The organism is Variovorax sp. PCZ-1 (assembly GCF_018413605.1).
GTDB lineage: Bacteria > Pseudomonadota > Gammaproteobacteria > Burkholderiales > Burkholderiaceae_C > JANMDU01.
Genome location: NZ_JAHCDN010000001.1, coordinates 55649 through 168710, shown reverse-complemented (window position 1 = coordinate 168710; position 113062 = coordinate 55649). Strand labels below are relative to the sequence as shown.

The following is a 113062-nucleotide window of genomic DNA, read 5'->3' as shown; positions in this document are numbered from 1 at the left end:
CGTAGCGCTGGGAAAGGAGAGTATCGCTGCGTTTGGGCTGAGCAAGACTGGGAAGGCTTGGATCGTTGCGAAGCACTGTGTGTGCTGCCTCAAGGCGTTGATGCAGATGCGGCTACCCAGGCAGTTGCATGGCTGCGTAGCGTTTTTGGGGAACGGCTGTGGCTGGCTTTGAGCTTGCACCTGCAGGTTCACGATGAACTCAAGGTCGAGGAAACCTTGGCCTTGTCTGCGGCCTGCAATGTGCCCGTGGTGGCCACAGGTGCTGTGCTGATGCATGTGCGCTCGCGCAAGCCTTTGCATGATGTGATCACGGCGGTTGCGCAGGGCAAGCCTGTCGCTGAATGTGGCTATGCCTTGATGGTTAACGCCGAAGCACATTTGCGACCCCGCCAGAGGCTGGCGCAAATCTATTCACCTGAGTGGCTTGCTGCTTCGGCGGAGATTGCGGCGCGCTGCACATTCAGCTTGGAAGAGATTCGCTACCAGTATCCGACGGAGGTGGTGGGCATGGGTGAGACACCCGCTCAATGCTTGGAGCGCTTGACTTATGAAGGCGCTCAGATGCGCTACCCAGCTGGCTTGCCCGAGGCCGTGCAAGCGCAGATTCTGCATGAGCTGACTGTGATCGGACAGCTCAACTATGAGATGTACTTCCTCACCGTTCATGATCTGGTGCGCTTTGCGCGCAGCAAGGGCATTCTTTGCCAAGGGCGTGGCTCAGCAGCCAATTCAGCGGTATGCTATTGCTTAGGGGTGACCGAGGTCGATCCTGCACGCATGAGTGTGCTCTTTGAGCGCTTTGTTAGCTCCTCTCGTGGCGAGCCGCCTGATATAGATGTGGACTTTGAGCACCAAAGACGGGAAGAGGTGTTTCAGTACATCTATAACAAATATGGCCGTGATCGATCTGCGCTTGCTGCAACCGTGGTGAGCTATCGCCCGAAGAGTGCGTTGCGGGATGTGGGCAAAGCATTGGCTGTGCCGGAGGCCTTGATTGATGCTTTTTCTGGTGAGCATTTTTGGTTTGATGGTGAAGTCGTGCAGTCTGAGCGAGTTCAACTGCTGCTAGAGAAGCATGACGTTCGCTTGGACTGGCGCATTGAGCAGTGGCTGTCTCTGGCAGCAATCTTGATTGGGTTTCCACGCCACTTGAGCCAGCATCCAGGTGGTTTTGTGCTGACCAAGGGGGCGCTCACCTCTATCGTTCCTGTGGAGAACGCGGCTATGCCTGATCGCAGCATCATCCAGTGGGACAAGGATGATCTTGATGCCATGGGATTGATGAAGGTGGATGTGCTGGCGCTGGGTATGCTTAGCGCCATTCGGCGCTGCTTGGATTTGGTGAGCACACAGAAAGGCCAGCGCTTTGAGATGCAGGATATTCCTGCGGAATGTCCTGTGACCTACGAGATGATCTGTGCAGCCGATACGGTAGGCGTGTTTCAGATTGAGAGCCGGGCGCAGCAAAGCATGCTGCCGCGTCTGCGGCCACAGTGCTTCTATGACTTGGTGGTGGAGGTGGCGATTGTTCGGCCTGGGCCGATCCAAGGGGGGATGGTGCATCCCTACCTGAAAAGAAGACAAGGGATTGAGCCTGTGACTTTCCCGAGCAAGGCGCTGGAAGAAGCGTTGGGGCGCACGCTGGGGGTGCCGATTTTTCAGGAGCAGGTGATGCAGATTGCCATGCTGGCTGCTGGCTTCAGTGCCGATGAAGCGGATCAACTGCGGCGCAGCATGGCGGCTTGGAAACGCAAAGGTGGGGTGGGTAAGTTTTATGAGCGGATCGTTACCGGCATGACGGATCGTGGTTATACGCTGGAGTTTGCGCAGAGCATCTTCAAACAAATCGAGGGCTTTGGGGAATATGGCTTTCCTGAGAGCCATGCGGCCAGCTTTGCGTTGCTGGTGTATGTGAGCTGTTGGCTCAAATGTCATTACCCGGCGGCGTTTTTGGTGGCGCTTCTAAATGCTCAACCGCTTGGCTTTTATTCGCCAGCGCAACTGGTGCAGGATGCGCAGCGGCATGATGTGAAGGTACTGCCCGTGGATGTGATGTACAGCGACTGGGAGACGCTGCTCCTAGCCGATTCGAGCGTGCGGCTTGGCTTGCAACTGGTGAAAGGTCTGAGCCAAACCGGGGCACAGCGTTTGGTGAACGCTAGGCAAGAATGTCCGTTTGAAAGTACAGAAGATTTGGCGCTACGAGCTGCGCTGGATGCTGGCGATATGAAAGCGTTGGCTGCAGCGGATGCGCTGCGCAGCTTGAGTGGGCATCGCCGGCAGCAAGTTTGGGAAGCGAGTGCTTTGAAGCTGCAGCCTGACGCGGTACGCGGCACGCGATCTTTGTTGCGGGATGCACCAGTCCTTGAAGAGTTTTTGGAGCTGGAATCTGCTGGGGAAGGTGAAGAGGTGAGTTGGGACTACAACACGGTTGGTCTCACTTTGCGCAGCCATCCTTTGGCGCTGCTGCGGCCACAGCTAGAAGCGATGAAGATGCTCTCTCATGCCCAGCTTCAAGAGCGCGAGCATGGGCGCTTGGTACGCACCTGCGGTCTGGTGACTATGCGGCAACAGCCACAAACGGCCAAGGGCACGGTGTTTGTGACGCTAGAGGATGAGACGGGTAGCACCAATGTGATTGTTTGGAAACGGCTGCGCCAGAGCAGCGAGGAGCAGCGGAATGCCTTGCTGCATTCTCGGCTCATGGTGGTACATGGTCGCTGGGAGCATGACACGACAACTGGCGGGCGAGTCCGTCACTTGATTGCAGGGTATCTGCAGGATGTGACGCCGTTGTTGGGGAGCTTACTAGCAACGAGTCGGGATTTTAGGTAGAGTCCGACCCCGCTGGCTCATTTAAGCAGCTGCAACTGGTGTGTTCAATGAACTGATATCAACTCGAACACGTATAGGATTCAGGTTGTCAGCATCGCCATCGAAGAAGTTTCGGAACATTCTCCGCCACCACTTTTGCTCCAGTCTACTGGGGGAGCCAATTTCCCTGAGCACTTGATTCTGCGAAAAAATCATTAGAGACATATTTCGACCAGGTGGCTCTTCAATGATGATTTCATTCCAGTGGCGCCGAAGTGCGTCCACTTCTTCTTCACGAATTGCCCGACGAGCTAGCGCTTCACTCGCATCGGTGTAGAGTTTGCTCCATCGGCGGACAAGATCACGATGCTCATAACTCACCTCATGTGCTCGCCCAACTATAAGCAAAATAGTAAGCCCTGCAGCAATTGCGACGCTGATGTAAGGGAGAGGAGAGTCTTTAAGCAACTCCTTTACAAGCGCGATAGTTGCGGTCAAGCTGACCAGTAGCATGATTTTTTCCAGCCGAACACAGTTTTCTAAAAACTTATGCCGCGCGGAGTGATATGCAATGTTGAACTGTGCATTAAGCTGAATTTGCCCCGCTTCCCGCTGCAATGGTGCGATTTCTTGCTTGTCAGTAATCAATACAGCTTTATCTTCCATAGTGATATTTGCTCCGCAGTTTCTGTATGCTATCAATAAATGAGCTAAATTTCAATAGCAGTTTAGATTTTGAGAGAATATCGCAAAACAGTTGCTGCAACGCAACGTACAAAGCCCACTGTCTTTCTTTGCCGAAAAGTATTACTATCACGCTGATTTACTACGCGATGCAGACTTAGATTTTGGCTTAGGAATGACACGTCCAAGATCATCATCATCAAAAGGTACAGGTGGCTTGTGTGATTGCTCTGCCCTTTCGACTAGCTCAATGAACGCCATAGGTGCGTTGTCGCCCACGCGGAAGCCCATCTTCAGAATACGCGTGTAACCACCGGGGCGCTTGGCAAACCGTGGGCCCAGATCAGAGAACAATTTGGTAACGCTGTCACGATCACGCAGACGAGCAAAGGCTAGGCGCATGTTAGCGACGCTCTTGACTTTAGCGAGAGTGATCATGGGCTCAACAACGCGACGCAATTCCTTGGCCTTTGGCAAGGTGGTCTTGATGGCCTCGTGCTGAATCAGCGAGTTCATCATGTTGCGGAGCATTAATTGGCGATGCTCGCTGGTGCGGTTGAGCTTACGAAGTCCGTTACCGTGGCGCATGATGCAGTGAAATTGAATGTCAAATGGTGCGTTATTGTAAACAAGTCAATCCCGTGACAATGCTCAATAGGGTGCAATTGTGCGTTCAAACCAACGCCCTGCATGCGATGTCTGAGACCAAAAAGCTCAAACACACCCTTATTCAAGCTTGGTAAGCAGCAGAGTTAACGCAGCAGCGAACCGATTACAGCTTTTGGAGCGTTTGCATGCGAGTCTTTATCATCAGAAGTGATGATGAAACTGCTTTAAGAGCGTTAGGAATCCAAAGAAAACAACAATCTCTACCAAACTACCCCGCCAGAAGCGGTATCCGAGCGCGAAGAACGAAGCGGAAGGCGTACAACTGAAAAAACTGGTGCTAGGCGGCCTCAAATTTAAGAAGGCGTCTGTGACCTTGACAACGCATCCCCAATAAGCGTCTAAAACCAGCGCAATGCGGTCAATTGAACTTCTCTGTGCCCACAAGACCATCGTCTAACAACGCTGTATTAACCATCAGCGCATGCTTATCGTACTTTGCAAGCTTTTCATTCAAGGTCAGGCGCTTCTTATCAGGGATCAGCAGTAAACCTTCTTTGTGGTGTTTGACGGTGAGCTCCGTACCCATGTCTATGTCCATCAACCGCATGGCAGCTTTTGTCAAACGTACGCCGGCGCCATTACCCCACGCCGTTACTTTTAATTTGATCGGACCGTCGGGCGACACTGTTCAACTTTCTAAAGATGTTTACTCACGCTAGAGCACAGCAAGTGGAGATATCAGACGCGGCAGGCGCACGCATATTAACTCCCGCGGGTGTAACAAGATTTAAGTCAGCAAGGCGGGCTCTAAGATCGGATTCTTGAGCCAACCATATTTTTCGGCTAAATCACCATAGTCAACTATCGCATGCACACAGGTTTTGAGGTTCTGTAAATTGTAATGAGCCGCCTCCACGCCTATTCCTAGGCATTCATGCTCTCGAGGATTATTTGACTTCAAATCCAAATCAATGGCTTCAAACAAATCAAATGCATTTCTCTGTACTGCAGGAAAATTCTCAAGATTGATTTGTTGCTTTGAATAGTACGTGGCTAGATAGTTGAACTCTCGAACCAGTAAGTTCGCAACGCTGAACCCTAGATTGCCGTTCAAGGTAAATTTGTAGTGGTCATAAAACCACCGCACCTCTTCAGGTCTGTTGTCAGTTTTTCCACCCCAGCCGACAAGCGAACGCAAGAAATCAAAGAATGATGAACTCATTGTAAGTGCCTCAAGAAAAAGTGAGTCTAGAAAACGCCAGCCACAACTCTCGGTGTCTTCGCTAGCTATACGTTACCAATTTCTTCCGTGGTTGACAATACCTAAGACCAGCTACACATGTCCTAACAACGCACTGCGTCACATAGGCAGTCGGTGTCTTTGCTGCGGATGAGACCACCCAATCGCTTTAAGGTTCTTTTGCGATAAAGAATCAACTGTTATCTGCTCTGCACCTGATCGAATGGCCTGCGCAGCCACTCTATGCAGTAGCTCGCATAGGTTGCCAATAATTCCATCAGACTCTTGGAATAACCTCTCCGCTAATTCAGTGGCACCAAGATTGGAAGATTGCCTGAGCTTCAGGGTTTTCTCAAGCGTCATAAGCAATTTTCGGAACTCATCGTCCATCTTCCATTTCGGCAAGAAGACAGGCTCGAATCGATTGCGAACCTGCGGATCCGCCTGCAAAAGATTCAGCGTCTCTGGTACACCAGCAACGACCATGGGTATTTGAAGTTCATTGCCAATGAACTTCAAAGCATTTAGCAACCTCTGTTGCTTCGCTGGCGTTCCCGCTTGAAAAAAACCGAACTCATCGACCAGTAGCATCCGAGTCTTCAATGCTTGGAGAATTTTGATCAATCTGCGCAACATGCTCTCCGCGGGTTCTCGTGCGCCTGGCGGCGCGTAGAGCTCGTTAAGCATGCGCGTGTATAACCGACCTTCGTCTGGCTCCGGCGGAGCCTGAAACTTGAAGACAGGCTTTTCTATGTTGTCTTTGTTGATGTCGTAGTCTGGCGCAAGAGTTGGATCATGCTTGCGAGCAAAGTTGTTGAGCAGCATGGACTTGCCATTGTTGGTTTCGCCAATCAAAGCCAAATTGGGCATTCGGTGCATCCGAGGATGATTCAGCAAATCCTCGATTTGCTGCCGGATCAATACTGCTCTTGCATACCCGATCCAAACCGGTCTTTTCAGGTCGTGGACGCGTTGCTCAATGTCGTTCAAGCCAGTTTCAGTGTTCATAGTCAGAGCCATTCAACCTCTTCATAGGGTTGAACATCTGCTGGCGAAGACTCCGGCTGAATAGCAGCAGGCGTTGGCACAGTATTGCCTTCGTTTTCAATTGAGGCCGGCTGGGGTGAATCCCTGCGGCGCATCTGTTGAGTAGCGCTTCTGGTGCGGCGTGTCTTGGAAGTAGTTTTGACCGCCGCCTCCTCGATGCGCCGCATTTCATTGAGTGCATTGAAGATTTCTGCTTCGTTCACCTGCTCACGCCCCTGATCCCGTAGGTAACGGCGAATAGCCCTTAGCTCCCATAGACTGATCAAGGCATGGCTTTTATCTCGATACGGTATGCGGAAGTAGGTTTGAGCATCCGGATCATAAAAGTAGATGCAACTGATGTCTCGTGGGTCACGCCGACAAATGAACTTACGCCTTTGCCTCTTGCTCTTTGGATCGACAGAACCAACCCAGCGACGCAATACATCGCTTTGGTAGTTGATGTTGTCAATCTTGATCCCATAAGGCTGAACCGTCACTTCGACCAGCGGCAAGAAATCCATCCTCAGACGCTCTTCGTCGGTAATGACCTCAATCACGCCTGCAGCGACTGTCACACCATCACCCAGAATTCCTCGCTTGTATTCTGCAAGTGGAGGTCGTTGGTCAAGCGATGAGTGCGACTCGTTGTGGTAGAAGCCCAAGATCAGGTTGGCCAGCCACAGCTCAAACTCCTTGAGCGTCATAACCGCACGACCCTGCGCATCGTACTCACCCTTTTCTTCCACATTCGAAAAAGATGTTCCTCGAAGCGTTTGTATCCACCCCATCAAACTGCCCAGATAGCGCTCAATATGCGCTCCATAGCGGGGAGTCTTAATTTTGCGGAACATCAGATCGATGCCATACTCTTGGCAGGCGCGCTCCAAGGTTTTTCCGTGGAACTCTTTGGCGTTATCCACATGCACCATCTGCGGTTTGCCCATGCACGGGTACTCGTAAGAAAGTCCGTGTTTGGCCAGCATCGACTTCTTGGACAGCATAGCGTTTGCCAAGCAAATTCCAGTCGCTAGTGTGCCGGGCGGATCAAACGACACGTAATACCCAGCAACCATCCGACTGTGAACATCAATGGCCACGGTCAGCCACGGCCTACCAATCCATACGCGATGCACCTCATCCACCAAGTGAACATCCACAGGAGTGTGATCAATCTGAATGACCGCGTACGGTCGATCCGCAAAAGGAATCGTCCCTTTGATCAATTCCAATTTATCAGCGACAGCTTGTCCCGAGCGCTTCTTAGTCGCAGATTTGCTATCGACTTGCTCTAAGCGCGAGATCAGAGTCGTCAAACTGGGTGGCGGTAGTCTTGGATCGGCATTCCAGCACCTGCGTTTAACCTCCCGATATGCCGCTGCAGGCGTTCTTTTCTCGGGGGTGAGCCAGTAATCGGCAATCACCTCACTGATCACCTCCTCTACCGCCTTATCCAAGCGTTGAACGCCAGCATCTGCGCGTTGTTTACGCATCAGGTTAGTCAATACCGCACCATTTTTGTATTGGTTCAACCATCGGTAGATGGTTGCCCTTGAGGTTCCAGCAGATGAAGCAATTTGCTCAACCTCAGCCGTTGTCCACGCACCAGCGTCGAGCAGAGGCTTGATGATCAAGTGCCGGCTGCGCGCCTCTTCCAATCGATCCGTCGGAATGGCCTCAAGATCCATGTCTGTTCGACGCATAGCTGGCGAGTGACACCGTATATTTTCAAGCGAAACGGTTCTCGTCTGCTGGCTATCAATAGCTTGAACAACAACGTTTACCGGGTCGGCGTAACGAAAAACAACGTAGTCCTTGTTATCGTCAAGCTTGACCACAGCTCCTACGGAAACTCTAGCGATACCAGTCATATTGCGCTTGCCTCCATTTAGGGGTGGGCATTTGCCCGGTACGCCACATTTGGCCTGGCCATATGGGTGTGTTCATCGTTAATGGCTCAATTAAATCAGCATCAAATATACCCATCGCCAGCATACGCCAAACTCTGGCGATCACCCTGGACTGCAGCTCGAATGACGGACTGAATCTGCTCATGATTTCTTGGGGGGTGATAGGCTCATCGAGTGTGCGAACTAAACCTCCCAGTTCGTCATCGATGGCGACTTCTTTGAAGTATTTGCCGGTTTCATCATCCGGGCGCTTGTAGTTCAGCAAAAAGCGAACATTTGAGGCAAACACGGGTTTGATCTGCTTCTCCGTAATCAGGCGAAACCTGACGCCAGTGCCTTGCAAAGCCCTGCGCGCCGCCTTGAACTTAGGTTTGAGCTCGCCCCAGCTCTCCCTCAAAACTGCGGAAGGCTTGACCTCATAAACGGTTGAAATGCACCCATGGCAAGCCTTTGCGCCCGAAACAACAAGATGATCTTGAACCTTCGAGCTGAACTTCACCAACACATCAGGGTGGTACTTCCTGCCGCGCTGGTTCACGTCAGTCCATGGGACGACTAGGCACTGCTCGCCGTACTTTTCAACACGCGGATCAAAGTCCAAAATGCTGAAAAAGTCGTATTCCAGCAACGACTCAGCATGTACCATGCGTCCAAGCTTGTCGCTGGCCAGCCTTGCGGTCACGCTATATGGGTTCTCACGAACCTTGCGCACAGGGCCTAACATGGCAGCTTCCTCGCCACGCAGAAAGGCCAGCACTCGGTTTGTGCAATCGTCCATTTTGAATTCTTAAATAATGATGGCATATTTTCTCAAATAACTCCAGAATTCACACAAAGATTCTGGCCGCTTTGATTTACCCATTGCTTTGGGGATATTGGCTGCCAGCGGGCAAATCGACAGTTCCAAGCTAGACGGGTATGAATTTGCAGGTGAGCTCTCACTCTCGGGGCAACTCAGGCCGGTAAACGGTGCACTCGCGATGGCTTTGGGCATGGCTTTGCAGCATGATGCAAACACAGGCGAGCCCCCTGTTTTGGTGCTACCTGAAGGCAGCGCGGAAGAAGCCAGCCTGGTGCCGGATGCGCGGGTGGTGCGTGTGGCGCATTTGCTGGATGTGGTGGCAAGATTTGCACCAGCTAAAGCATCTGAAGGCGATCTGCCAGAGTCAGCGGGCGGCTGGACGATACTGCAAGCCCCTGATCGCCAGCCCAGCGCCCAGCATGCAGATATGCGCGAAGTCAAAGGCCAGCAAGCGGCAAAACGAGCGCTAGAAATTGCTGCTGCGGGTGGTCACAGCGTGTTGATGGTGGGCGCACCAGGTACGGGCAAATCCATGCTCGCACAGCGCTTTGCAGGCATCTTGCCGCCCATGAGCACGCAAGAGGCTTTGGAATCAGCGGCTATTTTGAGCTTGGCTGGGCAGTTCAAGCCCTCGCTATGGGCACAGCGTATCGTGCAAGCGCCGCACCATACCGCCAGCGCGGTGGCTCTTGTTGGTGGCGGCTCTCCTCCACGCCCTGGTGAGATTTCTTTGGCTCACGAAGGCGTGCTGTTTCTTGATGAGCTGCCTCACTTCCCCAGGGCATCTTTGGAAGCCCTGCGTGAGCCACTCGAGACGGGACAAATCAGCATCTCCCGCGCTGCACAGCGCGCGACCTTCCCTGCGCGCTTCCAACTGATTGCAGCGATGAATCCCTGCGTGTGCGGCCATCTGGGATCGCGCGTGAAGGCCTGCAAATGCACGCCCGATCAGGTAGATCGCTATCAAAACAAGCTCTCGGGCCCACTTTTGGATCGCATTGATATCCATGTGGAGGTGCAAGCTTTGGCACCAGAGGAATTGCTCAACACCTCGAGCCAAGCTGGCTCATCCACGGAGAGCAGTGAAGAGATTGCACAGCGCGTGGCGCAAGCTCAGGCGCGCAGCCTTGCACGGCAAGGACAACTCAACCGTGCCCTTGAAGGCAAGGCCTTGGAAGAACAAATCGTGCTGGATGACGCCGCGCGGAAATTTCGCAACACGGCTGCGGCAAGATTGGGTTGGTCGGGCCGCTCAATTCATCGCACCTTACGCGTAGCGCGCACAATCGCTGATTTGGCTAGCTCGCCAAATACACAAGTCGCACATGTGGCAGAAGCCATCCAATATCGCCGTGCACTGCGCTCGCAAGCAGGATAAATTTTAATGAAATCGCCTGTTTGGCGGCTTATATACTGCGCAAAGTGCTATATAAACTATAGCAATTGAGCTAATGCCACATACTCGCTCACGCTTACTTCTTCCGCTCGCCGTTGCAAATCAAAAGCGCCTGTGAAGCTCTTGGCATCTAACCAGCGCCCCAGAGAATGCCGCAGCAGCTTACGCCGCTGGCTGAAAGCAACTTTAACCAACTCCTCAAGCAGCTCAGGCTTGAGCTCGGCGGGCTGAGCATACGGAATCATACGCACCACGGCGCTTTGCACACGCGGCGGTGGATCGAAAGCCTCGGGCGGCACATGCAAAAAATTGTCCATCGCATAGCGCCATTGCAGCATCACAGACAACCTACCGTAATCTGCTGTGGCTGGCTTGGCCACCATGCGATCAATCACTTCCTTTTGGAGCATGAAGTGCTGATCGGCAATGCGTGCAGCAAAAGGCAAAAGATGAAACAGAATCGGCGTGGAGATGTTGTAGGGCAAATTGCCAACAACACGAAGCTGCGAAGCATTTGCTACATTTTTAGTAGCATTTTGCGCAGGCTGTATGCCGGCAAAATCAACTTTAAGCACATCAGATTCAATGACCTGCACATGCGCGCGCATACGCCAATGCGCAGCCAAATCACGATCGAGCTCGACCACCGTGATGGCACCCAAGCGCTCCAGCAAAGGTTGTGTCAAAGCCCCCAAGCCCGGGCCGATTTCGATCATATGATCGCCCGGCTTGGGGTCAATCTGCGAGACGATGGCTTCAATCAAAGCACCATCGACCAGAAAATGCTGGCCAAAGCGTTTGCGCGGAATATGTTTCACACGGAGAATTTCTTTGGGCTTGAATGGCGTGCGCTTATTGCGGCGGCTCTCGCATTTCCACGTAAGCGCGGGCACGCACATCCTGCGCCCAGCTGATAAAAGCCTCATCCAGCTTCTTCTCGCGCAGTGCACCTCGCGCGGCCTCGCGCTGCTCACGCTCATTCATTTTTCGCTCGCGGCGCTCCTGCACTTGGATCAAATGCACACCAAAGCGCGATACCAAAGGCTCGGATACCTGGCCGATGGCCAATGCATTCATCACCTCCTCAAACTCAGGCACAAACTGCCCCGGTACAGCCCAGCCCAGATCGCCACCTTCTCGCGCAGAACCATCTTGCGAGTTGTCTTTAGCCGCTTGCGCAAAATCGAGGCCGGCTGCAATCCGCTTGCGCAGCTCAGTCAAGCGCTCGCGTGCCACGGATTCAGGCAGCTGCGCATTGGTACGCAGCAAGATGTGGCGAGCGCGCGTTTGCGGGATCACCAAATTGCCCAAACCCTGCTGGCGCTTTTCAATCACCTTGAGCACATGAAAGCCTGCGCCCGAGCGCACAGGGGCAGCTACGCCACCGGCTTGCAGATTTTGCGTGGCCTCCACAAACAAGCCAGGGTAACGATCCAGAGGGCGCAAGCCCATCACCCCACCATTGTCTCGTGCGCCAGGTGCATCAGAAAACTCACGCGCTAGCACAGCAAAATCCTCACCTGCCCTTGCGCGTGTAAAGGCACGCTGTGCCCTAGCTGCAAGCGCTGTGATTTGCGCATCGGTTGCAGTCTCTGGTACTGCCACCAGGATTTGGGCGATATTGATATCAACGTCCCCCGTGGGCGAATCGCGTTGCTCGCGGATGAAGGCGTCCAGTTCGCTCTCGGTGATGCGCACGCGCGGCTCCACCTCGCGCTCACGCACACGCTGGAGCAGCAAATCATCGCGCAGGTTGTTGCGCAGTGTGTTCATGTCAATGCCATCTTCACGCATTCGCTGACGAAACTGATCCATGCTGAGTTGGTTTTGGCGCGCAATATTTTGTACGGCGTTGTCAATGGCTTGGGTGTCGATGCGGATACCGCTGTCACGCGCCAATTGGATTTGTGTGCGCTCGCTGATCAGGCGCTCGAGCACCTGGGCGTAAAGCTCTTGACGCGGTGGCATGGCAGCGCCGCGAGCGGAAAATTGCTGCTCAATTTGCAACAAGCGATTGCGCACCTCCTGGTTGGTGATTGGCTCTGAATTGACGATGGCGACAATGAAATCAGCGCTGCGCTGGCTGGTATCTTGCGCCGCGCGGCCAAGATTCAAATTCGGGCTGGCGCGCAAACCCTGCGCTTGCACCAAAGAATGCGCGCTAAAAAAAAGTGCGAAAGCCAAATACAAAAAACGCTGGGGGGTCATCACAGAATCACTCATAGTTACTGAATCGGCTGGGAGAATTCTCGATTTTCTCACGCAGCAGCTGATAGCGCGGCACATTGGTCTGCAGGGTGCTCAGCGGGCTGGAGCCCACGCGGGCAAAACCCACGAATTCCATCTGGAACAAAATACGTTTGGTGGCTGTGCTTGTGGTGGTTTGTAGGCGCTCGACAGCCACGCGGCCGAGCCAACTTCCGCCATCGTATTCAAAGCCTAGGATGGTATCGACTTGGCGGTTCTCTTTTAAGCTGTAATTCAAGCGCCCAACTGTGTACCAACGCCCTTTGCCCTGACCTTGGCCACTGGGCATGGCCTTACCTTTGTCGCCCCACAAATCATTGATTGGCCATTGCCAGCCTAAATCAATCTGCTCACTCACACCGCGGTTCAAACGATAGGTGGCACTGAGCACGCGATAAGGGCTGGGGGTGTAACGCGTACTCAAGGTGCTGCGCTGAGAGCGGCGGATATCGGGGTTGTATTGCACCGTGCCGTCAAACTGCCAGCGCGGATTCCAGTTGATCGTGCCGCCAAAGAGCATGTCAGAGAAACGCGATTTGTCGGCCAAGCCGCCGGGCAGTGTGACGCGTTGATCAGCAAAGCGCAGGCGCTGGGCATAGTTCAAGCGAATGATTTCAGCACCCGTTGCGGGATCAAGCAGGCGTGAGGCGACACCCAGAGTAAGCAAGTTGTTATCGGAGAGACGATCATGGCCATTGAAGGCGTTTTCGCTGAAGATGGTGGCGAAGTTGAAGTCGTTTGCGCCACTGTCATACACCGGCAAGGATGATTGGTCCCGAAAGGGTGTGTAGGTATAGAAAGCACGTGGCTCCAATGTTTGCGTGAAGCTGCGCCCAAAGTAGCTGGCGTTGCGCTCAAAAATCAGGCCGCTGTCCAAACTGAAAGTGGGTACCATGCGAGAGGCCGAGCGAGCGCCGGTTAGGGGGCCGGCTGTGAGCGGCGCATCAAAGTTATAGGCCGTGTTGTGCAATTGCAGTTTTGGTATGAAGAAACTGCCAGGTGTTGTAAATGGGCGGCTGATTTGCGCTAGAGAATAGTTGCGCTGCGCGTTAGGCTGCAAAGTCAAAGCACTGGCCGAGCGAAATCGCGTGGTATCCAGCTCTAAGCTGTAATCCAAACCGCCATGGTTAACGCGGCTGTATCTGCCATTGAGCTGGGGCAGGCGATCATAGGGTGGCGTGATGACGGATGTGGTTTGCTGCAAGGTTTGCCACTTGAGTGCGCGGCTGTACAGGCTCCAGGCCCCACGGCTCCAGCTGGCACTGGCATCGTTGGCCAACAGTCGCTGCGTGAGCGAGCTGGTGGCGCGCGGGAAATCGCGCCAATAATCATCATCGCTCACACGATTCAAACCGAGGTTGACACCGATACTGCCCACCGCAGGCAGGCCCGTATCAATCATGCCGGCGTGTGAGGTGCTCAAGCCCCAACGGTTTCGGTTGCGCAATCGATCACTCGGCATCGTATCCAAGCGCGCTGAACCGGAATAATTGCGCTCCAAGTAGCGAAACTCTGTGCCCAGATTGATGCCGCGGCGTGAAAGGATGGCCGGGTAAAGCGTGACATCGCGGTTGGCTGCGAGATTGAGATAGTAGGGCACGACCACTTCGAGGCCGCTGACGTTATCGAGGTTGATGCTGGGTGGCAGCCAGCCGCTTTTGCGCTCATCCGTCAGTGGAAAGCTCAAATAAGGCGCTCCCAAAATCGGCACCCCCATGAACTCCAGCCGCGCACCGCTGGCCTCACCCACATTGGTTTCATTGTCGATGCGAACTTGGCTTCCTTTGATTTGCCAGTCTGTCGAGTCTTCAATACCAGGCTCTTTGTGCCACACCGAGTATTTGGCATCACGCGCAACCGAACGTTGATCGTCAATAAAGTCGATTCGGGAGGCTTGGCCACGCCCATTGTTTCTGAGAAGACGAAAGCGCGGCTGCAAGAAATATCCCTCTTGCGCATCGACCCGCAATTGACCTTCACTGCCCTCATAAACATTGCCGTCCCGATTGAGATAGACCTTACCGCGCACCTTGGCCAAATCATCGGGTTGGTAATATTCGATACGGTCGGCGCGCAGCACAACACCGTTTCTGCGCAATTCTGCATTGCCTTCAATCACCGTTTCCAGCTCGGGCCGGCCAGTGATACTGTTGCCCAGCACATAGGTTGGCATGCCCTTACGCTGCTCAGGCGTGAAATTTTCTTGTAGCTGGCGCGAAGATTTCAGCTTGAAGCCGGGCTCAGCGCCTGGCGTGAGCCCCGTTTGAGCCCAAGCGGGCAAGCATGTCACGCAGAGCCAAGCTACCGCCCAAGCCACAGGATGGGCGGCGATCTCAAGGCGGTGTGATCGGGTGTGAGCAGACTGTGGCAGACGCATGCAAGAAGACAATACTGGAGCGAACGAGAAAACGGTTTATACAATGGGATTATCCATGAGCCACAACCTAACCTCTTCTTCATCTCCAATCTCTGTCGTTTGGGCAGATTCACAGCGCGAGCAAGCTTTTGTCGATTGGCTGGCTGATACGGCAGCCAGCCATCAACTTCAGAGCGAAACTCTCCGGATCGCAAGCGCCGATGCCAGTTTCCGCCGCTATCTGCGCATCGATGCGGCTGACGGCTCGCCACGCATCATCATGGATGCGCCGCCAGACAAAGAAGATTGCAAACCCTTCGTCAAAATCGCTGGTCTTTTGCAGAGCGCAGGCCTGCTCGCGCCTGAGGTGCTGGCCTGGAATGAGCCCCAAGGTTTCATGCTGCTCACCGATTTGGGCGCACAAACCATGATGCAAGGCATCAACACCCAGGAGCCGCAGGCTAATTTCGGCCGCTACATGCAGGCTACCGATGCGCTCATTCAATGGCAACTCGCCTCCAAGCCCGGCATCTTGCCAGCTTACGATGAAGCCCTGCTGCGCCGCGAGCTTTCGCTTTTTCCCGATTGGTATTTGGCGCAACATCGCAAAGTCACCTTGACTACCACGCAGCAGCAAACCATGCAAAGCGCCTTCGATCTGATTGTGCGCCGCAATCTCGCCGCGCCCAGCGTCTATGTGCACCGCGATTTCATGCCGCGCAATTTGATGCTGACACGGGATGATCAGCTTGGCGTTTTAGATTTTCAAGACGCGGTGTATGGCCCCATCAGTTACGACATCGCCTCCCTCATGCGTGACGCTTTCCTCACCTGGGACGAAGAATTCGTGCTCGATGTGACCGTGCGCTATTGGGAAAAAGCGCGCAAAGCTGGACTGATGGATTTTGAAGATTGGTCTTCAGATTTCGGGGCGTTTTATCGTGCTGTCGAGTGGATGGGCTTGCAACGCCACCTCAAAGTGGCCGGCATCTTCGCTCGGCTCACACTGCGCGATGGCAAAGAAAAATACTTGGCCGACACGCCACGCTTCATCCACTATATCCGCAGCACCTGCAACCGCTATCGCGAACTTGGACCTTTTCTCAAAGTGATCGATGAAGTCGAAGGCCTTCAGGAAGCCAGCGGCTGGGCGTTTGGTCGGATGTAGTTTTTTATGATTTTTAAAGAAAAACAACGGTTTACCGGCATAGAATCTGCGCAACATGCTATTAAATTTGTAGTGTATTGATTTTCTATGCCACGCATCTACACACCGCAAGCTCTTTCACCTGGCCACAAACTACAGCTCGATGCTGCAGCCGCGCGCCATGTGCAAGTGCTACGCATGCAACCTGGCGATACGCTCATCCTCTTCAACGGCCAAGGCGGTGAATTTGAGGCGAAAGTCACGCTGATGGGGCGCTCGCAAGTGGAGGCGGAGATCGGCGCGCATCACGCGATTGAGCGCGAAGCTGCACGCCAAGTGCATCTGGCCATCGGCATGCCCGCCAACGAACGCATGGATTGGCTGATCGAAAAAGCCACCGAGCTCGGCGCAGTCAGCATTCAACCGCTCATGACCGAGCGCAGCGTGTTGCGGCTTTCCGGCGAACGCGCCGAGAAAAAAACCGCGCATTGGCAAGCTGCCGCTGTCGCCGCCTGCGAGCAGTGTGGCCGCAATCGTATTCCTGTTGTTCACAGCCCTGTTTCATATCAAAAATGGCTGATCGCCGGCGTAGAATCTGCGCAAGCAGCTATTGAATCGATAGCATTCAGCACTGCTGCCAAAGCCATCCTCTGCCTTCATCTTGAAACCCTTCGAGCTGCAGACTGGGCAGCGCAACACCCTAGCCAGCCCCTGATTTGCCTCGCTGGTCCCGAAGGCGGCTTGAGCCCACAAGAACAGCAAGCTGCCATCGACGCTGGTTTTGCGCCCATCACTCTAGGCACACGCACCTTACGCTCTGAAACTGCGCCACTGGCGGCTTTGGCGATATGGACGCTGAGCTAACCCGGATATTTCCTATGAACAAAAACCTCTGGTTGCTCGCTCTCGCGCAAGGCCTTTTTCTCACCAATAACGTCGTCTTCATCGCTATTAACGGCCTCGTCGGTCTCGCTCTTGCACCCTTTGGCTGGATGGCTACGCTGCCTGTGATGGGCTATGTGGTGGGCGGGGCGCTGGCTACCCCTTTGGTGGCGCGTACGCAGCGCATGTATAGTCGCAAAGGCTCGTTTTTGATTGGCCTGATCGTTGCCATGCTCTCCGCCCTCCTCTGCCTTTATGCTGCTTGGGCCAAAGATTTCTGGCTGCTCGTTGCCGCCACGGTGGTGGGAGGTTATTACAACGCCAATGCCCAGCTCTACCGTTTCGCAGCTGCGGAATTGGCTGTTAGCAGCTTCAAAGAAAAAGCCGTTTCGCTCGTGCTTGCAGGTGGCTTGATTGGCGCGGTGGCCGGGCCCAATCTCGCTGCAGCCACGCGCACCCTCATGGCCACACCTTTTGCGGGCGCATATCTGGCTTTGGCTTTCGTGGCACTCTTGGGCTTGGCCGTTGTAGCCTTCATCGACTTCCCAGAACACAAAGTCGCCGCCCAAACCGCCGGTGGCAGGCCATTGCTAGAAATCATGAAGCAGCCCGTCTTCATCGTCGCCGCTTTGGGCAGCGCTTTGGGCTACGGCGTGATGAACCTGCTGATGGCAGCCACACCCCTGGCTATGCAGCAATGCGGCCTGCCTTTTTCAGATGCCGCCCTCGTGCTCGAATGGCATGTCATCGGGATGTTCGCCCCCGGCTTCTTCACGGGCCACCTGATCAAGCGCTTCGGCACGCTACGCATCATGGGCATCGGCGTGCTCCTGAACGCGCTCTGTATCGCCATTGCACTGTCTGGCGTAGAACTCCATCAATTCCTCATCGCTCTCTTTCTACTCGGCGTAGGTTGGAACTTTCTATTTACAGGCGCCACAACTTTGGCGCTGGATGCCTACAAACCAGAAGAAAAAGACAAGGCCCAAGGCGCACTCAATTTCTGTGTATTTGCAACGCTTGCTTTATCCTCATTTGCCTCCGGCGTACTCGTCACCACCCAAGGCTGGGCTTTGCTCAACTGGGGCTCGATTGCCCCCGTAGCGCTCACAGCTGCTTCGTTGATGTGGCTGGCTTGGCATCGCAGAAATTTACAATCTCAATCAACAAATAAGCCATAATCTTTGTTATTGTTAAAAAATCCTCAGGGGATCTATAAAAATCATATCGTTGGAAAAATCTAAGTGACTACATTTGCTAATCAACTCAAAGCAGAAATCGCCCGCATTGCCAAAAAAGCGGGTAAAGCCGAAACCGCGGCACTCAAAAAATCCTCTTCTAATTACCGCTCTGAAATCGCTGAACTCAAACGCCGCATTGCCGCGCTTGAATCCAGTATCAGCAAGCTCGCCAAACAAGCAGGCAAACCTGGCCGTGCCAGCTCGGCCTCAAATGAAGAAAAAGACAAACTGCGTTTTCGCCAAGATGGCTTCATCACTTTGCGCAAGAAGCTCAATCTCTCGGCCAATGAAATGGGTCAATTGCTAGGAGTCAGCGGTCAATCCATCTACAAATGGGAACAAGGCAAAGCCAAACCGCGCGCCAGCCAATTACCTGCCATCGCTGCTGCGCGCAAGATGGGTAAAAAAGAAGTGACTGCCAAGCTCGCAGGTACTTCACCCGTAGCAGATTAAATCCTGCTTCGCACAAACAACAAAGCGCCCCAAGAGGGCGCTTTGTGCTTTTTTGGCCTTGGATTGATAAGTGGTGGAGCTGGCGGGAATTGAACCCGCGTCCGAAAACCTTTTTCCTGATCGATCTACATGTGTAGCCTTCTGATTTGTGTCTCGCCCATTTCGTCGCGCAGGGGCACGCTACGAAACAGACCAGCGACCTATTTTCTCGCCCTCACTCAAGTCACCCGAGTGAAGACCATCCGATGTGAATAAGCTTGCAGCCGAGAAATGCTAGGTTGCCCCATCACCCCTTTGCCCAGCCCATCGGAGAGCTGTTGCAAGCCTCTCAGCAATTAAGCTGCGAGTGCGAAACGTTCGTCGTTTGCAGTTAAGTTTTTTGAATCAGTTTTACGAGCACATTCAGCTCGACATGCACTACCAGACGTCTAGCCCCCGTCGAAACCAGAGCAGCCCCAGAGCATGCTATTTTAAGGCGTTTGCAAAAAATTCAAGCCGCACTGTTGGCTTGATCAATCAACATGGCATGTTTTAATCAAATTGCACACAATTTAATTGTGTGCAATAATTCAACCTATGCGCAAGAACAGCACCTCCGCCTCACCCTTACACAACGCTTTAGCGCTAGACAACCAACTGTGCTTTGCCTTGTATTCCGCCTCATTGGCCATGACCAAGCTCTACAAACCTCTTCTGGCTGAGCTGGGTTTGACCTATCCGCAATATTTGGTGATGCTGGCTCTGTGGGGCGATGATGGATTGAGCGTCTCTTCGCTAGGCGAGCGCCTGTCCCTTGACTCAGGCACGCTCACCCCATTACTCAAGCGCCTAGAAGCCAATGAGCTGCTCTCGCGCGTACGCGATGCAGCAGACGAGCGACGCGTGCATATCGTGCTCACAGCGCGTGGCCGCGCGCTCAAAGTGCAAGCGCAAAAAATCCCAGGCTGCGTGGTGACTGCCTTGCAATGCTCCGTGCCCGAGATCATGAGCATCACGCAGCAAGTACAAGGCCTGCGCAACCGGCTGCAAACAACGCTTGCTGCCTGATCTATCCCCATCCCATTTCCCCCTCAACCCCCTCAAAGGAAAACACCATGAACAAGCTCGACAAAGTGCTCTATACCGCCAAAGCCCACACCACAGGTGGCCGCGATGGCACTTCCCGCTCGGATGACGGCATGCTGGACGTGAAACTCTCGCCTCCCAAAGCCATGGGCGGCGCTGGCACGGCGACCAACCCTGAGCAACTCTTTGCAGCAGGCTACTCAGCTTGCTTCATGGGCGCGATGAAACATGTGGCTGGCATGAAGAAAATCGCTGTGCCTGCAGATGCTTCGATTGATGCAGAAGTGGACATTGGCCCCATTCCTCAAGGCTTTGGCATCGCAGCTCGCCTCACCGTGAGCCTGCCCGGCATGGACAAAGCCGTGGCACAAGATTTGGTGGAGACGGCACATAAAGTGTGCCCCTACTCCAATGCGACGCGCGGCAATATTGAGGTGACTTTGGCTGTCATCTGATCATTTGCAGCGTCATGGTCGGCGCACTGATCCAGTGTACCGACCAGACTTTACTATAAATTCAGTAGCACTCTGCGCAGATTTTATAAGGGCGAATGGCCAAAAACCTCCTCAAAACTCACTGTGGCTGTACCAAACTTACCAACGACAACGGCGCCCGCTTTGTTAGCATGAGGTAAGGCATCGCGCAGTGTCATGCCTGCGGCAAGCAGCGCTGCCAGTGTGGCGATCACTGTGTCGCCAGCGCCCGTCACGTCATACACCTCACGCGCTTGCGTGCTTACCGTCAAATCACCCGCCGCATCAAACACGGTGATGCCTTCTTCACTGCGCGTGAGTACGATGGCTTCCAAATTGAGCTGAGTGCGCAGGTTTTGCGCTTTGCTGCGCAGTTCATCTTCGCTGTGCCAACTCCCCACCACTGCGCGCAAGTCCGAGCGATTCGGCGTGATGGCCGTAGCGCCTGCATAGCGCGAATAATCGCTGCCTTTGGGATCAATCAGTATCGGCTTACCAGCTTGGCGAGAAGCCGCAATCAGAGGAGCAACATATGCCAAACTGCCCTTGGCGTAATCAGAAAACAGCACACAGCCGTGTAGCGGCATACGCTCTGCAAATACTGCCGCTTGTACAGCGAGAGCATCATGGGTGGGTGGTGTTTCAAAATCCAGTCGCAGCAATTGCTGTGCGCGACCAATCACACGCAGCTTCACCGTGGTTTGCAATCTCTCGTCGAGTGCAAGATGGCTGGTGATGCCGCTGCCTTCGAGCAAAGTTTGTAATTTCCGCCCAGCTTCATCTGCCCCCACCACACCGATGAAACTGGCCTGCGCGCCTAAGCTGACCACATTGGCTGCGACGTTGGCCGCTGCGCCCATGCGCTCTTCATCGCGCTTGACATGCACCACGGGCACAGGCGCTTCGGGGCTGATGCGCTCCACATCGCCATACCAATAGCGATCCAGCATCGCATCACCGACGACAAGCACACTGGCTTGTGAAAGTTGCTCTCTGCTTATCGTCACAACTCTTCTACTCTTCTCGTGCTGTAACTGTCCCAGCTCTGGCAGCCGGGGCATTGCCAGAAATGGCGGCTGGCTTCGAAGCCGCAGGAGGCGCAGCGGTAGCGTAGCAAGGGCTGTGCGGCTTTGTCTAAAGCGCGTTGAATATCTTGGTCGAGACTTTGGGTTTTGAGCAGCTGCGCGGCGATCACGAGCGATGGCTCTTGCTTTAAATGAGCCAACTGCTGCTCGCGTAATGCGCTCTCGCCAGAAGCGCTGGCACGCAGTTTAGCCAACGCTTGCAACACATCGAGGGAATGCGTGCTGTCATACAAGGCTTGAAGTACGGGCTGCACGTTGCCCGCGCGCTGGCTTTGAATCGCGAGCATAGCCACTTTATCTGCTATCAAAGGCGTAGCGCTTGGCGCAGATTCTATAACGGCCAACAACAGATTTAATGCCTCATGGGTGTCACCGGCCTGCTCTGCAAGCTCAGCCAGGGCAATACGAGCACGTCCTGATTGCGGCGCGAGTTCGATCGCTTTGGAAAGCAGTTTGTGCTGCTGCTCTGGGCTTTGACCAGCAGCTTGCTCACACAAATAGTGCGCTGCTCGGGTGCTGAAATCACCTTGCCCGCTGGTTTGCAATTGCTGGGCAATGCGCTCGGCCTGCGGCCAATCACGTGTGCGCTCGTAAATGGCCAAGCGCGCTAAACGAGCCTGCGTTTCAAACTTACTGCCCTCGAGCTTGCCCAGAGCATCTTCTGCACGATCTAGCAAGCCTGCTTGCAGAAAATCCAGCGCCAATGCATGCTGCGCTCTCTCGCGCTCTGCGTTGGACAAATCACCACGCGCAAGTAGGTGCTCATGCACGCGCACAGCGCGATCGTATTCACCACGGCGGCGAAATAAATTACCCAAAGCGAAATGCAGCTCTGACGTATCCGGGTCTTTTTGAACTGCTTCAATAAAGGCATCAATGGCTTCATCTTGCTGCTCGTTGAGCAAATGGTTCAAACCTTTGAAATAGGCTTTGGGTGAGCGGCGGTTGTCGATGCGCAGTTGGCGCATATCAAGGCGTGATGCGAGCCAACCGAGTACGAAGGCCAGGGGCAGGCCGAGCAAGAACCAGGTGACATCGATCTCCATCAAGCTGCTCCGTCCTGCGCGCGCGGTGGCGGTATGCTGACCGTTTGCGTAGCTGCGGTTTGTTGTGCTTTGCGCTGCTTCCACCAGCGTGGCAACATGCCAAGCACACCGATGAAGAGGCCTGCTGTGAACGCAATCAAGAGCAAGACCACCAAAGGCGCTTTCCATTCATTGCCAAAGAAAAAATGCGCAGCCACTTCATGCTGATTGTTCAGCGCAAAGGCGAAGAGTGTAAAAAAAATGGCTGCCTTCAGTATCCACCGAAGCAGCCACAGGATGTTTTGCATATGTCTCTGAGGCTAGTTAGCTCAGATTCTACGGGCAAGCCATCAATACAAATAAGTTTTAAAGCAGACCTTTTTGACGCATCTCTTCCGTCTTGGCGTCCACAGCTTCACGGAGGGCTTTGCCCGGCTTGAAGTGAGGCACGCGCTTCTCTGGAATCGTCACGGATTCGCCGGTGCGGGGATTGCGCCCCACACGCGGCGGCCGGCGGTTCACCGAGAAGCTGCCAAAACCTCGGATTTCAATGCGGTGGCCTTTGACCAGCGCATCGCCGAGCGCGTCAAGAATCGTCTTGACGGCAAACTCGGCATCGCGCTGGGTGAGCTGCCCAAATTGCAAGGACAGCGCTTCAACGAGGTCAGAACGGGTCATGAGCCAGCGTGTTAGATCAGTTGTTATCCAACTTTGCGCGCAGCAGAGCGCCCAAGCTCGTCGTACCAGCAGACTCGCGGCTGGACGATTGGCTCAGATCGGCCATCGCAGCTTGCTCGTCGGCAGAATCCTTGGCCTTGACGGACAGGGAAACTTGACGGCTCTTGCGGTCGATGTTGGTGACAACTGCAGTGACTTCGTCGCCTTCTTTGAGCACGTTGCGTGCGTCTTCCACGCGATCACGGCTGATTTCGGAAGCGCGCAGGTAGCCGATGATGTCTTGGCCGAGATCGATCTCAGCGCCCTTGGCATCCACCGTCTTGACCTTGCCGGTCACCACAGCGCCTTTGTCGTTGACAGAGGCGAAGGTGGTGAAGGCATCGGCGTCGAGTTGCTTGATACCGAGGGAGATGCGCTCACGATCCACGTCGATGGCGAGAACGATGGCCTCAACATCTTGGCCTTTCTTGAAGTTCTTGACGGCGGCTTCGCCGGTGTCGGTCCAAGACAGGTCAGACAGGTGCACGAGGCCGTCGATGCCAGCAGCCAAGCCGACGAACACGCCGAAATCGGTGATGGATTTGATCGGGCCTTTAACGCGATCGCCACGCTTGGTGGCTGCTGCGAATTCTTGCCACGGGTTGGCTTTGCATTGCTTCATGCCCAAGGAAATACGGCGCTTGTCTTCGTCGATCTCCAAAACCATGACTTCCACTTCCTGGCCCATGGTCACGAGCTTGTTAGGAGCCACGTTCTTGTTGGTCCAGTCCATCTCGGAGACGTGCACGAGGCCTTCGATGCCTGGCTCGATTTCCACAAACGCGCCGTAGTCGGCGATGTTGGTGATCTTGCCGAACATACGGGTCTGCGCTGGGTAGCGGCGAGCCACGCCCATCCAAGGATCGTCGCCCATTTGCTTGAGGCCGAGGGACACGCGATTTTTGTCGGTGTCAAACTTGAGCACTTTGGCGCTGATTTCTTGGCCAGAGGTCACCACTTCGCTTGGGTGACGCACGCGACGCCATGCCATGTCGGTGATGTGCAAGAGGCCATCCACACCGCCCAGATCGACGAATGCGCCGTATTCGGTGATGTTCTTGACGATGCCCTTGACGATAGAGCCTTCTTTCAGGTTTTCCATCAGCTTGGCGCGCTCTTCGCCCATGCTGGCTTCTTTGACAGCGCGGTGAGACAGAACGACGTTGTTACGCTTGCGATCAAGCTTGATCACTTTGAATTCCAAAGTCTTGTTCTCGTACGGAGACAGGTCTTTGATCGGGCGGGTTTCGATGAGCGAACCGGGCAAGAAAGCGCGGATGCCGTTGACCAAAACAGTGAGGCCACCTTTGACTTTGCCAGAGGTCACGCCAGTGACGAATTCGCCGGATTCCAGCGCTTTTTCCAGGCTGAGCCAAGAAGCGAGGCGCTTGGCGGTGTCGCGCGAGAGGATCGTGTCGCCATAGCCGTTTTCAACAGCGCCGATGGCCACAGACACGAAATCGCCCACTTTGACTTCGAGTTCGCCTTGGTCGTTTTTGAATTCGGCGATATCGATGAACGCTTCGTTTTTCAAGCCTGCGTTCACAACAACGTGGTTGTGATCAACACGCAAGACTTCAGCGGTAATAACTTCACCGGAGCGCATTTCAGTGCGCTTGAGCGATTCTTCAAAGAGGGCTGCAAAAGATTCAGACATGAGAGTTCCTGTTGCGCAAAGCATGCGAATAGCGACGGGATGGCGCTTCAAATTCGATAGCAGTTAGCGCAGGTTTTGTGCCGGCTAGCGGCGGGTTAGGTTTAAAAATCCGATCAACCGTGCGCATGCAGCGCGAGGGGTGTTGAGCGGGGCTTCTTGCTAAGCAGTGATCACACGCCTAGCTTGCTTTGCCATTGGTTGGAAACAAAAGCCACCGATTCTTCAATGGTTTGCCCAGAATTATCCAAGAGCACAGCATCCTCGGCGGGTTTCAAAGGCGCAGATGCGCGGGAAGAATCCCGCAGATCGCGCGCTTCTAGGTCAGCGCGAAGACTATCGAGTTTAGCAGAAATTCCCTTTGAAATCAACTGCTTATAGCGCCGCTCGGCACGGGTGGCTGCGTTGGCAGTGAGGAAAATTTTGAGCGGGGCGGTGGGGAAAATCACGGTGCCCATGTCTCTGCCGTCTGCAACGAGACCAGGAAGGCGAGCAAAACTATGTTGCAAAGCTGTCAAAGCCTCTCGCACAGCGGGGAAAACCGACACCTTGGATGCGCCCATGCCCATTTCTTCGGAGCGAATCAGCTCGGAGACATCATCTTCATTGAGCAGCACGGTTTGGCCTTCAAAGACGACTGGCAGATGAGCTGCTAATTTAGCCAGCCCCGCTTCGTCGTCCCAAGAAATGCCCTGCTGCTTGGCGGCCAAAGCAGTGAGACGATACAGAGCCCCAGAATCGAGATAACTAAACCCAAGTTGCTGCGCCACACGGCTGGCCAATGTGCCTTTGCCGGAGGCCGTGGGGCCATCAACACAGATCACGGGAACGCTGCTCGGCTTGACGACCGAGAACAGGGTTTCAAAATAATCGGGGAAGGTTTTCGCCACGCATTTCGGATCTTCGATCCGCACGGCCTTTGACGCAGGGTTGAAAGCCGCGAGCGAGAAACACATGGCGATGCGGTGATCGTCATAGGTGTGGATGCTGGCGGCTTTCCAAGCATTCAAAGCGGGAGGCGTAACGCTGATGAAATCTTGGGCTTCAACCACGGTCGCGCCAAGCTTGCGCAGCTCAGTGGTCATCGCGGCAATGCGGTCTGTTTCTTTCACGCGCCAGCTGGCGATGTTGCGCAGTGTGGTTGTGCCTTCGGCGTACAAAGCCATCACAGCCAGCGTCATCGCAGCATCGGGAATGTGGTTGCAATCCAGGTCAATCGCTTTGAGCGGCCATGCGCCCTTGCTGATCTCCAGATGATTCGCGCCACTCGTAATCTGCGCACCCATGAGCCGCGCTGCATCCACAAAGCGGATATCGCCCTGAATCGCGTTTTCACTCAAGCCTTCAATACGAATTGAGCTATTTGTCGTCGTAGATATTGCGCCAAGTGCTATGAAATAACTAGCAGATGAGGCATCGGCTTCCACCCAGATTTCGCCGGGTGATTGGTAGCTCGCGCCTTGGGAAATCGTGAACCGCTGCCATCCATCACGCTTCACGTTGATGCCAAATTTCGTCAGTAGATTCAGCGTGATTTCGATATAGGGCTTGGAGATCAGCTCACCAATCACATCGATATGAATATCTTGTTTGGCGACCAAAGGCAAAGCGAGCAGCAAGGCGGTGAGGAATTGGCTGGATACATCGCCACGCACAGCAATCGGTGCATCCAGTTTCAAACCAGGCGTACCAATTTTGAGAGGTGGGAAACCATCGTTGCCCGTGTAATCAATCTGGCAACCGAGCTGACGTAGTGCATCGACCAAATCGCCAATCGGCCGCTCATGCATGCGAGGCACACCTGAGAGCGCGAAATCGCCGCCGAGTACGGAGAGGGCTGCTGTGAGTGGGCGCATTGCTGTGCCTGCATTTCCGAGGAAGAGCTTCGCTGGGCTTTTGGGCACACCGCCACCCAAGCCAGTGATCGCGACATCTGTCGGCACACCAGCAACGCCTCGCTCCACGCCGCAGCCCAGTTGCTCTAAGGCCGTCAGCATCACCCGCGTGTCATCCGAATCCAGTAAGTCATGGATCACCGTACGGCCACGGCTTAATGCTGCTAGCAACAGCACGCGATTGGAAATACTTTTGGAGCCGGGCAGTTGCACCGTGCCAGCGGCGCTTTGCAGAGGTGGCAAGTCGAGATAAGCTGTATTGAACATCTCAATGAGCGTTACTTACGCTGCGTCATCTTCCACTGAGCTCGCGTCAAGCTAGCGCGATCAATCTCATGCTCCAGCTGATCAGCTTGCTCTGCCTGCATCAAGCGCTCCAGCGCATGCAGCGCTTTTTGAAAGTGGCGCGATTGTGCCAGTAGCTCTTGGCGATTGGCCATGAGCACATCGGTCCACAGCTTGGAGTCGCTGGCCGCAATACGTGTGAAGTCTCTGAAGCCCATGCCGGCGAGAGACAAATACTCACGGCCATTGGGCTGATCAGTGATCGCATTCATCATCGCAAACGCGATCAAATGCGGCAGATGACTCACGGCCGCATAAGCAGAATCATGTGCCTCGGGCGACATTTTCAGCACCTGGCAGCCCAGCGCTTCCCAGAGCTTGGTGGCTTTGTTGAGCTGCGCAGTTTGCGTGCGCTCAATTGGCGTGATGATGACTTGCTTGTTTTGATAGAGCGTCACATCCGAATGCTCCACGCCGGAGAGCTCTTTGCCAGCAATTGGGTGCGCCGCGACGAACACACCCACTTGTTCTTTCAACACACGGCGCGCCGCATCCACCACATTGCGCTTGGTCGAGCCCACATCCATCACCAAGGTCTCGGGTGAGAGGATGTGTTTGATACTTTTCAGTGTGGACTCAATCGCGGCCACAGGCACAGCGATCAGCACCAAATCCGAGCCCGAGGCGGCGAGCAAAGCAGAAGGTGCCTCCACATCAATCACACCCATTTGCAAGGCGCGCTGCGTGGTCGATGGTGATTTGCTATAGCCCACCACTTTTTTGACCAAGCCCGCTTTTTTCATGGCCAAGGCAAATGAGCCGCCCATCAGGCCACAGCCGATCAATCCGAGTTGGTCAAACATGATGCTTGTTCTTCTTAAGAGCTAACTGGGTACGAGCCCAATACTTTGAAATAAGCACAAAGCCCTTGCAGCTCGGTCAAAGCCTTTGCCACATTCGCGTCTTGCGAATGGCCTTGCAAATCGATGTAAAAATAATACTCCCATTGCCCAGTGCGCGCGGGGCGAGATTCAAAGCGCGTCATGGATACACCATGATTTTTCAGTGGCACGAGCAGATCGTGCACTGCACCCGGTTTGTTGGGCACGGAGATGATCAGGCTGGTGCAATCTTTCCCGCTGGGGCTGGGCGCAGGAATGGTATCCGGCAGCGCGATGATGCAAAAGCGCGTGCGGTTGTAGGCATCGTCTTGAATCGCATGGCTCACGATATGCAAGCCGAATACGCTGGCTGCACGCTCGCCTGAAATACCTGCCCAGTTGGGGTTCTCTGCTGCCAAGCGCGCGCCTTCTGCATTGCTGGACACTGCTTTGCGCTCCGCATTTGGCAAATGCTTATTGAGCCACTCTTGGCATTGCGCGAGCGCCTGTGGGTGCGCAGCCACCACCTCAATGCCTTCTAAGCTCTGCGATTGGCGCAACAAATGATGGCGCACCAGCAAACTCACCTCACCCACAATATTCGCAGGCGTTTGCAGCATCAAATCCAAGCTACGTGTGACAGGGCCTTCCGTGGAGTTTTCCACACCGACCACACCAAAATGCGCCGAGCCAGCCGCCGTGGCTTGAAACACTTGATCAAATGTCGCGCAATAAATCAACTCAACGCTTGATCCAAAAAACTCCAACGCAGCTTGCTCACAAAACGTACCTGCAGGCCCGAGCACAGCTACGCGTTGCGCGGCTTCCAAGCTGCGGCAAGCAGACATCACTTCACGCCAGATGTGGCTGATGTTGTCTGCCTTCAAAGGCCCTGCATTGGTCTCTTGCAGTTGGCGAATCACCTGCTCCTCACGCTCCGGGCGATACACAGCTGAGCCTTCTACGCGCTTGATTTCACCCACTTCGCCAGCCAATGCTGCGCGACGATTGAGCGCAGAGAGCAGTTCGCGATCTACTGCATCAATCTCAGTGCGTAGCTGGGAGAGTGTTTTATTGCTCATAATGGCATACAGACGGCATAGATACTGCGCGGAATGCTATTGAAATAATAGTGATTAAGCATCCGATGTTGGCTCTTCACCACCTGTGCCGTCTTCGCCATTGACATCATCCGCGGTTGCGTCAATCGCAGCATCGTTCTCCACAATGCGCTGTAAGCCACTGAGTTTGGAGCCATCATCCAAAGCGATCAAGGTCACGCCCTGCGTCGCTCGGCCCAATTCGCGGATCTCGGATACACGCGTACGCACGATCACGCCTTTGTCGGTGATCATCATGATTTCGTCATCCGCATGCACAAGAGTAGCCGCCACGATCTTGCCATTGCGCTCACTCTGCTGGATGGCAATCATGCCTTTTGTGCCACGGCCGTGGCGCGTGTATTCTTGAATGTTCGTGCGCTTGCCGTAGCCGTTTTCTGTGGCGGTGAGCACACTCTGCTGCTCATCTTCTGCGACCAGCAAGGCAATCACGTTTTGCCCGTCTTCGAGCATCATGCCGCGCACGCCGCGCGCTTGTCTGCCCATGGGGCGCACATCGTTTTCATCGAAGCGCACGGCTTTGCCACCATCGCTGAAAAGCATCACATCGTGCTTGCCATCAGTGAGCGCAGCGCCGATCAAGTAATCGCCTTCGTCCAGATCGACAGCAATGATGCCGCCTTTGCGTGGGTTGGAGAATTCGTCCAGCGCCGTTTTCTTCACAGTACCGAGATTCGTGGCCATGAAGACGAAATGATCCGCAGGAAATTTGCGGTTCTCGCCCGTGAGCGCGAGCACGACGTTGATCTTCTCGCCATCGGCCAGTGGGAACATATTGACAATCGGCCTGCCGCGCGAACCACGCGAGCCTGCTGGCACTTCCCAGACCTTGAGCCAATACATGCGGCCACGGTTGGAGAAACAGAGCAAGTAGTCGTGCGTGTTAGCAATGAAGAGCTGGTCAATCCAATCGTCTTCCTTGGTTTGTGTGGCTTGCTTGCCGCGCCCGCCGCGTTTTTGTGCGCGGTATTCGGAGAGCGGCTGGCTCTTGATGTAGCCTGAGTGGCTGAGCGTCACCACCATATCGGTTGGCGTGATCAGATCTTCGGTGGAGAGATCTTGCGAGTTGTGCTCGATTTCGGAGCGGCGTGCGCCGAGCTTGGTCTGACCAAACTCATTTTTGATCGCCACCAACTCTTCGCTGATGATCGCGCCCACGCGCTCGGGCTTGGCCAAGATGTCGAGCAAATCGTCGATCACGGCCATGACCTCTTTGTATTCAGCAACGATCTTGTCTTGCTCAAGACCCGTCAAGCGCTGCAAACGCATGTTCAAGATTTCAGTGGTTTGCGCCTCAGACAAACGATAGAGGCCATCTTTCTGCAAACCAAATTCGCGCTCCAAACCGTTGGGGCGATAGTCATCCGCGCTGATGACTGAACCATCAGCTTTCGCTCGCGTGAGCATCTGCTTAACAATCTGCGAGTCCCAGGTCTTGCTCATCAGCTCGGCCTTGGCCACGGGAGGTGTAGGCGCGTTGCGGATGATCTTGATGAACTCATCGATATTGGCCAATGCAACCGCCAAACCTTCGAGCAAATGGCCGCGATCACGCGCCTTGCGCAACTCAAATACCGTGCGGCGTGTGACGACTTCTCGGCGATGCAGCAGGAAGACGCTGATGAGGTCTTTCAGATTGCACAGCTTGGGCTGGCCATCCACCAAGGCCACGGTGTTCACGCCAAAGGTATCTTGCAATTGCGTGAGTTTGTAAAGGTTGTTAAGCACCACCTCAGGTACTTCACCACGCTTGAGCTCAATCACCAAGCGCATACCGGATTTGTCGGACTCGTCTTGGATGTGTGAAATGCCTTCGAGCTTTTTCTCGTGCACGAGCTCTGCAATGCGCTCTTGCAAAGTCTTCTTGTTGACCTGATACGGCAGCTCATCGACGATGATGGCTTGGCGTGAGCCTTTGTCAATGTCTTCAAAATGCACTTTCGCGCGCATCACCACGCGGCCACGCCCAGTGCGGAAAGCCTCTTTCACGCCACTCGTGCCATAAATGATGCCGCCGGTGGGGAAATCGGGCGCGGGAATGATTTCCATCAGCTCGTCAATGCTGGCTTCTGGATTTTTCAGAAGATGCAAGCAGGCATCCACCACTTCGTTCAAGTTGTGCGGCGGAATATTCGTCGCCATACCCACGGCGATGCCGGTGGAGCCGTTAACGAGCAAGTTGGGAAACTTTGCTGGGAGCACCAAAGGCTCTTTTTCGGAGCCGTCATAGTTGGGGCCGAAATCTACCGTTTCTTTATCAATATCCGCAACCAGCTCGTGAGCAATTTTTGACAAGCGGATCTCGGTATAGCGCATCGCTGCTGGGTTGTCACCATCCACCGAGCCGAAATTACCTTGTCCATCGACCAGCATGTGGCGCAACGAAAAGGGCTGCGCCATACGAACGATGGTGTCGTAAATCGCAGAGTCGCCGTGAGGGTGGTATTTACCCATCACATCACCGACGATACGCGCGCTCTTGCGGTAGGGGCGGTTGTAATCGTTGTTCTGCTCATGCATGCCATAGAGCACGCGGCGATGCACAGGCTTCAAACCATCGCGCGCATCAGGAAGCGCTCGCCCCACAATCACGCTCATCGCGTAATCAAGGTAGCTGCGGCGCATTTCCTCTTCTAGGCTGATGGGCAGGGTTTCTTTGGCGAATGATGTCATTTTTTGCTGCGCAGACTGCTTTTAGGGGCGTATTTGAAGCGGCAAAGATGTCGCTCAAAACCAACGATTTTAGCCCGCTTTCCTTCCTCTTCTGGACTCCGAAATCGCGCTTTCAGGCGCAGAGATCAAACCCAAAAGTGTCGCTCCACAGCAACAATTTGCTTTCAAGCCAAGATGTAAGCGACGAAGCGTTGGACAGGGCTTGTGACTGTGGCACAATGATTCAACGAGTTAACCCCTACCGACTCGCTTGGTGCAGCTAGCCTAGCTGTGGTATCAATTTTGAGGATGAACATGAAAAAACTGAATTCTGTCGCCGCGTTGTTCGCAACCGTCGCATTGGCTGGCTCTGCTTTTGCCGCTGGCTCCAACACCGCATCTGACAACTGGCGCTCTGGCCACGGCAATCTGCAGTGGAAAAATGCCGACGGCACCCTCTGCTGGCGTGATGCCGCTTGGACGCCTGCAACGGCTGCCCGTGGTTGCGATGGCGCGATTGTTGCACCTGCACCTGCTCCAGCAGCAGCTCCTGCTCCTGCTCCAGCACCCGCTGCTGCAGCTCCAGCCGCAGCGCCACGTCCAGCACCAGCTCCAGCTCCAGTTGCTCCTCCAGCTCCTCCTGCAGCCACGAAAGTGACCTACGCTGCTGACGCTTTCTTTGACGTCAACAAGTCTGTCATCAAGCCAGAAGGCAAGGCCAAGATGGATGATTTGGTCGGCAAGATCAAGGACATCAACCTCGAAGTGATCATCGCCGTCGGCCACACCGACAGCGACGGTGGCGATGCATTCAACCAGAAGCTCTCTGTTTCTCGCGCTGAAGCTGTGAAGGCTTACCTCGTGTCCAAAGGCATCGAGAAAAACCGCGTGTACACCGAAGGCAAGGGCGAGAAGCAGCCAGTTGCTGACAACAAGACCAAAGAAGGCAAGTCGAAGAACCGCCGCGTCGAGATCGAAGTGGTCGGTACCCGTACCAATCGTTAATTGGCACTTAGCGCCAAGCGCTAATCTTCGGATTTGCGCTCAAAAAAACCGCCTTCGGGCGGTTTTTTTATGTCTGCGTCACAATCTAGACCTATGTCATTACACACTGCAACTGCCACCAACGCTGATCCCGCCGAACTCGCCAAATTCTCCGCCCTTGCCCATCGCTGGTGGGATACAGCCGGCGAATTCAAACCCTTGCATGCGATCAATCCCCTGCGCCTAGATTGGATTGATGGCCTCGCGCCGCTCAAAGGCAAACAGGTGCTCGATGTGGGCTGCGGCGGTGGGATTTTGGCGGATTCGATGGCGCGGCGTGGTGCGAATGTGCTGGGTATTGATCTTGCGGGCAAGGCACTCAAAGTCGCGCAATTACATGCACTGGAGGCCGAAACGCCGAACATTGAATACCGCGACATCAGCGCCGAGACCCTAGCGCAAGAGCAGCCAGCAAAATACGACATCATTACTTGCATGGAAATGCTCGAGCATGTGCCCCAGCCCGCCTCCATCGTGCAAGCGTGTGCCAAGATGGTCAAGCCCGGCGGTTGGGTGTTTTTTTCCACGATCAATCGAAACCCGAAAGCTTGGCTGCTGGCCGTGGTGGGCGCGGAATATGTGCTCAACATGCTGCCGCGTGGCACACATGATTACGCCAAGTTCATTCGTCCGAGCGAGCTCTTGCGCGACGTACGCGAGGCGGGTTTGCAAGAGCAGGAGATGCGCGGCTTGCAACACAATCCGCTCACAGGCCGTTATTGGCACAACCAAGACACGAGCGTGAATTACATGGTGGCGACGCGCCGCATCAGTTGAATGCTACGAATTTAGTAGCACTTCGCGCAGATTCTATGCCGGCGAACTACTCAAAATGCTTTAAAAATACTTGAAAAAATGCCTTCTCTCTTTGCTCCTCAAGCCATCTTCTTCGATCTCGATGGCACCTTGATCGACAGCGCCCCTGATCTAGGCGCTGCTGCTGATAAGTTGCGCACGGATCGCGGCCTGCCTTCGATTGACTATGAACGCTATCGCCCAATGGCTGGTGCGGGGGCGCGGGGCATGCTGCAAATAGCCTTTGAGATGAAGCCTGATCACGCGGATTACGAAGCTTTCCGCGAAGAGTTTTATGTGAACTATGAGCGCAATTTGACTGCTCGCACCTTTGCTTTTGATGGCGTGAGCGAATTGCTCTTTGCGATTAAACGCAACAATATGCCGTGGGGCATCGTGACGAATAAATCGAAGCGCTTTACCGATCCGCTGGTGGTGCAAATGCCGCTGCTGCATGGCGCAGCCGCCGTCATCAGCGGCGATTCCACGCCGCACACCAAGCCTCATCCCGAGCCTGTGCTCGCTGCGGCGCGCATGGCCGGTATTGATCCTCGCAAGTGCTGGTACGTAGGCGACGATAAGCGCGATATCGATTCTGGCCGCGCTGCAGGCATGGCTACCATCGCCGCCAACTGGGGCTATCTTGGCGAGCATGCGGTACACAGCTGGGGTGCTGATGCGGTGCTGGATCAACCTGCACAGTTGATTGAGTTGCTGGGCTGGAGCGCTTGAGGCATTGCAAATGCGAACCCTGATCACTCTCTTTTTAATAGCTGCTTGCGCAATGAAAACGCCGGCTAGAGCATCAAATGAGTCATGTTTTGATGATCAGAATCTGAAAAACCTACAAGCCAGCAGCAAGCAGCGCGGCACGCTTATTTATGTGTGGTCGCCTCGCATGGTGTACTCCGTGCAAAACATCGCCATTGCTTCGCGCGCGGCAGCAACTGCAGGCTTAGATTTGGTGGTGCTGCATGACATGCGAATACCCAAAGACGAGTTTGTGCAAGCTCGTCAACGCTATGCGAGCTCGACAACTGAGGTTGATCTGGCGACACCGCCTTTTGTATCGCCGCTGGATCAGAGCAAACCTCTGTGTTCTGCTCAATTGATAGAGCGCGAAGCTCTGAGGCATTTTCCAACCGCTTTTGTGATCACGGCACGTGGTATCCATGCTCAACCCGTGGTTGGTGCGATGCCTTTTAGCGCTTGGATCAGCAGCTTGGATCAGCGCATGAAGCAGCCATGATATCGTTCAGCACACATCGAAATGCTATTTACTTTATAGCATTCTGCGCAGTATCTATGCCGTCAATTGGCCAAAATGCCTCTATAAATTCCGAGAGAAACGCTCCCCAAGCTTGCATTCCTGCACACCAGTTTGTAGAGCTTCCTGCCAATATCGCCGGCATGCAAACGGATGCCTATGGCAAGACGACAGTCGCACTGGGTGCGTACGAACGCGTCAGCCCAGATGGGCGCTACATCTTGCGCAGCTACTCTGGAAGCAAGCTCGGCGAGGTGAGTTTGATCGAATTGTCGGCAGATGGGCAGATTGTTCGCGCGATTCCCACGCCGCTCAAAAACGAAGCCTTTCCTGTGCAGAGCAGTTGGCGCTATTTGGTCGATACGAATGGGGATCACTATACTTTTGAGAGCCTTGTGCCCAGTGCTCAGGTAGCCAACCCAAGCGAAAAACAAACGCTGTCAAGTTTGGCGAACCGGCAAATCATGCTTGAGGCACGCGCGCGCGTCAAACCTCAACCCGTTTTTCGTGGTGGTATGGATGGCTTCTACGCTGCGGCCGCTGAATTGCCGTCTGCAAAGCCCGGTCACATCCGCATCCGCTCGCTCTCTTGGCCAAATGCGAGTGGCGATTCGCAAACGCAAGGCGAAGGCGCACTCGTCTCGCGCACGATCGAGGTGGATACACGAACGCATCGCATCACACAAGACACTGGCCCTGTGTTTCACTGCAAAGAGCGCGTTCGGCAAGACGGCTTGCTGTATGCCTTGCCCATGATCAGCGTCGATGGCACGGAGTTCGCAGCGCTGCCGCAAATGCCGCTGGAGGGCAAGCAGACGATGCGTGTCTTTGGCTTCAATGAAAACGGCAGAGGCTGCGAAATACGCGAGGCTTTTGATTTCTCCAGTGGTAAAGCGATCTTTGGATTTGCGCAAACGAATCAGGCCGCAAATCTGGCGTGGGAATACCAAGGCTTCGCATATTGGTACAGCCGCGAACTCAAGCGCCCGTTCAACATCGCGCCATCCGAACTCGAAGGCCGTCCCACAGGCACAGATTACGATCTACAGGCCAGCGCTTTCCCCGGCCTCACACGCGATGGCCGTGTGATCTATGGCGCGACCTTGAAGGACTGCAAGAACGGCGCGTGCAAAGAGCGCGTCGGATACATGATCAGCGATCCGTATCAAAGCAATGCTTATCGAAATTTCATGTTGACCTACAAGGGCACGGCACGGCAGCAATGCATCACGCTAGGCGATGTGTTGCGCGCGAGGGCGGAGGCTTTGGTTAAATAAGCGATAGAACACAAAATGCGCAGAAGCTACGCAAAAGACGTAAAAAAGAAGACGAAGCGGTTTTAAATTTTGGTTTCCACTTCTGCGTTTTTTGCGTATTTTTGCGACTTTTGCGTTCTTCTAGCTGAGCGCCAACTGTCTGTAATAAGGCGTGAAATCCGGCGCAGTCAACGCCAGCAGGGCTTCAAAATTTTCGATCACGAAATACTGTGACTGATACGAATCAATCTTGTAGGTTGACGCCATGCAGCGCAGTATTTCTTGCGGATGAGTGAGCGGCAAGCGCTCAGGCTCGGGCGACTGCACGCTATGCGCGAGCTCACCTGGGCTGCTCAGAATACCTGCGCCGTAAGCACGTACATCTTCGCCCTCTCGCTGCAGACCGAATTCAATGGTGTACCAATACAAGCGCGACAAATGCTCGACTGCAGCTTGACAACTCTCATCCTTGTTTTCTAAGGCATGCGCTTTCAGCGCGCCCTGGCCATAAGCTTGAATGTGATCGGCATACGTGCGATCAAAGAGCAGAGGCACATGCCCAAAGAGATCGTGAAAGATATCAGGCTCGACGACGTAATCCATCTCAGCTGGTGTGCGAATCCAATCGGTGACGGGGAATTTGCGATTGGCCAGCAGTGTGAAAAATGGCACTTCGGGAATCAGCCCCGGCACGCCGACGAGTTGCCAACCCGTAGCGGGCAAGAGGCGCGCGTTGATGTCTTCAAAGCGTGGAATACCTTGAGCGGCATTGAGCTGTGGCAGCAGATCGATGAATCTTTGCGCGGCTAAGCCTGGCAGCAAAGCCCGCTGTCGTGAGTAAAGCTTACGCCATGTATCGTGATCGTCTTCGGTGTAGGCCGTAAAGTTTTGATCGCAGGTGTAATCCTCACGCGCTCGCGAATAGTCCCCACGCGGGGGGCGATCAGATTGACCATAGATCACAGGTTTGACAGCCATCGTCTTTACGCTTTCAAAGCTCCGCGCTTGATTTGATCTAGCTCCATCGTCTCAAACAGCGCTTTGAAGTTACCTTCGCCAAAGCCTTCATTGCCTTTGCGTTGAATGAATTCAAAGAAGATCGGGCCAAGTTGGTTCTCGCTGAAGATTTGTAGCAGCAACTCATCTTTGTTGCCATCAACGAGGATGTTGCGTGATTTCAAACCTTCCACATCTTCACCATGGCCAGGGATGCGCTTGGGCAGAAGCTCGTAGTAGGTCTCGCTGGTTTGCAAGAGCTTCACCCCCGCCATTTGCAGCGCATCCACCGTGTCATACAAATTCGTCGAACCCATGGCAATGTGCTGAATGCCTTCGCCGCGATAGCGATCCAGATACTCGGTGATCTGTCCGGCCTTCTCATTGCCTTCTTCGTTGATCGGGATACGAATCTGGCCGCAGGGGCTGGTCATGGCCTTGCTCTTCACGCCTGTGGCTTGGCCTTCGATGTCAAAGTAACGTACTTCGCGGAAGTTGAAGAGGCGCTCGTAAAACTCTGACCATTCGTTCATGCGCCCGCGATGCACGTTGTGTGTGAGATGGTCGATGTAGGTGAGGCCGTGTCCGGGTGGGTTCAGATCAGTGGCTGTGATGCCGGGCAGCGGCTCGAAATCTACATCAAAGAAACTGATGTTGCCAAGATCACCATCATTCGCACCATTCTTACCGCGCCATTTGTCCACGAAATAAATGACTGAATCGCCAATGCCCTTGATGGCTGGGATGTTCAGCTCACCGGGGCCCGCCGTGCCGCCATAGCTCCATGCGCCCAGGCTCACCGCGCGCTCATGCGCAAACTTGGCATCCTTCACACGAAACGCAATCGCACAAATGCTCGGGCCATGCAGGCGCGCAAAGCGCTGCGCAAACGAATCCGGCTCTGCATTGATGATGAAGTTGATCCCGCCTTGGCGATAAAGCGTCACGGCTTTGTGGCGATGCTTGGCAATCGGCTTGAAGCCCATGCGCTCAAAGAGTTCGCCCATGGCTTTTGGATCGGGCGCGGCGTATTCAATAAATTCAAATCCGGCCGTGCCCATGGGATTGTCCCAAGTTGTTGTGCTCATCGCTTCTTACTTTCTGGTTAGCTGCAGTGGGATTTTTTGAACGCAGAAGGCGCAAAAAGAAAACCAAAAATCAATTCATGAATCGAGGAGGGAGCAGTTATAAACTTTTGGAGTTCTTTCTGCGTCTTCCGCGTATTTTTTGCGCCTTTTGCGTTCAAAAGGAACTGTAGATCGCGGACACGTCATTTTTCCTGCAATATCCACTACGAATTCGCATGAATTTGCAGTTTTCATGCAAAATACGTGCAATGGAAGCACTCGACAAGCTAGATTCAGCGATTTTGCGCATATTACAAAGCGATGGCCGCGCCACCTATGATGTGATCGCAGAAAACGTCAGCCTTTCGCCCAGTGCGGTGTTGCGCCGTGTCAAGCGCCTGGAAGAAGCTGGGATCATTGATCGTTATGTGGCACTTGTGAAGCCCACCAGCGTCGGCCTCGGCCTTGTGGCCTACATCAATGTGCGCCTGGAAAAACACACAGAAAGCCATAAGCGCAACCCCATGGATTTGTTCCGCACGGCAGTTCAGGTGTGGCCAGAAGTGGTGGAGTGCGCGGCACTCACGGGTGAGATGGATTACTTGCTCAAAGTCGTGGTGCGAGATATGGCTGCCTACTCGCGCTTTGTGATGGATACCTTGCTCAAGCATCCGAGCGTGCAGGATTGCAAAACGAGCTTCATGCTCGATAGCGTGAAATCGACGACAGCTTTGCCCGTGTAATGAATTACTGCGAAATCTTGCGTGATGCTTCGATCTGGTAATCAAAGTAGCGCTGAAAGCTGAACGCGATACTCGCCATCAGCACAGCAGCGCCAATCATGAGTGAAGCAACAATGGCCATGATGGTGAACCAATTGGTCTGCCCTGGTTTGGCTTCAGCATCCAATGAAGGATTGAATTTCGCATTCCACTTCTCAGGCGTCGACAGCGCATACACGATGCCCGTCAGTGCACAACCCGCGATCGTGAAACCCAGTAATGGAATCAGCAGCCAACTGAGCACATCATCCTGCCCCAACTGCTGCACGCGTTGAATGCCATAGATACCCAGGGCCGTAGGAATGGGCAGCAGCCATCCGATCCAATCCAACATGCCGTGCAAATAAAAGCGATGCAAACCTAAAGGTCCACCAATAAATGCAAGCCAAGCAGCGAGCGTTTTGTTTTTGATACTGAACATGCTCAGATTATCGTTGGAGTGATAAGCCCAAGTGATCTCAAGGGCAAGGCCAGTTAGATCCCAAGCCTGCGTTATGCGCAGCTGATTTCTTTTTTATTGTTGCCGGCGAACGAAATCTGCTGTTTCTTTCCAAGTCGCGGGATCACAGCCTGTGCGCTGTACACAAAGCGCTGCAGCTGCCACCGCATGAAGCAATGCAGCATGCAACACTTCAACTGCTAACCCCTGCTCCAAGCGCGCTACTGTCAGCATCTCTTGGCTCTGCAAATGCGCAAGAAGCGCGGCAGCAAAGCTGTCGCCTGCGCCTACAGTGTCTTTCACGATGACGCCGCTGGGTGCTGCTTCAAATACACTGTGCTCCTGCGTGAGTAGCCAGGCGCCCCTCTCGCCTAAGGTCAATGCCACGAGCCTCGTGGTGCTCGCATCACTCAACATTTCGCGCGCTGCTCGAACCACAGCATGCATATCGCTCATGTCTGCAGGCGCTAACATTCCCAGCGTCACCAAATCATCGTCGCTGACCTTCACCACATGCGCTGCAGCGCAAGCCGCTTGGACACAGGCCACATAGGCTGGATGATCCGCCACAACAGCGGGTCGCAAATTGGCATCGACGCTCACCACGCAACCGCCTTGGGTTGCGTGCGCCACAATTTGCTGGGTTTGCAACCAAGTATCCGGCATCAGCATCAAGCATCCCGTGTGCAAACTTGTCACCTCGGATCGCCAATTCGCTATGATTTTTGCAGCACTTCGCGCAGTATCTGCAATACCTATACGATGAAATGCATAAGTAGCTTTGCCCTGCGTATCCAACTGGATCACGGCAATCGATGTTGGCTCTGGACAGGCCTCCGCATCAATCAATACACCTTCCGTTTGCAGCAAATGAGCAAACTGCCGCCCAAAGCTATCAGTCGACAAAGCATTGAGATACAGACTGTTCATGCCCTGCCGCTGCGCCGCAAGACAGAAATTAAAAACTGAACCGCCAAGACAAGCTTGCGAATCTGTACGCAGGCTATCACGAGAGTAAGGACTCACAAAAAGATCAACCAAGGCTTCGCCGTAACAAGCAATCATGAAGAGAATTAGAGCGGATTTTTACTGAGCGAAAGTATAGGGTTTTCCATAAATAAAACCACTTGATTTATTAATCATTTCTGCAAGAGAATATCAACAGCACGCAAATGAGCTGCTATACGTCGTTCAAATTTTTCAACTTCATTCTCAGGAGACAAGCATGTCCTTCAAACTCAAAGCCACGTTGGCTCTCGCTGGCATCGCCCTTGCCGGTGCAGCTATCGCCAAAGATCAGGTCGTTGTCGGCCTCATCACCAAAACCGAAACCAACCCTTTCTTCGTGAAGATGAAGGAAGGCGCGCAAGCTGAAGCCAAGAAATCTGGCGTGAAGCTGATGACCGCTGCTGGCAAACAAGACGGCGACACTGCCAGCCAGATCGCAGCGATTGAGAACATGACTTCCGCTGGTGCGAAAACCATTCTCATCACCTCCAGCGGCGATGCCGTTGTGCCCGCCATCAAGAAGGCGCAAGCCAAAGGCGTGCAAGTGATTGCGTTGGACAGCCCGGTTGAAGGCGCTGATGCCTTGTTTGCAACTGACAACTACAAAGCTGGCGTGCTGATCGGTGAATACGCCAAAGCAGCTCTGGGCGGCAAGCCAGCCAAAATCGTGACCCTCGATTTGTTCCCAGGTCACCCCGTGGGCGCGCAGCGTCACAACGGTTTCTTGAAGGGCATGGGCATGACGGCACCCGATGCCAAGAGCAATGAGCTCGGCGGCAAGGCTGCTGGCGTGGTCTGCATGGCTGACAGCTTTGGTGACACCGCCAAAGGCCAAACCGGCATGGAAAACTGCTTGCAGAAAAACCCAGACGTGAACCTCGTGTACACGATCAATGAGCCAGCCGCTGTGGGTGCCTACAACGCGCTGAAAAAAGCAGGTAAAGAAAAAGGCGTGACGATTGTGTCGGTTGACGGTGGCTGCCAAGGCATCAAAGAGACAGCCAAAGGCATCATCGCCGCAACCTCGCAGCAATACCCCCTGAAGATGGCTTCGATGGGCGTGGCCGCTGGCGTGGAATACGCTAAGACAGGCAAAAAACAATCTGGCTACGTTGATACCGGCGTGACTTTGATCGCCAACACAGCCATCAAAGGTGTGGATAGCGTGGACACCAAGAAGGGCCTGGACATGTGCTGGGGCAAGAAGTAATCTGAACTGAGTTGAGTGTGCAAAAAATGATGCAGACCGTGAAAAATCTCCCTTGGAATGTGCTCGGGCCCTGGGTGGCTTTGGCCGCAGCCTGCCTCTTTTTTGCCTCGCAAACAGATCGCTTCTTCACGGGAGAAAACCTCTCCCTGATCACGCAGCAGGTGATGGTGGTGGGCGTCTTGGCTATCGGCATGACGCTCATCATCCTCACCGCTGGCATTGATTTGTCTTGCGGCATGGTGATGGCGCTGGGCTCAATGGTGATGACCAAGCTCGCCGTAGAAAACGAGCTACCTGTTGGCTTGGCCATACTCTGCGGCATTGCCGTGACAGCTTTGTTTGGCCTGATCAATGGCCTGCTGGTCACGAAGGCAAAGCTGCCCTCCTTCATCGTCACTTTAGGCACGATGAATATTGCGTTTGCGACAACGCAGATCTACACCTCGTCAGCATCTGTGACGGATTTGCCAGAAAGCCTAACGATGATTGGCAATACCTTTGATGCCTTTGGCACGCAAGTGAGCTATGGCACGCTGATCATGATCGGTTTGTATATTTTGATGTGGCGCTTTTTGAGCGACACAGCCCCTGGGCGGCACATCTACGCTGTGGGCAATGCGCCCGAGGCTTCGCGCCTCACGGGTATTGGCGTGGACAAAGTGTTGATCGGCGTTTACGTCCTTGCTGGTGTTTTTTATGGCCTTGCCGCTATGCTTTCAGTCGCGCGCACCGGCATCGGCGATCCGCAAGCAGGGCAAACAGAAAATCTCGATGCGATCACGGCTGTGGTGCTGGGTGGAACCTCGCTGTTTGGTGGGCGTGGCATTATTTTAGGTACGCTGGTCGGTGCGGTGATCGTCGGTGTGTTTCGCAATGGGCTTACGCTGATGGGTGTGCCTTCGGTCGTGCAGCTGCTGGTCACAGGCGTGCTGGTGATTTTGGCGGTGGCTGTGGATCAGCTCTCTCACAAGAAGGCACGTTGATCATGAGCAGACCCCTTGTTTTTGAAGCCAAAGGTTTGATCAAGCGCTACGGTCAAGTCACCGCACTTGATGGTGTGGATTTTGAGCTGCGCGAAGGCGAAATCATGGCGGTGATTGGTGACAACGGCGCTGGTAAGTCGTCTCTCATTAAAGCACTCTCGGGCGCAACTGTGCCCGATGAAGGCAGCATCCTGCTCGATGGCCAAGCGGTGTATTTCAAATCACCGATTGATGCGCGCCGCTCCGGGATTGAGACGGTGTACCAAGATCTTGCAGTGGCACCAGCGATGACGATTGCAGAGAATCTCTTCCTTGGCCGCGAGCTCACCAGGTTTGGCGCGATCGGTCGTTTGCTGAGAATTCTTGATAAGAAAACCATGCTCGCGCAAGCTGTCGAGCGTATGAATGATCTCAAAGTGGGCATCCGCTCCATGACGCAGTCTGTCGAGACGCTCTCTGGTGGTCAGCGCCAATGCGTCGCCGTGGCGCGCGCAGCGGCTTTCGCCAAACATGTGGTCATCATGGATGAGCCCACGGCAGCGCTGGGCGTGAAAGAAGGTAATATGGTGCTGGAGCTGATTCGCCGTGTGCGCGACAAAGGTCTGCCCGTGATTTTGATTTCCCACAATATGCCGCATGTCTTTGAAATTGCAGACCGTATCCACATCCAGCGCTTGGGTAAACGCGCTGCGATTGTGAATCCTAAAAAGATCAGCATGAGCGATACGGTGGCGGTGATGACGGGTGCAAAAACTGTTGATGAACTGCCAATCGATGCTCTGGCATAAGACATGCTCTGATCCTGCACCATGCTGAAAAATATTGATCCCGTCCTTTGCCCAGAGCTGCTGAAAGCACTCGCGGAAATGGGGCACGAAGATTCGATTGTGCTTGCCGATGCGAATTTCACGGCGATGCGCTACCGCTCACAAACCACATCGCAAGTCATCATTCGCTTGCCCGGCGTGAGTCTGCTTAGAGCAGCGCAAGCGGTGCTATCCGTGCTGCCACTGGGTATACCCAAAGAGCAGCCCGTGGCTTACATGCATGCCAGCGAATCACCTGCCGGCTATCGCAACGCCGCGCAAGAAGCCGTCTACCTGTTAGTGCATGCCGACCCTGCCAACCGAGGCATCAACGTACAGGCGCTGGAGCGATTTGCGTTTTATGAGCAAGCGCAAAAAGCTTATGTGATTGTCCAGACTGGCGAGACTGCTGCTTACGCTAATTTCATTTTCAAAAAAGGCGTGCTGACTTCAGATGCAGGACTTTGATGTAAGCACGCACGCGAACGAGAATGCCAGCGACGAAGGCTTGCATTTCAAGCCGCGTGGCTCCAATCAGTTGGGCATGCGCCAATACAACGAGCGTGTGGTGTTGCAAGCCATTCGTTTGCACGGTAGCTGCCCCAAAGCTGAACTCGCACGCCTAACGCATCTGTCCACACAAACCGTATCGCTCATCATTGATCGGCTGATCGGAGATGGTTTGGTCGTCAAGCAAGAAGCAGTACGCGGCAAGGTGGGTCAGCCCAGCGTGCCGATTGCGCTCAATCCTGATGGCGCTTTTTCCATTGGTATCAAAGTGGGGCGGCGCAGCGTCGATACACTGCTATTGGATTTCACAGGCCAGGTGCGTGAGCGAGATTCACTCTCGTATGATTTTCCAGATCCACCTCAGTTGCTTGCGCACTTGAAAAAGCAACTGCTGACCATGCCTCAACGCCTGGGTGCAGAACTGTCTGAACGTATTGCAGGCATTGGTGTGGCCGCACCTCTGTCGATTGGGGGCTGGCCAAATGTGCTGGGTGTTGATCCAGATCGCGCTGCGGCTTGGGGCGCATTTGATCTGGGCACCGAGCTCAGCAAGCTCACGCCAATCCCTGTGCAATTCATCAAAGACACGGCCGCTGCGTGTGTGGCTGAGCTGGTGGCAGGGCGCGGGCGTAACACGAAGAGCTTTGTGTATGTGTTCATCGATACCTTCATTGGCGGCGGCCTTGTGCTGGATAACCAATGGCGCAGTGGCCTCACAGGCAATGCGGGCGCGGTAGGCTCGATGGCCTGCAGTGTGGCGCAAGAACATGCGGCCTCACCGCCTCAGGCCCTGAGCATCGCCTCCTTGCATCAACTCGAAGCACGCCTGATAGCTGCCGGGCTGGAAGGCGATGCCTGCTACAGCGATCAGGCCTTAGAGCGCGACTACCTCCCTCATACGCAAGCCTGGCTAGCACAAGCCGTGCCCGCGTTAGGTTTGATCGTTCATAACGCCGCATGCCTCTTGGATCTTGAGGCCGTGATCGTGGATGGCAATTTGGGGCGTGGCTTACTGCACAAGTTGCAAGCTCAGTTGCGCGAACACCTGACGTACTTCAGCTGGGAAGGTGTCAACACACCCGCCCTACTCTCCGGCACGATTGGAGCAGACGCGCGCGCACTCGGTGGTGGCTTGTTGCCTTTGTACAGCAGCTTCGCGCCTGACCCCGAAGTGTTTCTCAAGCTGGATCGCTGAGCTACTTTTCTTTTGAAATTTATGCCGAAAATGGCATGTAGCCGGCATAGAATCTGCGCAAAGTGCTACTAATTTAATAGTATCCAGTGATCAATGCGAGGAGGGTTGCAACAATTGCACCCGTAGCGCAGAGCCACGCAACTGCAAAACCGAGCCCGTTGTCAATCCTGCAAGCTCAGGCAAGATCAGCTCCATCACACTGCGACTTTGAAAATGTGTTTGCTTGGTTTCCGGGTGCGGATAGTAGAGCCAGCCTGCATGCCAAGCACCTTGCCATTGCACTTCTAGCGCTGCAAAAGAAAAGGTCTCGGGTGGATGCAAGTGCGTCCAGCGCAGATGCTCAAAGCAATGATCTGCGCTGAGCAATTGCCAGCTCTGCGGCGAGATATCCACATTCACCGTGCCAGAAAAGCAATCTGATAAATCCAAGCCCAGCGCTTTGAAGAACGGCGCTTGCATCGCAATCGAGCCTTGCGGATAAGGATTGGCGCTCGTGCCTGCAGTGCGGCCTGAAGCCACGCCATGGCCGGCCTTGACGATGCCTTGCCAAACGATGACTTGATCTGCTGTCACGCGGCGCTCGCTGCGGCTCGCGTCAAGGCCAGCGCACCAAAATCACCGACTTGCAAACCCAAGCCGGCTGGCACAAGCTCGCAGCCATCCGTGAGAGAAGGCAGCTTGCCATCAATCTCGCGCTGCAGCAAAGGCAAGAGCATGTCTTGGTTGTGCCAAAACACACTGCCGCCTAAGCTGATGCGCTGCAGATCAAGTGTCACGATCAAGTTGTAAAGCGCTCTGCCCATATCTCTCGATACAGACTCGATTTGGGCTTTAGCCGGCGTATTTCCTGCGCGAGCAGCTATAAAAATAGTAGCGGCATCGCTTCGGAAGCGCCTCTCCATCGCATTGCCAGCCACCAAACCTTCCAGATCGCCAATATTGCCGCAGCCGCACAGCGCATCATTGTTGTCGCTCACAAACATATGTCCCGCATGGCCAGCATTGCCATTTTTGCCACGCAATACGTGACCATCCACACACAAACCCATACCGATGCCAGTGCTCCAAGTGACGTACGCGCAGTGGCTCATGCCTTGCAGCGCACCCCATTGCCGCTCCGCTTCCAGCGCACCAATGCAATCGTTTTCTACTCGCACATTCGGATAAATCGCGGCGATAGGCGCTTGCAGCAAGGCGGTTTGCCAATCGTTGGGCAAACCGCGTGCCTTGCCCGCCAAGCCGCCGCAAACATTGGGCGCTGCCAGCTCCACCAGGCCTTGGTTCAAGACGAATGGACCGCAGCTTGAAATGCCCACGCTCTGCACTTGGCTGCGCAGTGCACCCATCTGCGCCAGACTCGCGTCGATCAGGCGCAGGATTTGCTGAGCGAGCGCATCGTTTGCGCCCTCTTTGGCCGTCGGTTCGGCAATACGCGCATGCAATGTGCGGGTGGCGGCTGATTGCGCATCGGCCAAAGAAACGGCGACTTTTGTGCCGCCAATATCAACACAGGCGTGGAGTGAATTCATGCCGCAGATTATGCAGCTCGCAAGTCCTGTAAATGCAATTGATGGTCATGCAAGTAGTTCCAAAACAGGTACGTCGCTGCCGTCCAAGAAAAGCTACCGCCGCCCAAACCAGCCCCCGTTAAGGGATGGTAATACTCATAAAAGCCACTCTTGGCAAACAATGCGGCGGTGGATTGATGCAATCGTTTGCCTAACTCGGTATGTCCGCAGCGATCCAATCCTTCGGCAATCAAAGTCGTCAAGTGTTGCCAGATCGGGCCGCGCCAATAGCGCGCAGGCTCAAAGCCTGGGTAGCTTGATCGCGTGGATGGCAAGGCGTAAGGCGTTTCGCTCAGCCAAGCCAGCAAGGTGGCTTGCTGCTGCGCATCGCGCGAAGGCTCCACCAAGCGGCCATACCAAGTCAGGAAGCCTGCATGCGTGGGCGCTTGCAAAAGCTCGCCTGTGATCGCGTTGCGGGAGACATATTGCCCTAATTTCTCAGACCATAATTGGCTGATTGCCGCCGCCGTCATTGCGCAACGTGCTCTTAAAAATATAGCAGCATCCATCAAACCCAGTTGGTCGCACAAACCCGCCAAGCTATGACTCGCACGATTCAAAATGCTGATGATGCAAATGTCATTGACGCGATAGGGCGATTCTTTGGCAATGCGTATCGGATCAAAAGCCACAGAGCGATTGAAATCCATGAGATACACCACGCGGTCGTAAAACTCTTGCGTGGGGCGCATCGAGCTATCGACATGCCCGAGGTCTTTGCGGGTGTAGGCGCGCGTCGTGCGCGGCACATTGGCCAGCGGCGCATCCCAAGCGGGCGAGTTGTCCATTCCCGATTCCCAGGGATGGCTACTGAACACCAAGCCTGTATCAAACGGATCGCGGCAGCGATACCACCAGCGATGATGCTTCACCAAACCTTGCACAATCGGCTTGAGATTCTTTTCAGTGATTGCAGGATCAGCGCCCATATCGAGCATGGCGCGAATCATCGTGGCATGCAGGGGTGGCTGGCAGATGCTGGTGGTGGGTATGTTGCGTACTGAGCCATCTGCCTCACAACCCCACTGATCAGGGCCGGGAAAATAACTGTCTGCATTTTGATGAAAGATGATGTGGGGAATCAAACCTTCTTGCGCACCGCTTTGCCATTGGCCGCGCAGCAAGCTGTGAAACTCATCCCAGGCACGTTGCTGATCAAAGGTCATCCAACCCAGTGCGGTCACACCTGCATCCCAATTCCACTGGAAGGGATAAAGGCCTGCCGTGGGCACGGTATAGCCACCGCGATCATTGGCCACCAAAGTTTGCTTGGCCAGCGCTGTGAGTTCTTCAGCGCTGTGCTCTTTAGATACTGCGGGTAAATTCATGCTGCCACCAATTTGCCTTGCGCGTCATACCAGCGTGCTTGCGAGGCGCGTGCGCGTACACGAATGCTGCTGCCGGGCGCGATGATGGGGTTGGCTGCCACACTCACGCGAATCAGCTCATCGCCTGCTTTGGAGTTGATCTGCTGGGATGCTCCGAGCATCTCCACCACTTTGGCGTTGATTTCTAGACCATCATTGGCCAGCTCCAAATCTTCAGGGCGTATACCCAAAGTCTTGGCCTGTGCGTGAGGCGCGCTCAAGCCCAGAGCGCGTTGTGTCTCCACATTCGAGATGAAATTCATCGGTGGGTTGCCGATGAAGCCGCCCACAAAGCTGCTTGCTGGATCGGTATAAACCTTGGGTGGCGCGTCGTATTGCACGATCTCGCCGCCATACATCACGGCAATGCGATCAGCCAAGCTCATCGCTTCGGTTTGATCGTGCGTCACATAGATCGTGGTCGTCTTCAGATCACGCAGCAAGCCTTTCAATTCACTGCGCATTTCGAGGCGCAGCAAAGCATCAAGGTTAGACAGCGGCTCGTCCATCAAGAGCACATCAGGCCGCACAGCGAGAGCTCGCGCCACAGCCACGCGCTGGCGCTGGCCACCGGAGAGTTGGCCAGCATAGCGCTCCAGCAAATGCTCGATGTGCATCAGCTCTGCCGCTTCATAAACTTGTTTTTTCGCCTGATCTTCAGGCACTTTCTTCATCTTCAAGCCAAAGCCAATGTTTTGCGCAATCGTCATGTGTGGAAACACGGCGTAATTCTGAAACACCATCGCGATATTGCGCTCGCGAGGCGGAAGACCATTCATGCGCTTGCCACCGATCATGATGTCGCCACTGGTCTCGGTTTCCAAGCCAGCGATGATGCGCATGAGCGTTGTCTTGCCGCAGCCCGAGGGGCCGAGCAAGACACAAAACTCTTGGTCTTTGACATCTAAATTGATGGATTTCAAGGCTTGATGACCTTTGAAGTCTTTACGGACGGAGGTGATTTGAATTTCTGACATAGGAAACTTTCCAAGTGCGACGAGGGGAACGCAAAAGACGCAAAAACTACGCAAAAAGCGCAGAGAAATACATAAGGAAATTCGAATTAATTGCAGACTTTACAAATGGCTTCATGATTGGATTTCCTTTTGCGTTTTCTGTGTAACTTTTGCGTCTTTTGCGTTCACTTCTTTGAGCACTAAGGCTCAACGATTCGCAATACCCCACATCGAGAACAAATACTTGCGCACGACGAAGATGAAGATCAGGGATGGCAGGATCAAGAAGAAGCCGCCAGCGAATTTGAAATACATGGGACTTTCTTGAAGGCTGGAGAAGAGCGCGGCGGTGAGCGTGCGGTTGTTCACCGTCATCACGCTGGCAGCAAACACTTCATTCCACGAAATCACGAAACTGAAGATCATCGTGGCGGCCATGCCGGGCAAGGCAATGGGCATCACGATCTTCATAAAGGCTTGCACTTTGGTGCAACCCAAAGTCCACGCCGCTTCTTCAAGCTCTCGTGGGATGCCCATGAACAAGCTGCTTGAAACGAGAATCGAGAACGGCAAGGCAAGAGCGGTGTGTACCAAAGCCACACCTAGCCATGTGTCATACAAGCCCACATTGATGAAGCGTGTGACCAAGGGCAGAGCGAGAATTGCCAACGGAAAAGCGCGCGTCATCACCACCAAGAGTCGGTAAATATTTTGACCTTTGAAATCAAAGCGTGCAAGAGCGTAGCCTGCGGGCGCACCGAGAGCAAGAGACAAAGCCATGGTGATCGCGGCTACAGCCACACTATTGAGCACCGCCGTCCAGATACCGGATGCGCCGAAGAAGTAGCGCATGGTCTCCAGCGTAAGCGACGTAGGAAACAAGCTCTTTGGCCAAGCCGTGGCTGCATCTTTCGGCGAGAAAGCGCTGATGGTGATGAGGTAGATCGGGATCAACCAGCAGATCGCGAGGATGGTAGCGAAGGTGTAGATCAGGCGAACGTTTTTATTCATGATCTTCTCCTAGGGCGTGTTACCGATATTTATGGAGAGCGCGTTGCGAGTCAAAAAAGTCTCAGGCAAGGCGCTGGATACTATCGCGTCACGTTTGCAGCCGGGGTCTTGCCGGCAAGGCTTCGCAACGCAGCCTGAGGCTTTTTTGGCCGCAACCCTCCGGGAATGAGCGGCAAAAACCGCCACTCGTCGTTGCTCATCTAGGTAAGGCTCCAGCCTTACCGTCGCTGTGCGCCTAGATTGGCGGTTTTTGTCACTCATTCGCGCCTCCATAAATATCGGTAACACGCCCTAAGCCAGCGTCTCGCGCTTGGTGCGCAAGGCAACTAGATACACCAAGGTTGCAGCAATTGAAATCGCCAAGATGAACAGCGCATAGGCCGAGGCGACGTTTGTGTTTTGATACGCGCCCTGCCAGTTGTAGGCCTCTCCCACGAGCACAGGCAAATCTCGCCCAGCCAGCGCATACACCACAGCAAATACTTCAAACGCGAGCACAGTGCGCAGAATCAAAGCGGATTGCAGCGAAGGCTTGAGCAAAGGCAAAGTGACATGCCAGAAGCGCTTCCAAGGCGATGCGCCAAACACTTCTGCCGCTTCTGCATATTCTTTGGGAATGAGCTGCACACCAGAAACGAGGATCACAAGCACGATCGATGTGGCTCGCCAAATTTCCGCGATGATCACGCAAATAAAAAGCGCCATCGGATTTTGATAACTCAGCCATGTGACGGGCCCATCGACCAGCCCCACGCCTTGGAGCAAAGTATTGAAATAGCCGCGATCCGTAAAAATCGCCAACCACGCAATACCTGCCGCCAAATCGCTCACGCCGAGAGGAATCGTCCAGATGTAGAGATAGGTCATGCGCCCCTTCTCCATCTTCTGCAGCATCATCGCCATAGCCAGCGAGATGCAAATCTGCACAGGCACGATGATGGCCACCAAGATCATGGTGTTTTTCAAGGCGGTGGAGAAGTTGTTGTCTCCAAACATCTTGTTGACATGCCGCATGGTAAATCCGCCATCTGCGCCTTTGAATGCGAGTATGGCTGTCTCAGCCAGCGGCCAAACGAAGAGCAAGACAAGGAAGATCGCGCTGGGAGCGATCAAGACATAGGGGATGCGTTCGGATTTGTTCATGCTCGCGCTCCAGCGTTTTGGGAAAGCTTTCGCATCACCCCTTACTTTTCAGCAAGGGGCTGGCGTTTCTAGGATCTTTCAGCCCGGTTTACTGAACGGGGCAAGGCGCTGTGCCGCTGCTGGCATCGGGTGCCCAGCATTTGGCATTGGCTTCCTTCATCACATCAGCGAGGGCTTGGCCTTGTTGTGCGAGCACGGTTTTCACATCTTCGTTGCGCACGATGATGCGCTGGAAGCTGTCGATGAAGACTTTGTTGAATTCACCGTTTTTCGCGCCGAGGCCAGAGGGCAGCAATGCGCCACGTGCGCCAGGAGCGGAGAAGGTTTGGCCTACGCCGAGTGCTGCAACCTGTACGCCGCGTGGCAGTGTACCGATATCAGCCTTGACTGTTGGGAACCAACCCACTTCAGCCAGTGCTTTCGCTTGAACTGCGGGGCTGGTCAGGTGAGCAATAGCGGCTTCTGACGCTACGCGATCAGGCGTGTTCTTAGGGATCGACAAACCAGAAATCACTGGCATGAAGAAACGGCCTTTCGGGCCTGCAGGCGCTGGAAAAGCCACGAAATCATCGGGCTTGTCGTTCAACGCCGGCAGGAGGCGAGCCGTGTGATCAAACGCCACCCAGACTTCACCAGTTTTCAAAGGCTCTTCCATGGCGTTGTAGCTGGTGGAACGCTTGTTGGTCACTGTCCACAGATCTTTCAAATCCGCCCACATTTTCTCGGCATCTGCACTCTTGAAGTTGCGCACCACGCCGCCTGTGTAGGCTGGCAATGCATAGCCTTGGAAGAAGCGGTGGATCAAGCCAGTCGGGCCGCCGGGCAGACCGAATTTGTCTTCACCCGTGGCGGCTTTCATGTTCTTTGCCCACTGAATGGTTTGTGCCCAGGTGAGGTTGTTGATGTTGGCGCCTGCTGGCAGATACTGCAGCGCTTTTTTATTCGCAGCCATCTGGAAGGTGTTGGTGAGGAAAGGAATGAAGCGTGTGTTGTTACCGCCCATCTTGGCCAGATCTTTGAATGAGCCAGAAAACTCGCGCGATGTGGAAAGGCGATTCATCACATCATCAATGTCTTGCAGCGCGCCAGCAGAGTTCAGTGGCGAGAGCTCAGAGTCGAGCGCGATGGTGACGTGAACCTTGCCTGTGGAGGCTTGCGATTCCGCGAGCATACGCGTCATGTAGGTGTTCGGGTCTTCGCCGATGTAGTTGATCTCGGGCTTGGCATCCTTGACCAAAATCGTTCGCACTTTCTCAATTTCTTGCACGGGGCGCAACTGGGTGGATACCACGTTGACTTGTGCAAATGATGCCGAGGCTAGCAAGGCGACAACAGCGATGGATAGTTTTTTGAGTTTCATACAACAGTCTCCTGAAAAAAAACACTTGGGGTTAGAAAAAATTCAAGGCTTCAATGAACAGAGGGGCCCACGGAAGCGCGGATGATGGGATGGGCCATCTCCAGCACACTCAATTGGTTGGCGTTTTCTCCCGCCATGAGGCGCAGCAGCAGTTGCGCCACATGCTTGCCGTTATCCAGCAGTGCATGGTCAATACTGGCCAGTGGAGGCGATGCATACTGGCCGGCTTCCGTGTTCCCGTAGCCCATCACCGACACATCGCGCCCCACCTGTAAGCCAGCTTGGCGAATCGCCTGCATGGCGCCAAGTGCCACAGCATCTGTCGCGCAGAGCAAGGCCGTGGGCCTTTGCGGTAAAGCCAGCATTTGACTTGCCACATGAGCGCCAGACTCGGCTGTGAGTTCGGTGTAATGCACTGGGCAAGCGCCTTCATCCAAGTGCGCCTGTGCCAATGCTTTTCTAAAACCCAGCTCGCGTAGATGGGCAAATGTCATGTGCGCCATGCCATTGATCAAACCAATGCGCTGGTGGCCGAGTGAGATCAGCGCTTGTGTGGCCTGCTCAAATGCACCTTCGTTGTCTGTATCTACCCATGCATGCGGTGCGTTGTCGAGCGTGCGCCCATGCGTGACGAACGGAATCTTGCGCTCCTGTAACAAGCTCACACGTGGATCGTTGGTGCGGGTCCGCGTGAGCACCACACCATCGACCAAGCGCCCATCTAGCAGTCGGTGCAATTCAGGCAGCTCGTTGTCATCGTTCGGAATGCCCAGCGACATGGCAAAGTATTTGTGCTCACGCAGCACCTCGGCCACACCCGTGTGCAAAACGATTGCGCTGCTGTCTGCCAAATTGCCTTGCCGCACTGAATTGACAATGGCCACCGCGCCCGTTTTGCCAGTCGCCAAACGATGCGCCACAGGATGCGGCGAGTAATTCATCTGCTTGGCTGCATCAAATACGCGCTGGCGTGTGGCCGCACTCACATCGGTATAGCCATTGAGCGCCCGTGACACAGTAGAGATTGAAATCCCGAGAGAATCAGCCAGGGCTTGGATCGACATGGTGCTTTTGCAGTTCAAAAACGGTTTTGATGATGCAAGTATCACTTCCAAAAACGGTTTTGGTGATTGGTATTTTCCCTAGCGCAACGTCACTCTTAAATTTTGAAGTGTTTTTGGCAGTTTGGCGGCGTAGATACTGCGCGGAATGCTATCAAATAGATAGTAATTAGTTCACCACACCGACCTGCCTGAGCCCCATTTTTTGCGCCAGTGCCATCATGGAGACGACCAAGGAATAAGGCGTGTTGGGCTCGGGCGTGATGTGGATCTCAGGCTGCTCGGGCAGCTGAGCGGCTTGGCTGAGGCGCGCATCGAGTGTGGCCACATCGCTGATGAGCTCGCCATCCCAGCGCACGAAACCGTTGGCATCGATTTGCACGCGTATGAGCTTTGGCTGAGCTTGGCTGCTGGCTGATGGCATATCGAGTGCCACAGCATGCAGCTGCACAGGGATGGTGATGATGAGCATCACCAAGAGCACGAGCATCACGTCAATCAAAGGTGTGGTGTTCATCAGGGCCATGGGCTGCGCTTCTGCAGCATCAGACGTTGCTTTATGCAACAGGGATGGATAAAGCTTCATGGGCGAGTTCTCGTGTTGATCGTCGCGCGATCTTGCGGTGATTGCTCAGTGAGCAAACTGATTTGCGGCCAGCCCATGCCCTGCGCGAGATCAATGATGGGGGCAATGGCTGCATAAGGTGCATCGCCATCGGCGCGGATGTGCAGCTGCGGGCGCGGATCGCGCGTTACGGCGGGCACGAGTGCCGCTTGCAGGCTGGCTACATCGGGTGCGGGGTTGTCGTTCAAATACAAGCGCCCTGCGGCATCGATGCTGATGATGACGTAATCGCCACTGGTGTCTTGCTGCTGCGCTGTTTGCACGGGGAGCTTGAGCTGCACACTGGCGCTGACCACGGGCACGGTGAGTAAGAAAATGATCAGCAGCACCAGCATCACATCCACGAGAGGCGTGGTGTTGATTTCGGCAAGCCAGCCGTCGTCTTCACTGTCTGTGTTTTGCAGGGAAAGGGCCATTTACTTCTCTTCGATCTGCGTTTTTTCTGTAGCCAGCAAGACAATGTGTAGCTTGCTGCCGAAGCTGCGCATGCTCTCTAGGGCGAGCTTGTTTTTGCGTAGCAGCCAGTTGTAGCCAAACACGGCGGGCACGGCTACAGCCAAGCCAATCGCGGTCATGATCAGCGCCTCGCCCACGGGCCCTGCCACGCGATCAATCGAGGCTTGGCCGCTTGCACCGATTTTTACGAGGGCGGAATAGATGGCCCAGACTGTGCCGAAGAGGCCAACGAAGGGCGCGGTGGAGCCAATCGTGGCGAGCAATGCGAGGCCTTCTTGCATACGCGTTTGCACACGGCTCAAGGCGCTTTCAATCGCGCGGATGAGCCAAGTGTCGTAATCCACACGCGGCTTGAGTGCTGCGTATTGGCGCACGGCATCTGCGCCCGACTCGTTCACAAATTTCAGGGGGTTGTCCGCACTTAGCTTGTCTAAGTTATCACCCACGGTCGTGATGTTGTCAAACGCGGCATGCGCTTCTTTCATGTGCGCTTCGGTTTTCCGTAACTCGATAAATTTGCGCACCATCACCGCCCAGCTCGCGACGCTCATGATGACAAGGAGCAGCAAGCACAGCTTGGCCACCCAATCACCTTGCGACCAGATCGCGCCGAGGCCATAGGGGTTGGCTGCTTGTTGCGCGGCCTGCTGGGCTGCTGCTGAGACAGTTTGCGTCGCTGTGCTCAACTGCGTTGAAAGCTGAGTCGCGACGGTCTGCGCTTGGGCGGATGAGATGAGGATCATTTTGCACATTTCCCTTCGAGAGTGCGTTTCAAAAGTGGGCCGATATTCATGAGGCCAGCCGTGTTGGTGGATTCGTTGACTTTGTTTTCGCCGCCCTGCACTGCGGCATCTTTGGTGCAGTCGAGATTTTTAGCGCTGTCGATGCCTTCTTCGAGCTTACCGGGGCGATCGCGGCGCAATTGCTCGTTGGCCATTTCAGAGATGCTGCGGCGAGGTTGGGCATTGGGCGGTGTGTACGGAAAGGGCGAGCGAGCAGCGGGAGGCATACGCAGATCGAGAGGTGGCTTCGAAGTGGGCCCTGCACTAGGCGTAGGCACGACTGCGCCTGTGGACGAACCCGTGGCTGAGCCGGTGGCTGCACCTGTTGCACTGCCGGCTGGGTTGCCAGTTGTGCTCCCGCTTGAGCTACCCGAAGCCGCAGCTTGTGTTGCGCCTTGTTGACTACCTGCTTGTGCGCCAACAGCGAAACTGCCTGCCGTGCTGGGGCTGGCTGTACCAGGTCGGCTGGCAGCGTTTGGCGTGGACGGTGGCGCTTGGCCTGTGCTGCTCGCAGTCGTCGGCGCGCGTGTGGGGCTGGTGGGCGCAGAAGTCGGCGCTGCAACTGGGGAGGATGCTGGCGCAGGGCTGGGGCTAGAAGCTGTGCTTGGCGCGGGCACAGCCACGACAGGCGCTGGACTTGGGGCAGGCACGGGTGATGGGGCTGGAGCAGGCGTGGTAGCGATTACCGGGCGTGGAGCGGGTGTCGGAGCGGGTGGCGTGGGTGCGGGTGGCAGCGGAACCGGAGCGGGAGGTACTGGCGCAGGAGGCGTGGGCGTGGGCGTGGGCGCTGGCGGTGGTGGCACGGGTGCGGGTGGCGGCGGCACTGGCGCAGGCGGTGGAGGAACCGGCGCTGGGGGTGGCGGTACGGGTGCTGGAGGTGACGGGACTGGCGCAGGTGGGGGTGGCACGGGAGCTGGCGCAGGCGGCACCGGTGCGAGAGGTGGCGGAACTGGGGTGGGGGGTGGTGGGACTGGAGCGGGCGGCGGGGGCACGGGGGCAGGCGGAGGTGTAACGCGCACTGGCGCAGGAGCTGGCGCGGGCACAGGCGTGGGAGCTGGCACAGGCAATGGTTCCGGCGCTGGAGAAGGCGCTGGAGCTGTGGCCTCCAGAATCGGCTCTTCGCGCACGCGGATCGGCGTGTCGAGCTCGGCAGCGGCTTCTCGCGGCGTTTCTACTCGCGGGCTGGCCACACGGCTGCGTTTACGCGAAGGCTTGAGGGCAGGCAATTGCGACGTGGTTTGCAGCGGCGTGCTTTGCTCGGCGGTGAGCGTGGGCATGCTGAGCTCAGGACTGGCTTGAAGTCTGCGCTGGGCGGTGATGCCGCGTTGCCTCTGTTGTGCCTGTGCATTCAGTGCGGGCGGCACGGCGGCTGTGGCAGGCGCTGTAGGCTGGACGCTGCTATCAGCTTTGGCGCTGGCGTCTGTTGCCGCCGAGCTGCTAGAGCGAAAAATTTGTACCACCACTTGACTGATCACACGCTGCACTGGCCAATACATATTGATCAGCCACAGCGCCAACAGATGAGCCATCACCACGGCCAGCCAGACCTCACGCCGGGGGCGCGATTGCGGGTACTGGGCTTGAAACAGTTTGGCCATTGTGCTTGGGACTGCCTGAATGTTCGCACAGTTTTATGGCGGCACCGCGTAGCAGCGCGTATACAGTTGTGAACCGCCCAAGCCTTAAAATTGGGGTAATCACTGAGCCGCGTCGGCTCACTCTGCTCCAGCCGCCCCATGCTCACCACCTTCCCCGGCAGCCGCGCCCTGCCCGCGCCCAAAACGGCGCAACAGCTGCGCGCCATTCAAACCATCGCTCCCCATGTGAGCAGCATCAACTCGCAATGGGTGCATTGGGTGCAAACCGAGGGAGGCGCTCTCGATGCAGAGATGCAGAACAAACTGGTTGCGCTGCTGACCTATGGCGAAGCTTTTGAAGGTGATTCAGAAGGCACATTGATCGTCGTCATGCCGCGCTTGGGCACAGTCTCGCCTTGGGCATCAAAGGCCACGGATATCGCGCGCAACTGCGGTTTACAAATTCGCCGCGTGGAGCGCGTGATGCATCTGCGCTTATCACTCGAAAAAACATTCCTCAAAAAATCTTCGCTCAGCACCGAGCAACTGCAAGCGATTGCAGCGCTCGTGCATGACCGCATGACGGAGTCCGTCGCCTTCGAGCCGCAAGCAGCCGAGCAGCTCTTCAAAGATGTGGCCAGCAAGCCGATGGAGACGGTGGACGTGATGGCCCAAGGCCGCGCGGCTTTGGATCAAGCCAACAAACAATTCGGCCTCGCACTCGCAGAAGATGAAATCGTTTATCTGCTCGATGCCTTCACCCAGCTGGGCCGCAACCCCACCGATGTGGAGCTCATGATGTTTGCGCAGGCCAACAGCGAGCACTGCCGCCACAAAATCTTCAACGCACAGTTCACCATTGATGGCGCGGCGCAGGAGAAGAGCCTCTTCGGCATGATCCGCAACACGCACGCTCTCGCCCCGCAATACAGCGTGGTGGCGTACAGCGACAACGCTGCCGTGATGGAAGGCGGTATCACTGAGACTTTCTATGCCAAATCGGCCTTTAGCCCAATCAATTCCAGCGCGAACAGCTATCAAAAAGAGAGCAAATTACGCCATGTGTTGATGAAGGTGGAAACCCACAACCACCCCACCGCCATCAGCCCTTTCCCCGGTGCGAGCACAGGCGCAGGCGGCGAAATCCGCGACGAAGGCGCAACAGGCCGAGGCGCGCAGCCTAAAGCCGGTCTCACAGGTTTCACAGTTTCACAACTCAGCGAGTCACCTACCGCTTTCCCCGCTCATCTCGCCACCCCTTGGCAAATCATGACCGAGGGCCCCCTGGGCGGCGCAGCCTTCAATAACGAATTCGGCCGCCCCAATATCGCCGGCTACTTCCGTACCTTCGAGCAAACCATCGCTGGCACCAACTACGGTTACCACAAGCCCATCATGATCGCCGGCGGCATCGGTACGATTGATGCGGATTTGACGCACAAGATCGAATTCCCTGCTGGCTCCCTGCTCATCCAGCTCGGCGGCCCCGGCATGCGCATCGGCATGGGCGGTAGCGCGGCCAGCTCCATGGCTTCGGGTGCGAATGCTGCGGAGTTAGATTTTGATTCCGTGCAACGCGGCAACCCAGAGATCGAGCGCCGTGCGCAAGAGGTGATCAACCAATGCTGGCGGCTCGGCAAAGACAATCCGATCCTCGCGATTCACGATGTGGGCGCAGGTGGTCTCTCCAACGCCTTCCCCGAACTCGTCAACGACGCAGGCCGTGGCGCGATCTTTGATTTGAGCGCTGTGCCACTGGAAGAAACTGGCATGGCACCGAAAGAGATTTGGTGCAACGAAAGCCAAGAGCGTTATGTGATGGCGATTGCAGCTGAATCGCTGGAGCAGTTCAAAGCCATCTGCGAACGCGAACGCAGTCCGTTTGCGGTTGTGGGCAAAGTCACAGAAGCACGCCAACTGACTGTTAGCCACGAATCAACCCCCGTTCGGGCTGAGCTTGTCGAAGCCTCCACCAGCCCTTCGACAGGCTCAGGGCGAACGGATGGCGCGGCTGTTGACATGCCGATGAATGTTCTCCTCGGCAAAACGCCGAAGATGCACCGCGATGTCAAGACCGTTCAGCGCACATTCAAGCCAATGGACTTAACCGGCATCGCCCTGCAAGATGCCGTCATCCAAGTCCTAAGCCATCCAACGGTAGCCAGCAAACGCTTCCTCATCACCATCGGCGACCGTACCGTGGGCGGCCTCACGCATCGCGATCAAATGGTCGGCCCGTGGCAAGTGCCCGTGGCCGATTGCGCGGTGACGCTCGCTGATTACGCGGGCTTCGCAGGCGAAGCCATGAGCATGGGCGAGCGCACACCGTTGGCCATTTGGAATGCCGGCGCTGCAGCGCGCATGGCCGTGGCAGAGAGCATCACCAACTTGCTCGCCGCGCCGATTGAGTTGAAGAAAGTCAAACTCTCCGCCAACTGGATGGCCGCTTGCGGCGAAGCGGGCGAAGATGCCAAGCTGTATGAAGCCGTGAAAGCCATCGGCATGGAGCTGTGCCCCGCGCTTGGCATCAGCATCCCCGTGGGCAAAGATTCGCTCTCCATGCGCTCGCAGTGGAGCGATGCGCAAGGCGATCACAAAGTCGTTTCCCCCGTCTCCCCCATCATCAGCGCCTTCGTGTCATTGCAAGACGTGCGAGGCACGCTCACGCCACAACTCAACCGCGATGAAGCAGACACAACGCTCATCTTGATTGACCTGGGACGCGGCAGCAAACGCATGGCCGGCTCCATGCTCGCGCAAGCGCTCAGCCAAGAAGGCACAGAAGTGCCAGACGTACACAGCGCAGACGACATCAAAAACCTCGTCAACGCCATCAACGCATTGCGCGCGCAAGGCAAGCTCCTCGCCTATCACGACAAGAGCGACGGCGGCCTGCTCGCCTGCGTGGCCGAGATGGCCTTCGCAGGCAACGTCGGCGTGAGCCTGAATATCGACATCCTGCTCACCGAAGGCGATGGCATATCCAACAGCAATGCCGAATACGGCGACAGCAAAAACTGGGCAACGCAGGTCAGCGCCCGCCGCGAAGAGCTCGCCCTTAAAGCCCTGTTCAACGAAGAGCTCGGCGCAGTGATTCAAGTGCGCACCGAGCAGCGCAATGAAGTCATGCAAACCCTGCGCGAGCACAGCCTCTCCGCCCACAGCCACTTCATCGGCAAGACACGCCCTGAGCATGCTGCGCTCGATGACGGCAAAGGCGAGCTCAGCATCTGGCGCGACACCAAGAAAGTGTTCAACGCCAAACTGCAAGACCTGCATCAAGTCTGGGACAGCGTGAGCTGGAAGATCGCCCAAGGCCGCGACAACCCCGCTTGTGCAGATGCAGAGCACGCCTCAGCAGGCGACATGAGCAACCCTGGCTTGAGCATCCAATTACCTGAAGTTTTAAAGCAAAAACTGCATATCGCCGGCAAAGAATCTGCGCAAAGTGCTATCAATAATGTAGCGATTCACACCACACGCCCCAAAGTCGCCATCCTGCGCGAGCAAGGCGTGAACTCCCACATCGAGATGGCCTACTGCTTCGACCAAGCAGGTTTCGAAGCCTTCGACGTTCACATGACCGATCTGCAAACAGGCCGCGTCAACTTGAAAGACATGCAAGGCCTAGTCGCCTGCGGCGGCTTCAGCTATGGCGACACTTTAGGCGCAGGCATCGGCTGGGCGCGCAGCATCACCTTCAACCCCATGCTCCGCGAGCAATTCGAAGCCTTCTTCGCCCGAGAAACCAGCTTCGGCCTCGGCGTGTGCAACGGCTGCCAAATGTTTGCCGAATTAGCAGACATCATCCCCGGCGCAGAGGCTTGGCCACGCTTCACCCACAACCAAAGCACCCGCTTCGAAGCCCGCCTCTCCATGGTCGAAGTGCTCAGCAGCCCCAGCCTATTCTTCAAAGACATGCAAGGCGCAAAACTTCCCATCGCAGTAGCCCACGGCGAAGGCTTCGCCAACTTCAGCCAACGTGGCGACAAAGCTAAAGTCATCCCCGCCATGCGCTTCATCGACAACCATGGCGCAGCCACAGAAACCTACCCCGCCAACCCCAACGGCAGCCCCGCTGGCCTCACAGCAGTCACCACAGCCGACGGCCGCTTCACAGCCATGATGCCCCACCCCGAACGCGTCTTCCGCAATGTGCAAATGAGCTGGAGCAACGGTGACGCATCAGCACACAGCCCGTGGATGCAAATGTGGCGCAACGCGCGGGATTGGGTGAAGGCTTAATTTTTAAGCCATTTCAAGCAGTTCGCCGGCGTATTTATTGCGCGAAGTGCTATTTAATTAGTAGCATTTAACTTACGTTTTTGCTTTTCCAGCAAGAGCAAGATAGACTCTTTGTCAGATTACTAAAGGCTGCACAAATGAGAATCTCCAAGCGAGAAATTGCTGAAATCGTAAGAGAAGCAGGTGCGATGGGCATTCACGGAAAACGCCTTGATGTATCCAAGACTATCGACAATTTACGCGACAAGTTGCGCTTGGATATAGAAAGCCATATGCAACCGTACATGGTGTTGCTTACCGAAGCCGTTCAGAGCCTTATTCATCTTGAGCAGCATTTATTTTCTCGCCCATTGAATCAAGATTCTTCGCCATTTGCGCTGCAGATTTCTAGAGTCCGCAGCGAGGCTGTTGCACTACAACAAGTCATTGCAATAGGTCAGGAAGCTGCAGCAGGCGTGTTAGGGCGATCACTGTTTGAAGCTATTGAGGTTGCAATGGCTGTTTCTATTGATGATGATTTTTCTCGCCGTTTTCTATGCGATGAAGATCAAGATAAGTTCTGGAAAAGCCACATAGGCTATGGACACATTTACAAAAAAGTGTCGGCTTTTCTGGTGGCAACGGGTGACTCTCCAGAGGAAGTTACCGCGTATATCGATTTCCACAAACAGATTAAAAACTTGCTATCTGGTCATGTTCATTCTGCAAACCGGCTTGCATTTCGATCGGCGTGTGTGCCAGCGTTAGCTAACCCAGGTAACTTTACAATTGGTCAGCTTGGCGCACTTAGTATTCACGCGCCACATCTTTGTCTCATTGTGGCGGAAGAAATTTCTTTATTCACTAGGAAGTGCCTAGTATTGACAATCATCCCAGAGCCACCTGTGCCGTTTGCGCACAATAAGCCCCGCAGATCATTTGATGCTTTTCTCATTTCAGTTTATGTGCTTCAGTCATTGATGACGAAGTATGGCCCAGAGCTTCATGAGCGTTACATCAAACTCATTGAATCTGCAGGTTTTTATAGCGCGGACTGAGCCAAGCGCGAAAAGGCCACGGCTGTGATTGGGTTGTCTCACGCAGCGAAATAAAGGGGGAGACGGCGAAGCCGGCGGAGGACATTCGCGGAGTGGGACAGCCCAAGCGCAGCCGTGGCCGCTCTCAGCTAACGCACATTCGCATGAACAACAGAGCGCGTTAAATCATCCGCTGCAAACACATGCTCCACACGCAATGAAGCGAGCGTGATGTCTTGCGGCGTACCAAACGTAGAAAACATGCTGAAGAAAGCGAGCTCGCCGTATTGCGTGGCGAAGCGGGTGGTGAGCACGGGAGCCATTTGCCTAGGCCATTGTGCGAGAAATTTTTTACCCAAGCGTTTTTGAAACTGCGCAGCAAGCAGTTCAACGCGCTCTGAAATTTCGGGCATCACGCTGGCATCGTCTCGCAGATGAGCGAGGATGGCGGGGGCGACTTCTTCTAGATTGGTGATGTTCTTCGTCATGCCCTCGGGATGCAGAAAAGAATCGAGCAAATTGATAGGCTGATCAAGAGGCAAGTCAGCTAGCGCAGGCATGAGCGCGCCAGCCATCCAGCGCGCGCCTCGGTTCATTTGCAACACATTCCAAGCGGCATCCATCACCATAGCGGGCATGGGATCATGCGCGGCGAGCAGGCGGCCAAGTGACTCGCGCACGGGGGCAAGCACGGCATCGCCCAGCTCGCTACCGCGATACACGGGCGCAAAACCCGCTTGCTGCAAAGCCACATTGCGCACAGCCAGCGGCGCCTGCAGCTCTTGCAGCCAAGCCAGCAGCAGCTCACGGCTAGGCTGCGCGCGGCCACTCTCCACAAAGCTCACATGCCGCTGGCTCACGCCCATGCGCAGCGCCAACTCAAGCTGGCTGATGCGCTTGGATTTACGCGCGGTTTGCAGAGTGTCTCGCAAGGAAGGTTGCAGGGTCGGTGTATCCATGCCTTCATTGAATCACAGCTTGACGCATACGCAATTACCTCAGACGTAATTGCATTCATTCAGTGCGCCGCGCACACTGAAGGCTCATTGAAAGGACATCCTATGAGCAAAGCACTTTTGATCGTTGTACTCGTACTCTTTGGCGCGTTGAGCGCATACACCTTAATGCACTATGGAGGCTTGCTGACTTGGCTGGCTTTTTACACGCGTGATCCCGCGAGCTGGCAAATTTTTGCGGATTTGATCATCGCGATGTGCTTGCTCTTGGTATTTATCAAACGCGATGCAGAGGCCACAGGCCGCCCCTTCTGGCCTTGGGCGATTTTTTCCATCACCTGCGGCTCGTTTGGCCCATTGCTGTATTTCATCACGCGCAAGAAGAGCGCATGAAAGCCTCCACTGCTCTGACGCAGCTCATGCTCGCCCTGCTCTTTGCCCACGAGCTGGATGCCATGACGCAATCTGAATGGCGCTTGCTGTATGTGCTGCGCAGTTTGAATGACGAACAGGGCAGATGGTGGTTTGTGGCGATCCATGTGCCGCTCTTTTGGGCGCTGATTGCGCTCACGCATCACCCCCAAGCGGGTGTGCAGCGCGTGAGCCGCTTGGCATTCGCTGCGTTTTGCATCGTGCATGCGCTGCTGCATTGGCGTTTGGCCAACGATCCACTCTCCACATTCAACTCGCCGCTCTCGTGGAGCTTGATACTTGGCGCGGCTGTGCTGGGCGTTGCGTATTTAGCCTTTACATTGCGAAATGATCCGAAGATGTGAGTTTCTCCAGACCTGACTCATCAAAAGTTTACCAACAGGCCTCGGCTGTGATTGGGTTGTCTCCCGAAGTGAAATAAAGGGGGAGACGGCGCAGCCGGCGGAGGACATTCACGCAGGGGGATAGCCCAAGCGCAGACGTGGCCGCTCTATCCGAACGAAGCACGTCCGCAAGCAACGATAATCAAGGGATGGACTTTCTGAAACGGCTTACGCCTAGAACCATTGGCATAGCCTCAGCAGTGATCACGATTGCGATTTGGACATCGTTTATCGTGGTGGCGCGTTTTATGGCATTAAAGTCGCTCACGCCGCTGGATATCGTGCTGTGTCGCATTGTGGGCGCGGCTTTGGTGCTTTTGCCTTGGGGCTATTTCTTCGTGCGCAAGATGCGCGCAGAAAACCCGAATGCGATCACTTCGCTCTGGATCTCGCCCTTGCCTTTGAAGCTCACCGTCACGCTGGGTTTGTTTGGCGGCGTGGGTTATGCGGTGCTGGCTTACAGCGCATTCACGTTTGCACCGGCTGCGCATGGCTCGGTGTTGATGCCGGGGCTGCTGCCTTTGACGACAGCGCTGCTCTCTGTCTTGCTGCTGGGTGAAGTATTGAACAAAGGCCGCAAGCTGGGGCTGCTGCTGATTTTGAGCGGCGGTTTGCTCGTCGGTGGTGCATCGCTTTGGCAGGCATATGCGGATTCAGCGAGTGGCTCCCAGGTGTGGAAGGGTGATGTGCTCTTCGTCACCGCATCGAGCTGCTGGGCTTTCTACACAGTGCTTTGCAGAAAGCATAAGCTTGAAGCCGTGCCGACCACGATTGCGGTGATTGTGTTTTGTGTGCTGGCGTATCTCCCGCTGTATGCGCTGCTCGTGGGCACGGGTGTGCTCGTGAGCAAGCTTTCCACTGCACCGCTGTGGGAAATTCTTTTCCAAACCTTCTGGCAAGGCATGGGCTCGGTGGTGATCTCGGGCATCACCTTCACGCAGATGATTCGCTACTTTGGCCCGGTGCGCAGCACCATGCTCACGGCCATCGTGCCGGGGCTCTCGGCTTTGGGGGCTGTGATCTTCCTCGGCGAGCCGCTGGGCTTGAATTTGATTCTGGGCTTGGCCTTGGTCACTTTGGGCATCGTCGTCGGTGTGCGCGCGGCATCTGTGCCCGCGCCCGTGGCAGGAGCCGTGAAAGCATGAAGCTGCTGGCTTTTGATTGCTCTACAGAAACTTTGAGCATCGCTGTACAAAATGGAGGCCAAGTCTTCAGCTACGACGGCGCAGGCGGGGCGCAGGCTTCGAGCACGATGATTCCGGCGATTGAGAAGCTGATGCGCGAAGCAGGTTTGCAATACGCGCAGCTTGATGCACTGGTGTTTGGCCGAGGCCCCGGCTCGTTCACCGGGCTGCGCACGGCTTGCTCGGTAGCGCAGGGCTTGGCCTTTGGCGCTGGTATCAAGGTGCTGCCGGTAGATACGCTGCTGGTGGTGGCGCAAGAGGCTCAGTTGCTGCTTGAGGCAAGCGGGCAGGCGCACTCGCGCATCGTAGCCGCGCAACCGAAGCGCATCGTAGCCGCGCTGGACGCACGCATGGGCGAAGTGTATGCGGATTACTATGAATTCAATAGCACTTCACGCAGTATCTATGCCGGCGAACTGCTTAAAAAGCCTCAAAATCTTTTGGACAAACTGGATTCTGTGCCTACGCTGATCGCCGGTAATATCCGCCCCGCTCTGGATGCGCAACTCAGTGAAGCTGCGTTGGCTTTGCCTTTCATTCAAGCCCTGCCTACCGCAAGGGCGCTGCTGAAACTCGCGCCATCATTGATCGCCGCTGGCGGACTGCATGATGCCGAGCATGCCCTGCCCTTGTATATCCGCGATAAAGTGGCCTTGACCACCCTTGAGCGGGAGGCTCAAAATACAGGCCGTGAGCGCGAAGCTCACAATAAGCCATGAGCGCCCAGCCCTCCATCCTCCCATCTGCCTACGCCAGCCTCTTCCCGCAAGAGGCCAGCTTCATGCCGATGAACGCGGATGACTTGGCCGAGGTGATGCATGCCGAGCGCGAGGCTTATCTCTGGCCTTGGAGCGAAGGCAATATCAAAGACAGTATCAACAGCGGCAATTGCTGCCAGACCTTGCGCGGCAACCAGGGCGAGCTGCTGGGCTACTACATCGCGATGCCTGGCGTGCAAGAAGTGCATTTGCTCAACATCACCGTGGTACCCGCATACCAACGCCAAGGCTGGGCACGCGTGATGCTAGACAACCTGCACGATTGGGCGCGCGAGCAGCATGCGCAATGGGTGTGGCTGGAGGTGCGCATCAGCAACGTGCGCGCTATTGGTATTTACGAACAATACGGCTTTCGCCGCGTGGGTGTGCGCAAGGCTTACTATCCACTGGACGGTTTGCAGCGCGAAGACGCGATTGTGATGAGCAACCAGCCATGAGTGACACTTCTTTTGACTACTCGCTTGATGAGCGCCAACGCACGATGTTGGAGGCCATGGGCATCAAGCTGTGGCTGCCTGATCATGAGGCTGCACCTTCGCTCGCACCTACTCCCACAGCCGATCCGCAAGCAGCTGTAGAAACAGTTCAGAAACCAGTTACCGCTGAGAATTTAGAGCCAAAACAGCCTCTCGCCGGCATAGAATCTGCGCAGCGCGCTATTAAAAACATAGTGTTTGCCGAGCAAATCCTTGAGCCCACACCTACAGCCCTCGCACTCTCACCCCGCCCCGCAGGCATCGAGCAGATGGATTGGCCTGCATTGCAAAGCGCTGTGTCTGGCTGCCAAGCCTGCGGCCTGTGCCAGTCGCGTAAGAACACCGTGTTTGGCGTGGGCCAAGCCCCAGCGGATTCAGCACACGCCCCGCAAGTGGATTGGCTCATCGTAGGCGAAGCGCCTGGTGAGAACGAAGATGCGCAAGGCGAGCCCTTCGTCGGTCAAGCCGGCAAGCTGCTGGACAACATGCTCGCTGCGATGCGAGTCGGTGAGAACGGCAAAGGCCTCTCACGAAGCCAGGGCGTGTACATCGCCAACGTGCTCAAATGCCGCCCGCCCGCGAACCGCAATCCTTCACCAGAAGAAGTGGCGATGTGTGAGCCCTATCTCGCGCGGCAAATCGAGCTGCTGCGCCCGAAAATCATTTTGGCCATGGGCAAGTTCGCCATCTCCACGCTGACTGGCAGCAACGATCCTGTCGGCAAACTGCGTGGTCGCGTCCATACGCTCAAGCACGCCAGCTTGCAGCTCCCCGTGATCGTCACTTACCACCCCGCTTACCTGTTGCGCAACCTGCCCGACAAAGCGAAGGCTTGGGCGGATTTACTGCTCGCCATGCAGACTTATCGCGAGCTATCGAACCCCAATGAGCAAGCCAGTTTGCACACTGATCGATAGCCAAGCGCTGAAATCAAAATCTGCGGCTTGTGCCATCGCCGCATCCAGCGCTTGAGATAAAGAATGGCCATCAAGAGTGGCTTCAATCAAAGCAGCTGATGCAGCATCTGTGCGCTCAAGCATCGGTCGAAAACCTCGCCGCCAGATCAGCGCAGTTTGCGCCTCACCGTTGGAAATTTGTTCACGCGCTGCCCCATGCAGATCGCTTGCTCGCGCATCGTGCAACTTCACCAGCGCCACCACGGGATAAGCGCTGCGCAGCAAAGCGCATCCGGGGCTGAATTGCAATCGAAGCTGCGCAGGATCTTGCGTGGCCAAGCGTTGAAAGCTTTCAGCATCCAGCACAGCATCGCTGGCGGTAGCGGCCTGATGCAGCGCCCACTCCACGCGAGCCACATCAGGCAGATACGCATGCTCAGCCAGCAGCGCTTGCAATGCTGGCACTTGCGATAAAAATGCTGCCAGCTCACCACCCCACTGCGCCAAATCACCGCGCACAGGCGGCATGGCTTGCCAAAAATCTTGCGCGAGATGCGAGAAATTCTCTTCGCCTAAAAGCTGCTGCAGCGTGGGATAACTGGCCTGCAAGGCTTGCACACTCAGCTCTTGTGCATTCGCACGGTATGCGCGCAACCCGCGCAAGGCAGAAGCAGAGTTTTTTAAGGAAATATGGCCATTCGCCGGCATAGAATCTGCGCAAGATGCTATTAAATCAATAGTATTTAAGTGCAGTAAATCCAACAGCGCTGTTTGTTGTGCGGCTAATTTAGCGCTCATGTTTGCGCCTCTTGAACGATCAAGTCTGCCTTGCTGGCATGCGCGAGCAACACATCCAATTCAGGCACATTCGTATCCCACTCAATCAGCGCGGGCATATCGCCAAAGCGCCGCACGGCATGCGCATACAGTTGCCACACCTCATCACACACCGCGCTGCCATGATCATCAATGACGATGTCTTCCATCTCGCAATGGCCGGCCAAATGCATTTCGCCCACGGCGTTTGCAGGCAGCTCATCCAAGAAAGCAAAGGCTTCGCGCAAAGCCAATGCGCGATCTCGTGGCAGACCATTTTGTGAGTTCAGCGAATTCACAAACACGTTGTTGACATCCAAAAGCAACTTGCAGCCCGTGCGCTTAATCAGTTCACTCAAAAATTGAGTTTCAGAAAAATCAGCCTGCGCATATTGCACATAAGCGCTCAAATTCTCTACCAGCAGAGGCCGCTGCAAACGCTCTTGCACGCGCTGCACATTCGCACACAGCACGGCGAGCGAATCATGCGTGAATGGAATTGGCAGTAAATCAGCTGCATGCAGCATCTGACCCCCGCCGCGTTCATCTGAACGATGGCCTCGCGCAAAGCAAGCATGATCGCTCACGCGCACGGGCTCAATGCGCTGCACGAGCGATGCGAGTTGATCCAGATGCCATTCATCAATACCCAACGCTGAGCCGAGTGACAAGCCCACACCATGCAGGCTGATCGAGTAATGCTCTCGTGCAGCTTGCAAAGTGGCTAAAGCAGCGCCACCAGCCGGCGCGCCAAATCCAAAGAAATTCTCAGAATGCACTTGCAGAAAGCCCACAGCAGGGCGCTGCTCCAGCACAGCGGCATAGTGCGCATGCCGCCAACCGATGCCTGCATGCGTTCGCATACTTATAAAAACAAGCCGCAAGTCATCGGAATAAAGGCATTATAAAGATCAGCTCTTCTTGTCCATCGCCGCTTTTTTGGCTTGATCAGCCGTCATGCCTTTCATGGAAGCGCATGTGCCAGCGGCCACATATTTCCATTCGCCCTTGTCGTTATCCACTTTGGATTGGCCAGCGCAGGAGTGCGTGCCTGCCAAATTGGCGCAATCGTTTTGGCCTGCTTTGGCAATGCCATAGCATTTTTCTTTGGCCTGTGCCATAGCCGGCGTAGCGAGGAAAGTGGTGCTGAGCAAGGTGGCGGCGGCAGCCGCAATCAGGGCGCGTTGGTTCATGAGATTCTCCAAAAATGAAAGAAATGAAGCTTGGCTGATCAGCCATCAACCTGATCGCTGGCCAGCCATAACTCTGTCAAGTCATGGCGCACAATTCTTACGGATGCGCCTTAATTTCTCATCAAAAATCACAACAGCTCCGCAATATCGTCCCAAACGTCGGCGGGTATGCGGCCTTGATAGCGCTTGACGACCTCCCCTTTTTTATCAATGACAAAAGTTAATGGTAGTGTCGTGGCCGTGCGGTTTTTCATCACTTCTGTCGTCCCCAAGTTGTCCTGGTAACTTGGATCAAAGGACCACAGTTGCGTCAGGCGCTCCTTCAAGGGCACGGATTTATTGATGATCGCGTTGTAGCTGTCCACATCGCTCATGCGGCGATCTGCACTGATAAGTACCAAGGTGAAAGGCTGGCCTTGCCAACCTTTGGCGTTTTCGCGCAACTCTCGCATTTTGTCGCGACACACTGCGCAATCGGTGGCCCAAAACATCACGAGCACCACTTTTCCTTTCTGCTTGGCCAGATCAAAGGCCTGGCCATCCAGGGTCTTGCCAGCGATTTGGATATTTTTTTGCCATGGTGCTTGGGCATGGACGAAGCCAGGAAAGCACAATGCAGCCAAAGTGAACACGATAGATAAGAAACTTTTGTGCATCTGATCACTCCTTGAATTGCGTAAAGACAAATTCGTCTCCAAATGATGGTAAAAACTTACAACAGGAAAAACCAATGAGCTTTGAAAACGAGGTCGCTGAGCAGCGCAACTATTTGCTGAAATTTGCCCGCCTGCAATTACGCAACGATGCTTGGGCAGAAGATGCCGTCTCAGAAACCCTGCTGGCCGCTATTGCCAAGCCTCAAGCTTTTGGCGGCAAAGCGCAGCTTCGCACTTGGCTGGTGGGTGTTTTAAAACACAAGGTGGTGGACACACTGCGCGCTAATTTGCGCGAGCCTAATGTGGCTGATATGCGAGCTCATGCGGAGGAAGACATGAGCGAAGGTGATTTGATCGACGCGATTGGCTTCAAGCAAGATGGCCATTTTGCGGAAAAACCAGCGGAATGGGGCAACCCCGATCAAGATCTATCTCAGCACCAATTCATGGCAGTGATGGACGCCTGCATTGCCAAATTGCCCGCCACACAGGGCCGGCTGTTTCTCATGCGCGAATGGCTGGAGCTCGACGCTGATGAAGTGTGTAAGACTCTGAACATCACCTCGACCAACCTGTATGTGCAGCTGCACCGCGCCCGCCTGAAGCTGCGCGAATGCCTGCAACTCAATTGGTTTGGTCAACAAACTGCCTAAGGTTCACGGATGAATTACCCGCTTCGCCGTAGTTGCAAAGAAGTCGCCCATATGGTGGTGGCCATGCAAGACAAGTCCTTGAGTTTGAAAGAGGCGGCCGAGATGCGCCTGCATATGGCCATCTGCAAGGCCTGCCCTGGCTTTGAAAATCAATTTCTCACCATCAGCAGCGCTATGCGGCAGTGGCGCAACTACACTGGCGAAGAAGACACCGGCAACGGCAAAAGCTCTTGATGGCTTGAACAACCGCTTCTTTCTCATTTCACGTATGTGAAATCAACGCAGAAATGCTCCTGATCAGGGGGAGCATTTCTAGAATCAGTTCATGCAAGTCATTGAACTGTTTGATGCGGGCTGCGCACGCAATCCAGAGCAGATCGCCTTTATCGAAGGCGATCGCAGCGTGAGCTTTGCGCAGGCCAAGCGCATCACCGAGCAATTGGCACAAGCTCTTTTAGGAGCAGGCATCGCGCCGGGTAGCCATGTGGCGGTGTATGCACGCAATGGCATCGAGCCCTTCCTCTGTGTGCTGGCGCTGCTGCGCGCAGGTATGGTGTGGCTGCCGATCAATCCGCTGGAAGGTGAGGCATCCAATAAACGTTTGCTGCAGCGTTTGGATTGCACACTTTTATGGGCGCAACCTGGCTTTGAGATTACCGCCTCCGAAGGCCAAAGCGTTTGGAAGCTCGACATCTCTTCTTTGGATGAACTCGTGGCCTTGCATGCACGCGGGCAAACCATGCCGCAAGTGTCTGACAATGCAATGGCGGCGATTTTTGCAACGGGTGGCACCACAGGCGAACCCAAGGGCGTGATGACCAGTCATGCCAACTTCACCGCGTTTTGCACGCACCGCGAATCGGCTGTAGAAACCAGCCTTGGCGTATTTCTTGCCGCAGCCCCCATGACGCATGTCACAGGCCGATTGGCCTTGGCTGCTTTGTATTGGGGCGACACGGTGGTAGTGATCCCTCGCGCAGAGCCCGCGCTTGTGCTCGATGCGGTGGAGCGTTACCGCGTCACAGATATTTTCTTGCCGCCCACTGTGATCTATCGCTTGATGGATTTGCTCGATACACAGCCCCGAGATTTGTCTTCAGTGAAGCAATTGAGTTATGGCGCGGCGCCGATTCTCGTGTCTCAGCTCAAGCGCGCCCTCAAGCTCTTTGGCCCGGTGATGACGCAGGGCTATGGGCAAACCGAAGCGCCCATGCATATGGCGCGGCTTTCTCCCGAAGATCATTATCAGAATGGCCAAATTGCGGATGACAAGCGCCTATCCAGCTGCGGTAAAGCCACAGGCGCGGCTGAGCTAGCCATCATGGATACGCAAGGCAAGCTGCTACCCGCGGGAGAAGTAGGCGAAGTCGTCGTGCGCGGCGGCATTGTGATGCAGGGTTACTACAAGAATCCAGAAGCCACGGCTGCCGCATCACGTTTCGGCTGGCATCACACAGGTGATCTGGGCTGGCTGGATGCCGAGGGCTTCCTACACATCGTTGATCGTCTCAAAGACATGATCATCAGCGGTGGCTTCAATGTGTATGCCGCAGAGGTTGAGCAAGCTTTGATGAGCAACGCAGATGTACAAGATTGCGCTGTGTTTGGCATACCCGACCCCGATTGGGGCGAGGCCGTGATTGCGGCTGTGATGCCCAAGGCCAATATCGCCATTGACACTGGCCTACTCAAATCGCAAGTCAAACAACAACTGGGTGCGATCAAAACACCCAAACACATCCATCTGCTGGATGCGCTTCCGCGCAACCCGGCAGGCAAGGTACTCAAGCGCGTATTGCGCGAACGCTTTCAACCCAGCAAGGAAACTTCCTTATGAATTCCTCTACCCAACTCCCTTCCCCCACACGCCGCCAGTTGATAGCGGCGGGCGCACTGGCCACAAGCAGCATCTTGCCCGCCGCTGCGCAAGAGGGGCCTTATCCCAACAAGCCTTTGAAGTTCGCGGTGGCTTTTGGTGCGGGTAGCGCCGCAGACGTGGTCGCACGCTTCGTTGCCAACTACATCACCAAAACCACGGGCCAGCCCGTGGTGGTGGAAAACAAGGTCGGTGTCAACGGTGTCTTGGCCGCGCAATTCCTCGCGCTTTCGCCGCCAGATGGCTACACCGTGTTGATCACCACACAAGCGCAGGTGACCAATCCGAGTTTTTATAAAAAATTGCCCTTTGATACGGTGGCAGATTTCTTACCCGTCTCCACCATCGGTCGCGGCGCTCTGGTCATCGTGTCGCCACCAGACTTCCCAGCCAACAATGTCCGTGAATTGATTGCCTTGCTCAGACAAAATCCCGGCAAAACTTCTTATGGTTATGGCAATGCCTCCAGCCGCGTGGGCCCCGAGCTGTTCAAGATGCAGACCAAGACCTTCATGTTGCCGATTCCGTATCGCAGCATGCCGCAGGCCATCACAGATCTGATTGGCCGGCAAGTGCAAGTGGCGTGGGCAGATCCTGTAACGGGCTTGGGGCAAGTCAAAGCCGGTAAGCTCAAAGCACTGGGCGTGACATCCAGCCGCCGATTCCCCACCGCGCCCGAGATTCCCACCGTAATTGAGCAAGGCGTGCCCGGCCACGAGATCTATGCTTGGACAGGTGCTTACTTACCTGCCAAAACACCGCTACCCATTGCCGCACGGCTCAATGAGCTGGTGCAAGCAGCGATCAAATCTGATCCGGGTTTCTTCGAAAAATTTTCAGGTGAAGGCTTCCCACAATCGTTACCTGAGATGGCCAAATTTCAAACGGCTGAGTTGACCCAGTGGGCGAGGGTCGCAAAGAATGCAGGCATCGAAGCTGAATAAGTTTCTGAGAGCGAACGCACCATGACCACACCCGAAAAAATGAAGGCCGCAGTCACTTGGCACAAAGGCAACTACTTCAGCGCCTACACCGAAGGCCAGCGCTTCGAGCATCACTGGGGGCGCACTGTGAATGAGGCCGACAACGCTTTGTTCAACACGCTCACCTTGCACTTCAACCCCATCTATTTCAATCAACCGTTTGCGAAAGAGCATGGGCACGACAACACGCCGATCAATCCGCTCTTGGTGTTCAACACTGTGCTCGGCTTATCAGTGGAAGACTTGAGCGAAGCCGGCGGCCCTTTCTTAGGCATTGATGATCTGACTTATGGCGTGAGCGTCTATCCCGGTGACACGCTCACGGCCGTGAGCACCACGACTGCTGTGCGCGAAAGCGAATCACGCGGGGGCGCAGGCATCGTGACTTGGCGCACCGAAGGCTTCAATCAGCGCGGCGAAAAAGTGGTGGCGTTCACGCGCAGCAATTTGGTGCGCAAATCCTCCACGGGGAGCTTCAAATGAAAACCTCAGCTCTGAGCAGCCGCCACAATTACTTTGAAGCCTTCACCGCAGGTTTAGTGATTCGCCATGCACGCGGCAAAACCATTGATCTCACAGAAAACGTTTTGTTGACTAATCTCGTGATGAATTCTGCAGACGCACATTTCAACGAGCAGAAAATGAAAGCCAGCCCGTTTGGCAAAGCGGTGAGCTATGGCGGTGTGAACCTGTCGATTTGTATTGGCCTAGCCGCGCAAGACACGGCCGAGCAAGCCTTGGCAGAGTTGGGCTTGGACAAGATTCGCTTCACCGCGCCTGTGTTTCATGGCGATACCTTGCATGCCTACAGTGAAGTGCTTGCCGTGAACGAATCAGATCGCGCCGATGCGGGCATCGTGCATTTCAAGCATTGGGCGATCAATCAGTTTGACAAAGTTGTCTGCGAAGGCGAGCGCCGTGTGCTGCTCAAACGAATCAGCCATTGGGGAGACAAATAATGTCACGCATTCACCGCCCACGCCGCGTGCAGCTCGCTGTGCCGGCATCTAACGAAAAAATGATGGCCAAGGCCGCGCTCAGTGCGGCAGATCATGTGTTTCTTGATCTGGAAGATGCCGTCGCACCACGCGAAAAAGTGGCCGCGCGTGCCAAAGCCGTTCACGCGCTGACGACGCATGATTGGACCAACAAAACGCGCTGCGTGCGCATCAACGACATTGCCACCGCTTGGTGCCATGACGATGTGATCGAAGTCGTCACAGGTGCACATACGCACCTAGACACCATCATGCTGCCCAAGGCCAATCGTGCCAGCGATGTTTTGTTTTTGGACACACTACTCGGGCAATTAGAAAAGAAACTCGGCCTCACCAAACGCATTGGCATTGAAGTGCTGATCGAAGAAGTGGATGGCTTGATCAATGTGGATGAAATCGCGCGCGCCAGTGATCGAGTCGAAGCGCTGATCTTCGGTATGGGCGATTACTCAGCCAGCCACGGCGTGCATGTGCAAGCATTGCGTGAAGACGGCTACTATCCTGGCGATTTGTGGGCTTGGCCGCGCTGGCGCATCGTGATGGCCGCACGCTCGGTGGGCATCCACGCAATTGATGGCCCGTATCCCAACCTCGGCAATGAACGCGGCTATGCCGATGAATGCAGAAAATGCTTGGCGCTCGGCATGTGGGGCAAATGGGCGCTTCATCCCAATCAAATTGCCTCGGGCATGGAAGTGTTCAGCCCGAAAGTGGAAGATGTGAAGCGCGCACGTTCGATGGCAGCGGCCTATACGGAAGCAGAAAAGCAAGGTTTGGGCGCGATTGAGCTGGATGGTGTCTTCGTTGATGCCGCCACGATACGTGTGATGTCCAACACGCTGTCGAAAGCCGATTTGTACAGGATGTAAGCTAGGGTTTTTATGCTTCTTGGCCAACGATGAGCGACGGCATTGTTAAATCCGCAGCTCGGGCACTAGATGTGCTCGAGTATTTTGCCAATCGGCGTGAGCCTGCGGGTTTGACCGAGCTGGCCGATGCACTCGGCTACCCGCGCTCGAGCACCTCGGTACTGTTAGCGAGCCTCGTCAAGATGGGGTATCTGCGGCAAGACGCGCATACACGCCAGTTCATGCCTACGCCACGCGTTGCTCTGCTGGGCGCATGGATCGAGACCGATACTGGCGTGACGGAAACGCTTTACCGCCTGCGTGAGCTCACGGGGGAGACGGTGATCTTGGCGCAGCGTAATGGTTTGGATGCGCAATACATTCAAGTGCTGGAATCAACAGCTGATATTCGCTTGATTTTGCGCATGGGCACCAAGCGCCGCTTGGTGCGCGCCAGCACCGGGCATGTGTTACTTGCTGCAATGAGTGATGCTGAAATTCACCGCATTTTGAGAAAGAGCAACAACGAAGCGCCAGAGGTTCAGCAAGTCCCTCAACGTGATCTCATGCATGCCATCAACATCGTCCGCGCTCAAGGCTATTGCATTGCACAGAGTTCTTATACGTTGGGTGGCACGGTGATGGCAGCTCGCTTGCCTACTTCGCCAGATTCTGTGCCTATGGCTGTTGGCGTTGGCGGCCCCACCGAGCGGCTTCTTGCCGCGCAAGACAAAGTGCTGCGCGCGTTTGAGGCTGTGGGCATCAAGATCGCGCGACGCTGCTAGGCCTAGTGCTCCTCTGATTTCACAAATGTGAAATTGTAGGCAAAGTAGATACAAAGCGGCTCCTCGCAAAGTACGATCCAGCCACTAAAAATACTGCATCACTGCCGCTTCGAACAGCAGCTTGACTTCGAACAAAGGAAATGAACATGTTGGGTCTTTCAATGCTTGGATTGGTTCACACTTTGGTGAGCCTTGTTGCTTTGGCCAGTGGCTTCTGGCTCCTGCTCAAATACCGTGAAATCACATCGCGCACAACGCTAGGGCGTGTCTATTTGATAACAACAGCCATCACTGCACTCACGGCTTTCGGCATCTTCAACCAAGGTAAGTTCGGCCCGGCTCATGCTTTGGCTGTGCTGACTTTGCTGGCCTTGGTTGCTGGCCTCATCGTTTCCAGCGCAGGACTGTTCAAAAGCTGGACGCGCCATGCGCAAGCCGTTTGTTATTCAGCCACGATCTTGTTCCACATGATTCCTGGTGTGACCGAAACACTGACGCGCCTGCCTGCCACACGCGCCAACTTCCCCAATCCAGAAGCGGCAGGCTTTAAGCCCATTTATGGCGTGCTTTTGCTGTGCTTTATCGTTGGCCTGATTTTTCAACTGCGCTCTTTCAAGAACTCGCCAGAAGCAAAGTAAGCTTATCGCGTGGCGAGCTGCGCCAAATAAGCCAAGCCTTTGGCGCTGCGACTGCCATACCAGCTGAGCATTTCGCCATCGACCAGTTGCACTTGTGCTTGAGGTAACCAAGCTTTTACTTCGTTCATGTGGTCAGCATCGAAGCGATACGGCTCGCTTGAAAGCAAAACGCGGCGCACATCTTTGAGCCCAGGCTCATCGCCAATAAGTTTGGGATACCGCGCAGCACCCGTTTCTCCGCCCTCAACCTCCGGCCATGTTTGCCAACCAATCAAGGCAAGCATGCGGCTGATATACGTGTCTCGCGCTACGGTCATCCATGGATCTCGCCAGATCAGATAGAGCACGCGCTCATTGTGCTTAGGCATGGCTTGAATTCTGCTCAAACCTAGATTTATTTGCCGTTTTAGCTCATTCGCCGGCGTATTCATTGCGTGGATTGCTTCTGAATTCATAGCGAATGCGGCGAGCAACTGATCGATCAATGCGATGTTGTCTTGCGGCGAGAGCGGATGCGTCACGATCACATGCGGCACGAATTCACGCAAAGCTTCAACAGTGAGTAAGGTGTTCTCATCGACATTCACGATCACATGCGTACAGCCAAGTTTTTTGATCTTCGCCAGATTCACGTCTTTCGTGCCGCCTACCTTAGTAATATTCTTCACAGTCTCTGAGGGATGAATACAAAACCCTGTTCGACCCACCAAATAAACGCCCAGCCCCAAATCCACCAAAAGCTCGGTGATGCTGGGTACAAGACTGACGATGCGTGGCGCAGAAGTCACAAAACAGCCTAAATACAAAGGTTTTTCATGCCAGTTCCCGGCTTTGGGGGGAAAACTTTGACAGTTTGCGATTCTGGCTCATAATCCCAAGGGTGTAGATGTTTTTTCTTACGGGTTCATCCGTGATCAGAAACCTTTGCTCAGGTTAGGTGTCGGAACAGCAAGTACAGCTCGAACTATTTATGCAGTGCTCAGGACTCCGTCGCTTTTTTAGTTTTTTTAAATTGGAGTCCCGCGCTGATTAAGTGCTGGCATTGATAGGTAAAGACAAGATGGGTAATCGACTGTACGTGGGCAATCTGCCCTACACCGTGCGTGACAATGATTTGCAAACCGCTTTTGGCGCGTTTGGTTCCGTGACGAGCGCACGCGTCATGATGGAGCGCGACACTGGCCGCTCTAAGGGTTTTGGTTTTGTAGAAATGGCAGACGATGCCCAAGCGCAAGCTGCTATTGCTGGCATGCATGGCCAAGAGCTCGGCGGCCGCACTGTGGTTGTGAACGAAGCTCGTCCAGCAGAGGCTCGCCCTCCCCGTGAAGGCGGCGGTGGCTATGGTGGTGGCCGCGGTGGATACGGCGGTGGCGGCGGCGGTGGCCGTGGCCCTTACGGTGGCGGTGGCGGTAACGATGGTGGCTTCCGCAGTCCCTACGGTGGTGGTGGCGGTGGCGGTGGCGGTGATCGTCGCGGCGGCGGCGGAGACCGTGGTGGTTATGGCGGCGGCGGTGATCGCCGTGGCGGCGGTGGCGGCTACGGTGGAGACCGTGGCGGCAATGATCGCGGCTGGGGTAATAATTAATCACTCACAACACGCTCTGTTGTAAACGCAACAGACCTCAAGTGTGTGAAAGCGGACTTAAGTCGCAAAAACAGCCATTTTTTGGCTTTTTTGCGACAGTTTTCCTTGTACACAATGGTTTCAAGGTAAAAATTCACACATGGCTTGGTTCAATTGGTTCTCAGGTAAAAATAACAAACTCCCTGCTCACTCCAAGGGTGTAGCTACTGACGTTCTGACGTCTCAGCAGTTAGACAGCACACGCCCGATGATGGGCAGCAAATCTTCCAGCAGTTCCGCCCAGCCTGCAGCGGCAGCCTCCGCACAACGCCTCGAGCAGCGCCGCACGGAGCGCAATGCAAAACGCGAGCTATTGTTTCAAGTGGTCCGCGAATCGATGGTGCGTGTTGGCGTGCTGTCTTCCGCCTTCAAGTTCAAAGTGCTATCGCTGGATCAGCGCGGGCGCAGTTTCTTGGTGATGATCGAGCTTTCTGCTGAATTCAGTGGTGAAGTCGAAAAACTCGCCGAGATTGAAAACATGATTGCGCAAACGGCGCGTCATCGATTTGAAATCATTGTGCAAGCGGTGTATTGGAGGTATTTCAACGCTACTTCTGCACATTCATCTTCGCCAGCAAGTGCGCCAGCGCCATTGCTAGGCGCGCTTCAGGCACCGATATCACGCCCAGCGCCCTTATTCGGCATGGACGGCACGCCTGCCACTACCAGCACTTCCAGCGCGTATGCAGCAACACAGCCCTTACAAGTAACAAAAGCTGCAAGCTCCGCCGCCCCAAACATTACGGGCTCTTTCCCTATCATTGGCGCTACAGCCTCGCAAAAAGCTGCTGCAACCAAGCCTGTGCAAGAGGCTAAGCCGGGGCAAGAAGATCTGAGCGATGATGAGGTCGCGGCATTTCGCCGTGCCTTGGCAGCAGGTGCTGCACAAGGCGTGATGGCATCGGCTCCAAGCACAACACCGCGGCCAAATGCCCCAGCTGTAGCAGCCAAGGCAGCTGACCCCAGTACGCTTGACAAAGCACGCAGCAAGCTGTTGCTCACGGGCTATGAAGACACCGAGATGGCCGATGATGACCCGATGCCGGCTCTCAGCGGCACGCAATACGGCGAGCTGCGATAGCCCTCGAGCCAGTGACCAGTGGTCACTAGTCAGCCTCTACACCAGAAACCTCCCATGAACGTGCGCCAGCTTGTCGATGCGATTGCGGCGCTGGATGCAAAAGATGCGCTGCAGTGCCGCTTGGGGCATGATGGCTGGAAGCTGCTTGCACCCTATCTTGCAGTGAATTTCCTGCAGCCAGGCACCGTGCTGATCTCAGAGGGTAACAGTGATCGCATCCTCTATATCTTGGCTGAAGGCGAGCTTAAGGTTCAAGCGCGTGGCCACGATATTGCTCGCTTGCAACCCGGCACGGTGGTGGGCGAAGGGGCATTTTTTTCAGGTGAGCCGCGCAGCGCGACCATTTCTTCTGTCGGCAATGGTATTGCTTGGAGCCTGAGCTGGGAAAAATTTGAGGCCATGTCTGCCCAATACCCTAAGCTCGCCTTAGATCTGACGAAAGGCTTAGCGGCTGTGCTTGCTGTTCGCATGCGCGAAGCGATCTTGGTGGGGCAATTTGTGTGACACTTGCTGCATGGATTCACTGACCCACACCCTCTCCGACTTTCTGCGCCAACACATCCGTACTGTGCCCGACTGGCCAGAAAAAGGCGTGCAGTTCAGAGACATCACACCGCTCTTACAAAACCCACGAGTGTTTCGCGTGCTGATCGATGCTTTTGTGCACCGCTACATGGAAGGCGGCATGCGCCCCGATGTGGTGGCTGGCCTGGATGCGCGCGGCTTCATTCTCGGCTCGGTGATTGCTTATGAGCTGGGCTTGGGCTTTGTACCGATCCGTAAAAAAGGCAAACTTCCCTTTACGACTGTGGAAGAAACCTATGAGCTTGAATACGGCAGCGCCACCGTAGAGTTGCACACGGATGCTGTGAAACCTGGCCAGCGCGTGCTATTGATTGACGATCTGATCGCGACGGGCGGCACGATGATGGCAGGTAAAAAACTACTGGAAAAATTAGGTGCTACCGTCATGGAAGGCGCTGCTATTGTGGATTTACCAGAGTTGCACGGCTCGGCACGCTTGAAAGCGACAGGCCTGCCCTTGTTTACTTTGGTGGATTTTTCAGGGCACTGAAGTACAGCCCGCGGTGATCAACGCGGCATTGTGGTTTCGTGACTTCATTTACAAAACAGACACGATTCTTTGCCCAAAAAAGTAGGCAAAACACGTGTTGGAGGCGTTCAATGGGCTGATCAACTTCACAGAGGTTTCCCATGAACACACATCTAGCCGCTCCTGCCATTGCCAACACACCACCCGCTGCCTCCACCAAGCCACTTTGGGCTGCTGTGGGTGTGCTCAGCGTCTGCGTGCTGGCCATGGGTGCGACGCTGGTGCAAGTGAACAAGCGCCCAGAACCCCTTGCGCAGGCCTCGCTGCCCTTGACTTCAGCATTGGCCATGAGCACTCCTGCAACGCAAACATCACAACCCGCTCCTGCTGGCATGATCACCGAAGAAAAAATGGTGGAAAAGCCCACGGTTGCTGGCACAAAATCGACACAAGCTGCGCCCAAAGTCGTTGCAAAACCTGTTTCACAGCCTGCGCCCAAAGTATCAACGAGTAAGCCTGTAGCCGCGCCTGTTGTGGTTGCTCAAGCCCCTAACTCCCCTGCGCCAGAAGCCGCCTCTTTGCCTGCACCCGTTGCTACCAGCCAAGAATCCGCTAAACCCGTGTGCACGAGCTGCGGCACGATTGAAGCGGTCACGCCCATCACCAAAGAAGGCCAGGGCTCAGGCGTTGGCGTCGTCGCGGGTGGCGTGCTCGGTGGCGTGGTGGGCAATCAAATCGGTAAAGGCAATGGCCGCACCGTAGCAACTGTGCTGGGCGCTATCGGCGGCGGCGTTGCTGGCAATGCCGTCGAGAAAAACATGAAGAAGACCACGGTTTACTCTGTGCGCGTACGCATGGAAGACGGCAGCAGTCGCACGATTGAGCAGGCCACAGCGCCGACAGTGGGCAGCAAGGTGACATTGGATGGCAACACCATGCGCCCCGCTTGATCATCAAAATATCCAAATTCAAAAAAAAACGCCGTCAAAGACACGTGTCTTTGACGGCGTTGTTTTAAGTCTTGCTGTTTCTGACTGTCTTGTGTGCAAGCGCAATTAGCTCAAAACCACTGAGCTCAAGCGCCGACGATACGTGGCCACCACTGGATCATCGGGTGGAATTTGGCCTTCAGGCATTTTGGGTTTGGGCTGCTCAATCAGATCGAGCACGGCGATGTAGAGTTTGCGCGCTTTGCCTTCTGCGCCGCCTTCTTTGTCCCAGAGCTTGTCGCGCATGAGGATTTCCAGAAGTTCGTCCATGGCAGCGGTGTATTGGCCAGCTGCGATCAGAGCTTGGGCGAATGTGAATCGCGCAGAGAAATCGCGTTTGTTCGCAGCGATTTTTGCATCAAATATGGCTTTCGCCGGCGTGATATCTTCGCGAGCAGCTACTGAATTCATAGCATCTAACAGCATCTGTATGCTTTCATAGCGGCGCACCACACTCACTTTGGGAAGTGCTGGCTTGAAGATGATGTGAGCTGCTGCCACATCGCCAGACAACAGCAGCGCTTGGATGTAGTTGAACCGTGCGTTATCGTCATCGGGCGCTTTGTCCAGAGCCTCTTTGAGCGCGCTGAGCTGGTCTTGCGCAGTGGCTTCTTGCTCAGGCTCCTCTTCCACTGCCGCAGGCTGCTCTTCAGCGGCCGGCAAGTGCTTATCGAGAAAAGCTTTGAGTTGGCTCTCAGGCAATGCGCCCATGAAACCATCGACCGGCTGACCGTTGATCATCAAGATACAAGTGGGAATACTGCGGATGCCGAAAGCGGAGGCGAGCTGCTGCTCTTGGTCGGAATCGATTTTGACGAGCTTGAAGCGGCCTGCATACTCCAGTTCTAGCTTTTCCAGCATCGGGCCGATGGTTTTGCAAGGGCCGCACCAAGGTGCCCAGAAATCGAGCAGCACGGGAGTGGTGTTGGAGGCTTCGACGACTTCAGTCTCGAAATTGGCAAGGGTCACGTCAATCATGGCAGTGGCTAATTTGTGGGTATACAAGTAGATAGGGGCTGTTGCTTACAATCCAAGGATGACAGCAACAATCAAAATCGGTGTGGTGATGGGTTCCAACTCGGATTGGGACACGATGCAACACGCTGCGCAGATTCTCACAGATTTTGGTGTTCCTCATGAATGCCGAGTCGTCTCCGCCCATCGCATGCCGGATGCTATGTTTGCTTACGCGGAAAGCGCCTCTGGCCGTGGCCTACAAGCCATCATTGCTGGTGCGGGCGGTGCAGCACATTTGCCAGGCATGCTGGCTGCAAAAACGACGGTACCCGTACTCGGCGTGCCCGTGGCTTCCAAGCACCTGCAAGGTGTCGATTCGCTGCATTCGATTGTGCAAATGCCCAAGGGAATTCCAGTCGCAACTTTTGCGATTGGCTCAGCAGGCGCAGCAAATGCGGCTTTGTTTGCAGTGGCGATGCTGGCTTTGCAGGATGCTACGCTGGCGAAAAAATTGAATGATTTCCGTGCGGCGCAAACGAAGGCCGCGACAGATATGAAGGTGGGCGTATGAGCACGATTCTCCCTGGCGCTACTCTGGGCGTGCTCGGCGGTGGTCAGTTGGGCAAGATGTTTGTGCAGGCAGCGCAGCGCATGGGTTATTTCACGGCTGTGCTCGATAAAGACCCGATCAGCTCGGCGGGTGCCGTGGCGCACTATCACATCCAAGGCGGCACTGATGATGAAGCTGCACTGGCTCAACTCATGCAGCGCTGCGCGGCGATCACCACAGAGTTTGAGAATGTGTCTGCGCCTGCGATGGTGACGCTGGGCAGCCAACGCGTGGTATCGCCCAGCGCAGATTGTGTAGCGATTGCGCAAAACCGTATCGAAGAAAAAACCATGCTCGCACAAGCGGCTAAAGCTTCTGGCAATGCACATGCAGGGCCAGTGCCTTTCATTGCCGTGGAAAAGATGATCGACATCACCGGTGCGCCCGACGAGTGCTTTCCCGGTTTGCTCAAAACTGCGACGCTAGGCTACGACGGCAAAGGCCAAGTGAAGGTCAGCACACGCTCGCAAGCCAGTATCGCATTCAAGCAATTGGGCGGCGTGCCCTGCGTGTTGGAGCAACTTGCGCCTCTGGCTGCCGAATGCTCTGTGGTGCTCGCGCGCAATGCAGATGAGCAAGTGGTGACACTGCCTGTGGCTCGCAATGTGCACGTCGATGGCATCTTAGCCAGCAGCGAGATTTACGAAGGAAATCTGCCGTTCGCCGTTATAGAATCTGCGCAGAGTGCTGCGAAATTAATAGCAGAGCAATTGCAGTACATCGGCGTGTTGTGCGTAGAATTTTTCATCCTCAAGGATGCCGCTGGTGGCGTGAGCGATGCGAGTGAGCTTCGCGTCAACGAAATTGCACCGCGCCCACACAACAGCGGGCATTGGAGCATCGAGGGCTCTAGCGTGTCGCAGTTTGAGTTGCAAGTGCGCACGCTTTGCGGCTTGCCTTTGGCGCAACCTGTGCAATTGGCCAGCAGTGTGATGTTGAATTTATTGGGCGATATCTGGTTGGACGAAGCGGGCAACGAGACCACGCCAGACTGGGCTGCTGTACTGGCTTTGCCTGGCGTTTCTTTGCATTTGTATGGCAAAGCCGGTGCACGCAAAGGTCGCAAAATGGGGCACATCACGATTACCGGCTCTAACCCCGAAATCGCAGGCAGCGTAGCGCAGGAAGTAGCGCAGACTCTTGGCCTCCCCTATTCGCCCACGATGCTGGATGTCGCTTGAGATCATGGCTGATTTGAGTGTGCTGGATGGGGCCAAGCGCATTGCCGCTGGCGAGCTACTCGCCTTTCCCACCGAGACGGTGTATGGCCTCGGCGCTAACGCTGCAAGCGATGCTGCAGTCGCCAAAATCTTCGCAGCCAAGGGCCGGCCAGCAGATCATCCGCTGATCGTGCATGTCAGTGATGCCGCGTCGGCTTTGCACTTTGCTTGCGCGATCCCAGATTTTGCGCAACGCTTGATGACCGCTTTTTGGCCAGGGCCGCTGACCGTCATCGTGCCGCGTAAGAGCGGCGTTGCAAGCGCAAGTGCAGGTGGGCAAGATTCGATTGGCCTGCGCTGCCCGGCTCATCCTGTTGCGCGCGAGCTGCTTGCAGAATGCGCCAAGCTCGGTGTCATGGGCGTATCCGCCCCCAGCGCCAACAAATTCGGTAAAGTCAGCCCCACCACAGCGGCACATGTGAGGGCCGAGTTTGGCGATGCTGTGCCCGTGCTCGATGGTGGCGCATGCGATGTCGGCATCGAGTCCACCATCATCGACTGCACACGCGGCGCACCCGTGTTGCTGCGCCCCGGTGTGCTCACGCCAGCGCAGCTTGAGGCTGCAATGGGGCAGGCTTTGCTATCAAATAATGAGCATTCTGCGCAGGATACACGCCGGCAAGATGCTGAAAATACTCCGAAAACTACTCAAAAGAGCGATCTTCAGCAACCCGCCCCCAGAGCCTCCGGTACACTGGCTTCGCACTACGCACCGCGAGCACCGTTGCGATTGATGGATGCCAAAACCCTGCAAACCGCGCTTGATCTCCTAGGCAGCGAAGGCAAAAACATCGCCGTCTACGCCAGAGCGCCGCTCCAAGCCAAAAGCACTCATATCATCCTGCGCCGCATGCCGCAAGACGCGATGAGCACCGCGCAGCAGCTCTTTGCCGTGCTGCGCGAATTCGATGCCCAAAACGTGCGCCTGATCTGGGTCGAAACCGTTCCCGAAGATGCTGCTTGGGATGGTGTGCGGGATCGCCTTCAGCGCGCTGCTGCTTGAGGCAAAGCGGCGCGGTTAAGATAGAGTCTGTTTTCTTTTTAAGTTCGTATCATGTCTGCCTTGCACCGCCTCCTCTCCTGCATCACCCTCGGCTGCACACTGCTGCTAGCAGCCTGTGGCTCCGGCTCCACCTTTGAGCCGCTCAACCCCTCACGCGTGATCAGTTTTGGGGATGGTTGGTCTGATCTCACACCCGGCGCGAAAATGACAGTGAATGACGGCACCGTGAATATTTGGGTCGAGCGCGTGGCAACCAGCTATGGCAAGACGATCACAGCTCAGGTCTCAGGAGGCCTCGGCTTTGCGCAAAACGGCGCACGCATCTCAGGCGCAAACTCTATCGCCAACCAAATCACCACCTTCCTCGCCGCGAACACTATCGGTGCTAGCGATCTCCTCATCATTGATGCCGGCGTGTCTGAGTTGGCTGCCTTAGCCATTGATCCTGCGAACGCCACCGACTCAGCCCTGGCCATCGCCGCTGACGCCGCAGGCCGCGCACTCGCATTACAGGTGCTGCGACTGACTGCAGCCAACGGCAAACATGTTGTCATCGCCAACTCACCCGATCTCGGCAAAACACCTTTCGCCGCCACACGAGGCCGCGCTGCTGGCTTCACAGCCGCCACCCGAGCCTTCAACGATGGCCTCAAGATCGGCTTGGCCAACGTCACCAACAGCGTACTCCTCATTGACAATGAAGCCTACGTCACCACCCTCTACACCACCCCCAGCAACCTCGGCGGGGGCGGTAATGCTACGGCCGTGGCATGCCCAGGTGTCGCCTCCGCTTGCACTGCAGCTAACGCTAATCCAAGCTACGGCGTCTACCTCTTCGCAGACGATCGCCACATCACACCCCGTGCACACAACTTACTCGGCGAAAACGCCTACAACAAAATCAAAGCGCGCTGGTAAATTTACCCAGGCTTCTTAGCCCATAACGCATAAGCATGCGGGTAAGCAATGCGATAGCGCTTCAAGTGAAACGCAGCCACATCGTCCAGCCCCAACATCACGCTTGATTCAATCAATTTTTCAATGATGCGCGGCTCAGGCGACCAGCGCACCAACTCGCTCGACAACTCCAACACACGTGGTGCACTCTCGCGAGACAGAGGTGTGATTTGCAACTCCGCAAACTTTGCGTGGCTTTGGAAAAACACACTCTGCTTCGCAGCACCTAGCGGATCAGCGGCATACCAAGCGCTCCTCTGATCTGGTTGCAAATAAATCTGGCTCACACGGTGGTAATCAAACGCCACAAATCCCGTAGCCACCAAGAGCAGGATTGCAAAACTACGTACTCCTAATTGAATAGCACTTCGCGCAGAATCTGTGCCGGCGATCAGCCAATTTCGCCATAAATCTCCGCACAAAATCCCGATGCATATCACAGCCGTCATAAAGAACGGCCCATACCACAGCGGATATTCCAGCATGCTGTGAATCCCGATCACCAAGAGCACCCCCCAAGCCAACTGCCGATCAAGCCGCGTTTCGGCCCAGGGCTTGTTCTTCCAAATCAACCACCCCACCAGACCACAAAATCCAAGAGCCACAGGCAGCCCCAGCTCCACGGCCAAATGCAAAGGCAAGTTATGCGCGTTATCCAGCATCTCCATAAACCGCGCCCCAGAAAAATCCGAGCTGTAATGCACATAAGCCAACGAACGCCAACCATGGCCTAACAGCGGTTCACGCCAGATTAACTCCAAAACATTACTCCACAAATCGATGCGAGAAAACGCATTGGTGTCATTGATGCGTGAAAGCAATCCAATTGATTCATTATTTAGCGAGCTCACCACCCACGGCATCGCGGACACCCACAATGCATACCAAGCAATGCCACCTAAGACGAACCTTACTGTCACTTCCTGAAGCGATTTGCGCCACATGAATATCAGCGCCACGATGGTTAGCCACTGTAATGCACCGGTTCGAGAGGAAGACATCGCCAGACCCCAAGCTGCCCAAGCAGTTAGCACCCAAATCACTAGCCTCCAAATCGACCCATTGCTGTCTTGCCCCGTACTCAAGCTTGGCTTTACTAGTCGATCCCTGAATCCTAGCAATAGAGCAAGCCACCCCATCACACAGAGGCTAGCAAACAGATTACGTTGCCGAAGATTCGCATAGGCCTGCCCTTCTGCAGACTCCGAAACCCAAGGTACAAATTGATTTGATACACCAACAAACTGTAGTGTTGCAATAGCCACGCTGATAGACGCGGCCAGAAGTAACGAGAGCTGGAAGCAGCGGCTGTTACGATGAAGATCAAGCAAAGCAATGGTTAATCCAAGCATCGCCAATACCCAAGGCATCAAGCTCTGAGAAGGTCCATATTCATATCCCCACAACCAAGGAATGATGAGTACAAAAACATATCCTATCGATCTAGGAAGTGTCATGGTAAATTGAATCAATATTTGTAGCTCAACTCAAGCGATAGTCTACGAGATCGTTGTGTCATCGCATTCGCTAGATCCGACACTTAGAGCAATCACTTTTGTTCGGTAGATTGCAAGATACGCCATTCTTCATACTCTTTAGGCCATGCAGCTTTGTATCTCATCGTGTGAAGTTTGACCAAGTCTTCGCGGCCAGCAATTGTCGCCGCTTGCAATAGTCTACGAATGATGCGTGAATCGGGCGCTATTCTTAAGGCTTGCTGCGCCGCCTCTAGCATGAGCTCTGCGTTTGCTTTTGTTATTGGGATTTGAAGTACTTGTCCGATAAGTGCATGAGATTTAAACAAGACGGAGCCTTGTGCAGTTTTCATCACATCTGGGCCGTACCATTTGGAGCGAAATTGTGGTGGTAAATAGAGCTGGCTTGCGCGGTGATAATCCAAAGCTAAAAGCGCCAGAATAGAAAGAGAAAAGGTAGCCAACATCCATCTCATCCTGACTAACACAGCATTTTCCTGGGACTGAAGAACACCCGTTTGAGAGCTAAATATGAGAACGAGCGCCAAACCAAACATCAATTGAAAATAACCAAACCAAAGCGGAAATTCAACCAGGCTATGGAAACCAATCATCAATAAAACTGACCAGCCTAGCCGCTCGCTGGCTTGCTGGGCACGCCACGGCTTGAATCGCCACAGTGTCCACAATAAAAATAGAAATATGCCGGCTGCGAACGGCACACCATATTCAACCGCCAGCTGCAAAAATAAGTTGTGTGCATTTGAGAGCTTTATACAAGCGCGCTCACCCTCCATCGGCTGAATATAGTGCGCATACAAAAGCCCATCCCATCCCCAACCTGTCCATGGGCGCATTTGGATCAGTTCAATGACATTCGACCAAATCACCAAGCGACTCTGGCAACTGCTCGCTAGAGATATACGAAACAAAAGCCGACGCGCCACTTCCACGTCATAGAACGTCTCAAGAATATAAGGAAAAACCGAACCAGCCACCAATAAAACCGCCGCCCCGGCAAGCAGCCAAGGCATCATTTTGTTCACTGCCCAGGGCCGCCAATACAGCAGCAGCGCAACGACACAAAGCAACTCAATCAATCCAGTACGAGAGGCGGCCACTGCATGCCCAAGCATCAAGCTCACACCAAACAGGACTGCAAGCCAAGTTTTTATTCGCCCGACATAGATCAGATGGATCAGTGATAACAGTCCGACGCTCAGCAGGGTTGCCAGCAAATTCGCTTGTTGAATATTTCCATAAGCGATGCCAGGTTCAGCATAAACCAACCACGGATGGAGCGAGTTTTCTAAATCGAAGTATTGCAACAAGGCAATGACTGCGTTCAGCACGGCAGCAATCAGCCAGCCCCAAGCAATCGCCTCTAGTTTTCGATGGCCCAAACTTGGTAATAAGCACAACAAGATTGCCGCTACCGCCCAAGCCAATAGGTCAGGCAGCATCGCAGGCAGCGGGCCAAGAAGGAAAGGCCAAAGCCAAGGTGCGGCCATCAACACGACAGAGATAAGCATTAAGAAACGATGCTGCGGCATGAAATTGTTTTAACTTCTCTGTTATTGATAGGTTTGAAATGCCAATAGCTTACCAACCATCCATGTGCAAATATGCTACGGGCATAGCAGTTTGCCTATCAACGATGACCACCCAATCCGTGATGGGCTCTCGCACTAAGGGCACGTAACCCAATCTGTTTTCGGGCAAGCCTGTTGCAGAGATTGCGGCATTTAATGTGTCCGTCTTCGATGGATTTTTTTCGCGCAACTTCTTCAATGGTTCAAGTTGCTCGCGCAGGGCTTGTGATTGCTCTGAATAGTCGGTCCATCGCGATGGCCGAAAAGATGGATGGCGCCCCTGCATGGATTGGTTCAAACTGGTCAAGAAGTCTGCGTCAGTTGACTTAGACAGGCGAGCGCCAATCAAACGCGGACCTTGGTAGCTCAGTGACTGTAGATGGGTGGGCGCTTGAGCAAGATCGTTAGCATCTACATCGATCGCCTGAACGACACGAAAGCGATTGCCTTCAAAAGCCAAAAAGACTGGCCTTGCTGCCGCAACTTGCGCTAAGCCGTAAAGCAAGGCTGCGAGCTGCATAACAACAATGAGGCTCAAATCAAAATACCATTTACGCTTTGATTTAGCAGGATCGAATAGCACCAAGGTTAGTATGGGGCCACACACCAGATCAACGATCACGATCAAAGTAAACAGGCCACGCCCCCCCACGAGCTCATCGTATGGAGAGGGATACCAAACACCAAAGACCAGCACTGCAGCAAGCAAGGCGATCAACACACTGCACAACAAGTGCACCATTGCAGCCCGAAGGGCTGATTGCAATCGCGTTCTCATACAACCAATATGCGAATTAAAAGAAAAAGAGCGTCTAAGACGCTCTTTGAAGTAACGTGTGATTAAGTATTTTAAAACTAACTCACCGCGCCAATCTAGCTTATTTGCACTCTGAAGGCGCAAAGCGTGCTGGCAATGTGCCGGCAGTTGTGCCCGTGAAGGAACCTGCAGCTGCACCAACAGCCATGCAGCGCCAAGCAACAGATTGCGCTGGAGGCGTGAAAGCTGCTGTACCTGTAGGCAGTGCACTACCTGCTGGCGCATTTGGATGCACACGCAGAGTACCGTTGCCAGCTGCGGCAGTGGTTGTGATGATGATAATGCCTGTGCCAGGAGCAATTGATACGCTTGCTACGTTACGAGAGGCAGCTGGTGGGGTGTAGCCAGTGGAGTATCCAGCAGCGTCACCTTGTGGGTTACCCGAAGCCAACACGTCTTGAACGTTGACTTTTGCAGCGGAAGCAGCTACCAAGCCTTCAGACACACGCGCACGCACGGTGTAGTCTTGATAAGCCGGCAAAGCCACAGCAGCCAAAATACCAATAATCGCAACCACGATCATCAGCTCGATCAAGGTAAAACCTTTTTGAATTGTCCGTTTCATAATTTCTCCTGAAATAACTTAATGCAGTCAGATACTGCAATTGCTATGCCAATCAGCTGATAGAACCTAGATATTGAAAATATTTGTTTTCTGAGTAGCGAGAGTGGCACATTACAAAAACTTGGCCCAATAAAAAGAGCGCTCAGAGCGCTCTTTTTGTTTTCCTGCAATAAGCGGGAAATCTAGCTTATTTGCACTCTGAAGGCGCAAAGCGTGCTGGCAACGTGCCGGCAGTTGTGCCCGTGAAGGAACCTGCAGCTGCACCAACAGCCATGCAGCGCCAAGCAACAGATTGCGCTGGAGGCGTGAAAGCTGCTGTACCTGTAGGCAATGCGCTACCTGCTGGCGCATTTGGATGCACACGCAGAGTACCGTTGCCAGCTGCGGCAGTGGTTGTGATTTCGATAACGCCTGTGCCAGGAGCAATCGATACGCTTGCTACGTTGCGAGAGGCAGCTGGTGGGGTGTAGCCAGTGGAGTATCCAGCAGCGTCACCTTGTGGGTTACCTGAAGCCAACACGTCCTGCACGTTAACTTTTGCAGCAGAAGCAGCCACCAAACCTTCAGACACACGTGCACGCACGGTGTAGTCTTGATAAGCTGGCAAAGCTACAGCAGCCAAAATACCAATAATCGCAACCACGATCATCAGTTCGATCAGGGTGAAACCCTTTTGAATAGAACGTTTCATTAAATTCTCCTTAAGTGTGAATGAAAGCATCTTTGTTCAGCAATCAGCGTGCCAACTTGTATTTGCGATGTTTCGAAGCGCGTTCTGACGGTTTGATGTATCGATTTCGTGACGAATCTTGCGCTTTGTGAGCTATCCGTAGGATTTGGTTTGGGTTTTTACCAACTCTAGACCGGCTCGACCAAGCCATACGGTGTCATGCTTGACATTTTTGTCAGGCAAGAAGTGTCGTTGTGACAAACACGGACAGTTTTTCTAACCTTTTGCGCATGGAGGTCACAGCTTTGTCTTTGCTGATAAGGGTGACTTTTTGGCCGGGGGCTTGCCCGGCGAGTTGAGCGGCTAGGTCGATGAAGGCTTGGTCGTCTGGGTCTTTGCAGACGTAGGGGGCTTTTGCTGTGGGCTGTTCGTAGATTTGGACGGCTTGGTCGAAGGCGGCCAAGATGTCAGCGGGTGTTTTTTCGTAATAGCTCAACTTGGCAGAAATATGCGCGTAAGTTAGTACACGCTCCAGTTCATTGCGCATGTGGGCGGTGGCTAACCAGCTCAGACGCTTTGATTGGAGTTGTTCTCGCAAAACCGCCGTTCGTGGATCTTGAAAAAGGAAAAGGTCTAAAACGATATTGGTGTCTAGGATGACAATGCCTTCCGGCACTTGGGGCTCTCTGCTCATGCCGAGGCAGAGCTTGGCTCTGAGGGTGTTGCGCGCCGGCCTTGGATATCGAAGCGAAACAAACGACACTCTATCGGCCCATTCCACAGGGGGACTCTGCGGGTTTCTTTGAGGCGCATTTTGCCGGGGAGCTTCATATCGGGAACGAGCAGATGCGCTGTCCAGCCGTCGAAATGGGTTTTCCAGTGTGTGGCGAGTTGAGGGAAGAAATCGCCTTCGTCTTGGTTGAATTCAGCGGTTTCGCGGGCGGGTCGCGTGCCTGCGCTCATTGGCGGTGACTCCATCGGACGATCAAATTCATCGCGAAGTCCACGTGGCGAATGATCTGAACGGACGGTATGCACGCGTGGTGAAGCTCGACCACCAGTACCGGCCACGCCAGCCACTTCAATGCGCTCGCCATACGGGGGGTTTGTCAAAATCACAGCGCCTTGTGGCGGCACATCGCAGGGCGGCTTGCGCTGCAGTGCATCGCCGCCACGCAGCTGCACAAGCTCACCTACGCCAGCCAAGTCGGCATTGCGCTGCGCGAAATCGACCATGCGGTGAGCCACATCCGAGCCGTAGATTTCTAAGGTATTTTGGCCTACGGCCGGCATGGATACTGCGCGAAGTGCTTCTGATTTCATAGCATCCCAAACATGCTTTTGGAAAGGCAGCAAGCGCTCGAAGCCGAAACGGCGCTGGCCGCCGGCGGGGATGCCTAAAGCAATTTGGGCGGCTTCGATGGCTATCGTGCCGCTGCCGCAGCAGGGGTCGTACAGCGGTTGATCGGGCTGCCAACCGCTGGCGGCGATCATGGCGGCGGCCAAGGTTTCTTTGAGCGGGGCATCGCCCTTGTCTTGCCGCCAGCCACGTTTGAAAAGCGGCTCGCCACTGGTGTCCACATACAGGCTCACATGCTCGGCGCTCAGGTGCACATACACGCGAACCTCAGGGCGCTGGGTATCGACGCTGGGGCGCTCGCCGGTTTTATGGCGGAAGCGGTCGCAGATGGCATCTTTCACTCGGAGTGCGGCAAAGTTGAGGCTTTTGAGTGGGCTGCGGGTGGCGGTGATATCGATCTTGAAAGTCTGTTTCGGTGTGAACCAGATTTCCCAGGCGACATCACAGGCGGCTTCGTAGATGTCGTCTTCGCTTCGGTAGGGGCGCTGCATCACGCCAACCAACACTCTGCTGGCCAAGCGGCTGTGCAAATTGAGCTCTAGGGCTTGGCGCCAGCTGGCTTTGACAGCGACGCCACCCATTTCCTGGCGCACGGATTCAGCATCACCGATGATTTTGGCGGCTTCGGCGGCGAGGTAAGTTTCTACACCTCCGGCGCAGGGGAGGAAGAGGTGGAGGTTGTTCATGGTAGTTGGCTTTTATGGGGAGCGGAGTTAAATGGGGTCGGAGCAAAATTTCGTCTGTGCGTTGTTTCGCGCCGGGGAGATCATGACCCATGAATTGTGATCCGACCCCATTTAATCCCTTTCTTCGCTCAGAGGGTCTTACGCAAACTCGTCACAGGAATGCGCAACGCTTCGCGATACTTGGCCACCGTGCGGCGGGCGCATTCTATGCCTTGTTCTTTGAGCATGTCGGCGATGGCGTTATCGGAGAGGGGCTTGGCTTTGCTCTCAGCATCGATGAATTGCTTGATGAGTTCGCGTACGGCTGTTGAAGACGCAATGCCGCCGGTTTCGGTGGTGAGCGCTGAGCCGAAGAAATATTTGAGCTCGAAGGTGCCGTAGGGCGTGCTCATGTATTTGGCTGTTGTGACGCGGCTGATCGTCGATTCGTGCATACCGATTTCATCAGCGATTTCGCGCAACACCAAGGGGCGCATCGCTACTGCGCCATGCTTGAAGAAGCTGCTTTGCCGCTCAATGATGGCTTGGCTCACGCGCAGGATGGTGTCAAAGCGCTGCTGCACATTTTTGATGAACCAGCGCGCTTCTTGCAGGCGGGTTTGCAGGCCTTGCACGGCCTCCGTTTTTTTGCTGCCTTTCAAAGCGTTGGCATAGAGATCGTTCACATGCAGGCGCGGCATGACTTCAGGATTGAGTTGAGCGACGAAGATGACTTGCCCTCTGCGCTTTTCTGCGCGTACGATCACATCGGGGATCACGATGTTGCGCTCGACTTGCGCGAATTGACGTGCTGGCTTGGGCTCTAGGCGGGCGATCAAGGCAATGGCGGCTTTGATCACATCTTGTGAGTTGCCCGTCAATTGAGCCAAGCGCTTCACATCGCGCTTAGCGAGCAGCTCAAGTGGGTGCTCCAAAATAAGAGTCGCAGCCTGCACCACCTCATCATCTGCAAAATCTGGCCTCGCGCGCAACTGAAGCTGTAGGCATTCCGCCAAATTTCGAGCACCCACGCCAACGGGCTCTAAATTCTGCAGCCACTTGAGAGCAATGCTAAAGCGCGCAATCAACTCCTCCACATCTTCCAGTGTTGAAGCGCCCAAGCTCTGAGCAAGGCTTTCAAAATCGTCTTCTAAATAGCCATCGTCGTTGAGCGATTCGATCAACATGTACAGCGCAGCGCGATCTTCTTGCGAGAGGCGCAGTGAGAGCGCTTGGCGGTGCAGATGCTCTTGCAGGGTGGCGCTCGTTGCGTTGTTTTCTGTGGGGTCGTAATCCCCCTCGCCTTGCGCGGCGCTGGCGCTGCGTGTGCCAGCGTCCATGCCCATTTCTAGATCGTGGCTGGTATCGTCAGTGGCGTTTTGCACGCTGTCGCCATCCCAATCGGTGGGTTCTGTGGCGGGGGCAGTTTCATCGCTGCTGGCCGAGAAACTCTCGTTTTCAGCATCATTTGAGCCGGTAGGCGGCATAGAATCTGCGCGAGATGCTATAAAATCAGTAGCATCCAAGTTGCTCTCTAATTCTTCATTGCGCAGCTTCTCATCATCGCGCTGGCTGCGCTCCAGAGCGATTTGCTCTTCGTAGCCCAGCTCCTGTGCCTCCTGCTCCAAGAACGGATTGTCTTGAATCATCTGCTCGATCTCTTGGGAGAGCTCGAGCGTAGACAACTGCAGCAAACGGATCGATTGCTGCAGTTGCGGCGTGAGCGCCAAATGCTGAGAGACGCGAAGACTTAATCCCGGTTTCATATCTTGCTGTTAGCCCGCAGGCCAACTGGCTTACATTCTGAAGTGCTCGCCTAAATACACGCGGCGAACGTCGGGGTTGTCAACAATCTCGGCTGGCGTGCCGCGCGCGAGCACGCGGCCTTCGCTGATGATGTAGGCATGATCACAAATACCCAGCGTCTCGCGTACGTTGTGATCGGTGATCAGCACACCGATGCCTCGGTTTTTGAGGAAGCTGATGATGCGCTGAATCTCGATCACAGCAATCGGGTCAATACCGGCAAAGGGCTCATCAAGCAAGATGAATTGCGGGTTGGTGGCCAACGCTCTGGCAATCTCCACGCGGCGGCGCTCACCGCCTGAGAGCGCGAGCGCCGGCGAATCACGCAGATGATCGACACGCAAATCTTTCAGCAATTGCTCCAGCTGTTCATTCAATGCGTCTTTAGAAAGCGGTTTACCGTTTTCATCGCGCTGCAACTCGAGCACAGCTTGAACGTTTTCCGTGACGTTGAGTTTGCGAAAGATGGAGGCTTCTTGCGGCAGATAAGACAGCCCCATGCGCGAGCGGCGGTGGATGGGCATGTTTTGCGCTGAATGCCCGTTGATGCTGATCTCGCCTGCGTCCGCGCGTACGAGGCCCACAATCATGTAAAACGAAGTGGTCTTGCCAGCGCCGTTAGGCCCGAGCAAGCCGACCACCTCGCCTTCTCTGACGGCGAGCGATACATCTTTGACCACTTGCCGAGCGCCGTAGCTCTTCTGTAAACCACGGGCTTCGAGCAAACGAGCCGGCTCAGCCAAGGCTTTTTCGCTCACTTCTTGTCCCCGCCGATGGTGGTGCTGGGGCGTAGTGTCGCTGTCGAAGCGGGTACGGAAGGCGAAGCGGAAGCGGCTGGTGTTGCCGCGCGTGGCGTGAGCACGGCGCGTACTCGCCCGCCGGGAGTGCCTGCGTTGGCAGGGCTGCCGCCCGAAACACTGAACACATCGCTGGTGTTGTCGTAGGTGATCAATGCACCCTGGGTTTCGTCTGTAAGTGTCGCGCCGCGTAAACGGCGCATATTCGCATTGCCACGGAAACTCACGTTATCGGCCTTGCCGTCATACACAATGCTCTCAGCTTCGCCTTCGATCCATTCATCGCCCGCATCGCGCTTTTGGCGGAAGAAGGCGCGCTTGCCGCCTGTAGAAGTGGCTGTGCCGAATTGGAAGCCTTCATTATCTTGGCGCACTTCCACGCGATCCGCACGAATGATCATCGTGCCCTTGGTGATCACCACATTGCCAGTGAACACACTGGTTTGCTTCACATCGTCATAGCGCAGGGAATCGGCCTCGGCATTCATCGGCTTGGAGCGATCGGCTTTCTCAGCCCAGGCGCTGGACAGCGCGAGCGCGCAGATGCAAGCAAGCGCACTGGCTCGCTTTGAAAAATGAGAGAGGAGGAGCAACATGGTTTGCAGCTTCAAAATAATTGGTCTCAAGTGTACTTCACGACGGCATAATTATTGCTTTCTCAGGCTCGACGCACAGGTATCATCACAACATGGATTGGCAAGCCGCCCGCGTCTCACTCCTTTTAGCTCTCGCCACGGCCGCGCTTCTCTTGCCGCTGGGTTTGTGGCTGGCGCGCTGGCTGGCCTTCACGCAGAGCAGCTTCAAACCTTGGTGCGAAGCCCTTCTCCTGCTGCCCTTACTTTTACCGCCCACCGTGATAGGCTTTTATTGGCTCATGGCATTTGGTCAAGGCACAGCCCTAGGCGCTTGGCTGCGCGATGTCCTCGGGCTTCGCTTGGTCTTCAGCTTCTGGGGTTTGCTATTTGCCTCGCTGCTGATCAATCTGCCTTTCATGGTGCAGCCCATCCAGCGCGCTTTTGCTGCGATTGCGCCCAGCGTGCGCGAGGCCGCTTGGGTAGGCGGGCTATCGCCTTGGCAAACCTTTCGCCGCATTGAGCTGCCCTTGGCCGCGCCTGGTGTGCTCGCTGGGATTGCGTTGACGTTAGCACACACTCTCGGTGAATTCGGTGTGGTGTTGATGGTGGGTGGCTCGGTCGAAGGCCAGACGCGTACGCTATCGATCGCAATTTACGACCGCGTGCAAGCCTTTGACGAATCAGCTGCGCATTGGATGGCTGCAACGCTTGTGCTCTGCTCTTTGGCGGCGTTGGTGGCGGTGTTTATGAGCGAGCGCAGGAGGCGTGCTTGATGAGCACCGGCTTGCAAGTGCGTTTGCGCAGCAACAGCCCCGTGCGCTTGAATGCAGAATTTGACTGCGCGCCGGGTGAGCTGGTGGCATTGGTAGGCGCATCCGGCAGTGGTAAGACAACGCTGTTGCGCACGATTGCTGGCTTGCATCAGAGCGCAGATTTGGCGGGCACGGTGCAGCTCGGTGATCAACTTTGGATGGACAGCGCGCAACGCATTCGCCTGCCGGCTCAGCAGCGCCGCGTGGGTTTGGTATTTCAGCATTACGCATTGTTTCCACACCTCAATGCTATTGAAACAATAGCACTTTGCGCAGATTCTATGCCGGCAAATGGCCTAAAAGCCTCAAAAAATACTGCAAAAATCTGGCTGGAGCGCTTGGGGCTTTCTGAACTGGGCGAACGCCTGCCGCACCAACTCTCCGGCGGCCAGCAGCAACGTGTGGCGCTGGCTCGGGCTTTGGTGCGCATTCAAAACGGCAAGGGTGTGTTGCTCCTGGACGAACCATTCTCAGCCGTCGATGCCCCCATGCGCCAAGTGCTCTACCGCGAGCTCGCGCAGCTGCGCCAAAACTTGAATGTCCCCATCATTTTGGTGACTCACGATTTGCACGAAGCCCGCCGCTTGGCAGACCGCATCGTGATCATCGATGCCGGCGAGAGCCTGCAAAGCGGCGCGCCCGCGCATGTGATGCGCAGCCCACGCAATGCACGCGTGGCGCAACTCGTGGGAATCCACAATCATTTCCATGCGCAGTTTCACAAAGCTGAAAGCGGCCACGCATTCCTGCACTGGGGCGATCTGCGCCTCAAAGTGCGCGATAAAGGCAAGATCGACAGCGGCACGCAAGTCACATGGGTGATGGCTGGCGAAGCCGTGCAAGTGTTTTCCTCCAGCGAGGCAGCCGCGCCACAAGACAATTTGCTGAAATGCAGCTTAAGTGAAATGCTCCCCTTGGGCGAAATCAGCCTCTGCCGCCTCGCCGTACAAGGCACGCCAGACACCATTCAGCTCAATCTGCCCACCGCCCAACTCAGCGCCATGGGCTTGGCTACAGGCGACAGCATCTGCCTACGTGTGCCCCTTGACTCAGCGCACATCATGCCGCTGCGCGACGATGCGAACGCTCCGAAATGAGTGGAATAATGATAAAAAATGCTTGCTACAAAATGATCAGTTTTATACATCCTCAGGTACGCCTTGGCTTAAAAATATCCGTTTTGCCCGTGCTGCTTGGATTGGTATCCTGCGCGCCTACAGCCCCGTACGTAAATGCCGTAGCAGCCAATGCCGCAAGGGTCGAGATCGATGCGCAAGGTGTCAATGCAAACAACTGGACGCTATACACCTTCGACAAGGGCGACACCTGCCAAGGAAGAAAGATCGTTGGGGGGAGCAGTAGCAATAAAACCGCAGAAATTCGTATCGAACCCGACAAACGTCACAGCTATGCTCTTTACCTGCAAGACGGAGGCTACACATGTAGCATTGCGGTGAGTTTTGAAGCCAAGGCCAGTAATATTTACGGCTTAAGAATGTTTTGGGATCAGCAACGCTGCTACATGATCGCGCTCAACACAACCAAGTCGATCGCCGGTGATAAAGAGCCATCCGCGGCACGCCGCACACTCAGAGCGGCCTTCGTTGAAGCGGATCCGTGGTGTACCCCCCTCAATTCAGCGGATCTGGGCAAACCTATGGAATCGAGCTCCAGCGATCCCAACCGAGCCCAAGTGCCCAAGACACCCGATGGCTCGCGATCTGGTACATCACTGGATGATTTGAAAGATTTATTACCCAAACAACCCTGACATCTCTATGAGAACCACATCATCGATACCCACCCTCATCTGGGCTGCAGGCTTACTGATCTCCTCGGGTGTCAGCACCGCCAACGAACTTACTTCGGAACAACTGTTCGAGAAAGTGGCGCCTAGCGTTTGGGGTGTCACCACCTTTGACAAGAGCGAGCGAGCCTTAGCCACTGGCAGCGCCGTCGTGATTGCACCCGGTACGCTGATTACAAACTGTCATGTGCTGGCCAAAGCAGCCTCATTTGCCATCAAAAGAGACAATGTCTCGTTTGGCGCGACCTTGCAGCATGCGGATACCGAACGTGATCTGTGCCAGATCACCGTACGAAATTTCAGCGCACCCGTGGTTGGTATCGTATCAGTTGACACTCTTAAAGTTGGGCAGAAAGCGTTTGCTATCGGTAATCCGCGCGGCCTAGAAGTGACGCTCAGCGACGGCTTGGTGTCTGGCCTGCGGCGCAGTGACGACGGAAAAACGATCGAATTCGTACAAACCACTGCGCCCATTTCGCCAGGCTCAAGCGGTGGTGGCTTATTTGACAACCAAGGCCGCTTAATAGGTATCACCACGTTGATCAGGCGTGACTCACAAAATCTCAACTTCGCCGTGCCAGGCAGTTGGATCGCTGAGGTGCCAGCCCGAGCCCAAGCGGCTCTTGCTGCACGGGAAAATGCACAAAACGCAACGACGGTGGCCACCGGTGCGCGTGTGGGTGCTCAAAAACGCGGCGCTTACCACGTGGGTCAAATTTTGGAATACACCATCACAGATCGCATGACCGGTCAGCAGCAGTCGGTCAACTTGCGAGTAGACCGCTTCGATGGCGATAGCATCGTCTTCAACGGCGGCGACCGCACCGAAAACTTGAACGGGCGCGTCTTGATCTCCAAGCAACGCAGTTTGTCAGAAATCGATAGCCTCAACGGCCAAGGCGGCTGGGTCACTGCAGACTCTGCACGGCAAGGCCAGTGGTCCGTCAACTCGACTGCACATTTGCAACCAGAAATCCGATACAAATTGTCAGCGAATTTTGTTGGCGAAACCAAACTCGTTACACCAGCCGGCGAATTTGACACGCGCATCTTCCGATTCACGGGATTTCGCGAAATCACCACGTCTCGCGGTGGCTACGGCACAGGCTACGAGGCGACAGCTTGGTATTCAGAGAGTCTTAAGCGAATTGTCAAGCTCACTGCCTACGTTCCCGGTTCTGCTGGAAAAATTGACGAAGAAATTGTGTTGCAGCGTATCACCAACTGATCCGATCCCGAGCTTAGACCTTCGCATGAGAGCACGCTTATAGCGACGATAATCAGGGTATGACCGATATCCTGAACAAAATCATCGCCGTCAAGCGCGAAGAAATCGCTGCTGCTAAACAAAAAATCTCCCCTGAGGTGTTGCGTGCCGATGCTGAGAGCCGCGTCATCGTGCGTGATTTCGTGGGCGCGATGCGGGCCAAGATCGCTAACGGTCACGCTGCCGTGATCGCTGAGGTGAAAAAAGCCTCGCCCTCTAAAGGCGTGATCCGCGAGGATTTTGATGCGGCAGATATCGCGCAGAGCTATGCATTGGGCAACACAGCAGCCATTATGAAAGCGGAGAAGACGGGCAAGCTCAGTGATGCAGCGAAGGCCAAGATCATCTCGGCGGCCTGCCTTTCCGTGCTCACGGATCGCCAGTTTTTTCAAGGCGAACCCGATTTTCTCAAGCTGGCCAGAGCCTCCTGCGAGCTGCCCGTGCTGCGCAAAGACTTCATGATCGAGCCGTATCAAATTTATGAATCTCGCTCCATGGGCGCGGATTGCATTTTGCTGATCGCGGCTTGTTTGGATGATGCGCAAATGGCGGATCTTCAAGCTTGTGCGCTCAGCTTGGATATGGGCGTTCTCGTGGAAGTGCATGATCGCGCGGAGCTGGAGCGTGCTTTGAAGCTCAAGAATGTGCCCAGCAAAACCATGCTCGGCATCAACAACCGCAACTTGCGCACGTTTGATGTGACGCTGGACACGACCCTCTCCATGCTCGCTGATGTGCCGAAAGACAAATTGCTGGTGACTGAGAGCGGCATCCTCACGCGAGCCGATGTGCAGCGTATGCGCGATGCGAACGTGCACGCCTTCCTCGTGGGCGAGACCTTCATGCGCGCTAATGAACCGGGCTTGGCTTTGGCTGAATTGTTTGCTTAAATACTATAAATTCGATAGCACTTCGCGCAGTAAGTACGCCGGCAAATGAGTGATTTGTTCTCTAATTTAGAAGAAAAGAGCGATTTATCCATCGCCGGCCTGCATGCGGATTGGCAAGATATCGTGCAGGATTTCTTGCAAGCTGCGACTGGCCAATCGCTTCAAAAGTTTTTGCAAGAACGCCGCGCTGCAAACGCGATCATCTATCCTCCCGAGCCTTTGAAAGCGCTCTCACTCACTGCTCTCCAAGACGTACGCATTGTGATTCTTGGGCAAGACCCTTATCACGGTGCAGGCCAAGCTGAAGGCCTAGCTTTCTCAGTAGCTCAAGGCGTGAAAATCCCACCGAGCTTGCGCAATATGTTCAAAGAGCGTGAGCGTGATCTGGGTATCCCTCCAGCAGCACACGGCTCGCTCATGAACTGGGCAGCGCAAGGTATTTTGCTTCTCAACACCACCCTCACCGTGGAAGACGGCCTGCCGGCCAGCCATGCCAAAAAAGGCTGGGAGCAGCTTACCGATAAGATCATCGAAGCCTGCGCTAAAAAGGCATCCCCCGTCGCCTTCCTGCTCTGGGGCGGCCACGCGCAAGCCAAGCAGGAGCTGATCCAAAAGCACAATACGGATCAAAGACATTTGATACTGAAGGCCAATCACCCCTCGCCACTATCCGCATTGCGCCCGCCCGAGCCCTTTATCGGCTGCGGGCATTTCAAAGCAGCGCGGCAGTTCATCGGCGACAACACATTATTTTCTTGAACCTAGGAAGCACATCATGGGCGCACAATGGAAAGCCAAAGGCAAAGAACTCGCAGCGAATGCCAGAGGAAAAATTTTCGGCCGCTTGGCCAAAGACATCGTGGTGGCCGCCAAAGCCGGCGCCGATCCTGCGGGTAACTCCAAGCTGCGCATGGCCTTGGAGCAAGCGCGCAAAGTCTCGATGCCCAAAGACACAATTGATCGCGCCATCAAAAAAGGCTCGGGTACAGGCGCGGATGCGGTTAGCTACTCACATGTGATGTATGAAGGCTTCGCGCCGCATCAAGTCGCGCTCATGGTCGAATGCTTGACGGACAACGTCAACCGCACCGCACCCGAGATGCGCGTGCTCTTCCGCAAAGGGCAGCTGGGCACGAGTGGCTCCGTCGCTTGGGATTTCGATCATGTGGGCATGATTGAAGCAGAAGGCGCGGCAGGATCAGACGCAGAGATGGCCGCCATTGAAGCAGGCGCGCAAGATTTTGAATTGAATGCGGAAGACAACACCGCCCACTTCATCACCGATGCAGCCGATCTCGATGCCGTGAGCCGCGCCTTGCCCGCACAAGGTTTTACTGTGCTGTCAGCCAAGCTGGGTTACAAGCCGAAGAATCCTGTTAGCTCCTCTTCGCTTTCTGCAGAGGCTTTGGAAGAAGTGGAAGCTTTCTTGGCGGCGATTGATGGCAATGATGATGTGCAAAATGTGTACGTTGCTTTGGCTTGATTAGCACTCTAAGCAAGAGAACGCAAAAGACGCAAAAATTGCGCAGAAATCGCAGAAGAAAGCCCTTTTCTTTTTTGCGCTTTTTGCGTAATTTTTGCGTCTTTCGCGTTCCTTTCTTCATTCAGCCAACATGCCCCAAACAAGGGTTATCATCCCTCTCCCATGTCTGATGCCCTGCACGATCCTTTCCGCACCGAGCCTGTCGGCATCCACATCAGCGATATCGAAGCCGCTATCAACTACTGGCGCATCAAAAGCCCCTCGCCCGATGGTGTGACGCTTGCCGCGCCGCTCAGAGCGCTTGCGGAAATTTACGCACTCATGGTGTTTCACAAGCAAGATCGCGCCAGTGAATTTTCCATGCCGAAGAAGGCCATGGATGCCTGGTTGGCCTGGTATGAAAGCACACCAGACACGCCCTGCATCGCGATTTGCTCCACCAGCCAAGGCGATGATTTTTGCAAAGGCTGTGGGCGCAAGTTTGCCGAGGTGCAGTACTGGCCTGAGATGAGCCCAGCCGCCAAACGCGCTGTATGGCAACGCATCACGCAAGAGGGTACTTCTTGGCGATTTAACCGCTATGCTGAGCGGGCGGCCGAGACGCGCGAGCAAGCCGCGATTGCCTCAACACCCTTACTACTCTAAACATGATTGATGCCGTCGTTCTCTTCTTCATCCTCGGCGTGATTGCGCGCCTCGGGAAAAGTGATTTGAAACTGCCGCAGGCTTTGTATGAAGCACTGTCGGTGTATCTCTTGCTCGCCATTGGCTTGAAAGGCGGCATTGAGCTGCACAAGCAAAGCCTCGCTGCAGTGCTTCCGCAAATCCTCGCTTGCATGGCGCTTGGTGCGCTCATTCCTGTGCTCATGACGCCCGTGCTCAAGCGCATGGGTTTCTCGGGTGTGGATAGCGCCGTGCTCGCAGCGCACTATGGCTCAGTCAGCGTCGTCACGTTTGCTGTGGCTTCGAGCTATTTGCAGCGCCAGGGCGTGGCTTTTGAAGCGCATGCCGCACTCTGGGTAGCGGTGATGGAAGCGCCCGGCATTGTGGCAGGTGTATTTTTAGCGCGGCGTGAACTCAATCGCGCAAAGGCGCTTGAGGGCAAATCAGTCGAAGCCAAAGGCAACTGGCGTGAACTTGCACATGAAGTGCTGTTTGGCAAATCGGTGTTGCTGCTTGTGGGCGGTTTGATCATTGGCGCAGTCATGGGCGAGCAAGGCCTTGCGCCGATTGCACCGCTGTTTACCGACCTCTTCAAAGGCGTGCTCGCGCTCTTCTTGTTGGAGCTGGGCTTGGTCGCTGGCGCGCAGTTGCCCGAAGTCAAACGCTATGGGCTGCGACTGCTCGCGGTAGGTATCGTCTCGCCTCTCATACTCTCGCTCATGGGCGCGGCACTGGGCAAAGCCCTCGGTCTATCAACGGGCGGCATCGCCATCCTTGCCACACTCGCAGCCAGTGCCAGCTACATCGCCGCACCGACAGCCATGCGTATGGCTGTGCCGCAAGGCAATGCGGGCCTCTCGATTGCTGCCGCGCTTGGCATCAGCTTCCCCTTCAACATCGTCGTCGGCGTGCCGCTCTACACCTGGTTGGCTCAGAAATTAGCGTGAGGATCACATGGATAAACACCCAAAAAAACTCCTCGTCATCTTCGCCGAAGCCGCCCTCGAAAAACGCCTAGTTCAAGACGCTAAAAAATTCGGCGCGCATGGCTACACCATCTGGGATGTGCGCGGCGGCTCAGACCGTGGCTCACGCGCAGGGAGTTGGGACAACGACCGCACCATCGAGATGAAAACCATCTGCAGCCCCGAAGTAGCCGACGCGCTCGCCGCTCATCTGCTGGCAGAATACGCAGAAGATTTCGGGCTCACGCTCTACTTCGCCGATGTGCAGGTGCTGCGTAGCGAGAAATTTTAAGGGTGTGCTGAATAAGTCAGCGCGATGAAGCAAGCTTGTTTTGGGGATGGGATGCTAGGCGAAAAACGTAGCTTTAGCGGTGCTAAAGCGAGGCTTTTCAACAACGCAGACCGCCCAAAAACTGGCTTGATTCGCGTGCATGACTTGTTCAGCACATCCTTTACTATTAAATTAATAGCACTCTGCGCAGTATCTATGCCGGCGATTGGCCACTTTTGATCTAAATATTGAGATAAATATGTCTTTACAGCTCTATTTCGCACCCGGCGCCTGCTCCTTCGTCCCGCATGTGCTGCTTGAAGCTGCTGGCGCAGCCTTTGAGCCCAAGTTGGTGAAAATCCACAAAGGTGAGCAATACAGCGAAGAATACAAAGCGCTCAATCCCAAATCGCAAGTACCTGTTCTCGTGACAGAAGGCGCAGTCATCACACAAATCGTAGCGATCACCACCTTCATCGCCGAGAGTTTTCCCGCCGCTAAATTTCTACCCAGCGATCCACTGCAAAAAGCCCGCGTCCTACAAACCTTGGCATGGATGAACAACACCGTTCACCCCACCTTCACCCACATCTTCATGCCGCAAAAATTCACACCCGATGCAGCAGCGCAAGCCACCATCAAAGCGCACAACGTGCAGCTCTTCGCCGAGCAATTGCGTGAGATCAATAGCTTGGTCGCACAAGCCAAGGCAACTGGCGGCAGCTACGCAGCAGCAGCCTATGGCCATGATCACCTCACCGCGCTCGATGCCTATGTGTTGACCTTCAATCGCTGGGGTTCCATCGCAGGCATTGACCCCACGCAATTCACCCACTCATGGGCGCATATCCAAACGCTCGCTGCACATCCTGCGATTGCCAAAGTCATCGAGCGCGAGCGGTTGCAGCTCAACTTGATGGGGTAGGGAGCTTCTGAACAAGTCTGTTCGGGCAGATCAGGCCTGTCTTCGGGCGGTCTGCGTTGTTGAAAAGCCTCGCTTTAGCACCGCTAAAGCTACGTTCTTCGCCTAGCAGCCCATCCCGAATCCAGGCCTGCTCCATCCCGACGACTTATTCAGAAGCTCCCTAGCCTGATCACACCGTCAAGATCAGCGAGCCCGCGCTCTGGCGCGATTCCATGCGCTCATGCGTTTGCCCAGCGGCGTTGAGCGAGTATTGTTCAATTGGCGGGCGCCTCAAAGCGCCAGATTCCAGCGCAGCCCACACACGCGCTGCGCGCTCGGCCAAGGCTTGTTGAGTCGCGGTGTAGTGAAACACCACAGGGCGAGAGAGCGTGACGGATTTTTGGTTCAGCCATCCTGGATCAATTGCTGCCAATGGGCCGCTGGCTTGGCCTAAGCTGATCCAATGGCCTGTCGCGGCAATAGCGGCCATGTTTTCAGTGCGAGCCGCATCGCCCAAGCCATCCACAATCACTTGCGCACCGTCCAGCCGCTGCACCGCATCCGCAAATTTGTAATCCGGCGTGACGATCACATGCTCACATCCGTATTCGCGCGCTAATCGTGCCTTCGCTTCGCTCGATACTGTGCCCATCACGGTTGCTCCCATGGATCGCGCCCAGGAGCAGAGCAGCAAGCCCACGCCACCAGCGGCAGCATGCACCAGAATCCGCGTGCCTTTTTGTATGCGCCCCAAATCACGCAGCAAGTAATCCACTGTGATGCCTTTGAGCAAAAGCGCTGCTGCTGTGTTGTCCTCCACAGAGGCAGGCAAGCGCACCACATGCTCTTGGCTCACCGTGCGCACCGAGCAATACGAGCCGGGCTGCGGACATAAATATGCCACACGATCACCACTGAGCAAGCCGCCCACGCCATCACCCACATCCAGCACCGTGCCTACCGCCTCCATGCCCAGACCAGCAGGCGGCTCCACGATGCCAGGCACCCAGCCCTTGCGAACGTAGATGTCAAAGAAGTTCACACCCACGGCACGCTGCGCGATTCGCACTTGGCCAGCAGCAGGTGCAGGCGCATCCACGGTTTGAATTTGCAATACAGACGCATCACCAAAGCGCGAGATTTGCACTTGCCGCGATGCCACGGGCACGCCTTGGCGCATGGGCGCGCGAGACACGGCATAACTGGCAGATGTGTTCCCCAGCAAATAACGCCGCAGCCCTTCAAAGCCTGCCTCATATACACCCTTAGCAACCAAATCACCCAAGCTACGTTCTTGGCCGGGCGGTGTGGCAAAGCTGCTCTCCCAATGCCACATCGTTCGGTTGCCATCGGTGATGCGCTTGAGCGTGACCGTCGCCACATAGCGCTGCAAGGGCACAGTGCTTTGCACGATGCAGTACGTGGAGACGTGATCCGTATCGGATAAAGCAATCAACTGCTCGCGAATATGGTTGCCGTCTTGCAATTTGAAATTACGGATGCAACCGACCTGATCGCTGCGCTCACCCCCTTCAATCGAGCTGCTGGCAATCGCAGGATGCCAACGATCATGGCTGTTGAAATCACGCAGCACTTCCCAGACGCGCTCAATCGGCGCATCAATCACAGTAGAGCGAACAATTTTTTGCAGCATGTGACGGACAAGCAGCGTTTAAGAGCGACGACCGAAATGGCTCTTCAAAGCATCAAAGCCTGTTTGGAACACGCCATTGCCAATACCTTCAGACAACTCCTGTTCGCGGCCAGCGGCACAATCAAATTCCGCACTCCATTCGATGAAGCAACGCGCACCATCAGTGATCGGCGTGAGCTTCAAGGTGGCCACATAGTTGTCTACACCCATCGGGCTTTCCAAGATGGAATAGGCGCAAGTGAAATCGTAATCAGACAATGTGAGCAGCTTCTCGCGAATCAGGCCCCCATCGCGTGTGTGGAAATGGCGGATGCAGCCAATCTTGTCACTCGGCTCATTGTTTTCAATGCGGCTGTCCGCAATGATGGTGTGCCACACCGGCAAGGCATTGAAATCGCGTACGCGCGACCACACGCTGTCTGCCGTGGCGTCGATCACGCTAGAAACATAAATGCGAACCATGGCACTTAATCTTTAGTAGCGTTGTTGGTAAGCCCGCCCACCAGCTTGTTGATGTTACCGCCTTCCAAACCAATTTCTTTGAGCAGCTGATCCACGATCGGCGCTTGTGCGCGGAAGCGCAGCGCCGAATTCGTCACGTCATCAGCAAAGCCGCCACTTTGCATGCCGCCCTCGCCGCCCGAGCCACCGCCACCCAAACCATTCACATGCATGATCTTGATGCCTTCGATGCGCTCCATCGGCTTCACGGATTCGCGGATGATGCCTTCGGCCTTATCCACCAAGCGCATGCGCAGTGCAGAAGCGCGTGCTTCTGGCGAGAGCACGTTATGCGCTTCGTTGATCATGCGCAGGCCATCGGCCTCTGCTTCGCTGCTTACGCGCTGAGCAGCAGCTTTGATCGTCTCGGCATCGGCATCGGCCTGCGCTTGCGCGCGCACAGCTACGCCGCGATCTGCGCTGGCATCCTTCTCAGCCTTGGCGGCTGATGTAAGACGCAATGCCTCACGCTCCGCGGCTTGCGCAGCAGCAATCAGCTCCACAGCTTTCTTGCGCTGCGCCATTTCCACATCACGCGCGGTGAACACTTTTTCTTCAGCTTGCACGGCCGTAGCACGCGCTGTGTCGGCAGCCGCTTGTGCTTCACTCAAATTCTTACTCTCTTTCGCCAAAGCAATCGAGCGCTGCTGCTCAGCCAGCTCCAAGGATTTACGGCGTTCAATCTCAGCCGTTTCAATCGTACGTTCCTTCCCAATGCGCTCTTGCTCAATCGATTGCTCGGAGCGGATGCGCGCGGCCTCAATCGCCAGCTTGGCCGAGATTTGTGCGCTCTCAGAATTTTGCATGCTCTGTGCACGCTCGGTGCTCAGCTCCGCTTGCTGGCGAGCGCGTGCGATTTCCACTTCGCGCTGCTGCGCCAGGCGAGCATATTCCGCGTCGCGATCAATGGTCAGCGATAGCTTTTCAGCCTCTAAATTCTTATTGCGAATGGCAATGAGTGTGTCTTGCTCAACATCATTGCGCTGCTTCTTGCGATGCTCGATTTGCTCGGTCAGGCGCGTCAAACCTTCGGCGTCAAACGCATTGCTGGGATTGAAATACTCCATCGAAGTTTGATCGAGTTGCGTGAGCGATGCTGCCTCCAGCTCCAAACCGTTCTTCGTGAGGTCTTCAGCCACCGTCTCGCGCACACGCTTCACATACACACCGCGCTTCTCATGGAGTTCCTCCATCGTCATCTCAGCAGCGGCTGTGCGCAGCGCATCCACGAATTTACCTTCTACCAATTCTTTGAGCTGATCAGGCTCCATGGTGCGCAAACCCAGAGTTTGAGCAGCAGCGGCTACCGAATCTTCCGTCGCAGCCACACGCACATAAAACTCCGCGATCACGTCCACACGCATGCGATCTTTGGTGATCAATGCCTTATCACGCCCGCGAGACACTTCCAATCGCAGCGTGTTCATATTGACTGGGATCACATCATGCACGATAGGCAGCACAAACGCGCCACCGCCGAGCACCACCTTCTGCCCGCCCATGCCGGTGCGCACAAAGGCGCGCTCTTTGCTGCTGCGCAAGTAAAGCCAATGGAAGAGCCAAACGATGATGGCGACAACAATCACCACCACAATCAAGCCAAGAATGAAAGCTCCGAAATCGCTGCCAGTCATGATGATCTCCTTGGGTACTCAAGCGCGTTTAATTTGGGTGAAGCGGCGCGTTGTCTCTGTCAACGCCACTTCGGCGGGAAGCCGCTCCATCGAGCTCGCTCCATAAAAACCATGGCACTCTGGGCAGTGCTTCAAGATATATTCCGCATCCTCGGGTGTCGCAATCGGCCCGCCATGGCAGAGCACGATCACATTCGGATTGATGGATTTAGCGGCTTGCGCCCAGGCATTGATGGGCGCTACGCAATCGGCGAGTTTGAGTGCTGTCTCTGCGCCAATCGCACCACCCGTCGTTAATCCGAGATGGCAGACCACGATATCGGCGCCAGCGCGCGTCATGTCTTTGGCATTGTCTTCACTGAATACGTAAGGCGTGGTGAGTAAATCCAATGCGCGAGCGCGGGCAATCATCTCCACCTCGAGGCCGTAGCCCATGCCAGTTTCTTCCAGATTCGAGCGGAAGTTACCGTCGATCAAACCCACAGTGGGGAAGTTTTGAATGCCTGAGAATCCGAGGCTGATCAAGCGCTGCAAGAATTGATCTGGGATCATGAAAGGATCCGTGCCGTTCACGCCCGCGAGCACGGGCGTTTTTTTCACCACGGGCAGCACCTCGGTGGCCATATCACACACGATTTCGTTGGCATTGCCGTAAGCCAGCAAACCCGCCAAGGAGCCACGCCCCGCCATGCGATAGCGGCCTGAGTTGTAGATCACGATCAGATCAATCCCACCGGCCTCTTCGCACTTGGCCGACAAGCCCGTGCCTGCGCCACCGCCGATGATGGGGATGCGTGCATCAATTTTCTTTCGCAAATCGCTAAGGATCTGTTGTCTGGCTATTCTTGGCATTGTTGTTCTTTCTTTCGGTCTGAGTTTTTAAAAAGCGCGTTTCTTGGCTTGGCTGAGGGCATGGGGTGTTTTCACCATCTCACGCCAAGCTTTGACCAAAGCATCAGAGAACGCTTCATCGTTGATGTTGTAGGGCAAGCGAATCAACTGGCGCTGGCTGCCAGCACGGAAGTTTTTCTCAATCGCTTCAAACAAAGCGCGATCTGCCTCGGGATCGTGGAAAGGCTGGCCTGCTTTATCAATCGCAGACACGCCGCCTTCAGGAATGAAGAATCGCACGGGCCCGCGCATGGCATTGAGCTTGCGCGCGATGAATTCACCGATCTGTTGGCATTCCTGCGCTGTGGTGCGCATCAAAGTGACAGAGGCATTGTGTTTGTAGAGCAGGCGATGCTTGAACTTTTCTGGCACGGTATCCAATGCACCAAAGTTCACCATGTCTAATGCACCGCAAGAGCCGATATAGGGGATATCGTGCCGTGCATACACATCCATGCGCGATGCGCCCGCTGAGAAGACACCGCCTACCAATTCATCTGGAATCTCGGTGGTGGTGATATCCAAGACACCCGCCAGCAAACCAGAGTCCACCAATTTTTCCATCGACTGCCCGCCTACGCCTGTGGCATGGAAGACCAGGCAGTCATACTCATTCTCCAGCTGTTTAACCACGGCTTGCAAACAGGTCGTCGTCACGCCAAACATGGTGAGGCCAATCGCAGGTTTGGTCTCAATGCTCTGAGCTGGCGGCTGAGCCACCATGCCCGCCAAGGCATGCGCCGCATTGCTGAGTACCTTCTCGCTGATGCGATTGATGCCCTGCACATCCGTGACGGAATACATCATGCAAATATCACTGGGGCCCACGTATTGGCGTGTGTCACCCGAAGCCACGGTAGACACCATCACCTTCGGCACACCAATCGGCAATGCGCGCATGGCAGGCGTAGCCAGCGATGTGCCGCCCGAGCCGCCCGCAGAAATGATGCCGCCCACATCGCGACGTGTTTGGATGTAATGCTCAAAAGCCACCGCCATTGCGCTCACTGCGCTGCCGCGATCGCCGCTGAACACGGCGCTCTCGCCTTGCGGATGCGAGCGCGCGACCTCGCGAGGATGCACGCTAGCAGTAGATGTGCGGCCTGAGGTGGATAAATCAACGGTCACCACACGCAAGCCGGTTTTTTCAATGCATTGACGAATGAAAAACAGCTCTCGGCCTTTGGTGTCAAACGTGCCCACCACATAGGCCGCGCGTGTGCTGCTGGCAGCTACTGGAAGCTGCAAGACTTGCGCTTTTGATACGCTGGATGAAATCGGTTTGACAGACTCATTGCTTGTGAAACTAGGCAAGGGCTGGCGAGAGATATCCGTCACACTCGCTTGCGTGCTGCCTGCATTCCAGCGATTAAAGCCGCGAACGCTGCCGGGCGCAGGATCAGCCAAGGCTTGCGAGGCATCGGCGTGTGATCGCTTCACCGTCCAGATTTTGGGTGCTTCATCCGTGGCAGCCGGCGCAGCTGGTGCTTCCACTTCCGCACTGTCGCCACTGGAGCGCACGCCGAGCAAGCGCTCTTGCAATTCGCGATCCGCAGCCAGCGTGGCTTTATCCATCTGATGCGCGATACGGCCATTGACCATCACGCCAATGCGATCCGCCACATCGATCGCCACACCCAGATTCTGCTCAATCAGCAAAATCGCAATCGAGCCTTCTGCCGCCAATTCTCGCAAAGCTTTGGCCACCTGCTCCACGATCACGGGAGCCAAGCCTTCGGTGGGTTCATCCATCACGAGCAAACGCGGCTGGAGCAGCAAGGCGCGGCCAATCGCCAGCATTTGCTGCTCGCCACCAGAGAGCTGCGCGCCACCATTGGATTTACGCTCGGCCAAGCGAGGGAACATGTCGTACACGCGCTGCACATCGCGTTTGCGTGGTGCAACAAGCGCGAGCGTTTCATCCACAGTAAGCGAAGGCCACACGCGCCGGCCTTGCGGCACATAGGCCACGCCCTGCTTGGTGATTCGGTTTGACGGCAAGCCCAGAATTTCTTGCCCGGCTACGCGAATGCTGCCCGTGCCCGGCACGATGCCGGTGACGGTATTGCACAGCGTCGTTTTGCCCATGCCGTTACGGCCAACGATGGCTGTCACGCCGCGATCCAGCGTGAGGTTCACATCTTGCAGAGCATGGGCGCGGCCGTAATAGACGTTCAGCCCCTTGATCTCCAGCATGGGCACCGACGCATTCGTCTTGTCAGCGCGATCTTTGCCAAACCAGTTCATCAGTGCTTGCCTCCCATATAGATGGCCTGCACCTGGGCATCGTTTTCAATTTCATCCGGCGTGCCTTCTTTGATCACGCGCCCGTTGTGCATCACGGTGACTTTTTCAACCACCTTGAGTGCAATATCCAAATCATGCTCAATCAACACAAAGCTCATGTGCGAGGGCAGCGAGGTGAGCAAAATCACCAGCTCGCGGCGCTCCGCAGGTGAGAGGCCAGCAGCTGGCTCATCAAACAAAATCAAGCGCGGCGCGCCGGCCAAGGCCATGCCGATTTCAAGTTGGCGTTGCTGGCCATAAGCAAGGTTGGCCACAGTTTCATTGGCAATGTGCGTGAGGCGCGAGCGCTCCAGCAAATCTTGTGTGGCCACATTGGAGGCTTGGCTTGCGCCGGGGCGCAAGAAACTAAAACGCCCTTCGCTCACACCGCGCACGGCTAAAAATAAATTATCGCGAACCGTGAGCTCGCGAAACAGCAAAGACGACTGATACGTGCGGCGCATGCCTTTGCGAATGCGC

112 protein-coding genes, 1 other RNA gene and 3 pseudogenes (2 of these 116 cut by a window edge) are annotated in these 113062 nt (G+C 55.0%); 56 read left to right on the top strand and 60 right to left on the bottom strand.

The window, feature by feature from the left end:
• Nucleotides 1-2835, top strand: partial view of an error-prone DNA polymerase gene (locus tag KIH26_RS00880; protein ID WP_213441539.1) — the 3' portion only. The gene continues 309 nt to the left of window position 1, outside the view; 2835 of the gene's 3144 nt are visible here — the last part of the coding sequence; its start codon lies beyond the left edge, outside the window; it ends in the stop codon at nt 2833-2835.
• Nucleotides 2836-2856: 21 nt separating this feature from the next.
• On the opposite strand, the gene KIH26_RS00875 is transcribed toward KIH26_RS00880, so the two are convergent.
• The 7 genes and pseudogenes from KIH26_RS00875 to KIH26_RS00845 all read right to left on the bottom strand — a co-directional run bounded on the left by KIH26_RS00875 (nt 2857) and on the right by KIH26_RS00845 (nt 9007).
• Nucleotides 2857-3480, bottom strand: coding sequence for a hypothetical protein (locus KIH26_RS00875; protein ID WP_213441537.1), 624 nt, complete (start codon nt 3478-3480; stop codon nt 2857-2859).
• Between the two features lie 246 nt (nt 3481-3726).
• A pseudogene (rplQ, locus tag KIH26_RS00870) lies at nt 3727-4086 on the bottom strand (50S ribosomal protein L17); the annotation flags it as partial.
• A 439-nt stretch (nt 4087-4525) separates the two neighbouring features.
• Nucleotides 4526-4792 (bottom strand): AbrB/MazE/SpoVT family DNA-binding domain-containing protein, encoded by a 267-nt coding sequence (locus tag KIH26_RS00865; protein WP_213441533.1) that lies wholly within the window; start codon nt 4790-4792, stop codon nt 4526-4528.
• Between the two features lie 102 nt (nt 4793-4894).
• Nucleotides 4895-5329, bottom strand: coding sequence for a hypothetical protein (locus KIH26_RS00860; protein WP_213441532.1), 435 nt, complete (start codon nt 5327-5329; stop codon nt 4895-4897).
• Between the two features lie 138 nt (nt 5330-5467).
• The gene (locus KIH26_RS00855; protein WP_213441530.1) at nt 5468-6355 is read right to left on the bottom strand and encodes a TniB family NTP-binding protein; all 888 of its coding nucleotides are present in this window, start codon (nt 6353-6355) and stop codon (nt 5468-5470) included.
• Nucleotides 6356-6357: 2 nt separating this feature from the next.
• The gene (locus tag KIH26_RS00850; RefSeq protein WP_213441528.1) at nt 6358-8244 is read right to left on the bottom strand and encodes a TnsB C-terminal domain-containing protein; all 1887 of its coding nucleotides are present in this window, start codon (nt 8242-8244) and stop codon (nt 6358-6360) included.
• Entirely contained in the window at nt 8228-9007 is a 780-nt protein-coding gene (locus KIH26_RS00845) for a TnsA endonuclease N-terminal domain-containing protein (RefSeq protein ID WP_213441526.1), read from the bottom strand. Before KIH26_RS00845 ends, KIH26_RS00850 begins: the two co-directional genes overlap by 17 nt.
• 109 nt (nt 9008-9116) lie before the next feature.
• Between KIH26_RS00845 and KIH26_RS00840 the strand changes: the two are divergent.
• Nucleotides 9117-10463: pseudogene (locus KIH26_RS00840) on the top strand (YifB family Mg chelatase-like AAA ATPase); the annotation flags it as partial.
• A 56-nt stretch (nt 10464-10519) separates the two neighbouring features.
• Here KIH26_RS00840 and rsmA read toward each other — a convergent pair.
• Genes rsmA through KIH26_RS00825 form a run of 3 tightly spaced genes read right to left on the bottom strand, consistent with a single transcriptional unit; the run spans nt 10520 to nt 15105 of the window.
• Nucleotides 10520-11299 (bottom strand): 16S rRNA (adenine(1518)-N(6)/adenine(1519)-N(6))-dimethyltransferase RsmA, encoded by a 780-nt coding sequence (gene rsmA / locus KIH26_RS00835; RefSeq protein WP_213441524.1) that lies wholly within the window; start codon nt 11297-11299, stop codon nt 10520-10522.
• Nucleotides 11300-11333: 34 nt separating this feature from the next.
• Entirely contained in the window at nt 11334-12704 is a 1371-nt protein-coding gene (locus tag KIH26_RS00830) for a peptidylprolyl isomerase (RefSeq protein ID WP_249660893.1), read from the bottom strand.
• The gene (locus KIH26_RS00825; protein WP_213441522.1) at nt 12697-15105 is read right to left on the bottom strand and encodes an LPS-assembly protein LptD; all 2409 of its coding nucleotides are present in this window, start codon (nt 15103-15105) and stop codon (nt 12697-12699) included. Before KIH26_RS00825 ends, KIH26_RS00830 begins: the two co-directional genes overlap by 8 nt.
• Nucleotides 15106-15160: 55 nt before the next feature.
• On the opposite strand from KIH26_RS00825, the gene KIH26_RS00820 reads away from it, so the two are divergent.
• From KIH26_RS00820 to KIH26_RS17130, 4 genes are all read left to right on the top strand, one after another.
• Nucleotides 15161-16252, top strand: coding sequence for an aminoglycoside phosphotransferase family protein (locus tag KIH26_RS00820; RefSeq protein WP_249660890.1), 1092 nt, complete (start codon nt 15161-15163; stop codon nt 16250-16252).
• Between the two features lie 87 nt (nt 16253-16339).
• Nucleotides 16340-17095: a 16S rRNA (uracil(1498)-N(3))-methyltransferase gene (locus KIH26_RS00815; protein ID WP_213441518.1), complete on the top strand. Its 756-nt coding sequence runs from the start codon at nt 16340-16342 to the stop codon at nt 17093-17095.
• Between the two features lie 14 nt (nt 17096-17109).
• Nucleotides 17110-18294, top strand: coding sequence for an MFS transporter (locus KIH26_RS00810; RefSeq protein WP_213441516.1), 1185 nt, complete (start codon nt 17110-17112; stop codon nt 18292-18294).
• Between the two features lie 63 nt (nt 18295-18357).
• Nucleotides 18358-18807 (top strand): helix-turn-helix domain-containing protein, encoded by a 450-nt coding sequence (locus KIH26_RS17130; RefSeq protein ID WP_213441515.1) that lies wholly within the window; start codon nt 18358-18360, stop codon nt 18805-18807.
• Nucleotides 18808-18878: 71 nt separating this feature from the next.
• Here KIH26_RS17130 and ssrA read toward each other — a convergent pair.
• Nucleotides 18879-19264, bottom strand: a transfer-messenger RNA (tmRNA) gene (gene ssrA, locus KIH26_RS00800).
• 119 nt (nt 19265-19383) lie between these two features.
• On the opposite strand from ssrA, the gene KIH26_RS00795 reads away from it, so the two are divergent.
• The gene (locus KIH26_RS00795) at nt 19384-19854 is read left to right on the top strand and encodes a MarR family winged helix-turn-helix transcriptional regulator (RefSeq protein WP_213441513.1); all 471 of its coding nucleotides are present in this window, start codon (nt 19384-19386) and stop codon (nt 19852-19854) included.
• A gap of 47 nt (nt 19855-19901) precedes the next feature.
• On the top strand, nt 19902-20327 hold the full coding sequence (locus tag KIH26_RS00790; RefSeq protein ID WP_213441511.1) for an organic hydroperoxide resistance protein: 426 nt from the start codon (nt 19902-19904) through the stop codon (nt 20325-20327).
• Nucleotides 20328-20410: 83 nt separating this feature from the next.
• On the opposite strand, the gene rfaE1 is transcribed toward KIH26_RS00790, so the two are convergent.
• The 9 genes from rfaE1 to gyrA all read right to left on the bottom strand — a co-directional run bounded on the left by rfaE1 (nt 20411) and on the right by gyrA (nt 31681).
• Nucleotides 20411-21352 (bottom strand): D-glycero-beta-D-manno-heptose-7-phosphate kinase, encoded by a 942-nt coding sequence (gene rfaE1, locus KIH26_RS00785; protein ID WP_349627830.1) that lies wholly within the window; start codon nt 21350-21352, stop codon nt 20411-20413.
• Nucleotides 21349-22476 (bottom strand): lipopolysaccharide assembly protein LapB, encoded by a 1128-nt coding sequence (lapB, locus tag KIH26_RS00780; RefSeq protein ID WP_213441507.1) that lies wholly within the window; start codon nt 22474-22476, stop codon nt 21349-21351. Before lapB ends, rfaE1 begins: the two co-directional genes overlap by 4 nt.
• A complete protein-coding gene (locus KIH26_RS00775; RefSeq protein ID WP_249660888.1) occupies nt 22476-22763 on the bottom strand; it encodes a LapA family protein in 288 nt (95 codons plus the stop codon). Before KIH26_RS00775 ends, lapB begins: the two co-directional genes overlap by 1 nt.
• A 58-nt stretch (nt 22764-22821) precedes the next feature.
• Nucleotides 22822-23133, bottom strand: a complete 312-nt coding sequence (locus KIH26_RS00770; RefSeq protein WP_213441505.1) for an integration host factor subunit beta — start codon at nt 23131-23133, stop codon at nt 22822-22824.
• Nucleotides 23134-23149: 16 nt separating this feature from the next.
• The gene (rpsA, locus tag KIH26_RS00765) at nt 23150-24829 is read right to left on the bottom strand and encodes a 30S ribosomal protein S1 (RefSeq protein ID WP_213441503.1); all 1680 of its coding nucleotides are present in this window, start codon (nt 24827-24829) and stop codon (nt 23150-23152) included.
• Nucleotides 24830-24999: 170 nt separating this feature from the next.
• Nucleotides 25000-26988, bottom strand: coding sequence for a bifunctional 3-phosphoshikimate 1-carboxyvinyltransferase/cytidylate kinase (locus KIH26_RS00760; RefSeq protein WP_213441501.1), 1989 nt, complete (start codon nt 26986-26988; stop codon nt 25000-25002).
• Between the two features lie 11 nt (nt 26989-26999).
• Nucleotides 27000-27869, bottom strand: a complete 870-nt coding sequence (locus tag KIH26_RS00755) for a prephenate dehydrogenase (protein ID WP_213441499.1) — start codon at nt 27867-27869, stop codon at nt 27000-27002.
• 14 nt (nt 27870-27883) lie between these two features.
• Complete coding sequence (pheA, locus tag KIH26_RS00750) at nt 27884-28969, bottom strand: prephenate dehydratase (RefSeq protein ID WP_213441497.1); 1086 nt, start codon at nt 28967-28969, stop codon at nt 27884-27886.
• Between the two features lie 54 nt (nt 28970-29023).
• The gene (gyrA, locus tag KIH26_RS00745) at nt 29024-31681 is read right to left on the bottom strand and encodes a DNA gyrase subunit A (RefSeq protein ID WP_213441495.1); all 2658 of its coding nucleotides are present in this window, start codon (nt 31679-31681) and stop codon (nt 29024-29026) included.
• A gap of 294 nt (nt 31682-31975) precedes the next feature.
• Here gyrA and ompA point away from each other — a divergent pair, with 294 nt between their 5' ends.
• The 5 genes from ompA to KIH26_RS00720 all read left to right on the top strand — a co-directional run bounded on the left by ompA (nt 31976) and on the right by KIH26_RS00720 (nt 36043).
• A complete protein-coding gene (gene ompA / locus KIH26_RS00740) occupies nt 31976-32665 on the top strand; it encodes an outer membrane protein OmpA (protein WP_213441493.1) in 690 nt (229 codons plus the stop codon).
• Between the two features lie 93 nt (nt 32666-32758).
• On the top strand, nt 32759-33481 hold the full coding sequence (gene ubiG, locus KIH26_RS00735; RefSeq protein ID WP_213441491.1) for a bifunctional 2-polyprenyl-6-hydroxyphenol methylase/3-demethylubiquinol 3-O-methyltransferase UbiG: 723 nt from the start codon (nt 32759-32761) through the stop codon (nt 33479-33481).
• 78 nt (nt 33482-33559) lie between these two features.
• Nucleotides 33560-34231 carry an HAD family hydrolase gene (locus tag KIH26_RS00730; RefSeq protein WP_213441489.1) on the top strand — a complete coding sequence of 224 codons (672 nt, stop codon included), beginning with the start codon at nt 33560-33562 and terminating at the stop codon, nt 34229-34231.
• A gap of 10 nt (nt 34232-34241) precedes the next feature.
• Complete coding sequence (locus tag KIH26_RS00725; RefSeq protein ID WP_213441487.1) at nt 34242-34748, top strand: hypothetical protein; 507 nt, start codon at nt 34242-34244, stop codon at nt 34746-34748.
• 56 nt (nt 34749-34804) lie between these two features.
• The gene (locus tag KIH26_RS00720) at nt 34805-36043 is read left to right on the top strand and encodes a hypothetical protein (protein WP_213441485.1); all 1239 of its coding nucleotides are present in this window, start codon (nt 34805-34807) and stop codon (nt 36041-36043) included.
• A 120-nt stretch (nt 36044-36163) separates the two neighbouring features.
• On the opposite strand, the gene phhA is transcribed toward KIH26_RS00720, so the two are convergent.
• Both phhA and hppD read right to left on the bottom strand, forming a co-directional pair.
• Complete coding sequence (phhA, locus tag KIH26_RS00715) at nt 36164-37000, bottom strand: phenylalanine 4-monooxygenase (protein ID WP_213441483.1); 837 nt, start codon at nt 36998-37000, stop codon at nt 36164-36166.
• A 5-nt stretch (nt 37001-37005) separates the two neighbouring features.
• Nucleotides 37006-38106: a 4-hydroxyphenylpyruvate dioxygenase gene (gene hppD, locus KIH26_RS00710; protein ID WP_213441481.1), complete on the bottom strand. Its 1101-nt coding sequence runs from the start codon at nt 38104-38106 to the stop codon at nt 37006-37008.
• Between the two features lie 248 nt (nt 38107-38354).
• Between hppD and KIH26_RS00705 the strand changes: the two genes are divergently transcribed.
• Nucleotides 38355-38828, top strand: coding sequence for an Lrp/AsnC family transcriptional regulator (locus KIH26_RS00705; protein ID WP_213441479.1), 474 nt, complete (start codon nt 38355-38357; stop codon nt 38826-38828).
• 4 nt (nt 38829-38832) lie between these two features.
• Here the strand turns inward: KIH26_RS00705 and KIH26_RS00700 are convergent, their stop codons facing one another.
• On the bottom strand, nt 38833-39279 hold the full coding sequence (locus KIH26_RS00700) for a TM2 domain-containing protein (RefSeq protein WP_213444566.1): 447 nt from the start codon (nt 39277-39279) through the stop codon (nt 38833-38835).
• Between the two features lie 102 nt (nt 39280-39381).
• Nucleotides 39382-40371, bottom strand: a complete 990-nt coding sequence (locus KIH26_RS00695; RefSeq protein ID WP_213441477.1) for a carbohydrate kinase family protein — start codon at nt 40369-40371, stop codon at nt 39382-39384.
• Between the two features lie 160 nt (nt 40372-40531).
• Between KIH26_RS00695 and KIH26_RS00690 the strand changes: the two genes are divergently transcribed.
• From KIH26_RS00690 to KIH26_RS00670, 5 genes are read left to right on the top strand one after another with little or no spacing between them, the layout of a single operon-like run.
• Nucleotides 40532-41524 carry a sugar ABC transporter substrate-binding protein gene (locus KIH26_RS00690; protein WP_213441475.1) on the top strand — a complete coding sequence of 331 codons (993 nt, stop codon included), beginning with the start codon at nt 40532-40534 and terminating at the stop codon, nt 41522-41524.
• 29 nt (nt 41525-41553) lie between these two features.
• Nucleotides 41554-42507 (top strand): ABC transporter permease, encoded by a 954-nt coding sequence (locus tag KIH26_RS00685; RefSeq protein ID WP_503005130.1) that lies wholly within the window; start codon nt 41554-41556, stop codon nt 42505-42507.
• Nucleotides 42508-42509: 2 nt separating this feature from the next.
• Nucleotides 42510-43295: an ATP-binding cassette domain-containing protein gene (locus tag KIH26_RS00680; protein ID WP_213441473.1), complete on the top strand. Its 786-nt coding sequence runs from the start codon at nt 42510-42512 to the stop codon at nt 43293-43295.
• A 21-nt stretch (nt 43296-43316) separates the two neighbouring features.
• Nucleotides 43317-43781 carry an RbsD/FucU family protein gene (locus KIH26_RS00675; protein WP_213441471.1) on the top strand — a complete coding sequence of 155 codons (465 nt, stop codon included), beginning with the start codon at nt 43317-43319 and terminating at the stop codon, nt 43779-43781.
• On the top strand, nt 43768-45018 hold the full coding sequence (locus tag KIH26_RS00670; protein WP_213441469.1) for an ROK family transcriptional regulator: 1251 nt from the start codon (nt 43768-43770) through the stop codon (nt 45016-45018). The genes KIH26_RS00675 and KIH26_RS00670 overlap by 14 nt, the downstream gene beginning before the upstream one ends.
• Nucleotides 45019-45108: 90 nt before the next feature.
• Here the strand turns inward: KIH26_RS00670 and KIH26_RS00665 are convergent, their stop codons facing one another.
• The 12 genes from KIH26_RS00665 to KIH26_RS00610 all read right to left on the bottom strand — a co-directional run bounded on the left by KIH26_RS00665 (nt 45109) and on the right by KIH26_RS00610 (nt 56945).
• A complete protein-coding gene (locus KIH26_RS00665; protein ID WP_213441468.1) occupies nt 45109-45591 on the bottom strand; it encodes a hypothetical protein in 483 nt (160 codons plus the stop codon).
• On the bottom strand, nt 45588-46547 hold the full coding sequence (locus KIH26_RS00660; RefSeq protein WP_213441466.1) for an ROK family protein: 960 nt from the start codon (nt 46545-46547) through the stop codon (nt 45588-45590). Before KIH26_RS00660 ends, KIH26_RS00665 begins: the two co-directional genes overlap by 4 nt.
• 8 nt (nt 46548-46555) lie before the next feature.
• Nucleotides 46556-47914, bottom strand: coding sequence for an MGH1-like glycoside hydrolase domain-containing protein (locus tag KIH26_RS00655; protein ID WP_213441464.1), 1359 nt, complete (start codon nt 47912-47914; stop codon nt 46556-46558).
• The gene (locus KIH26_RS00650) at nt 47911-48930 is read right to left on the bottom strand and encodes an ABC transporter ATP-binding protein (RefSeq protein ID WP_213441462.1); all 1020 of its coding nucleotides are present in this window, start codon (nt 48928-48930) and stop codon (nt 47911-47913) included. The genes KIH26_RS00655 and KIH26_RS00650 overlap by 4 nt, the downstream gene beginning before the upstream one ends.
• A 186-nt stretch (nt 48931-49116) precedes the next feature.
• Nucleotides 49117-49920, bottom strand: a complete 804-nt coding sequence (locus KIH26_RS00645) for a carbohydrate ABC transporter permease (RefSeq protein WP_213441460.1) — start codon at nt 49918-49920, stop codon at nt 49117-49119.
• Between the two features lie 291 nt (nt 49921-50211).
• Nucleotides 50212-51063, bottom strand: a complete 852-nt coding sequence (locus KIH26_RS00640) for a carbohydrate ABC transporter permease (protein WP_213441458.1) — start codon at nt 51061-51063, stop codon at nt 50212-50214.
• An 88-nt stretch (nt 51064-51151) separates the two neighbouring features.
• On the bottom strand, nt 51152-52423 hold the full coding sequence (locus KIH26_RS00635; protein ID WP_213441456.1) for an ABC transporter substrate-binding protein: 1272 nt from the start codon (nt 52421-52423) through the stop codon (nt 51152-51154).
• Nucleotides 52424-52473: 50 nt separating this feature from the next.
• Complete coding sequence (locus tag KIH26_RS00630) at nt 52474-53487, bottom strand: LacI family DNA-binding transcriptional regulator (RefSeq protein ID WP_213441454.1); 1014 nt, start codon at nt 53485-53487, stop codon at nt 52474-52476.
• 166 nt (nt 53488-53653) lie between these two features.
• Entirely contained in the window at nt 53654-54070 is a 417-nt protein-coding gene (locus KIH26_RS00625) for an ExbD/TolR family protein (protein WP_213441452.1), read from the bottom strand.
• The gene (locus KIH26_RS00620) at nt 54067-54525 is read right to left on the bottom strand and encodes an ExbD/TolR family protein (protein ID WP_213441450.1); all 459 of its coding nucleotides are present in this window, start codon (nt 54523-54525) and stop codon (nt 54067-54069) included. The genes KIH26_RS00625 and KIH26_RS00620 overlap by 4 nt, the downstream gene beginning before the upstream one ends.
• Nucleotides 54526-55308 (bottom strand): MotA/TolQ/ExbB proton channel family protein, encoded by a 783-nt coding sequence (locus KIH26_RS00615; protein WP_213441449.1) that lies wholly within the window; start codon nt 55306-55308, stop codon nt 54526-54528.
• A complete protein-coding gene (locus tag KIH26_RS00610) occupies nt 55305-56945 on the bottom strand; it encodes a hypothetical protein (protein ID WP_213441447.1) in 1641 nt (546 codons plus the stop codon). The genes KIH26_RS00615 and KIH26_RS00610 overlap by 4 nt, the downstream gene beginning before the upstream one ends.
• A 138-nt stretch (nt 56946-57083) precedes the next feature.
• Here KIH26_RS00610 and purL point away from each other — a divergent pair, with 138 nt between their 5' ends.
• Both purL and KIH26_RS00600 read left to right on the top strand, forming a co-directional pair.
• Nucleotides 57084-61169, top strand: a complete 4086-nt coding sequence (purL, locus tag KIH26_RS00605) for a phosphoribosylformylglycinamidine synthase (RefSeq protein ID WP_213441445.1) — start codon at nt 57084-57086, stop codon at nt 61167-61169.
• A gap of 137 nt (nt 61170-61306) precedes the next feature.
• Complete coding sequence (locus KIH26_RS00600; RefSeq protein WP_213441443.1) at nt 61307-62206, top strand: hypothetical protein; 900 nt, start codon at nt 61307-61309, stop codon at nt 62204-62206.
• A 128-nt stretch (nt 62207-62334) separates the two neighbouring features.
• Here the strand turns inward: KIH26_RS00600 and KIH26_RS00595 are convergent, their stop codons facing one another.
• The gene (locus KIH26_RS00595; RefSeq protein ID WP_213441441.1) at nt 62335-63144 is read right to left on the bottom strand and encodes a helix-turn-helix domain-containing protein; all 810 of its coding nucleotides are present in this window, start codon (nt 63142-63144) and stop codon (nt 62335-62337) included.
• A 102-nt stretch (nt 63145-63246) separates the two neighbouring features.
• Here KIH26_RS00595 and KIH26_RS00590 point away from each other — a divergent pair, with 102 nt between their 5' ends.
• The 6 genes from KIH26_RS00590 to KIH26_RS00565 all read left to right on the top strand — a co-directional run bounded on the left by KIH26_RS00590 (nt 63247) and on the right by KIH26_RS00565 (nt 67312).
• Nucleotides 63247-63534 carry a hypothetical protein gene (locus tag KIH26_RS00590; protein WP_213441439.1) on the top strand — a complete coding sequence of 96 codons (288 nt, stop codon included), beginning with the start codon at nt 63247-63249 and terminating at the stop codon, nt 63532-63534.
• A complete protein-coding gene (locus KIH26_RS00585) occupies nt 63531-63917 on the top strand; it encodes a DUF6713 family protein (RefSeq protein ID WP_213441438.1) in 387 nt (128 codons plus the stop codon). The genes KIH26_RS00590 and KIH26_RS00585 overlap by 4 nt, the downstream gene beginning before the upstream one ends.
• Before the next feature lie 188 nt (nt 63918-64105).
• Nucleotides 64106-65101, top strand: a complete 996-nt coding sequence (locus tag KIH26_RS00580; protein ID WP_213441436.1) for a DMT family transporter — start codon at nt 64106-64108, stop codon at nt 65099-65101.
• Complete coding sequence (tsaB, locus tag KIH26_RS00575) at nt 65098-65859, top strand: tRNA (adenosine(37)-N6)-threonylcarbamoyltransferase complex dimerization subunit type 1 TsaB (protein ID WP_213441434.1); 762 nt, start codon at nt 65098-65100, stop codon at nt 65857-65859. Before KIH26_RS00580 ends, tsaB begins: the two co-directional genes overlap by 4 nt.
• A complete protein-coding gene (rimI, locus tag KIH26_RS00570; protein WP_213441432.1) occupies nt 65856-66356 on the top strand; it encodes a ribosomal protein S18-alanine N-acetyltransferase in 501 nt (166 codons plus the stop codon). The genes tsaB and rimI overlap by 4 nt, the downstream gene beginning before the upstream one ends.
• Complete coding sequence (locus KIH26_RS00565; protein WP_213441430.1) at nt 66353-67312, top strand: uracil-DNA glycosylase; 960 nt, start codon at nt 66353-66355, stop codon at nt 67310-67312. Before rimI ends, KIH26_RS00565 begins: the two co-directional genes overlap by 4 nt.
• Here the strand turns inward: KIH26_RS00565 and KIH26_RS00560 are convergent.
• The 4 genes from KIH26_RS00560 to KIH26_RS00545 all read right to left on the bottom strand — a co-directional run bounded on the left by KIH26_RS00560 (nt 67268) and on the right by KIH26_RS00545 (nt 69956).
• On the bottom strand, nt 67268-68089 hold the full coding sequence (locus tag KIH26_RS00560; protein ID WP_213441428.1) for an HvfC/BufC N-terminal domain-containing protein: 822 nt from the start codon (nt 68087-68089) through the stop codon (nt 67268-67270). The two genes, KIH26_RS00565 and KIH26_RS00560, sit on opposite strands and share 45 nt — an antisense overlap.
• Nucleotides 68086-68970, bottom strand: coding sequence for an MbnB/TglH/ChrH family RiPP precursor modification enzyme (locus KIH26_RS00555; protein ID WP_213441427.1), 885 nt, complete (start codon nt 68968-68970; stop codon nt 68086-68088). Before KIH26_RS00555 ends, KIH26_RS00560 begins: the two co-directional genes overlap by 4 nt.
• 48 nt (nt 68971-69018) lie before the next feature.
• The gene (locus tag KIH26_RS00550; RefSeq protein ID WP_213441425.1) at nt 69019-69300 is read right to left on the bottom strand and encodes a BufA1 family periplasmic bufferin-type metallophore; all 282 of its coding nucleotides are present in this window, start codon (nt 69298-69300) and stop codon (nt 69019-69021) included.
• 128 nt (nt 69301-69428) lie between these two features.
• Nucleotides 69429-69956, bottom strand: coding sequence for a TlpA disulfide reductase family protein (locus KIH26_RS00545; RefSeq protein ID WP_213441423.1), 528 nt, complete (start codon nt 69954-69956; stop codon nt 69429-69431).
• A gap of 74 nt (nt 69957-70030) precedes the next feature.
• Between KIH26_RS00545 and KIH26_RS00540 the strand changes: the two genes are divergently transcribed.
• The 9 genes from KIH26_RS00540 (at nt 70031) to KIH26_RS00500 (ending at nt 76737) form a co-directional block, all read left to right on the top strand.
• Nucleotides 70031-70609, top strand: a complete 579-nt coding sequence (locus tag KIH26_RS00540) for a sigma-70 family RNA polymerase sigma factor (protein WP_213441421.1) — start codon at nt 70031-70033, stop codon at nt 70607-70609.
• 9 nt (nt 70610-70618) lie between these two features.
• Complete coding sequence (locus tag KIH26_RS00535; RefSeq protein ID WP_213441418.1) at nt 70619-70843, top strand: zf-HC2 domain-containing protein; 225 nt, start codon at nt 70619-70621, stop codon at nt 70841-70843.
• A 91-nt stretch (nt 70844-70934) separates the two neighbouring features.
• Nucleotides 70935-72446, top strand: coding sequence for a class I adenylate-forming enzyme family protein (locus tag KIH26_RS00530; protein ID WP_213441416.1), 1512 nt, complete (start codon nt 70935-70937; stop codon nt 72444-72446).
• The gene (locus KIH26_RS00525) at nt 72443-73429 is read left to right on the top strand and encodes a Bug family tripartite tricarboxylate transporter substrate binding protein (RefSeq protein WP_213441414.1); all 987 of its coding nucleotides are present in this window, start codon (nt 72443-72445) and stop codon (nt 73427-73429) included. Before KIH26_RS00530 ends, KIH26_RS00525 begins: the two co-directional genes overlap by 4 nt.
• A gap of 21 nt (nt 73430-73450) precedes the next feature.
• Entirely contained in the window at nt 73451-73951 is a 501-nt protein-coding gene (locus KIH26_RS00520; RefSeq protein WP_213441412.1) for a MaoC family dehydratase, read from the top strand.
• Nucleotides 73948-74427: a MaoC family dehydratase gene (locus KIH26_RS00515; RefSeq protein ID WP_213441410.1), complete on the top strand. Its 480-nt coding sequence runs from the start codon at nt 73948-73950 to the stop codon at nt 74425-74427. Before KIH26_RS00520 ends, KIH26_RS00515 begins: the two co-directional genes overlap by 4 nt.
• Nucleotides 74427-75335, top strand: a complete 909-nt coding sequence (locus tag KIH26_RS00510) for an HpcH/HpaI aldolase/citrate lyase family protein (protein ID WP_213441408.1) — start codon at nt 74427-74429, stop codon at nt 75333-75335. The genes KIH26_RS00515 and KIH26_RS00510 overlap by 1 nt, the downstream gene beginning before the upstream one ends.
• 29 nt (nt 75336-75364) lie before the next feature.
• The gene (locus KIH26_RS00505; protein WP_213441406.1) at nt 75365-76099 is read left to right on the top strand and encodes an IclR family transcriptional regulator; all 735 of its coding nucleotides are present in this window, start codon (nt 75365-75367) and stop codon (nt 76097-76099) included.
• 146 nt (nt 76100-76245) lie between these two features.
• Nucleotides 76246-76737 (top strand): hypothetical protein, encoded by a 492-nt coding sequence (locus KIH26_RS00500; protein ID WP_213441404.1) that lies wholly within the window; start codon nt 76246-76248, stop codon nt 76735-76737.
• A gap of 2 nt (nt 76738-76739) precedes the next feature.
• Here the strand turns inward: KIH26_RS00500 and KIH26_RS00495 are convergent, their stop codons facing one another.
• Nucleotides 76740-77525, bottom strand: coding sequence for a helical backbone metal receptor (locus KIH26_RS00495; RefSeq protein ID WP_349627829.1), 786 nt, complete (start codon nt 77523-77525; stop codon nt 76740-76742).
• A 272-nt stretch (nt 77526-77797) separates the two neighbouring features.
• Between KIH26_RS00495 and rbp the strand changes: the two genes are divergently transcribed.
• The 5 genes from rbp to KIH26_RS00470 all read left to right on the top strand — a co-directional run bounded on the left by rbp (nt 77798) and on the right by KIH26_RS00470 (nt 81446).
• Entirely contained in the window at nt 77798-78322 is a 525-nt protein-coding gene (rbp, locus tag KIH26_RS00490; RefSeq protein ID WP_213441400.1) for an RNA-binding regulator, read from the top strand.
• 139 nt (nt 78323-78461) lie between these two features.
• A complete protein-coding gene (locus tag KIH26_RS00485) occupies nt 78462-79442 on the top strand; it encodes a hypothetical protein (RefSeq protein ID WP_213441398.1) in 981 nt (326 codons plus the stop codon).
• Nucleotides 79443-79496: 54 nt separating this feature from the next.
• A complete protein-coding gene (locus KIH26_RS00480; RefSeq protein ID WP_213441396.1) occupies nt 79497-79946 on the top strand; it encodes a Crp/Fnr family transcriptional regulator in 450 nt (149 codons plus the stop codon).
• A 10-nt stretch (nt 79947-79956) separates the two neighbouring features.
• Nucleotides 79957-80517 (top strand): adenine phosphoribosyltransferase, encoded by a 561-nt coding sequence (locus KIH26_RS00475; RefSeq protein WP_213441394.1) that lies wholly within the window; start codon nt 79957-79959, stop codon nt 80515-80517.
• A gap of 140 nt (nt 80518-80657) precedes the next feature.
• A complete protein-coding gene (locus KIH26_RS00470; RefSeq protein WP_213441393.1) occupies nt 80658-81446 on the top strand; it encodes an outer membrane lipoprotein in 789 nt (262 codons plus the stop codon).
• A 105-nt stretch (nt 81447-81551) separates the two neighbouring features.
• Here the strand turns inward: KIH26_RS00470 and trxA are convergent, their stop codons facing one another.
• The gene (trxA, locus tag KIH26_RS00465) at nt 81552-82463 is read right to left on the bottom strand and encodes a thioredoxin (RefSeq protein ID WP_213441391.1); all 912 of its coding nucleotides are present in this window, start codon (nt 82461-82463) and stop codon (nt 81552-81554) included.
• Between the two features lie 58 nt (nt 82464-82521).
• Between trxA and purE the strand changes: the two genes are divergently transcribed.
• The 4 genes from purE to KIH26_RS00445 are packed head-to-tail and all read left to right on the top strand — an operon-like array spanning nt 82522 to nt 86193.
• On the top strand, nt 82522-83013 hold the full coding sequence (gene purE, locus KIH26_RS00460) for a 5-(carboxyamino)imidazole ribonucleotide mutase (RefSeq protein WP_213441389.1): 492 nt from the start codon (nt 82522-82524) through the stop codon (nt 83011-83013).
• Nucleotides 83010-84233, top strand: a complete 1224-nt coding sequence (locus KIH26_RS00455; protein ID WP_213441387.1) for a 5-(carboxyamino)imidazole ribonucleotide synthase — start codon at nt 83010-83012, stop codon at nt 84231-84233. Before purE ends, KIH26_RS00455 begins: the two co-directional genes overlap by 4 nt.
• Complete coding sequence (locus tag KIH26_RS00450; RefSeq protein WP_213441385.1) at nt 84223-85275, top strand: L-threonylcarbamoyladenylate synthase; 1053 nt, start codon at nt 84223-84225, stop codon at nt 85273-85275. The genes KIH26_RS00455 and KIH26_RS00450 overlap by 11 nt, the downstream gene beginning before the upstream one ends.
• Nucleotides 85276-85326: 51 nt before the next feature.
• Nucleotides 85327-86193 carry an SGNH/GDSL hydrolase family protein gene (locus tag KIH26_RS00445; RefSeq protein WP_213441383.1) on the top strand — a complete coding sequence of 289 codons (867 nt, stop codon included), beginning with the start codon at nt 85327-85329 and terminating at the stop codon, nt 86191-86193.
• A gap of 2 nt (nt 86194-86195) precedes the next feature.
• On the opposite strand, the gene KIH26_RS00440 is transcribed toward KIH26_RS00445, so the two are convergent.
• The 10 genes from KIH26_RS00440 to lptA all read right to left on the bottom strand — a co-directional run bounded on the left by KIH26_RS00440 (nt 86196) and on the right by lptA (nt 96575).
• Entirely contained in the window at nt 86196-87704 is a 1509-nt protein-coding gene (locus tag KIH26_RS00440) for a PglL family O-oligosaccharyltransferase (RefSeq protein WP_213441381.1), read from the bottom strand.
• 77 nt (nt 87705-87781) lie between these two features.
• Complete coding sequence (locus KIH26_RS00435) at nt 87782-89260, bottom strand: PglL family O-oligosaccharyltransferase (RefSeq protein WP_213441379.1); 1479 nt, start codon at nt 89258-89260, stop codon at nt 87782-87784.
• A gap of 49 nt (nt 89261-89309) precedes the next feature.
• On the bottom strand, nt 89310-90077 hold the full coding sequence (gene tfpZ / locus KIH26_RS00430; RefSeq protein WP_503005129.1) for a TfpX/TfpZ family type IV pilin accessory protein: 768 nt from the start codon (nt 90075-90077) through the stop codon (nt 89310-89312).
• A gap of 100 nt (nt 90078-90177) precedes the next feature.
• Complete coding sequence (locus KIH26_RS00425; protein ID WP_213441376.1) at nt 90178-90681, bottom strand: pilin; 504 nt, start codon at nt 90679-90681, stop codon at nt 90178-90180.
• Nucleotides 90682-90868: 187 nt separating this feature from the next.
• Nucleotides 90869-91372 (bottom strand): pilin, encoded by a 504-nt coding sequence (locus KIH26_RS00420; protein ID WP_213441374.1) that lies wholly within the window; start codon nt 91370-91372, stop codon nt 90869-90871.
• Nucleotides 91373-91586: 214 nt separating this feature from the next.
• On the bottom strand, nt 91587-92045 hold the full coding sequence (locus KIH26_RS00415; RefSeq protein WP_213441372.1) for a putative toxin-antitoxin system toxin component, PIN family: 459 nt from the start codon (nt 92043-92045) through the stop codon (nt 91587-91589).
• Nucleotides 92042-93397 carry a THUMP domain-containing class I SAM-dependent RNA methyltransferase gene (locus KIH26_RS00410; protein ID WP_213441370.1) on the bottom strand — a complete coding sequence of 452 codons (1356 nt, stop codon included), beginning with the start codon at nt 93395-93397 and terminating at the stop codon, nt 92042-92044. Before KIH26_RS00410 ends, KIH26_RS00415 begins: the two co-directional genes overlap by 4 nt.
• 128 nt (nt 93398-93525) lie before the next feature.
• A complete protein-coding gene (gene rpoN, locus KIH26_RS00405) occupies nt 93526-95142 on the bottom strand; it encodes an RNA polymerase factor sigma-54 (protein WP_213441368.1) in 1617 nt (538 codons plus the stop codon).
• A 30-nt stretch (nt 95143-95172) separates the two neighbouring features.
• Complete coding sequence (gene lptB / locus KIH26_RS00400; protein WP_213441366.1) at nt 95173-95940, bottom strand: LPS export ABC transporter ATP-binding protein; 768 nt, start codon at nt 95938-95940, stop codon at nt 95173-95175.
• On the bottom strand, nt 95937-96575 hold the full coding sequence (lptA, locus tag KIH26_RS00395; RefSeq protein ID WP_213441364.1) for a lipopolysaccharide transport periplasmic protein LptA: 639 nt from the start codon (nt 96573-96575) through the stop codon (nt 95937-95939). The genes lptB and lptA overlap by 4 nt, the downstream gene beginning before the upstream one ends.
• 92 nt (nt 96576-96667) lie before the next feature.
• Between lptA and modB the strand changes: the two genes are divergently transcribed.
• From modB to KIH26_RS00340, 11 genes are all read left to right on the top strand, one after another.
• Nucleotides 96668-97327: a molybdate ABC transporter permease subunit gene (gene modB / locus KIH26_RS00390; protein ID WP_213441362.1), complete on the top strand. Its 660-nt coding sequence runs from the start codon at nt 96668-96670 to the stop codon at nt 97325-97327.
• Nucleotides 97327-98463: an ABC transporter ATP-binding protein gene (locus KIH26_RS00385; protein WP_213441360.1), complete on the top strand. Its 1137-nt coding sequence runs from the start codon at nt 97327-97329 to the stop codon at nt 98461-98463. Before modB ends, KIH26_RS00385 begins: the two co-directional genes overlap by 1 nt.
• Nucleotides 98464-98471: 8 nt before the next feature.
• Entirely contained in the window at nt 98472-99137 is a 666-nt protein-coding gene (locus KIH26_RS00380) for a hypothetical protein (RefSeq protein WP_213441358.1), read from the top strand.
• A 7-nt stretch (nt 99138-99144) separates the two neighbouring features.
• A complete protein-coding gene (locus tag KIH26_RS00375; protein WP_213441356.1) occupies nt 99145-100401 on the top strand; it encodes a S1C family serine protease in 1257 nt (418 codons plus the stop codon).
• 59 nt (nt 100402-100460) lie between these two features.
• Nucleotides 100461-101330: an indole-3-glycerol phosphate synthase TrpC gene (trpC, locus tag KIH26_RS00370; RefSeq protein ID WP_213441354.1), complete on the top strand. Its 870-nt coding sequence runs from the start codon at nt 100461-100463 to the stop codon at nt 101328-101330.
• Between the two features lie 45 nt (nt 101331-101375).
• Nucleotides 101376-102089: a uracil-DNA glycosylase gene (locus tag KIH26_RS00365; protein ID WP_213441352.1), complete on the top strand. Its 714-nt coding sequence runs from the start codon at nt 101376-101378 to the stop codon at nt 102087-102089.
• A 16-nt stretch (nt 102090-102105) separates the two neighbouring features.
• The gene (locus KIH26_RS00360) at nt 102106-102813 is read left to right on the top strand and encodes a YebC/PmpR family DNA-binding transcriptional regulator (RefSeq protein ID WP_213441350.1); all 708 of its coding nucleotides are present in this window, start codon (nt 102106-102108) and stop codon (nt 102811-102813) included.
• Nucleotides 102814-102975: 162 nt separating this feature from the next.
• The gene (locus KIH26_RS00355) at nt 102976-103458 is read left to right on the top strand and encodes a DUF3717 domain-containing protein (RefSeq protein WP_213441348.1); all 483 of its coding nucleotides are present in this window, start codon (nt 102976-102978) and stop codon (nt 103456-103458) included.
• 2 nt (nt 103459-103460) lie between these two features.
• Nucleotides 103461-104423 carry a sodium-dependent bicarbonate transport family permease gene (locus KIH26_RS00350; protein WP_213441346.1) on the top strand — a complete coding sequence of 321 codons (963 nt, stop codon included), beginning with the start codon at nt 103461-103463 and terminating at the stop codon, nt 104421-104423.
• A gap of 7 nt (nt 104424-104430) precedes the next feature.
• Nucleotides 104431-104733, top strand: a complete 303-nt coding sequence (locus tag KIH26_RS00345) for a P-II family nitrogen regulator (protein ID WP_213441344.1) — start codon at nt 104431-104433, stop codon at nt 104731-104733.
• Between the two features lie 238 nt (nt 104734-104971).
• The gene (locus KIH26_RS00340) at nt 104972-105637 is read left to right on the top strand and encodes a glutathione S-transferase family protein (RefSeq protein ID WP_213441343.1); all 666 of its coding nucleotides are present in this window, start codon (nt 104972-104974) and stop codon (nt 105635-105637) included.
• Nucleotides 105638-105806: 169 nt separating this feature from the next.
• Here the strand turns inward: KIH26_RS00340 and KIH26_RS00335 are convergent, their stop codons facing one another.
• From KIH26_RS00335 to KIH26_RS00310, 7 genes and pseudogenes are all read right to left on the bottom strand, one after another.
• Complete coding sequence (locus KIH26_RS00335; protein ID WP_213441341.1) at nt 105807-107270, bottom strand: SRPBCC family protein; 1464 nt, start codon at nt 107268-107270, stop codon at nt 105807-105809.
• An 18-nt stretch (nt 107271-107288) separates the two neighbouring features.
• Nucleotides 107289-107732 carry an SRPBCC family protein gene (locus KIH26_RS00330; RefSeq protein WP_213441339.1) on the bottom strand — a complete coding sequence of 148 codons (444 nt, stop codon included), beginning with the start codon at nt 107730-107732 and terminating at the stop codon, nt 107289-107291.
• Nucleotides 107733-107737: 5 nt separating this feature from the next.
• Entirely contained in the window at nt 107738-109405 is a 1668-nt protein-coding gene (locus KIH26_RS00325) for a flotillin family protein (protein ID WP_213441337.1), read from the bottom strand.
• An 18-nt stretch (nt 109406-109423) separates the two neighbouring features.
• Complete coding sequence (locus KIH26_RS00320; RefSeq protein ID WP_213441335.1) at nt 109424-110257, bottom strand: phosphoenolpyruvate hydrolase family protein; 834 nt, start codon at nt 110255-110257, stop codon at nt 109424-109426.
• A 27-nt stretch (nt 110258-110284) separates the two neighbouring features.
• A complete protein-coding gene (locus tag KIH26_RS00315) occupies nt 110285-111544 on the bottom strand; it encodes a Tm-1-like ATP-binding domain-containing protein (protein WP_249661036.1) in 1260 nt (419 codons plus the stop codon).
• Nucleotides 111545-112045: 501 nt separating this feature from the next.
• A pseudogene (locus KIH26_RS16940) lies at nt 112046-112492 on the bottom strand (ABC transporter ATP-binding protein); the annotation flags it as partial.
• 50 nt (nt 112493-112542) lie between these two features.
• Nucleotides 112543-113062, bottom strand: the 3' portion of a protein-coding gene (locus KIH26_RS00310) for an ABC transporter ATP-binding protein (RefSeq protein ID WP_213444563.1). It continues 287 nt past the right edge of the window; the window shows 520 of its 807 coding nt (coding positions 288-807); its start codon lies beyond the right edge, outside the window; it ends in the stop codon at nt 112543-112545.

What these genes read in the sequence shown, in the direction of transcription:
- KIH26_RS00875 (WP_213441537.1), bottom strand. Translation starts at nt 3,480, where the DNA reads ATGGAAGATAAAGCTGTATTGATTACTGACAAGCAAGAAATCGCACCA.
- KIH26_RS00860 (WP_213441532.1), bottom strand. Translation starts at nt 5,329, where the DNA reads ATGAGTTCATCATTCTTTGATTTCTTGCGTTCGCTTGTCGGCTGGGGT.
- KIH26_RS00855 (WP_213441530.1), bottom strand. Translation starts at nt 6,355, where the DNA reads ATGAACACTGAAACTGGCTTGAACGACATTGAGCAACGCGTCCACGAC.
- KIH26_RS00850 (WP_213441528.1), bottom strand. Translation starts at nt 8,244, where the DNA reads ATGACTGGTATCGCTAGAGTTTCCGTAGGAGCTGTGGTCAAGCTTGAC.
- KIH26_RS00845 (WP_213441526.1), bottom strand. Translation starts at nt 9,007, where the DNA reads ATGTTAGGCCCTGTGCGCAAGGTTCGTGAGAACCCATATAGCGTGACC.
- KIH26_RS00830 (WP_249660893.1), bottom strand. Translation starts at nt 12,704, where the DNA reads ATGAGTGATTCTGTGATGACCCCCCAGCGTTTTTTGTATTTGGCTTTC.
- KIH26_RS00825 (WP_213441522.1), bottom strand. Translation starts at nt 15,105, where the DNA reads ATGCGTCTGCCACAGTCTGCTCACACCCGATCACACCGCCTTGAGATC.
- KIH26_RS00820 (WP_249660890.1), top strand. Translation starts at nt 15,161, where the DNA reads ATGAGCCACAACCTAACCTCTTCTTCATCTCCAATCTCTGTCGTTTGG.
- KIH26_RS00815 (WP_213441518.1), top strand. Translation starts at nt 16,340, where the DNA reads ATGCCACGCATCTACACACCGCAAGCTCTTTCACCTGGCCACAAACTA.
- KIH26_RS00810 (WP_213441516.1), top strand. Translation starts at nt 17,110, where the DNA reads ATGAACAAAAACCTCTGGTTGCTCGCTCTCGCGCAAGGCCTTTTTCTC.
- KIH26_RS00795 (WP_213441513.1), top strand. Translation starts at nt 19,384, where the DNA reads ATGCGCAAGAACAGCACCTCCGCCTCACCCTTACACAACGCTTTAGCG.
- KIH26_RS00790 (WP_213441511.1), top strand. Translation starts at nt 19,902, where the DNA reads ATGAACAAGCTCGACAAAGTGCTCTATACCGCCAAAGCCCACACCACA.
- lapB (WP_213441507.1), bottom strand. Translation starts at nt 22,476, where the DNA reads ATGGAGATCGATGTCACCTGGTTCTTGCTCGGCCTGCCCCTGGCCTTC.
- KIH26_RS00775 (WP_249660888.1), bottom strand. Translation starts at nt 22,763, where the DNA reads ATGCAAAACATCCTGTGGCTGCTTCGGTGGATACTGAAGGCAGCCATT.
- KIH26_RS00770 (WP_213441505.1), bottom strand. Translation starts at nt 23,133, where the DNA reads ATGACCCGTTCTGACCTCGTTGAAGCGCTGTCCTTGCAATTTGGGCAG.
- rpsA (WP_213441503.1), bottom strand. Translation starts at nt 24,829, where the DNA reads ATGTCTGAATCTTTTGCAGCCCTCTTTGAAGAATCGCTCAAGCGCACT.
- KIH26_RS00760 (WP_213441501.1), bottom strand. Translation starts at nt 26,988, where the DNA reads ATGTTCAATACAGCTTATCTCGACTTGCCACCTCTGCAAAGCGCCGCT.
- KIH26_RS00755 (WP_213441499.1), bottom strand. Translation starts at nt 27,869, where the DNA reads ATGTTTGACCAACTCGGATTGATCGGCTGTGGCCTGATGGGCGGCTCA.
- pheA (WP_213441497.1), bottom strand. Translation starts at nt 28,969, where the DNA reads ATGAGCAATAAAACACTCTCCCAGCTACGCACTGAGATTGATGCAGTA.
- gyrA (WP_213441495.1), bottom strand. Translation starts at nt 31,681, where the DNA reads ATGACATCATTCGCCAAAGAAACCCTGCCCATCAGCCTAGAAGAGGAA.
- ompA (WP_213441493.1), top strand. Translation starts at nt 31,976, where the DNA reads ATGAAAAAACTGAATTCTGTCGCCGCGTTGTTCGCAACCGTCGCATTG.
- ubiG (WP_213441491.1), top strand. Translation starts at nt 32,759, where the DNA reads ATGTCATTACACACTGCAACTGCCACCAACGCTGATCCCGCCGAACTC.
- KIH26_RS00730 (WP_213441489.1), top strand. Translation starts at nt 33,560, where the DNA reads ATGCCTTCTCTCTTTGCTCCTCAAGCCATCTTCTTCGATCTCGATGGC.
- KIH26_RS00725 (WP_213441487.1), top strand. Translation starts at nt 34,242, where the DNA reads ATGCGAACCCTGATCACTCTCTTTTTAATAGCTGCTTGCGCAATGAAA.
- KIH26_RS00720 (WP_213441485.1), top strand. Translation starts at nt 34,805, where the DNA reads ATGCCGTCAATTGGCCAAAATGCCTCTATAAATTCCGAGAGAAACGCT.
- phhA (WP_213441483.1), bottom strand. Translation starts at nt 37,000, where the DNA reads ATGGCTGTCAAACCTGTGATCTATGGTCAATCTGATCGCCCCCCGCGT.
- hppD (WP_213441481.1), bottom strand. Translation starts at nt 38,106, where the DNA reads ATGAGCACAACAACTTGGGACAATCCCATGGGCACGGCCGGATTTGAA.
- KIH26_RS00705 (WP_213441479.1), top strand. Translation starts at nt 38,355, where the DNA reads ATGGAAGCACTCGACAAGCTAGATTCAGCGATTTTGCGCATATTACAA.
- KIH26_RS00695 (WP_213441477.1), bottom strand. Translation starts at nt 40,371, where the DNA reads ATGATTGCTTGTTACGGCGAAGCCTTGGTTGATCTTTTTGTGAGTCCT.
- KIH26_RS00690 (WP_213441475.1), top strand. Translation starts at nt 40,532, where the DNA reads ATGTCCTTCAAACTCAAAGCCACGTTGGCTCTCGCTGGCATCGCCCTT.
- KIH26_RS00685 (WP_503005130.1), top strand. Translation starts at nt 41,554, where the DNA reads ATGCAGACCGTGAAAAATCTCCCTTGGAATGTGCTCGGGCCCTGGGTG.
- KIH26_RS00680 (WP_213441473.1), top strand. Translation starts at nt 42,510, where the DNA reads ATGAGCAGACCCCTTGTTTTTGAAGCCAAAGGTTTGATCAAGCGCTAC.
- KIH26_RS00675 (WP_213441471.1), top strand. Translation starts at nt 43,317, where the DNA reads ATGCTGAAAAATATTGATCCCGTCCTTTGCCCAGAGCTGCTGAAAGCA.
- KIH26_RS00670 (WP_213441469.1), top strand. Translation starts at nt 43,768, where the DNA reads ATGCAGGACTTTGATGTAAGCACGCACGCGAACGAGAATGCCAGCGAC.
- KIH26_RS00660 (WP_213441466.1), bottom strand. Translation starts at nt 46,547, where the DNA reads ATGAATTCACTCCACGCCTGTGTTGATATTGGCGGCACAAAAGTCGCC.
- KIH26_RS00655 (WP_213441464.1), bottom strand. Translation starts at nt 47,914, where the DNA reads ATGAATTTACCCGCAGTATCTAAAGAGCACAGCGCTGAAGAACTCACA.
- KIH26_RS00650 (WP_213441462.1), bottom strand. Translation starts at nt 48,930, where the DNA reads ATGTCAGAAATTCAAATCACCTCCGTCCGTAAAGACTTCAAAGGTCAT.
- KIH26_RS00645 (WP_213441460.1), bottom strand. Translation starts at nt 49,920, where the DNA reads ATGAATAAAAACGTTCGCCTGATCTACACCTTCGCTACCATCCTCGCG.
- KIH26_RS00640 (WP_213441458.1), bottom strand. Translation starts at nt 51,063, where the DNA reads ATGAACAAATCCGAACGCATCCCCTATGTCTTGATCGCTCCCAGCGCG.
- KIH26_RS00635 (WP_213441456.1), bottom strand. Translation starts at nt 52,423, where the DNA reads ATGAAACTCAAAAAACTATCCATCGCTGTTGTCGCCTTGCTAGCCTCG.
- KIH26_RS00630 (WP_213441454.1), bottom strand. Translation starts at nt 53,487, where the DNA reads ATGTCGATCCAAGCCCTGGCTGATTCTCTCGGGATTTCAATCTCTACT.
- KIH26_RS00625 (WP_213441452.1), bottom strand. Translation starts at nt 54,070, where the DNA reads ATGAAGCTTTATCCATCCCTGTTGCATAAAGCAACGTCTGATGCTGCA.
- KIH26_RS00620 (WP_213441450.1), bottom strand. Translation starts at nt 54,525, where the DNA reads ATGGCCCTTTCCCTGCAAAACACAGACAGTGAAGACGACGGCTGGCTT.
- KIH26_RS00615 (WP_213441449.1), bottom strand. Translation starts at nt 55,308, where the DNA reads ATGATCCTCATCTCATCCGCCCAAGCGCAGACCGTCGCGACTCAGCTT.
- KIH26_RS00610 (WP_213441447.1), bottom strand. Translation starts at nt 56,945, where the DNA reads ATGGCCAAACTGTTTCAAGCCCAGTACCCGCAATCGCGCCCCCGGCGT.
- purL (WP_213441445.1), top strand. Translation starts at nt 57,084, where the DNA reads ATGCTCACCACCTTCCCCGGCAGCCGCGCCCTGCCCGCGCCCAAAACG.
- KIH26_RS00600 (WP_213441443.1), top strand. Translation starts at nt 61,307, where the DNA reads ATGAGAATCTCCAAGCGAGAAATTGCTGAAATCGTAAGAGAAGCAGGT.
- KIH26_RS00595 (WP_213441441.1), bottom strand. Translation starts at nt 63,144, where the DNA reads ATGGATACACCGACCCTGCAACCTTCCTTGCGAGACACTCTGCAAACC.
- KIH26_RS00590 (WP_213441439.1), top strand. Translation starts at nt 63,247, where the DNA reads ATGAGCAAAGCACTTTTGATCGTTGTACTCGTACTCTTTGGCGCGTTG.
- KIH26_RS00585 (WP_213441438.1), top strand. Translation starts at nt 63,531, where the DNA reads ATGAAAGCCTCCACTGCTCTGACGCAGCTCATGCTCGCCCTGCTCTTT.
- KIH26_RS00580 (WP_213441436.1), top strand. Translation starts at nt 64,106, where the DNA reads ATGGACTTTCTGAAACGGCTTACGCCTAGAACCATTGGCATAGCCTCA.
- tsaB (WP_213441434.1), top strand. Translation starts at nt 65,098, where the DNA reads ATGAAGCTGCTGGCTTTTGATTGCTCTACAGAAACTTTGAGCATCGCT.
- rimI (WP_213441432.1), top strand. Translation starts at nt 65,856, where the DNA reads ATGAGCGCCCAGCCCTCCATCCTCCCATCTGCCTACGCCAGCCTCTTC.
- KIH26_RS00565 (WP_213441430.1), top strand. Translation starts at nt 66,353, where the DNA reads ATGAGTGACACTTCTTTTGACTACTCGCTTGATGAGCGCCAACGCACG.
- KIH26_RS00560 (WP_213441428.1), bottom strand. Translation starts at nt 68,089, where the DNA reads ATGAGCGCTAAATTAGCCGCACAACAAACAGCGCTGTTGGATTTACTG.
- KIH26_RS00555 (WP_213441427.1), bottom strand. Translation starts at nt 68,970, where the DNA reads ATGCGAACGCATGCAGGCATCGGTTGGCGGCATGCGCACTATGCCGCT.
- KIH26_RS00550 (WP_213441425.1), bottom strand. Translation starts at nt 69,300, where the DNA reads ATGAACCAACGCGCCCTGATTGCGGCTGCCGCCGCCACCTTGCTCAGC.
- KIH26_RS00545 (WP_213441423.1), bottom strand. Translation starts at nt 69,956, where the DNA reads ATGCACAAAAGTTTCTTATCTATCGTGTTCACTTTGGCTGCATTGTGC.
- KIH26_RS00540 (WP_213441421.1), top strand. Translation starts at nt 70,031, where the DNA reads ATGAGCTTTGAAAACGAGGTCGCTGAGCAGCGCAACTATTTGCTGAAA.
- KIH26_RS00535 (WP_213441418.1), top strand. Translation starts at nt 70,619, where the DNA reads ATGAATTACCCGCTTCGCCGTAGTTGCAAAGAAGTCGCCCATATGGTG.
- KIH26_RS00530 (WP_213441416.1), top strand. Translation starts at nt 70,935, where the DNA reads ATGCAAGTCATTGAACTGTTTGATGCGGGCTGCGCACGCAATCCAGAG.
- KIH26_RS00525 (WP_213441414.1), top strand. Translation starts at nt 72,443, where the DNA reads ATGAATTCCTCTACCCAACTCCCTTCCCCCACACGCCGCCAGTTGATA.
- KIH26_RS00520 (WP_213441412.1), top strand. Translation starts at nt 73,451, where the DNA reads ATGACCACACCCGAAAAAATGAAGGCCGCAGTCACTTGGCACAAAGGC.
- KIH26_RS00515 (WP_213441410.1), top strand. Translation starts at nt 73,948, where the DNA reads ATGAAAACCTCAGCTCTGAGCAGCCGCCACAATTACTTTGAAGCCTTC.
- KIH26_RS00510 (WP_213441408.1), top strand. Translation starts at nt 74,427, where the DNA reads ATGTCACGCATTCACCGCCCACGCCGCGTGCAGCTCGCTGTGCCGGCA.
- KIH26_RS00505 (WP_213441406.1), top strand. Translation starts at nt 75,365, where the DNA reads ATGAGCGACGGCATTGTTAAATCCGCAGCTCGGGCACTAGATGTGCTC.
- KIH26_RS00500 (WP_213441404.1), top strand. Translation starts at nt 76,246, where the DNA reads ATGTTGGGTCTTTCAATGCTTGGATTGGTTCACACTTTGGTGAGCCTT.
- rbp (WP_213441400.1), top strand. Translation starts at nt 77,798, where the DNA reads ATGGGTAATCGACTGTACGTGGGCAATCTGCCCTACACCGTGCGTGAC.
- KIH26_RS00485 (WP_213441398.1), top strand. Translation starts at nt 78,462, where the DNA reads ATGGCTTGGTTCAATTGGTTCTCAGGTAAAAATAACAAACTCCCTGCT.
- KIH26_RS00480 (WP_213441396.1), top strand. Translation starts at nt 79,497, where the DNA reads ATGAACGTGCGCCAGCTTGTCGATGCGATTGCGGCGCTGGATGCAAAA.
- KIH26_RS00475 (WP_213441394.1), top strand. Translation starts at nt 79,957, where the DNA reads ATGGATTCACTGACCCACACCCTCTCCGACTTTCTGCGCCAACACATC.
- KIH26_RS00470 (WP_213441393.1), top strand. Translation starts at nt 80,658, where the DNA reads ATGAACACACATCTAGCCGCTCCTGCCATTGCCAACACACCACCCGCT.
- trxA (WP_213441391.1), bottom strand. Translation starts at nt 82,463, where the DNA reads ATGATTGACGTGACCCTTGCCAATTTCGAGACTGAAGTCGTCGAAGCC.
- purE (WP_213441389.1), top strand. Translation starts at nt 82,522, where the DNA reads ATGACAGCAACAATCAAAATCGGTGTGGTGATGGGTTCCAACTCGGAT.
- KIH26_RS00455 (WP_213441387.1), top strand. Translation starts at nt 83,010, where the DNA reads ATGAGCACGATTCTCCCTGGCGCTACTCTGGGCGTGCTCGGCGGTGGT.
- KIH26_RS00450 (WP_213441385.1), top strand. Translation starts at nt 84,223, where the DNA reads ATGTCGCTTGAGATCATGGCTGATTTGAGTGTGCTGGATGGGGCCAAG.
- KIH26_RS00445 (WP_213441383.1), top strand. Translation starts at nt 85,327, where the DNA reads ATGTCTGCCTTGCACCGCCTCCTCTCCTGCATCACCCTCGGCTGCACA.
- KIH26_RS00435 (WP_213441379.1), bottom strand. Translation starts at nt 89,260, where the DNA reads ATGCCGCAGCATCGTTTCTTAATGCTTATCTCTGTCGTGTTGATGGCC.
- tfpZ (WP_503005129.1), bottom strand. Translation starts at nt 90,077, where the DNA reads ATGAGAACGCGATTGCAATCAGCCCTTCGGGCTGCAATGGTGCACTTG.
- KIH26_RS00425 (WP_213441376.1), bottom strand. Translation starts at nt 90,681, where the DNA reads ATGAAACGGACAATTCAAAAAGGTTTTACCTTGATCGAGCTGATGATC.
- KIH26_RS00420 (WP_213441374.1), bottom strand. Translation starts at nt 91,372, where the DNA reads ATGAAACGTTCTATTCAAAAGGGTTTCACCCTGATCGAACTGATGATC.
- KIH26_RS00415 (WP_213441372.1), bottom strand. Translation starts at nt 92,045, where the DNA reads ATGAGCAGAGAGCCCCAAGTGCCGGAAGGCATTGTCATCCTAGACACC.
- KIH26_RS00410 (WP_213441370.1), bottom strand. Translation starts at nt 93,397, where the DNA reads ATGAACAACCTCCACCTCTTCCTCCCCTGCGCCGGAGGTGTAGAAACT.
- rpoN (WP_213441368.1), bottom strand. Translation starts at nt 95,142, where the DNA reads ATGAAACCGGGATTAAGTCTTCGCGTCTCTCAGCATTTGGCGCTCACG.
- lptA (WP_213441364.1), bottom strand. Translation starts at nt 96,575, where the DNA reads ATGTTGCTCCTCCTCTCTCATTTTTCAAAGCGAGCCAGTGCGCTTGCT.
- modB (WP_213441362.1), top strand. Translation starts at nt 96,668, where the DNA reads ATGGATTGGCAAGCCGCCCGCGTCTCACTCCTTTTAGCTCTCGCCACG.
- KIH26_RS00385 (WP_213441360.1), top strand. Translation starts at nt 97,327, where the DNA reads ATGAGCACCGGCTTGCAAGTGCGTTTGCGCAGCAACAGCCCCGTGCGC.
- KIH26_RS00380 (WP_213441358.1), top strand. Translation starts at nt 98,472, where the DNA reads ATGATAAAAAATGCTTGCTACAAAATGATCAGTTTTATACATCCTCAG.
- KIH26_RS00375 (WP_213441356.1), top strand. Translation starts at nt 99,145, where the DNA reads ATGAGAACCACATCATCGATACCCACCCTCATCTGGGCTGCAGGCTTA.
- trpC (WP_213441354.1), top strand. Translation starts at nt 100,461, where the DNA reads ATGACCGATATCCTGAACAAAATCATCGCCGTCAAGCGCGAAGAAATC.
- KIH26_RS00365 (WP_213441352.1), top strand. Translation starts at nt 101,376, where the DNA reads ATGAGTGATTTGTTCTCTAATTTAGAAGAAAAGAGCGATTTATCCATC.
- KIH26_RS00360 (WP_213441350.1), top strand. Translation starts at nt 102,106, where the DNA reads ATGGGCGCACAATGGAAAGCCAAAGGCAAAGAACTCGCAGCGAATGCC.
- KIH26_RS00355 (WP_213441348.1), top strand. Translation starts at nt 102,976, where the DNA reads ATGTCTGATGCCCTGCACGATCCTTTCCGCACCGAGCCTGTCGGCATC.
- KIH26_RS00350 (WP_213441346.1), top strand. Translation starts at nt 103,461, where the DNA reads ATGATTGATGCCGTCGTTCTCTTCTTCATCCTCGGCGTGATTGCGCGC.
- KIH26_RS00345 (WP_213441344.1), top strand. Translation starts at nt 104,431, where the DNA reads ATGGATAAACACCCAAAAAAACTCCTCGTCATCTTCGCCGAAGCCGCC.
- KIH26_RS00340 (WP_213441343.1), top strand. Translation starts at nt 104,972, where the DNA reads ATGTCTTTACAGCTCTATTTCGCACCCGGCGCCTGCTCCTTCGTCCCG.
- KIH26_RS00335 (WP_213441341.1), bottom strand. Translation starts at nt 107,270, where the DNA reads ATGCTGCAAAAAATTGTTCGCTCTACTGTGATTGATGCGCCGATTGAG.
- KIH26_RS00330 (WP_213441339.1), bottom strand. Translation starts at nt 107,732, where the DNA reads ATGGTTCGCATTTATGTTTCTAGCGTGATCGACGCCACGGCAGACAGC.
- KIH26_RS00325 (WP_213441337.1), bottom strand. Translation starts at nt 109,405, where the DNA reads ATGACTGGCAGCGATTTCGGAGCTTTCATTCTTGGCTTGATTGTGGTG.
- KIH26_RS00320 (WP_213441335.1), bottom strand. Translation starts at nt 110,257, where the DNA reads ATGCCAAGAATAGCCAGACAACAGATCCTTAGCGATTTGCGAAAGAAA.